The organism is Massilia sp. CCM 8734 (assembly GCF_011682155.1).
GTDB lineage: Bacteria > Pseudomonadota > Gammaproteobacteria > Burkholderiales > Burkholderiaceae_D > Telluria_A > Telluria_A rubra.
This window is the reverse complement of the sequence record NZ_WHJI01000027.1, coordinates 1-105,853: the sequence shown is the minus strand read 5'-3', so window position 1 is coordinate 105,853 and position 105,853 is coordinate 1. Positions and strand designations below refer to the sequence as shown.

The 105,853-nt window shown below is 63.7% G+C and carries 88 protein-coding genes and 1 pseudogene; 45 read left to right on the top strand and 44 right to left on the bottom strand.

Annotated elements, in window-relative coordinates:
- Positions 1 to 135 precede the first annotated feature (135 nt).
- From F2P46_RS22870 to F2P46_RS22800, 15 genes and pseudogenes are all read right to left on the bottom strand, one after another.
- The gene (locus F2P46_RS22870) at positions 136 to 2,907 is read right to left on the bottom strand and encodes a DUF4214 domain-containing protein (protein WP_166894473.1); all 2,772 of its coding nucleotides are present in this window, start codon (positions 2,905 to 2,907) and stop codon (positions 136 to 138) included.
- Between the two features lie 101 nt (positions 2,908 to 3,008).
- Entirely contained in the window at positions 3,009 to 3,299 is a 291-nt protein-coding gene (locus tag F2P46_RS22865) for a hypothetical protein (protein WP_166894471.1), read from the bottom strand.
- On the bottom strand, positions 3,296 to 4,993 hold the full coding sequence (locus F2P46_RS22860) for a hypothetical protein (protein ID WP_166894469.1): 1,698 nt from the start codon (positions 4,991 to 4,993) through the stop codon (positions 3,296 to 3,298). The genes F2P46_RS22865 and F2P46_RS22860 overlap by 4 nt, the downstream gene beginning before the upstream one ends.
- Positions 4,990 to 6,123 carry a VWA domain-containing protein gene (locus F2P46_RS22855; RefSeq protein ID WP_166894467.1) on the bottom strand — a complete coding sequence of 378 codons (1,134 nt, stop codon included), beginning with the start codon at positions 6,121 to 6,123 and terminating at the stop codon, positions 4,990 to 4,992. The genes F2P46_RS22860 and F2P46_RS22855 overlap by 4 nt, the downstream gene beginning before the upstream one ends.
- Complete coding sequence (locus F2P46_RS22850; protein WP_166894465.1) at positions 6,120 to 8,426, bottom strand: DUF5682 family protein; 2,307 nt, start codon at positions 8,424 to 8,426, stop codon at positions 6,120 to 6,122. Before F2P46_RS22850 ends, F2P46_RS22855 begins: the two co-directional genes overlap by 4 nt.
- Positions 8,419 to 9,516 carry an AAA family ATPase gene (locus F2P46_RS22845; RefSeq protein ID WP_166894463.1) on the bottom strand — a complete coding sequence of 366 codons (1,098 nt, stop codon included), beginning with the start codon at positions 9,514 to 9,516 and terminating at the stop codon, positions 8,419 to 8,421. Before F2P46_RS22845 ends, F2P46_RS22850 begins: the two co-directional genes overlap by 8 nt.
- 40 nt (positions 9,517 to 9,556) lie before the next feature.
- A complete protein-coding gene (locus tag F2P46_RS22840) occupies positions 9,557 to 12,397 on the bottom strand; it encodes a DUF4132 domain-containing protein (protein ID WP_166894461.1) in 2,841 nt (946 codons plus the stop codon).
- Between the two features lie 31 nt (positions 12,398 to 12,428).
- The gene (locus F2P46_RS22835) at positions 12,429 to 15,287 is read right to left on the bottom strand and encodes a DUF4132 domain-containing protein (protein WP_166894459.1); all 2,859 of its coding nucleotides are present in this window, start codon (positions 15,285 to 15,287) and stop codon (positions 12,429 to 12,431) included.
- Positions 15,288 to 15,477: 190 nt separating this feature from the next.
- The gene (locus F2P46_RS22830) at positions 15,478 to 16,665 is read right to left on the bottom strand and encodes a serine hydrolase (RefSeq protein ID WP_166894457.1); all 1,188 of its coding nucleotides are present in this window, start codon (positions 16,663 to 16,665) and stop codon (positions 15,478 to 15,480) included.
- A gap of 111 nt (positions 16,666 to 16,776) precedes the next feature.
- Positions 16,777 to 17,442, bottom strand: a complete 666-nt coding sequence (locus F2P46_RS22825; RefSeq protein WP_166894455.1) for a hypothetical protein — start codon at positions 17,440 to 17,442, stop codon at positions 16,777 to 16,779.
- Positions 17,443 to 17,511: 69 nt separating this feature from the next.
- The gene (locus F2P46_RS22820) at positions 17,512 to 18,375 is read right to left on the bottom strand and encodes an HNH endonuclease signature motif containing protein (RefSeq protein ID WP_166894453.1); all 864 of its coding nucleotides are present in this window, start codon (positions 18,373 to 18,375) and stop codon (positions 17,512 to 17,514) included.
- Positions 18,372 to 19,946 carry an AAA family ATPase gene (locus F2P46_RS22815; RefSeq protein WP_166894451.1) on the bottom strand — a complete coding sequence of 525 codons (1,575 nt, stop codon included), beginning with the start codon at positions 19,944 to 19,946 and terminating at the stop codon, positions 18,372 to 18,374. The genes F2P46_RS22820 and F2P46_RS22815 overlap by 4 nt, the downstream gene beginning before the upstream one ends.
- Before the next feature lie 187 nt (positions 19,947 to 20,133).
- Positions 20,134 to 20,936 (bottom strand): annotated as a pseudogene (gene dkgB / locus F2P46_RS22810) (2,5-didehydrogluconate reductase DkgB).
- 142 nt (positions 20,937 to 21,078) lie between these two features.
- Complete coding sequence (locus tag F2P46_RS38865; RefSeq protein WP_208296736.1) at positions 21,079 to 22,089, bottom strand: L-2-amino-thiazoline-4-carboxylic acid hydrolase; 1,011 nt, start codon at positions 22,087 to 22,089, stop codon at positions 21,079 to 21,081.
- A gap of 146 nt (positions 22,090 to 22,235) precedes the next feature.
- Positions 22,236 to 22,445, bottom strand: coding sequence for a hypothetical protein (locus F2P46_RS22800; RefSeq protein ID WP_166894448.1), 210 nt, complete (start codon positions 22,443 to 22,445; stop codon positions 22,236 to 22,238).
- A 665-nt stretch (positions 22,446 to 23,110) separates the two neighbouring features.
- Between F2P46_RS22800 and F2P46_RS22795 the strand changes: the two genes are divergently transcribed.
- The 3 genes from F2P46_RS22795 to F2P46_RS22785 all read left to right on the top strand — a co-directional run bounded on the left by F2P46_RS22795 (position 23,111) and on the right by F2P46_RS22785 (position 25,741).
- A complete protein-coding gene (locus tag F2P46_RS22795) occupies positions 23,111 to 23,461 on the top strand; it encodes a gamma-glutamylcyclotransferase family protein (protein ID WP_166894446.1) in 351 nt (116 codons plus the stop codon).
- Positions 23,462 to 24,449: 988 nt separating this feature from the next.
- Complete coding sequence (locus tag F2P46_RS22790) at positions 24,450 to 25,103, top strand: HupE/UreJ family protein (protein ID WP_229509412.1); 654 nt, start codon at positions 24,450 to 24,452, stop codon at positions 25,101 to 25,103.
- A gap of 8 nt (positions 25,104 to 25,111) precedes the next feature.
- Positions 25,112 to 25,741, top strand: a complete 630-nt coding sequence (locus F2P46_RS22785; protein ID WP_166894443.1) for a hypothetical protein — start codon at positions 25,112 to 25,114, stop codon at positions 25,739 to 25,741.
- On the opposite strand, the gene F2P46_RS22780 is transcribed toward F2P46_RS22785, so the two are convergent.
- The 5 genes from F2P46_RS22780 to F2P46_RS22760 form a co-directional block, all read right to left on the bottom strand.
- Entirely contained in the window at positions 25,717 to 25,980 is a 264-nt protein-coding gene (locus F2P46_RS22780) for a hypothetical protein (protein ID WP_166894441.1), read from the bottom strand. The genes F2P46_RS22785 and F2P46_RS22780 overlap by 25 nt on opposite strands.
- 45 nt (positions 25,981 to 26,025) lie before the next feature.
- A complete protein-coding gene (locus F2P46_RS22775; protein WP_166894438.1) occupies positions 26,026 to 27,102 on the bottom strand; it encodes an alkene reductase in 1,077 nt (358 codons plus the stop codon).
- 168 nt (positions 27,103 to 27,270) lie between these two features.
- Complete coding sequence (locus tag F2P46_RS22770; protein ID WP_166894437.1) at positions 27,271 to 28,077, bottom strand: oxidoreductase; 807 nt, start codon at positions 28,075 to 28,077, stop codon at positions 27,271 to 27,273.
- A 93-nt stretch (positions 28,078 to 28,170) separates the two neighbouring features.
- On the bottom strand, positions 28,171 to 28,776 hold the full coding sequence (locus tag F2P46_RS22765) for a TetR/AcrR family transcriptional regulator (RefSeq protein WP_229509411.1): 606 nt from the start codon (positions 28,774 to 28,776) through the stop codon (positions 28,171 to 28,173).
- A 44-nt stretch (positions 28,777 to 28,820) separates the two neighbouring features.
- Positions 28,821 to 29,984, bottom strand: coding sequence for a tyrosine-type recombinase/integrase (locus F2P46_RS22760; protein WP_166894433.1), 1,164 nt, complete (start codon positions 29,982 to 29,984; stop codon positions 28,821 to 28,823).
- Positions 29,985 to 30,208: 224 nt separating this feature from the next.
- Between F2P46_RS22760 and F2P46_RS22755 the strand changes: the two genes are divergently transcribed.
- The 9 genes from F2P46_RS22755 (at position 30,209) to nhaA (ending at position 39,426) form a co-directional block, all read left to right on the top strand.
- Positions 30,209 to 30,454 (top strand): LuxR C-terminal-related transcriptional regulator, encoded by a 246-nt coding sequence (locus F2P46_RS22755; protein ID WP_166894431.1) that lies wholly within the window; start codon positions 30,209 to 30,211, stop codon positions 30,452 to 30,454.
- The gene (locus F2P46_RS22750) at positions 30,451 to 30,654 is read left to right on the top strand and encodes a helix-turn-helix transcriptional regulator (RefSeq protein WP_166894429.1); all 204 of its coding nucleotides are present in this window, start codon (positions 30,451 to 30,453) and stop codon (positions 30,652 to 30,654) included. Before F2P46_RS22755 ends, F2P46_RS22750 begins: the two co-directional genes overlap by 4 nt.
- A gap of 265 nt (positions 30,655 to 30,919) precedes the next feature.
- The gene (locus tag F2P46_RS22745; RefSeq protein WP_166894427.1) at positions 30,920 to 31,504 is read left to right on the top strand and encodes a hypothetical protein; all 585 of its coding nucleotides are present in this window, start codon (positions 30,920 to 30,922) and stop codon (positions 31,502 to 31,504) included.
- A 50-nt stretch (positions 31,505 to 31,554) separates the two neighbouring features.
- Positions 31,555 to 32,067, top strand: a complete 513-nt coding sequence (locus tag F2P46_RS22740; RefSeq protein ID WP_229509407.1) for a lysozyme — start codon at positions 31,555 to 31,557, stop codon at positions 32,065 to 32,067.
- A gap of 493 nt (positions 32,068 to 32,560) precedes the next feature.
- A complete protein-coding gene (locus F2P46_RS38585) occupies positions 32,561 to 32,710 on the top strand; it encodes a hypothetical protein (RefSeq protein ID WP_306667704.1) in 150 nt (49 codons plus the stop codon).
- Positions 32,711 to 32,765: 55 nt separating this feature from the next.
- On the top strand, positions 32,766 to 33,836 hold the full coding sequence (locus F2P46_RS22730) for an AI-2E family transporter (RefSeq protein ID WP_368737945.1): 1,071 nt from the start codon (positions 32,766 to 32,768) through the stop codon (positions 33,834 to 33,836).
- 329 nt (positions 33,837 to 34,165) lie between these two features.
- Complete coding sequence (locus F2P46_RS22725; RefSeq protein WP_166894425.1) at positions 34,166 to 37,429, top strand: di-heme oxidoredictase family protein; 3,264 nt, start codon at positions 34,166 to 34,168, stop codon at positions 37,427 to 37,429.
- A 150-nt stretch (positions 37,430 to 37,579) separates the two neighbouring features.
- Positions 37,580 to 38,074, top strand: a complete 495-nt coding sequence (locus F2P46_RS22720) for a hypothetical protein (protein ID WP_166894423.1) — start codon at positions 37,580 to 37,582, stop codon at positions 38,072 to 38,074.
- Between the two features lie 107 nt (positions 38,075 to 38,181).
- Complete coding sequence (nhaA, locus tag F2P46_RS22715) at positions 38,182 to 39,426, top strand: Na+/H+ antiporter NhaA (protein ID WP_166894421.1); 1,245 nt, start codon at positions 38,182 to 38,184, stop codon at positions 39,424 to 39,426.
- A gap of 13 nt (positions 39,427 to 39,439) precedes the next feature.
- On the opposite strand, the gene F2P46_RS22710 is transcribed toward nhaA, so the two are convergent.
- The 7 genes from F2P46_RS22710 to F2P46_RS22680 form a co-directional block, all read right to left on the bottom strand.
- Positions 39,440 to 44,671 carry a DNA repair ATPase gene (locus F2P46_RS22710; RefSeq protein WP_166894418.1) on the bottom strand — a complete coding sequence of 1,744 codons (5,232 nt, stop codon included), beginning with the start codon at positions 44,669 to 44,671 and terminating at the stop codon, positions 39,440 to 39,442.
- Positions 44,672 to 44,675: 4 nt separating this feature from the next.
- Positions 44,676 to 45,209 (bottom strand): zf-TFIIB domain-containing protein, encoded by a 534-nt coding sequence (locus F2P46_RS22705; RefSeq protein WP_166894416.1) that lies wholly within the window; start codon positions 45,207 to 45,209, stop codon positions 44,676 to 44,678.
- 54 nt (positions 45,210 to 45,263) lie between these two features.
- Positions 45,264 to 47,336: a hypothetical protein gene (locus tag F2P46_RS22700; RefSeq protein WP_166894414.1), complete on the bottom strand. Its 2,073-nt coding sequence runs from the start codon at positions 47,334 to 47,336 to the stop codon at positions 45,264 to 45,266.
- A gap of 72 nt (positions 47,337 to 47,408) precedes the next feature.
- Positions 47,409 to 48,065, bottom strand: a complete 657-nt coding sequence (locus F2P46_RS22695) for a ubiquinone biosynthesis protein (RefSeq protein ID WP_166894412.1) — start codon at positions 48,063 to 48,065, stop codon at positions 47,409 to 47,411.
- Between the two features lie 28 nt (positions 48,066 to 48,093).
- Complete coding sequence (locus tag F2P46_RS22690; protein WP_166894410.1) at positions 48,094 to 48,444, bottom strand: hypothetical protein; 351 nt, start codon at positions 48,442 to 48,444, stop codon at positions 48,094 to 48,096.
- 9 nt (positions 48,445 to 48,453) lie between these two features.
- Positions 48,454 to 49,167 carry a PspA/IM30 family protein gene (locus F2P46_RS22685; RefSeq protein WP_166894408.1) on the bottom strand — a complete coding sequence of 238 codons (714 nt, stop codon included), beginning with the start codon at positions 49,165 to 49,167 and terminating at the stop codon, positions 48,454 to 48,456.
- A gap of 9 nt (positions 49,168 to 49,176) precedes the next feature.
- The gene (locus tag F2P46_RS22680) at positions 49,177 to 50,577 is read right to left on the bottom strand and encodes a DUF2170 family protein (RefSeq protein WP_166894406.1); all 1,401 of its coding nucleotides are present in this window, start codon (positions 50,575 to 50,577) and stop codon (positions 49,177 to 49,179) included.
- 357 nt (positions 50,578 to 50,934) lie between these two features.
- On the opposite strand from F2P46_RS22680, the gene F2P46_RS22675 reads away from it, so the two are divergent.
- The 5 genes from F2P46_RS22675 to F2P46_RS38300 all read left to right on the top strand — a co-directional run bounded on the left by F2P46_RS22675 (position 50,935) and on the right by F2P46_RS38300 (position 56,406).
- Positions 50,935 to 51,606: a hypothetical protein gene (locus tag F2P46_RS22675; RefSeq protein ID WP_166894404.1), complete on the top strand. Its 672-nt coding sequence runs from the start codon at positions 50,935 to 50,937 to the stop codon at positions 51,604 to 51,606.
- 231 nt (positions 51,607 to 51,837) lie between these two features.
- On the top strand, positions 51,838 to 52,068 hold the full coding sequence (locus F2P46_RS22670; protein ID WP_166894402.1) for a hypothetical protein: 231 nt from the start codon (positions 51,838 to 51,840) through the stop codon (positions 52,066 to 52,068).
- 454 nt (positions 52,069 to 52,522) lie between these two features.
- Positions 52,523 to 55,372 (top strand): class I tRNA ligase family protein, encoded by a 2,850-nt coding sequence (locus F2P46_RS22665; RefSeq protein ID WP_166894400.1) that lies wholly within the window; start codon positions 52,523 to 52,525, stop codon positions 55,370 to 55,372.
- A gap of 75 nt (positions 55,373 to 55,447) precedes the next feature.
- A complete protein-coding gene (locus tag F2P46_RS38305; protein WP_208296735.1) occupies positions 55,448 to 56,026 on the top strand; it encodes a glycosyl hydrolase in 579 nt (192 codons plus the stop codon).
- Complete coding sequence (locus F2P46_RS38300; RefSeq protein ID WP_208296734.1) at positions 55,984 to 56,406, top strand: glycosyl hydrolase; 423 nt, start codon at positions 55,984 to 55,986, stop codon at positions 56,404 to 56,406. The genes F2P46_RS38305 and F2P46_RS38300 overlap by 43 nt, the downstream gene beginning before the upstream one ends.
- Before the next feature lie 2 nt (positions 56,407 to 56,408).
- Here the strand turns inward: F2P46_RS38300 and F2P46_RS22655 are convergent, their stop codons facing one another.
- Positions 56,409 to 56,903, bottom strand: coding sequence for a GAF domain-containing protein (locus F2P46_RS22655; RefSeq protein ID WP_166894398.1), 495 nt, complete (start codon positions 56,901 to 56,903; stop codon positions 56,409 to 56,411).
- Positions 56,904 to 57,129: 226 nt separating this feature from the next.
- Here F2P46_RS22655 and F2P46_RS22650 point away from each other — a divergent pair, with 226 nt between their 5' ends.
- From F2P46_RS22650 to agaR, 7 genes are all read left to right on the top strand, one after another.
- Positions 57,130 to 57,831 carry an NUDIX hydrolase gene (locus tag F2P46_RS22650; protein ID WP_166894396.1) on the top strand — a complete coding sequence of 234 codons (702 nt, stop codon included), beginning with the start codon at positions 57,130 to 57,132 and terminating at the stop codon, positions 57,829 to 57,831.
- 25 nt (positions 57,832 to 57,856) lie between these two features.
- Positions 57,857 to 58,834, top strand: a complete 978-nt coding sequence (locus F2P46_RS22645; protein WP_166894394.1) for an SPFH domain-containing protein — start codon at positions 57,857 to 57,859, stop codon at positions 58,832 to 58,834.
- 7 nt (positions 58,835 to 58,841) lie between these two features.
- Positions 58,842 to 59,804 carry an inactive serine/threonine-protein kinase VRK3 gene (locus F2P46_RS22640; protein WP_166894384.1) on the top strand — a complete coding sequence of 321 codons (963 nt, stop codon included), beginning with the start codon at positions 58,842 to 58,844 and terminating at the stop codon, positions 59,802 to 59,804.
- Between the two features lie 18 nt (positions 59,805 to 59,822).
- Positions 59,823 to 60,800, top strand: a complete 978-nt coding sequence (locus F2P46_RS22635; RefSeq protein WP_166894382.1) for a VWA domain-containing protein — start codon at positions 59,823 to 59,825, stop codon at positions 60,798 to 60,800.
- 8 nt (positions 60,801 to 60,808) lie between these two features.
- Complete coding sequence (locus F2P46_RS22630; RefSeq protein ID WP_166894380.1) at positions 60,809 to 62,197, top strand: adenylosuccinate synthetase; 1,389 nt, start codon at positions 60,809 to 60,811, stop codon at positions 62,195 to 62,197.
- Between the two features lie 164 nt (positions 62,198 to 62,361).
- Positions 62,362 to 63,255, top strand: a complete 894-nt coding sequence (locus tag F2P46_RS22625; protein WP_208296732.1) for an SDR family NAD(P)-dependent oxidoreductase — start codon at positions 62,362 to 62,364, stop codon at positions 63,253 to 63,255.
- A gap of 87 nt (positions 63,256 to 63,342) precedes the next feature.
- Entirely contained in the window at positions 63,343 to 64,161 is an 819-nt protein-coding gene (agaR, locus tag F2P46_RS22620) for a transcriptional repressor AgaR (RefSeq protein WP_166894378.1), read from the top strand.
- A gap of 146 nt (positions 64,162 to 64,307) precedes the next feature.
- On the opposite strand, the gene F2P46_RS22615 is transcribed toward agaR, so the two are convergent.
- The 4 genes from F2P46_RS22615 to F2P46_RS22600 all read right to left on the bottom strand — a co-directional run bounded on the left by F2P46_RS22615 (position 64,308) and on the right by F2P46_RS22600 (position 69,620).
- Entirely contained in the window at positions 64,308 to 65,552 is a 1,245-nt protein-coding gene (locus F2P46_RS22615) for an alpha/beta hydrolase (RefSeq protein ID WP_166894376.1), read from the bottom strand.
- 188 nt (positions 65,553 to 65,740) lie between these two features.
- A complete protein-coding gene (locus tag F2P46_RS22610; protein WP_166894374.1) occupies positions 65,741 to 66,316 on the bottom strand; it encodes a TerD family protein in 576 nt (191 codons plus the stop codon).
- Positions 66,317 to 66,419: 103 nt separating this feature from the next.
- Entirely contained in the window at positions 66,420 to 68,465 is a 2,046-nt protein-coding gene (locus F2P46_RS22605) for a cytochrome c (RefSeq protein WP_166894371.1), read from the bottom strand.
- A gap of 150 nt (positions 68,466 to 68,615) precedes the next feature.
- Complete coding sequence (locus tag F2P46_RS22600; RefSeq protein WP_166894369.1) at positions 68,616 to 69,620, bottom strand: site-specific integrase; 1,005 nt, start codon at positions 69,618 to 69,620, stop codon at positions 68,616 to 68,618.
- 185 nt (positions 69,621 to 69,805) lie between these two features.
- Between F2P46_RS22600 and F2P46_RS22595 the strand changes: the two genes are divergently transcribed.
- Positions 69,806 to 70,888, top strand: coding sequence for a DNA-binding protein (locus F2P46_RS22595; RefSeq protein ID WP_166894367.1), 1,083 nt, complete (start codon positions 69,806 to 69,808; stop codon positions 70,886 to 70,888).
- 76 nt (positions 70,889 to 70,964) lie between these two features.
- On the opposite strand, the gene F2P46_RS22590 is transcribed toward F2P46_RS22595, so the two are convergent.
- Both F2P46_RS22590 and F2P46_RS22585 read right to left on the bottom strand, forming a co-directional pair.
- Positions 70,965 to 72,641 carry a methyl-accepting chemotaxis protein gene (locus tag F2P46_RS22590; protein WP_166894365.1) on the bottom strand — a complete coding sequence of 559 codons (1,677 nt, stop codon included), beginning with the start codon at positions 72,639 to 72,641 and terminating at the stop codon, positions 70,965 to 70,967.
- Positions 72,642 to 73,508: 867 nt separating this feature from the next.
- Positions 73,509 to 74,474 (bottom strand): peptidylprolyl isomerase, encoded by a 966-nt coding sequence (locus F2P46_RS22585; RefSeq protein WP_166894363.1) that lies wholly within the window; start codon positions 74,472 to 74,474, stop codon positions 73,509 to 73,511.
- Positions 74,475 to 74,774: 300 nt separating this feature from the next.
- Between F2P46_RS22585 and F2P46_RS22580 the strand changes: the two genes are divergently transcribed.
- Entirely contained in the window at positions 74,775 to 75,125 is a 351-nt protein-coding gene (locus F2P46_RS22580; protein ID WP_166894361.1) for a hypothetical protein, read from the top strand.
- 32 nt (positions 75,126 to 75,157) lie between these two features.
- Here the strand turns inward: F2P46_RS22580 and F2P46_RS22575 are convergent, their stop codons facing one another.
- The 3 genes from F2P46_RS22575 to tmpT form a co-directional block, all read right to left on the bottom strand.
- Positions 75,158 to 75,874, bottom strand: coding sequence for a glutathione binding-like protein (locus F2P46_RS22575; RefSeq protein WP_166894359.1), 717 nt, complete (start codon positions 75,872 to 75,874; stop codon positions 75,158 to 75,160).
- Between the two features lie 72 nt (positions 75,875 to 75,946).
- Positions 75,947 to 77,353, bottom strand: coding sequence for an MFS transporter (locus F2P46_RS22570; protein WP_166894357.1), 1,407 nt, complete (start codon positions 77,351 to 77,353; stop codon positions 75,947 to 75,949).
- A complete protein-coding gene (gene tmpT, locus F2P46_RS22565; RefSeq protein ID WP_166894355.1) occupies positions 77,338 to 77,970 on the bottom strand; it encodes a thiopurine S-methyltransferase in 633 nt (210 codons plus the stop codon). The genes F2P46_RS22570 and tmpT overlap by 16 nt, the downstream gene beginning before the upstream one ends.
- Positions 77,971 to 78,114: 144 nt before the next feature.
- Between tmpT and F2P46_RS22560 the strand changes: the two genes are divergently transcribed.
- Positions 78,115 to 79,014: a LysR family transcriptional regulator gene (locus tag F2P46_RS22560; RefSeq protein WP_166894353.1), complete on the top strand. Its 900-nt coding sequence runs from the start codon at positions 78,115 to 78,117 to the stop codon at positions 79,012 to 79,014.
- Between the two features lie 6 nt (positions 79,015 to 79,020).
- Positions 79,021 to 79,689 carry a DUF3885 domain-containing protein gene (locus tag F2P46_RS22555; RefSeq protein WP_166894351.1) on the top strand — a complete coding sequence of 223 codons (669 nt, stop codon included), beginning with the start codon at positions 79,021 to 79,023 and terminating at the stop codon, positions 79,687 to 79,689.
- A gap of 57 nt (positions 79,690 to 79,746) precedes the next feature.
- Here the strand turns inward: F2P46_RS22555 and F2P46_RS38860 are convergent, their stop codons facing one another.
- Both F2P46_RS38860 and F2P46_RS38855 read right to left on the bottom strand, forming a co-directional pair.
- On the bottom strand, positions 79,747 to 79,905 hold the full coding sequence (locus tag F2P46_RS38860; protein WP_368737944.1) for a hypothetical protein: 159 nt from the start codon (positions 79,903 to 79,905) through the stop codon (positions 79,747 to 79,749).
- A 24-nt stretch (positions 79,906 to 79,929) separates the two neighbouring features.
- The gene (locus tag F2P46_RS38855; protein WP_368737946.1) at positions 79,930 to 80,496 is read right to left on the bottom strand and encodes a lysophospholipid acyltransferase family protein; all 567 of its coding nucleotides are present in this window, start codon (positions 80,494 to 80,496) and stop codon (positions 79,930 to 79,932) included.
- Between the two features lie 336 nt (positions 80,497 to 80,832).
- On the opposite strand from F2P46_RS38855, the gene F2P46_RS22540 reads away from it, so the two are divergent.
- Both F2P46_RS22540 and F2P46_RS22535 read left to right on the top strand, forming a co-directional pair.
- Positions 80,833 to 81,429, top strand: a complete 597-nt coding sequence (locus F2P46_RS22540) for an XRE family transcriptional regulator (protein WP_166894481.1) — start codon at positions 80,833 to 80,835, stop codon at positions 81,427 to 81,429.
- Between the two features lie 80 nt (positions 81,430 to 81,509).
- On the top strand, positions 81,510 to 81,983 hold the full coding sequence (locus F2P46_RS22535; RefSeq protein WP_208296731.1) for a GNAT family N-acetyltransferase: 474 nt from the start codon (positions 81,510 to 81,512) through the stop codon (positions 81,981 to 81,983).
- 62 nt (positions 81,984 to 82,045) lie between these two features.
- Here the strand turns inward: F2P46_RS22535 and F2P46_RS22530 are convergent, their stop codons facing one another.
- Positions 82,046 to 82,483 carry a hypothetical protein gene (locus tag F2P46_RS22530; RefSeq protein WP_166894349.1) on the bottom strand — a complete coding sequence of 146 codons (438 nt, stop codon included), beginning with the start codon at positions 82,481 to 82,483 and terminating at the stop codon, positions 82,046 to 82,048.
- A 250-nt stretch (positions 82,484 to 82,733) separates the two neighbouring features.
- Positions 82,734 to 83,798 (bottom strand): phosphate ABC transporter substrate-binding protein PstS, encoded by a 1,065-nt coding sequence (gene pstS / locus F2P46_RS22525; protein ID WP_166894347.1) that lies wholly within the window; start codon positions 83,796 to 83,798, stop codon positions 82,734 to 82,736.
- A gap of 245 nt (positions 83,799 to 84,043) precedes the next feature.
- Between pstS and F2P46_RS22520 the strand changes: the two genes are divergently transcribed.
- The 11 genes from F2P46_RS22520 (at position 84,044) to F2P46_RS22470 (ending at position 95,982) form a co-directional block, all read left to right on the top strand.
- Positions 84,044 to 84,382 (top strand): hypothetical protein, encoded by a 339-nt coding sequence (locus tag F2P46_RS22520; RefSeq protein WP_166894343.1) that lies wholly within the window; start codon positions 84,044 to 84,046, stop codon positions 84,380 to 84,382.
- A gap of 121 nt (positions 84,383 to 84,503) precedes the next feature.
- Positions 84,504 to 85,919, top strand: coding sequence for a TolC family protein (locus F2P46_RS22515; protein ID WP_166894341.1), 1,416 nt, complete (start codon positions 84,504 to 84,506; stop codon positions 85,917 to 85,919).
- Between the two features lie 3 nt (positions 85,920 to 85,922).
- Positions 85,923 to 87,452 (top strand): efflux RND transporter periplasmic adaptor subunit, encoded by a 1,530-nt coding sequence (locus F2P46_RS22510; protein WP_166894338.1) that lies wholly within the window; start codon positions 85,923 to 85,925, stop codon positions 87,450 to 87,452.
- 8 nt (positions 87,453 to 87,460) lie between these two features.
- Positions 87,461 to 90,586 (top strand): CusA/CzcA family heavy metal efflux RND transporter, encoded by a 3,126-nt coding sequence (locus F2P46_RS22505; RefSeq protein ID WP_166894336.1) that lies wholly within the window; start codon positions 87,461 to 87,463, stop codon positions 90,584 to 90,586.
- 94 nt (positions 90,587 to 90,680) lie between these two features.
- On the top strand, positions 90,681 to 91,121 hold the full coding sequence (locus tag F2P46_RS22500; RefSeq protein WP_166894334.1) for a hypothetical protein: 441 nt from the start codon (positions 90,681 to 90,683) through the stop codon (positions 91,119 to 91,121).
- A gap of 130 nt (positions 91,122 to 91,251) precedes the next feature.
- Positions 91,252 to 91,545: a hypothetical protein gene (locus F2P46_RS22495; RefSeq protein WP_166894332.1), complete on the top strand. Its 294-nt coding sequence runs from the start codon at positions 91,252 to 91,254 to the stop codon at positions 91,543 to 91,545.
- A 248-nt stretch (positions 91,546 to 91,793) separates the two neighbouring features.
- Positions 91,794 to 91,970 (top strand): PEP-CTERM sorting domain-containing protein, encoded by a 177-nt coding sequence (locus tag F2P46_RS38850; RefSeq protein ID WP_166894330.1) that lies wholly within the window; start codon positions 91,794 to 91,796, stop codon positions 91,968 to 91,970.
- Between the two features lie 119 nt (positions 91,971 to 92,089).
- Positions 92,090 to 92,872, top strand: a complete 783-nt coding sequence (locus tag F2P46_RS22485) for an ATP-grasp domain-containing protein (RefSeq protein ID WP_208296730.1) — start codon at positions 92,090 to 92,092, stop codon at positions 92,870 to 92,872.
- Positions 92,873 to 93,069: 197 nt separating this feature from the next.
- Positions 93,070 to 93,330, top strand: a complete 261-nt coding sequence (locus tag F2P46_RS22480; RefSeq protein WP_166894328.1) for a hypothetical protein — start codon at positions 93,070 to 93,072, stop codon at positions 93,328 to 93,330.
- Between the two features lies 1 nt (position 93,331).
- Positions 93,332 to 94,762: a DUF692 family multinuclear iron-containing protein gene (locus F2P46_RS22475; protein ID WP_166894326.1), complete on the top strand. Its 1,431-nt coding sequence runs from the start codon at positions 93,332 to 93,334 to the stop codon at positions 94,760 to 94,762.
- 197 nt (positions 94,763 to 94,959) lie between these two features.
- Positions 94,960 to 95,982: a serine hydrolase domain-containing protein gene (locus F2P46_RS22470; protein ID WP_166894324.1), complete on the top strand. Its 1,023-nt coding sequence runs from the start codon at positions 94,960 to 94,962 to the stop codon at positions 95,980 to 95,982.
- Positions 95,983 to 95,985: 3 nt separating this feature from the next.
- On the opposite strand, the gene F2P46_RS22465 is transcribed toward F2P46_RS22470, so the two are convergent.
- Positions 95,986 to 96,762: a glutaminyl-peptide cyclotransferase gene (locus F2P46_RS22465; RefSeq protein ID WP_166894322.1), complete on the bottom strand. Its 777-nt coding sequence runs from the start codon at positions 96,760 to 96,762 to the stop codon at positions 95,986 to 95,988.
- 136 nt (positions 96,763 to 96,898) lie between these two features.
- Here F2P46_RS22465 and F2P46_RS22460 point away from each other — a divergent pair, with 136 nt between their 5' ends.
- The 3 genes from F2P46_RS22460 to F2P46_RS22450 all read left to right on the top strand — a co-directional run bounded on the left by F2P46_RS22460 (position 96,899) and on the right by F2P46_RS22450 (position 102,271).
- Positions 96,899 to 97,396, top strand: coding sequence for an arsinothricin resistance N-acetyltransferase ArsN1 family B (locus F2P46_RS22460; RefSeq protein ID WP_229509405.1), 498 nt, complete (start codon positions 96,899 to 96,901; stop codon positions 97,394 to 97,396).
- 85 nt (positions 97,397 to 97,481) lie between these two features.
- Positions 97,482 to 100,829: a DUF2339 domain-containing protein gene (locus F2P46_RS22455; protein ID WP_166894318.1), complete on the top strand. Its 3,348-nt coding sequence runs from the start codon at positions 97,482 to 97,484 to the stop codon at positions 100,827 to 100,829.
- A gap of 17 nt (positions 100,830 to 100,846) precedes the next feature.
- On the top strand, positions 100,847 to 102,271 hold the full coding sequence (locus tag F2P46_RS22450) for a DUF3999 family protein (RefSeq protein WP_166894316.1): 1,425 nt from the start codon (positions 100,847 to 100,849) through the stop codon (positions 102,269 to 102,271).
- Positions 102,272 to 102,289: 18 nt separating this feature from the next.
- Here the strand turns inward: F2P46_RS22450 and F2P46_RS22445 are convergent, their stop codons facing one another.
- Both F2P46_RS22445 and F2P46_RS22440 read right to left on the bottom strand, forming a co-directional pair.
- Positions 102,290 to 103,525, bottom strand: coding sequence for a DUF445 domain-containing protein (locus tag F2P46_RS22445; protein ID WP_368737943.1), 1,236 nt, complete (start codon positions 103,523 to 103,525; stop codon positions 102,290 to 102,292).
- A 14-nt stretch (positions 103,526 to 103,539) separates the two neighbouring features.
- Positions 103,540 to 104,043 (bottom strand): pyridoxamine 5'-phosphate oxidase family protein, encoded by a 504-nt coding sequence (locus tag F2P46_RS22440; protein ID WP_166894314.1) that lies wholly within the window; start codon positions 104,041 to 104,043, stop codon positions 103,540 to 103,542.
- A gap of 331 nt (positions 104,044 to 104,374) precedes the next feature.
- Here F2P46_RS22440 and F2P46_RS22435 point away from each other — a divergent pair, with 331 nt between their 5' ends.
- Complete coding sequence (locus F2P46_RS22435; RefSeq protein ID WP_368737942.1) at positions 104,375 to 105,664, top strand: hypothetical protein; 1,290 nt, start codon at positions 104,375 to 104,377, stop codon at positions 105,662 to 105,664.
- Positions 105,665 to 105,853 lie beyond the last annotated feature (189 nt).

Sequence of the window (105,853 nt, the reverse complement as noted above, 5' to 3'; positions counted from 1 at the left end):
CGCAACGTCATGTCCCTGACTCCATTACAACGCTACGCGCGCTCATCGCCAGTGCAATCGCAACTCAACTACAGCGTTGCCCTTGCTGCTTTCAGATTAAACTTACTTTGTGACACAGTAAGACTAGAGTTACGTTTAGAAAATTCCAGGCACCTCGGCATACGGCGCCACGCCCACCAGCTGTGCCGCCACCGCGCTCGACGCCCCCTCGGCCTGGCTGTAACCGGCGCTTGCGGCGTTGACGAAGTTCGCCATGCCCAATCCGCGCACCACCTGCGCCGTGTCGAAATCGATCCTGCCTTCCAGGGTCGCCACGGCATTGCCCGCGCCGGCCGCGTCGGCAATCGCGTAAATTTCCACTGCATTCCCGGTCGCATTGAGCACCGCATACACATGCGTCTGCGCGGCGGCGTTATTGGCACTGAAGAGCGCGCCGACCTTGGCTGCGCTGTCGTTGGCGCCGCTCAGATTGGCGATGGTGATCGACTTGTCCAGCGCCAGCGAACTACTCAGGAAAAGACCGCCCAGGGCACTGACATCGAGGTGATCGATGCCCGTACCGCTCACGTCGAAGTTGAAAATCTTGTCGGTGCCGAATTGCCGGCCGAAGATCAGCGTGTCGTTGCTCGATTGCGCAACCAGCGCCGCTTCCGCGACGCTGAGCACGATCGTGTCGTTGCCAGCCCCTCCGGTGACCAGGTTGTCGCTGGCCGGCTGCAAGGCGCCCGCAGCGGCTGCGGCGTCGATCAGGTACACCTGATCATCGCCTGCGCCGCCGTCAATGACGGTATCGCCCGCGCCCGGCTTGCGGATCGTATCATTGCCATCGCCGCCACTGAGATGGATGTTGTTATTGCGGTCCTGGTTGATGACCCAGCCCTCGTCGCCCACCGGCGCCGCCAGCACGCGCAGCTGCAATACGTCGTCGCCATCGCCGCCGCTGATCGTGAAACGGAAATCTTCCTGCCCGGCGAGGCGAACGCCGCGACTGCTCGCCGCGCCATGCCAGAGATCGAGCGACAAGCTGTCATTGTTGCTGCCGCCGACATAGTGAAAGTCGATCGTGCCGGTGGTCGAGCCGGTTTGGGTGCCCGGTTTTGCCAGGTATTTGGTCGCGGAGGCGGCGCTGATCACGGCCGTCAGGTCGACTTTTCCGCTCATTGCGCTGGCGTCGACCTGACGCACATCATGGAAACCGTACGCCTCGGCCAATGACGCGCCACCCGCAACGCCGCGCACGGCAAGGTCGCCTTTGATCGCGCCATTGGCCAGGGTCACCGTTTGCAACAGCTTGTCGGTCGAATCGATCGACTGGAGCAAACTGGTGCGTTCAACGCTGATGTTGAAGGCTTCGAAGCCCGTGCTCACGCGCGTTGACAGATAGGGCGTGCCGCCCACCAGCAGGTCGCCGCCGGTGCCGCCCCGCCCGACATTATCGAGCACGATGGCGGCGGTAATGAGCGGCACGGCGCCGGACGACGGTCCCGATACCCGCGTGCCTTCTTCGCCCGCGCCCGGTTGCAGCCAGCTGGCGCCGGCAATGCCAAGGTTGCCTGGCCCGGTGTTGGTGATCACAATCTCGCGTCCGCTCTGCAACTGCCCGGTGCGGGTGTCGAAGGCCTGGAACGCATCTCCCAGGCTGACCACCAGCTTTTCCAGCGCCGGCGTCGCGGCCATCTCGGCGCCGATGGCGCTCACCAAGGCCTCATAGGTCTGCGCCTGGTCGATGGCGCTCGAACGTACTTGCACCGGCACCTTGTTCAACAGGAAGCGAAAGCCATCGTACGGGCTGTCTTTCAGTGGCGGGCTGCCCGCTTCGTTGGCGCGCGTGTCCATCAGTTGCAGGCGCAGCGTGGACGAACCGGTCGCCGGCAGGCTCGCGCGCAGGGCATCGTGGTGGAAATACACGGAAAAATCGGCATCCCCGGCGGCGCTGCCGACCATGGCGATGGTCACGTTTTCCGGTAGCAGGTCGCTGCGGATGCCGACATTCCTGATGGTCAGGTCACCACGGCTGTGATCGTTTTCCCAGCGTGCCACCCCGCTCATGCGAACGGCGTCGAGCGCGACCAGGCCGGACCCGTCGGTGGGGCCGGCGGCATGCACGCGGATCTGCTCGACGCTGCTGGTGATCGGCGCCGGCGCCTGGTTGTCCGCTGTCGGGCGCAGCACGGCGCGCAAGGTGTCGATGTGATCGCCCCCGGTCAGGCTGTCGCTCGACTGCAATGTATTGCTGTTGCCATCAAGGTCGGCCAGGAACAGCATGCCAGCGGCGGTATCGGTCCCCACTGTCAGCTTGGTCGCGGTGACCAGTTGCGCCAGGGTGCTGTCGATACGTGCCTGGAACGCCCCTGCATCGCTGTCCGCAGTCACGCCAGAGAGCAGGTCGCGGCCGAACTGGGCCGCCATGTCGCCCTGATAGGCATAGGTTTCAGTGGGGGTGTCCATGGACGCCGTGAACATGTTGGCGAACGTGACTTTGCGGTTGATCAGCGCGGCGTCGGCGTTGTTGGCGGTCAGGGCGCCGGTCAGGATCGAGTGCGCGGCGGCAGCCTGGGTCAGCGAACCGGAATCGATCGCCTTGGTCCAGAACGCGAGCCCGCCCGCGTCCGGGGTGCGGCCGAACAGGTTGTTGTAGATCTGGCTGACGAAGCGGACCGTGTTGAAGCCCGGCGCGGCGGTGCCGTACAGCACACTCGACTCCGCACTGGTGCTGAAACTGTCGATCAGGGTGCGCACGCGGGCGTTCGACGCGTAGGCGGCGTCCAGCCCGGCGGTGTCGGTCGGCGCATTGGCATCGGCCAGCGCCCCGGTCAACGCCAGGAACCCGTTGGGATCGGCCGGACGGCCAAAATAGGAAACGTACAGTTCTTGCACTACCTTGTTATAGAAGATTGCCCCAGCCATGGTCGCTCCTTGAAAAAAGTCATCGGAAGCAGGAGCAGTGTGGATGAGTGCTCTTGCAATTCTCTCCATATTGCCACAATACTACAACATTGGCCGATATTTTATGGCTGGCCAGCCAGATCCGCAGCCAAGGCGCTCGCCTGGAGGACGCGGCGCGCCGTCGTCAGCCAGGCGGCCAGGTCCAGCAGGGCGGCGGCGCGCTCGCTCATCGGCGCGTCTTCGCGCGCCAGGGCCTGGAACAGGCGGCCGGTCTGGTGCCAGCCGAGCAGCTCGCCGCGCCGCTGCCAGCCGCGTCCCCGGTCGAGCAACTCGCGCCCGGCCATGCTCAAGCCGATTTTCTGCACTTGCGCCAGCCAGGCGCAGCCTTCGTCCAGCCAGTCCGGAAATGTCATCCTGGTTTCTCCTTGTCGGCGCGCAGCCACGGCACGCTCAGGTCGCGCCATGGCGCGCTGCCGCTCCAGCGCACGCTGATCGGGCGCATCAGCAGCTCGCCCTGGTCGATGCGCAGCATGCCGAACACGGCGCTGATCCGCATTCCCAACCGCTGCGCCTTGCTCAGTTCCCCGCGGACCAGCGCGTTGACGCCGTCGACCTCGCCCTGCAGGCGCACCCGGTTACCGGCCGCGTCGCGCACCTGCATCGACCACGCGCCGCCATTGCGCTCGTCATTGAGCGGCCCTTGCTCCGTGATGGCGATGCCGCAAGCGGCCGGCGCGGCAAGCCGCCACGGATCGGCGTGCAGGTCGGCGGCCATGCGCGCGATCAGGGGCGCCAGGTTGTCGAGGACGGGCAGGCGCAATTGGCCGTGGGTCGCCTGCATGCGCGTGCCATCCCGGCCCGACAACCTGCCATTGGCGCTGACCCAGCCCGTCACCAGGGTGCAGGGCGCCCCCAGCATCGATGCCAGGGCCAGCCCGCCCAGGTCGGCCTGCGCCAGCGCCTGGTCGGGGTCCCATTCGGGCGCGAGCGCTTTCTGGCGCACTTCCGACCAGGCCAGCCAGGCTTGTCGCGCGGGCACCCAAAAGTGCACCGAAAAGCCGTGATGGCCACCGGCCGTCTCCCAGCGCTCGACGCCGGCGCAATGCAGTTCCAGGTCGCTCACCGCGTTATAGCCGCGCCGGTGCACACCGGTCAGCTCGCGCAGGGGACGCGGCGGCGGCGACGCCTGCAAGCCGCGCAGCAGCATCCAGAGGGACGCCAGCGCATCCTGCGCGCCGCCGCTGTCTTGCCGCAGCAAGGCCAGCAACTGCTGCAAGGCGGCGCACACGCGCGGCATCTGCGCTTGCCTGAGTTCCACCGCCAGCGCCTCGCCCTGGTCGAGAAAAGCCTGGCCGCTGCCCGACCATCCCTGGATGACCAGCGACGTCAACCAGTCGTGCAGGTGCGCCAGCTTGTCGCCGGCGTCGGCGTCGAGCGCAACGGGCGGCAGCGGTGGAATAGGCTGGCCGGCCTCGCGCCTGGCTTGCAGCACCACCAGCGCACGGTGCGCGCAGGCCGGCTTGCGGCAACTGCACAGGGCGGCAGCCAGCCCGCCGACGGCCGGCAGGCGCACCGTCACCGCCTCGGCCAGCGCCAGCGTGCCGCTGACCGACCCGGCCTGGTGTTCGAGGTCGGCTTCGATGTCGTTGGCCAGCCACTGCAATGCCTTGCGCAGCGCCGCCGCGCCGAGGGCGGCGCCCAGCTTGTCGCTGTCGAGCAGGCGCCAGTCGGGCGCAGCCGCGCTTGCAGCCGCGCTTGCAGCCGCGCTTGCAGCCGCGCTTGCAGCCGCGCTTTCAGCCGCGCTTTCAGCCGCGCTTTCAGCCGTTCCGGCGGCCGGCACATGCCGCCCCAGGCCAAGCAAAAATGCGCACAGATGGTGGCAGGTCACCTGCGCCGGGCAGTCGCAGCGCGCATGCTCGAATCCCACCCGTCCGATGTGCTGGGTAAAGCCTTCGATGCGCGCCGTGGCCTCGCCGGCGCCACAGGCCCAGTGCGCATCGGCGCTGTCGGCCAGCACTTTCAGGCCGCGCCGCACCAGGCCCTTGTTGGCCCAGGCGGCCACGCTATCCTCATCCAGGCTGCGGATCCAGTCGAACAGGGTGCTCATCGGCCTTGCATCCGCGTGGCCAGCCAGTCGATCAGCGCGTCCGGCGTCATGGCGGCCACTTCGGCCCCGCAGGCTTGCATCTGGCGCGCCGTTTCGCGGTCGTAGTCGGGTTCGGCCTGGCGGTCGAGCGCCGCCAGCACCAGGGTGGTCACGCCACTGCGCGTGAGCGCCGCCACTTCGCGCAGCAAGGGCGCGCGCGTGCCGCCTTCGTACAGGTCGCTGATCACCACCACCACGCTGCGCCGTGGCGTGTCGATCTGCCCGCGCGCACACGCCAGCGCCGCGCCGATGTTGGTGCCGCCGCCGATCTGCACCGACATCAGCAGTTTTTCGGGCGCGTGCAACTGGCCGCTGGCGTCGGTGACATCGTCGGCAAAGAGCAGCATGCGCGTGCGCACCGCCCGCAGGCGCGCGAAAATACTGGCCATGACGGCGCTGTGGATCACCGATTCCGACATCGAGCCGCTCTGGTCGACCAGGATCCACAGATGCCATGGCAGGCGCTGTTCGTGACGGCGCTTGAAAAACAGGCGTTCGACGATCAGCTCACCGGTGTCGGCCTGGTAGTGACGCAGGTTGTGGCGCATGGTGTGCGGCCAGTCGAGGTCCGCCAGGCGCGCCTTGCCGCCACGCGCATGGCGCTGGCGGCGCGGCGCGAAGGCGCTCAGCGCGCGCGGCGCCAGCCGTGCTTCCAGATCGGCCACCACCTTGGCCACAATCTCCTGCGCCTTGGCCAGCACCGCCGGCGGCAGCATGTGGCGCAGTCCGAGCAGGATGCGCACCAGGTCCATGCTGGGGGTCACCGTGTCGAGCACGGCGGGGTCGGTCAAGAGGCCGTGCAACTGGTAGCGTTCGAGCGCGTCGCGTTGCAGCACCTCGGCGGCGGTTTGCGGGAACAAGGTGCGCACCTTGCCCAGCCACTGCACCGCCGCCGGATCGGCCCGGCCGATGCCGCCGCTGCGATCGCGTTGCTGTGCATCCTGCTCGCGGTCGTACAGGTAGCCGAGCGCCTGGTCGCGTTGGCGGTCGTCGGCGTCGAGCGGCGCCCCTCGCAGGCCGTCGCCGGCGGCCGCGCCCAGCACCAGGCGCCAGCGGCGCAGCGTGTCGGCATCGAGTGCGGGCCGGGTCATGGACCGACTCCCCAGCGCTGCATGATGGCGGCCACCTGTTCCCGGCACACGTGGCTGTGGCGCAGCGTGTCCATGTCGGGAACACGCTCGCCGGCCAGGTCCGGGGCCTGTGACGGGCCGGCCAGCACGCGCGCCAGTTCATCGGTTTCGCGCCGCGACAGCTGCGAAAACGCCAGCCGCATCGATGGCAGCGCAGTCAGGAAGTCATCCTCGCTCCAGGCCGCGAGCACGGCGCTCAGCTGGTCCAGGTGCTGCGGGCTGGCCAGCATCCAGCTGCGCGCGATGCGCAGGAATCCCTGCATGTAGTCGGCGATCGCCTGCGGCGCCGTGTGGGCCAGCGCAAAGGTGGCGGCCAGCGCGGCGCTGGTCTGGCTGGCGGACCAGGTGCCCGACACCGTCAGGATGGCGGCCGCGCCGCCGCGCACGCGGGCCGCCACCTCGCTTGCGTGCAGGCTGGCGCAGGCGTCGTAGAACAGCGCCGGATCGGTCCATTGCGCCTGGCGCCGGATCATGCCGTGCAGGTCGTCGAGCGCGGCCAGCATGGCTTGCGAGCGCGCCGCATCGGTCATGCCGAGCCACGGCAGGCGGATGCAGGCCTGGCTGAACGCGCGTTCCAGCAGCGGCAGCAGGCGCGCCATGCCGACCCCGCCGAGCGCCAGGCGCGCTTCGAAGGCCAGGGCCAGCCTGGCCGTGCCCTGGGCCAGCGCCAGTGCGTCGTAACTGTTGCCCAGCCAGCGTTCGACCCCGTCGAGGACTTGGTCGGCCACCTTGTCGAGCCCCATCGCCAGCACGTGCAGCACCAGGTCGGCCGGCGAACCGGAAGGCTGCGCCAGTTGTTCGAGCAGCTTGTTGACGGCGGCGTCGGCCAGGCTGGCGCCATAGCGGCTGTTCTCGGTCAGGCTGGTGGCCGTTTCGGTGATCCAGCGCAGGCTCCAGATTTCGCGCACCCGGCCAAGGTCGGTGGCGTTCACGAAATCGGGGCCGGCCAGGCGCTCGCCGTACGGCACGCCCAGAAAGCGCAGCTGGTGCAAGCATTGCGAGGCGGCCCGGTGGCGCTCGTTGCGGTAAATGTCCAGGTCCTTCTTCTTGCTTTCGCCGAAACGGCTGGGCATGCGGTGGCGCAGGCAAGCCGCGATGGCGTCGGCCAGCAGGGGCGCGACCGGCATGCCCGGCGGCAGAACCCCGTCCGGCCCCTGCGCCAGCAGGCTGGCCAGGGTGGCGGCGAAGCTCGCCGCGTCGCTGTCATCCTTGAGCATGGTGCTGCGCAGCGATTCGCGCAGTTCGGCCAGGCCCGGATAGCAGCCGCGCAACGCCGCCAGCCGGTGCGCCATGGACACGGCTTCCATCGCATCGGGCAGGCTGACCGGAATGCCGTTCTCGCGCAGGGCCTGGGCCAGTTCGATTGCCAGCGCCGCAAACGGTTGCTGGTAAGGCGTCAGGTCTCCCGCTTGCCAGGCGTGCCATACCCGTTGGTAGTACCCAGGCGCGGGCATGCCGGCGCCGTAGCGCTGCGAGCGTTCGAAGCGCTCCATCGGGTAGCCGATCAGATGCACGCCGACCTCGTGCGCCGTAGCGGTGACGGGCGGCGCGGGCGCGTCGAGCAGGGCGCTGATGCCGGCCACGTGGTAGGCGCCGCACACGACCAGGCAGCGCTCGCCAAGCGCCAGCGCTTCGCTGATCCTGGCGGCCATGTGCGCTTCGCGCGCTGCGTTGTCCGCGTCCATGGCGGCGCCTTCGCGCAGCAATTCGCCGAAAACGAGCAGGGACGCAAAATAGGCGCGCGCGTCGGGCGCATCCAGGCCCGATTCGAAATGGCGCTCCCACCAGGCGTCGAAATCCTGGCAGCCGCTCGGCGCGAGCAGGGCCGCGATCACGTCGGCGCGCGGTTCGTCGGCCAGGGTTGGCTCGGGTGCGCGCGCAAAATAGGCGCTGTTGTCGGCGTGCGCCACGCGGGTGGCGAAGGGCAGGTCGATGAAACTGGCGCCGATGCGCAGGCGCGCCGCTTCGCGCAGGGCCACCCATTCGGGCGAAAACGGCGTCAGCGGCACGTAGGCGCGGCAGCGCAACGCGTCGTCACCGGCCACCGTGTGCAGATACGCCGCCAGCGGCGCCTTCGCCTGCTTGTGCTGCAGCAGCGGCATGAGGCGATTGAGTTCGTCCGGCCCTTCGATCAGGATGCGCTGCGGCGCAAAGGCGGCCACCAGTTCGCGCAAGTGATGGGCGCAGCGCGGGCTGTGATGGCGCACCGGGGCGAACATCAGCCAGGATGTTGGCGAGAGCCGCGCTTGCGCATCGCTATTCACGCGCGCCCGCCACGAAGTCCATCCAGTCCGGGCGCAGGCTGCGTTTTCTGGCGACGATGCGCAGGTATTCGCTGAAACGGCGCCGGTCTTCCTGGTCGTCCTGGATCACGGTACCGAGCAGGTAGCGCGCCACATGCGCCGGGCGCAGGACGGTTTCGCCGAAATACCAGCATTGCGAGGCGGCGTCGCACACCACGCTGATCGCCTGCGCGGTGGAGAGCACGGTGCCGGGCCGTTCGATGGCGATGCCGTCGACCGCGCCGGCGCGCAGTTCGTGGAAGGCGCTCGCCAGCAGTGTCAAGACATCCGGCGGCACAGCCACGCCGATGTTCGCCGCCAGCAGTTCGCGCCGCACTTCGTCGCCGATCAGCGTCACCTGGGTGGCGATGCTCTCGAGCGGCTGCATGGTTTCGAAGTTGAAGCGGCGCTTGAGCGCGGCCGACATCTCGTTCACGCCTCGGTCGCGCAGGTTGGCCGTCGCGATCACATTAAAACCCGGCTGGGCCAGCAGGTAGGGCTGTTCTTCCTTCAGTTCGGGAATCTGCAGCAGCCGTTCGGACAGCACCGGCACCAGGCAATCCTGCACTTCGGTGGCGCAGCGGGTGATTTCCTCGAAGCGCAGCAGCAGGCCTAGTTGCATCGCCCGGTGCAGGGGGCCGGGCACCAGCGCGGCGTTGCCGGGGCCGTCGCGCAGCAGCAGCGCGTAGTTCCAGCCGTAGCGGATCTGTTCTTCGACCACGCCCGCGCCGCCCTGCACCGACATGGTGGTGTTGCCCGAAATGGCGGCCGCCAGCAGTTCCGACAGCAGCGACTTGGCGGTGCCGGGCTCGCCCGCCAGCATCAGGCCGCGCTGGCCGGCCAGGGTGACGATGGCGCGTTCGACCAGCGCATCGTTGCCGTGGATTTTGCGGGTAATGGTCACGCCGCCGCCTTGCTCCACGCCGCTGCCGAGGATGAAGGTGCGCGCCGCGCGCGGCGACAGGCGCCAGCCGGCCGGACGCGGGCCGCTGTCGGCCTGCGCCAGCGCGGCCAGTTCGGCGGCAAAGCGCATTTCGGCCGGCAGGCGCTGGGCGGCGATGGTGTTGTTCATGCGTGCGCTTCCTGGTTGGTTCGGAAAAGGTGACAGCGTATCAGGCCATGCGCTTTGCATCCAGCAACAAAAGATGCGACCAGACGGTGGCCAGCAGGGAGCTGGGCCAGTTGGCGGTCGGCACCAAGGCGTCGTCGGCGTCGCGCAGTTCGGCCGACGCGATTCCTACCGGCATGCCATAGTGAGGGGAGTCCGGACACGGGCTACTGAGTACGCGCACTTCCAAGCGGGCCGTGCGCAGGGGCCATGCATGCCAGTCGATCCATCCGGCGTGCGATCCGGAACGTTGTTCCGCGCGGTAGCCCACCTTGCCCAGGATGCTGGCCAAATCCAGTTGGGTCATGGCCAGGCCCGCCGGCGCGCGCAAACAGTCGCACTTCAGCAGCGCCGCCGGAGGCAATGCGGCCGGGGCACCGGTCTGGTCGATCAGGGGCGTGAGCTGGTAGTCGGCCAGATGGGTGCGCCATGCTTCGGCTTCGCCGGCTCCTGCGCCAGCCGGATGCCAGAGGGTGATGCGGGCTTGCGGCGCCAGGTGGAATGGCTCGTCATCGGCCCGGATCAGCGAAAAATCCTCGGCAATGCGGAAACTGGCGGCGCCATCAGCCTGCCAGACAAGGCTGCGACCGATTATCCGCAGCAAGGGATGAGCAAGAAAAAGTCGGGTCCAGCGCTGCGCGTCCCACGACTTGCCCGTGATGAAGGCGGACATCAGGCGCGGCGCTTGCAGCCGGGCGCTGGTTTTGAGCGCCGCGGCGAGGGTGGCGAAGCGGCTGGCGGCGGCCTGCCACGCCTCCCGCGTGCTGTCGTCCTTGTTTGCCGGCAGCGATTTCAGGAGCTTGCCTTTGGCGTCGACCAGGCGCAGGCTCAGGTCGTTTTGGAGCGCGATGCCGTAGTTGTGCGCGCCGGCCGTGAGCGTGAGGCCCCCGCCCAGGCCAAAATCGGGTGTCAGCTCGTCGACCAGCTCGTCCATGGCGCAGTTGCGCCGCTGCGCCGCCGCCTCCAGCGCCTGGACGGCGGCGTAGACCAGCGGGCCTTTCAGCTTGGGCGATGCGGCCGCTTCCATCACGCGCAACAGGGCGTAGGGCGTATCGAGCGCGCTCAGCTGGGCAAGGGCCACGATCGCGCGCGGATAGTTGCTCTTTTTTCCCCAGCCAAACACGGCTGTACCGAGCGGCTCGACGATCCGCTCGTCGGCTGCGCCGGGCAGCAGGCGCAGCATCCAGCGCAGCTTGGGCTCGCCTTCGCCAGCGATCCAGGTCTGCACCGCGTGCAGGGCCAGGCGCGCGCGATGCTCCGGGGAGAGCTGGGCCAGCAAGTCCGTGGCCAGCGGCGCCAGCATCTGGTCGGCGCTGGCCGTCAGGTGCAGCGCGGCGCGCGCCGCGTGCTCGCTGAGCGGCTGGAACAGGGTCAGGATATCCGGATAGTCGAGCGGGGCAATCGCGACCGCGAAGCGCTTGATGGCGGCGGCGGCGAATTCAAGCCTTTCCAGTTCGCTGGCAAAGGGAGCGGCCGGCACCGGCGCACGGGCGGCGGCGGCCGTTGCGACGCTCGCCTCCGCGCCCAGCAGGGTGTCGAGCAAGGGCCTGGCGCCGGCCTTGTCGGGGTGCACTTGCAGGATCTCCTTGTATACCTGGCGCAGGTTCTTGTTGCGCACCGCCAGCCAGCCGGCGCCGGCGATCTCCTCGATCTTGAGCTTTCTCGCCGCCTTGACCACGGCTGCGGCCAGCGCTTTGGAACTGCTTTTGCTCAATATCGTGCCCAGCACCGGCAAGAGCACGCGCATGTTCTCGCCGTTGAGCTCAGCGATGACCTTGTGCATGCTGGCGGCCGGCGCCATCAGCAACAGGTCCGGCTGGTTCAGCAGCATCGGCCGCAGGACGGCGCGATAGTCTTCCAGGCAAGAGCGGTCGTGCACGATCATCGGAAGCAAGCCAGGCAGCAAGGCGGGAAACTGGTTTTTCCAGATCATGGCAGCGATTTGTCCGCTGAGCCAATACGGGCTTTCGTGCAGCAAACGGGCAAACAAGGGCCCGTCGATGGCCATCAACCGCGCCAGCGCGTTGACCAGGGGGCCGCGCTTGCTGTCCTTGCCATCGCTTGCGCCTGCCAGCATGGCGTCGGCCATGGCCTTGCGCTGTTCCGCGCTCGCATGCTGCCAACGCCACACGCTCAGCACGGGGTCGCGCATGGTGTGCTGGCGCGCGTCGAAGTAGTCCGGGTGACGCTTGAAGAAATCGTGCCAGGGCAACCAGCGCACACTCCGGGACAGCATGTCATGGCGCTGCTCGTAGACCTGGAACGCCGCGTCGAAGTACACATTGTTGCGCTCGGCGAGGGCGATCAGGTCCGCCGTATCGCTCAAGTGCTTCATCAGGCCTTGGGTATTCTGATCGTTGTTCCCGCGCGCTTCGAGCAGTTGCGTGTTCCACGCGATCAGGTCCAGGGTGGCCTCGCGCGCGATCCCTTGGTACGGCAGGCGCTTCATAATATGCTCCAGCACGAAACCCATCGCCTCGCGCCGGCCCGGCCCGGCCGGCCTGTCGGCGATGAGTTTCTCGCCCAGTGCGCGCAAGGCGTGCGAAAAGGCGGCGTCGCGTTGCTCCAGTTTGGGTAATGGATCGCGAAACATGATCATGCGCGGCCCGGTCAGGCGGAAAAACGCCAGCCAGGCTCTGGCGTCACGGCGCCAGATGGCATCTTCGGGGTCGACCCATGCCAGTTGCTTCAAGATCAATAGATCGCACTGAGCAATGAATTCATTGACCTCCTGCTCGCGGCCATGTTCGAAGCGCCGACTGATCTCCCGGGCCAGCTGGTCTGCGCTGGCGGTGATCAGGGGGATGTCGTGTAACGGTATCGCGGCAAGGGAAATCTCGGTCATGTGGTTCCTGGTCAGCAGTTGCTAGAGGGGATTATTGGGTGCGCTTGGCGTCAAGCAATTGCAGGTGCGACCACAAGGTGGCCAGCAAGGCTTTCGGCAGGCTGGCAGGGGCGACCAGCTTGCAGCCGCCGCCCATGCGCCGCACCTCGATGCCATGCACCTCGACCGGCGTGCCCAGATTCATGTATGGCGAGCACAAGCCGTTTTCCAGCCGCACTTCCAGCCCGGCCGCCGGGAGTTGCCATTCCCGCCAGTCGATCGACGGCCCGTCGCCCACCGGGCCGGGGCGGTAGCCGCACTGAGTGGCAATCGCAGCGTAGTGCTCCTGGGGCACCGTCAGGCCCGCCGGCGCCAGCAAGCGTTCACCCGACATCGCCGCTGCAGGGGGCAGTCTGGCTGGCGCGCCGGTCTGGTCGATCAGGGGCGTAAGTTGATAATCGGCAAAATGACTGCGCCACGCCTCGGTCTCGCCCGCGCGGGCGGTGGCCGGATGCCACAGGGCGACCTGCGCATCGGGCGGCAGATGGCATACCTCGTCGTTCGCGTGCAGCAAGGAAAAGTCTTCGGCGATACGGAAACTGGCGGCGGAAGTACCCTGGGTTTGCCAGATCAGGCTGCGTCCCATGATTTTCAGCAGCGGATGATCGAGGAACAGCGCGGTCCAGCGCGCCGCGCTCCAGGTCTTGGCGGTGACCAGGGCGGCCAGCATGCGCGGACCTTGCAGCTTGCCGACCGCTTTCAGGCTGGCGCTGGCGGTCTTGAACTGGTTGCTGGCGATCTCCCACGCTTCGCGCGTGGCGTCATCCTTGTTGGCCGGCAGCGTTTTCGACACCTTGCCGTTGGCGTCGACCAGGCGCAGGCTCAGGTCGCCCTGCAGCACGATCCGGTAACTGGCGTCACCCACCGTGAGCGCGATGCCCTGGCCCAGGCCGAAGTCCGGTGTGAGTTCGTCGAGCAGTTCGGCCAGGGCCAGCTTGCGCCGCGCGGCCGCCGCTTTGAGCGCATCGAGCGCCGCCTCGGGGATCATGCCCCTGACCTTCTTCGACTCCGCAATTTCCAGCACCCGCGCCAGCGCGTACAGCGTGTCGATGCGCGCCAGTTGCTCCACGGCGATCACGGCGCGCTGCTTGCGCGTCTTGGCCCAGCTGAACACCGTCTCGCTGAGCAGGTCGACGATGCGGTCGTCCGCGCCTTTGACGGCCAGTTGCAGTACAAAGCGCAGCTTGGGATTGCCCTCGCTGCCGATCCACAGCGCCACCAGATGCAGCGCCAGGCGCGCGCGCGCTTCGGCCGGCAGATGCGCCAGCAGGGCGCCGGCCAGCGGCGGCAAGCCATCTTCGCCGGTGGCGGCCAGGTGCAGCGCGGCGCGCGCGGCGTGTTCGGACAGCGGCTGGAACATCGCCAGCGTTTCTGGATTGTCGAGCGGCTTGATGGTGGCCGACCAGCGCTTGATGCCGGCCGCCTGGGTTTCCAGGCGCGCCAGTGCGGCCTCGCCCGTGTCGGGTGCGGCGCCGGGCGTGCCCTGGGCCAGGTGCGCCTCCACCGAGCTGGCCGTTGCCGCATCGAGCTGGCCGGCGGCGAGCATGGCCGCCAGCAGGGGGCTGGCGCTGGACTGGTCCGGATGGGCGATGAGCAGGTCCTTGCAGGCCAGGCGCAGGTTCTTGTTGCGCACATTGAGCCAGCCGGCCTGCACGATATCGGCGATGGCCAGCGTTTTGCCCGCCCCGGCGATGGCCTCGCGCAGCGCTTTCGAGGCACTTTTGCCGATCAGCGTGCCCACCTCCGGCAGGACGCTGCGCAGCAGGTCGGCACCGAGCAGCGGGATCAACTGGTCCAGGTTGGCCGGCACTGCGGTCAGCATCAGATCGGGCCGGCTGGAGAGCACCTCCGGCACGAGCTCGCGGTATTGACCTACCGAATCGCGGGACGCCATCATCAATGGCAGGAGCATGCTCACCAGAACCGGGTATTGCCGCGTCCAGATCAGCGTGGCGGTGGCCAGGCTACAGTGATAGTGACGTTCCCGCAGCACTGTGCCGATGAACGCTTCATCGCTGCGTATCAGCCGGTCGACGGTCTCGGCGACATACTCCTGGTCGGCGCCCTCGTGCCGGCGCATCATCATCAGCAGGCTGCCGATCATGTCTTCCCGCAGTTTTGGTGAAGCGGCCTCCCAGCGCTGCAAGATCAGTCCCGGATCGTCGAGCGCGTTGTGATGGCGGTCGATGTACTCCGGATGTTGGCGGAAGAATTCTTGCCACGGCAACCAGCGCGTACGCAGATCGCCGCTTTGCGCGCGGTCCTTGAAGACATGCAGCGCTGTTTCGAAGTAGCGCTCCGCCGTGCCGGACAGGGCGATCAGGTCTGCCGTGTCGTCCAGGGTGTCGACCAGGTCGCGTACGCTGTTGCAGCCTTGCTCATCGGTATAGCCTGCCGCACGGCTCAGGGCCAGGTTCCATTCCAGCAGGTTGAACACGCGTCTGCGCGGTATGCCGGGATACGCCAGGCGGTCGATCATGCCGCGCATGACGAAAACGAGGGCGTCCTTCCGGGCGCCGGTGCCGGCCAGGTATTGCTCGGCGAGCTCGCACAATTCGCGCGAAAAGGCTTCATCGCGCTGCCTGACGGCGTGCCATGGTTCGCGCAGCAAGACGCCGCGCGGCACGGTCAGCCGCGCCAGCGACAGCCAGAGCGCCGGATCGGTTTCCCACGCCAGATTGTTGCTCGCATACCCCAGCAGGCTCAAGACCGATTCATCGCATTGCCTCAAGAAATCGAACACCTCCTGCTCGCGGCCATCCTGCAGGCGCCGGCTGATTTCGCCGGCCAGGACCTCGAAGTTGGCGTAGCTGCCGTCGATGTCGGCGAGCGCTGTGGTGGAAAGTGGCATATCGGTCATTGAAACGTTGGGTTCAGTGGGCGGCCCGCCGTGGCAGATACTGATTTCCAGCAGAGGGGGAATTGCGTGCACGACAAATCGAATTGTAGCAGTTGGGAAACTTGTCGGGATTACACATTTATCGCGCCGACCAGGCGCGCGCCCGACTTGACGTCAGGTAGCGCGCCTTGCCGCCAGGGGCCTATTTCACGGCCGCCAGGATGGTGCGGTCGAGCACCTCGAACGGGAATGCGGCCTTGTTCAGGTTGTAATTCTCGCCCGTGAACACGGCCACGATCTCGAGTGCCGGGACGATCATGATGAACTGCCCGCCATTGCCATCGGCAAAAATCACATCATACGAGGTGTTTTTGACGGTCTCGACGCTGCGCCACCAGAAGTAGCCGTAGCCGTTGCGTTGCGGCAGGCTGGCGAATTGCGTGTGCTGGCGCGTCGATTCGGCCATCCACGCCGCCGATACCAGCTGCTTGCCATTCCATTGGCCCTTTTGCACGACCAGTTGGCCGAGCTTGGCCATGTCGCGCGGGCGCATCTGAATGTGGCCGCCGGTATCGGTCTGGGCGCCGTTGTCGAACGAGGCCCACTTGGCGCTCTTGATGTTCAGCGGGCCAAACAGGAATTCATCGGCAAACGCCGGAACCGGCTTTTTGCTGGCCACGGCGATCACGCGGCCCAGCGCGACCGGATTGCCGGTGCAGTAGCGCGTCACGCTGCCGGGCGCGGCGTTCGCCTGGATGCCGGTGTAGAAACGCAGCCAGTCGGTCTGCTGGTACATCTTGTCTTCGTGGCCGGGCGAACTGGCGCTCCAGTCATTGCAGTCGAGGCCGCTACGCATGGTGAGCAGGTCGTCGAGCTTGGGGGCGAGCCGGAACGCCGGCGCGTTCGGATACGCGGCGCCCAGGTAGCTGTCCAGGGTATCGCTCACGCCGCCGACCACGCGCTGGTCGATCGCCACGCCCACCATCAGCGAGGTGATACTTTTGGTCGCCGAGCGCAGGTCGTGCAGGGTGTCCTTGTCGTAGCCGTTCCAGTACTGTTCCAGCACCGGCTTGCCGTAACGGGTGACCAGCATGCTGGACATGCCATGGCTGGCGGCGTCGGGCAACTTGGCGATGCCGTCGGCCAGCACGGCCGCATCCATGCCGACCTCGGCGGGTGGCACCAGGGTCCAGTTATCGCCCGCGTTGGGCGCCACCCGGACCTTGGTATCGGAATTGTTGCCGATGGTGCCGCTGCCGTTGCCCTTGCCGCCGTCATCGCCGCCGCCGCAGCCGCTCATGGCGGCGGCCAAAGCCAGGGTGCAGGCGAGGGCGCCGGTTGAGTGCACTAGCGGGCGCAAGGACAAGCGTGTGGACTTTTTAGTTTTCAAAGTATCTCCGTGTAATTATCGGCTTGTCTTTACCGCGACAAGTGACCCGATTACATCACACGGACGATACTTGTGGAAATATATATTTCTTTCGATAACATTGACTGCTAATCAAGGCGCGCCGCACCGCGTGCCGCAAGCCGGGCTGGCGGCCGCAAGCGACGGATCGGCCGGGCGCAGGTCGCAGCCGCTGCTGTCGGCGTTGATCACCAGCGGGCCGAAGGCAATTTCCACCGGCGCCAGGCGGCGCGCGGCGCGCGTCGGGTAGACCCAGTGTTTTTCGGCGACGCTGACGTGGCAGCAAAACACGGCTTTGCCGGCGCCGCCCTGCGAGCTGCGCGGATAGCCGTTCTGGTCGGCGATGGCGACAATGCCGTCGAACGCCGCGCGCACCGCAGGCGCCGGGTCGCGCAGGTCGATCCCGACATGGTCGAGGAAGGGGCGCGGGCGGCGCTGGTCCGGGCTTTCGCGCAGGTCGTCCTGGGCCACGTTGATCGACGAAAAAATCAGGTTCATCCCGCTCGGGCAGGCGAACTTGATGTAGCCATCTTTCTCGTTGTCGATGACGGCGCCGCCGGCCAGCAGGGCGGCGCGCGGCAAACTGGCCGTCTCGTCCACCTTGATATGCACGTGCATGCAGTTTGCCACCTCGAGCACGGCGCGGAACGGCGAGCCGGCATCGAAGCTGGCGAGCACGTCGTCAGCGGCGCCCTGATCGAGCAGCCCGAGGGCGTTGGCAATGCCGAGGGTTTTTTGAACTTGATCGCGTGCCAGCATCTGGTCTCCTGGGTGTGGGGGAATCGCCTTGGAGTATGCGTATCTGTGCGGTAAAAATCAACAAGCTACTCAAGCTTGAACGTAGTCATGCAGCGCTTGATACATCCCCTTCATCCAATGATTGATAAAAGGCGCTTTATTGATGCCAGGGGTCAGGATGCAATTGGCAATTGCATGGGAACTGAGTCCCGCGATCCGCAAATTGGCGATTTGTTCCAATGTTGTTGGTAAGAGTCGTGCAGATTCGATAGCGTACCGTTTCTCCAAACCGAAATCGAGAAAATGTTTTTGAACCCGGGCTTTGTTGACTTTGTCCCACTCCCGCGGGGGATTGACATAGTAGTAAATCGACGTCGGCAAGTCGTTGGCGTTGAGTACGCACTTGGCGAAGATCCACTGGTGCGTGAAAAAGCGCTCATTGTCGACGTACGGCTGGATTAACTGATCTGCCGCTTGCGTCGCGAAGCCTTGGGCTTTGCCATCCATATTGCAGTCGCGACACGACGGGATGAGATTCTGTGGTAGCGTCGAGAATTGCGGGAAGTGTGCCTTTGGCAAAAAATGATCCAGATTGCGGGGCCTGCCGATGCCGCCGCAAAAAGGGCAATCCTCCTCGGCGGAATTGAGCAGCTTGTCGTAAATTGCTCTCGACGCTTTCTCCTCGTTTACAAAATAATACTGATACAAATTGACCAGTTCCGATTTGTGCAGGTCGCCTATGACAATCGGGTCCTTGTCGGCAGTCGTATCGATGGGCGCGATGCAATACAGTTCCCCGATCGCACCTGCATCGCTATAAGCGGTCCCCGCCAGCACCAATGCAGACTTGGCCGCCTGCATTTTTGCCTTGAAAATCTTGTTACCAGTGACTCCTTCGATGCACTCGTCAAGTGTCGATGCGAAGTCGCGCGTCGGTGCCTTCAGACGCATCATGTCGACGCGCTCCGGTCACGCACCGCAATCAGTACGGCGAGAATCGCCCGTCCTTCGAGTCCGAGCTGGTCATTGTAACGATTGATTACCTCGTCAAATGAGGCGCCATCATTGACAGATTGTTCCAAGAGACTATGGAAGCCGGAGCGGGCCACTTCCAGGCTGAATACTTCACTCGTGAGTATGCCAACATTTTCTCCGAAAGTTTCGATCTTCGGGCGCGCAGCGGAGACGGCTGCCCGAACCCGATACAGTTTCCATACGCAAGAGCGCGGAATTTCTTGCAGTACCACTGGCGAATGGGTTGCAATGATGGCGACGCCATTTTGATCGTGAAGGAGGTCGGCAAGTGCGCGAATGAATGCCGACAGCAGCGGAGGATGGAGATGACTCTCCGGTTCATCCAGAAGCACCAAGGTCTTTTCCTGAACCGTCGCTACAAGGCGTGTAATTGTCAACAAAACGATCGCATGCCCGGAGCTCATGCGAAAGAGGTACTTGTCCACGTCAGTGCCATATTGCGCCAGGAAAGCGCTTGAATCGGACTGGAGACCCGGATTGGCAGCCGCTACGCCCGAATAGGCAGCGTGCAACTGCGATAGCTGCATCGCGGCGAAATTCTCATCGGAACCCAGCTTTTCAATGGCTTGCAGCCATCGCCTCGTCTTGCCCACGTTTCGAAAACATCTGGCGAGCGCTTCAACACAGTCTCCACGCAGGTCTGCAATAGTGCGATTGCGCTCGGGATCCTGTAGATCTTTTAGCCCGATATAGAAATAGCAGGTCCCCATGGCCGGATCCGGCTGTTCCGACGGAGGAACGAAGGGGTCGAAGGCACTGAAGGAGACCGAGACCAGGCTACTGAAATAGTCGTTCCCGATTTCGCTTTGGGGCGTTACCTTTTGATTAAAGAATTTTGCCTCGTGCGAACGCTTGGTAACGGCGTCAATCATGCCGTTCAATAACGTGGTCTTGCCGACGCCGTTGCGACCGATGATGGCATGGATATTGGTGCTCGGAGTCGAGTCGACGTGCACCGAAAAATCGAGCGCGATGCCACCTTGATCCTCTTTTTCCGGGCGATCAAAACTGAAGATGAAATCCGTGCGCTCAGCCGAACCGGTAAGCGCACTCGTATACTGGCCCTTGATCACGGACAGGGTGGTATCGCGCAGAAGGGACTTGCTGAAAACCTTCTCTTCTTTGATGTCGCCGATAAGGTCCGGGTGCAGGACGATGTCCCGCATCCCGTCCAGGATCGCCTTGCTGATATCGCCGGCAAGCTCCGACATGCGACGATAATACTTCACGTCTTGACCGAGCGAGAAATACTTCTGATCCAGTTCGGGGAACTCAGGATCCAGCGTTGCGTATGTGGAATGTTCTTCGGTCTGGCCCCTGAATCCAATCTTCACCGCGCCGACATTGAGTTTGGTTCCGGCAGAGTCATTGAAGTACATATGGAACATGGTGACAAAAGAAAAATCATTCCAATTGTCGACCTCGAGGTAGACGGTATTGGGATCGAGTGTAGTTGGCCAACAAGAGCGTAGAACGATTTTGAAATTCATGGAGACACTTGCCCAATTTTTGGTCAATCTTAGGAGGCCGGAACACGTTTGCCACGACCTTGGGCAATTGTATAGGCGCGAGAACGAGCAGGCGACCCGCATGGCATACATGTCAATGTTTATTGCGACAGTTGCTAACTAACTACACGAGTTCCCTTTACCTGTGTCCTCAAGCCACCCAGGAGCCTCAATCCCACGTCGAGGCCAGCCCCGCAGGATTGACTTCGCGGCCGTTGCGTTCCAGCCCGGCGATCCGGGCCATATCGTCCGGACGCAGGCGCAATGCCTGTGCCTTCAGGTTGCTGGCCAGGTTCTCGCGCCTGGTGGACGACGGAATCACGGCGTACCCAAGTTGCAGCGCCCAGGCCAGTGCCACCTGGGCCGGGGTAGCCTGATGGCGACCGGCGATCTCGCCGAGAAGCGGGTCGGTCAGCAGCTTGCCGTAGGCGAGCGTCATGTAGGACGTGACGGGAATGTTCTGTTCTTGCAGATAGGCGACGAGCTTGCGGTTTTGCAGGTAAGGACTCAGTTCGATCTGGTTGGTGGCAATGGCGCCCTGGCCGACGGCGGCGATGGCTTGCTTCGTATTGGCGATATTGAAGTTGGAGACGCCGATCTGGCGCGTCAGGCCTTGCTGCCGGGCGCGCGCCAGGGTCGACATGGCCGCTTCGACCGGGACGCCTTTGCCTGGCGCCGGCCAGTGAATCAAGGTCAGGTCGACGGCGTCAAGGCGCAGTTTCTCCAGGCTTTCTTGCAGGCTGGGGATGAGTTTGTCGTCAGCGTAGTTGTCGACCCAGATCTTGGTGGTGATGAACAGCTCGCTGCGCGGCACGCCTGAATCGGCGATCGCATGGCCAACTTCGGCTTCATTGCCATAGATCTGGGCGGTGTCGATGGCGCGGTAGCCCAGTTCGAGTGCGTTACGCACGAATCGATCACGACTTGCCCTTGCAGGCGGAAGGTGCCGGCGCCAAAAGTCGGAATACGCATGTGAAGGTCCTGGTTGCTGTTGAGAATAGATCCAGTATGCCGCGCAGACTGTTGTCAAAACAGTGGGGCGTGGGCAAAACATCTGTGCCGCCGCGTCAAGAATAAAGCCTTCGCTGTCCAGTTTCCCGACAGGCGAGGGTGGTCAGGAGGATGCGCCGCCGTCGGGCGGGAGCCGGGAAAACCGGAAATCGCAGTGGCTCGCGCCGCCAGCGAGGGTGTGCGTCCTTACCAGGCGAATGCCGCGCGTTGCATAGGCGTCGAAATCGAGTCCGCAAATGTTCGGCAGGATCTCTTTATCCCCGTGCCGTGCCGCGAATTTGCAAAAGCCGCACGCTGTATAGTTGATGCCGAATTCAAAGTCGTCACCAGGGCCAGGCTCGACGACATCGTAGACGAAATCGTCCGGAAACGCCGACTGGTGGCTTGTTGTGACGCTTTTGGCAGCCTGCTCGCGCAGCAAAGCCCGGTTTTCGGGCGACATGAATTGACGGCCCGAGGCCAGGCGTTCCGCCTCGGGCACGGTGAGCAATTGCGCCTTGTAGGTCTCGCGCTCGATGTCGCCGATCAGGGATGTTGGCAGGCCATGCCGGCGCAGCACGCGGCTGACGGCCATGAAGCCAATCAGACGCATGAAGAAGTCGCTCATGCGGCTTGCCGTGCCTCCAACATAGGGCATGTGGGTGAGCACGATGGCGAATTCGTCCATGACCTCATGCCTGATCTCATCGATATTCGATAGCCCCGTGCGCTCGCGCAGGATCGCTTCGGCAAGGTCGAGGCGAGGGCGCATGGCGACTTCCATCGCGCCGCGATGCGACTCGTAAAAGGGATGGATGATCCGATTCATTGCGAGCCTTTTTGATATACCCGACTGTCGCAAGGATGCCCGATATTCCGCCGCCACGTACAAACAGGCGAAATCCGTCGGCGCCGGCAGGCGCGATCCGGAACCGGGTGGCCAGGGCCGAGCTGTCCTGCATGCGTTTTTCGTGGAAGTCGGGCGAGGCGGCGTGGTGACCAGGTCGCCGACGTCCTCGATCAGCGAAGGCCGGGGAGGGCGCAGCGGTTCGGCGAACGGATCGATGGGCACGAAACCGGGCGCGGGATTGGACCAGAAGGTGAAGCGCACGCGAAAGCCGACCGCTTGCGGCACGTCGCCGCCATCGGGGCGGCTGGTATTCCTTGTAGCTGGTGACCATGCGCGGCTTTCTCTCGTCGGCAACGCGCTTGATCTCGGCGTCGGTGCTCTTGAGGTCCGCTTCGGCCTCGGCCAGCGCATGCTTGACCGGCAGGTAGCGGTTATTGCAATGACGTTGAATCGGTCGTCTCTTTTGCCCGCCTCTTTTTATCAGCGAACCAGGCTAATATCGCCGTCATTCCTACCGACTCGGCGAGCAAGACAAATCCCCACAGGGTATGCGTCTTCCACAGCCCGATCAGTGCCAAAAGAAAAAAGATAGAATGGAATGGAAAATGCGCCTTCCACATGCTCTTCGGACTCACACTCATGCATTCCTCCATTCCTGCCTGTTTTTCTTAGGATTGAATTCCAATTCCGACATGATAACCGAAGCGATACAGCCGCTGATCTTCAATGTGGCCGGCGCTAGCCCCGCCCAGCAGGCTCCAGGCCGTCGACCAATAGCGCGACCAACCATTTTCGTCCGTGAGTACGTGGCCGACGCGTTCGATTGTCCTCAACATTGAATAGCAACGCCTTCAGTACACAATATTTATCCATTTTGCACAGAGGTTGGCCGAAGCGCAACACCATTCTAACCACTGCATTCGGTGTTAAGGCCAAGTTCAGATGTCCCGCCTTTGTCCAAGTAGAAATGTCTTGACTGGATTCGGTCGTGATTTCACTTTCCGGTTTAGGCAATCTCGCCGGCAACTGGACCAGAGTTAGCTTGCGCTGAAATGTAGACAAGTAGGGGCACGCATAGCTGCTACAACGATGATTACGCATAATCTATATTATGTTAAATAAAGGATGATAATGACGCTATCTTCGACTCAACTGTCCGAGTGCTTGGCAAAGACCGGGGGTTGGTATTTTGACGTCAGCGCTCCAGAGTGCGACCACGGGGTGTCGGCGTGTGTACAATCCGGTGGTTGTTCCACATTTGCCGGACATGCCAAAGCACGCTTCACTGATGATCCGAAGGATACATATGCCATTGCTGTTCTCGTATGGAACCTTGCAACAAGAAGGCGTCCAGCTCGCCACATTCGGGAGACTGCTCGCCGGGAACCCAGACGCCCTGGTTGGCTTTGCGCAGTCCGTGGGGAAAATTGATGACCCGGAGGTCGTCGCCACAAGCGGTAAAACGCACCATCCGATCGTCCGGCGTCGTGATAATGCAGAAGACCGGGTGCAAGGAACAGCGTTTGACGTCACTGACGCCGAGCTCGGCCACGCTGACGCGTATGAAGTCGATGCCTATCAGCGCGTGTTGGCAGCGTTGGCTTCAGGGAGGCAAGCTTGGGTGTACGTGGATGCCCAGATGGCGTCGGTTACGTAATCTTCCGAAATGAAGATGTTGAGTATTGAATGAATATGATCGATGAAATCGTCAGTGCGGACGGCCGTTTTCGGGCCGAGTTTGTCAGGCGTGACGACGGCACGTACGGCTATATCTCGTTCATCAATTACCGATGGAGGCCAGCCAGTACACGCCCGGCTGGATAAAATGTCAGTTTTGGGGTCTCCGGTTCTATCTTCTGGACCTGGATCGATGGGGCGGCAGCCGGCATCTCACCTGCGGGCAGAGAGTCATCGACACGGTGCAAAGCTGATTGACGTTTGGCGCCGCCAGCGGGAGTAATGCACGATTGCGATCGATCGACGGCTTAAGCGGAACAGGTCACAACTGCCCGCAAACCCGGCGATTTAAATCGACAATATTTCTGGTAATGTCGATTTAAAGAGTGAGGCCTGTTTCACGACGGTTGTTTGCTGTGATTGTTTGCTGTGATTGTTTGCTGTGATTGTTTGCTGTAACTGGCGCACATCTGCTTGCACCTTCTGGATTTGGCGTTCGTGGCGCCGCCGGCGGGTTTCACTGGATCTTCCTGGATGCCCAGCGTCCGCTGTTCTGCGCTCTGGCGCGCGGCCGCGTGCTCTTTCTCTGCGCAGCGTGCGGGCGCCACGACAGCCACTTCGTCCGCCTCCCTGTGCGGTTCGTCCGCCAGTTGCTCGACCAGACCCGGGAGCGCCTCTGATGCCCGGCTTGGCCGCGCGCCCCTCCTCTACCTGGAGTTCTTTCAGGAAGCGGTGATCAGATCGAACGGGGCCGTGACCGCCCTGCGCATTTCCGGGACAATCAGCAGGTTTTCGGGCTGCTGACCTCGACCGCCCTGAACATATTCGTGATGCCGGCGCTCTACCTGCGCTTCGGCAGCCAACTGATAATATTATGAAACAAGCAAAACCGGATTCCGGACAACCAGGAGAATAGAGTTATGTTGGTAATTGATCGGGGCGACGCCGCCCGTGCATGGCTGCTGGGCATGGTGCTGTGCCTGCTGACAGCCGGCGCCTGGGCGCACGGGGTATCCGAGTCGGACAAGGGTTTTTTGCAGGGCGCCACGGGCGTGCATTTCCTGCCCTATCTGTACCTGGGCGCCAAGCACATGGTGACCGGCTACGACCACCTGCTGTTCCTGTGCGGCGTGATCTTCTTCCTGTACCGGATGAAGGAAATCGGCCTGTACGTCACCCTGTTCGCGCTCGGCCACAGCACCACCCTGCTGCTCGGAGTGCTCAACGGCTGGCATATCAACGCCTATCTGGTCGACGCCATCATCGGCCTGTCGATCGTCTACCGCGCCTTCGACAACCTGGGCGGGTTCAGGACTGTGTTCGGGTTTCAGCCGAACAAGAAGGCGGCGGTGCTGATCTTCGGCTTCTTCCACGGCCTGGGCCTGGCGACCAAGCTGCAGGATTTCGCCCTCTCGCCCGACGGCCTGGTGCCGAACATGATCGCGTTCAATATCGGAGTGGAGCTCGGCCAGCTGCTTGCGCTCGGCATGATCCTGGTCCTGATGCGTTACTGGAGAACGACCGCCAGTTTCGCCCGCCACGCCTTCACCAGTAATTTTGCGCTCATGAGCGCCGGTTTTGTGCTGGCCGGCCTTCAGTTCACCGGCTATATCAGTCAATAGGAAACACCATGTCCCTGCCTTCAACGAACGCCGGCGCCGTCGCGCCCAAAAAAGAACTCTTGCGCGGTTGCCTGATCGCCGCCGCGGTGGCCGCCGTGCTGCTTACCGTTGCCGTCCTGCCCGCCGAATACGGCATCGACCCGACCGGCGCCGGCAAGGCCCTCGGTTTGACCAAGTTGCACAGCGCCGCGCCGCCCCCTGGCGAACCTGCCAAGGCTGCCGGTACGGTGACGCCGGCGCCGAAGGGATCGACCGTCTCGGCCCCGGGCGAGGTGCGCGCCCTCACCATCGCGTCGAAGCAGACGGTTGCCTACCGGGCCGACACCCGGGAGATCACGCTGGCGCCCGGCAAAGGAGTGGAAGTAAAGACCCATCTGGCGAAGGGGGCGACCCTGATCTTTTCCTGGAAGACCACGAACGGCGAAGCGCTCAACCACGATTTTCATGGCGAGCCGGTGAACGCCAAGGGCGACGAATTCGAGAGTTTCATCCTGGAGAACGATGTGAGCCAGTCCAGCGGCGCCCTGATTGCGCCGTTTACGGGCGTGCACGGCTGGTACTGGAAGAACAAGAGCGACGCGCCGGTCACCGTGGTGCTGCAGGCCAGCGGTTTTTATACCGACATCTTCAAAAAATAGCGCGCGGTGGCTGAAGCGGCGAGGCGCAGGCCACGATCGTGCTGGCCAACAAGCCGGTTGCCACCGGCGAGTTCGTGATCAAGTAAGCCCCTGGCGCCGCAATCCGTCCATTGAAAGGCTGGGGATGAAAAACGTATCGACGCGCGCACCGGGTGTATCTTGGCAGCGGGGTCGGCCTGCTCGCCTGCTTCCTGGTGCGCGCGCTGGTTCAGCGCGGCCAGGTGGACGCGGATCGTCAATATAACATCCTGGCACCGGCCAACAGCTTGACGTGGTGATAAAACTCAGGCTGCCGTTGCTCGCGGATAGTCGGTGTAGCCTTTGTCGCCCGCCGTGTAGAAGGTGGCCGCATCGGGGGTGTTCAGCGCCGCATCGGCGCGCAGGCGTTCGACCAGGTCGGGATTGGACAGGAAGGCGCGGCCGAAGGCGACCAGATCGGCCTGCCCGCTTGCCAGCGCCTGTTCGGCGCCCGCCTTGTCGAAGCCGCCGGCCAGGATGAAGGGGCCGTCGAAGGCGGCGCGCAGGCTTGCCTTGAGGCTGGCCGGCACGGCGGGCGCGCCCATCGCCGAATGATCGAGCAGATGCACGTACATCAGTCCCAGCGCCGACAATTGCTTGACGAGCGCCAGGTATTGCTCGTCTACGCCCTCGAAAGCGCCGGTCGCGTTGAACGCGCCATGCGGCGAGATGCGGATGCCGACCCGGCCGGCGCCAATGGCGGCGGCGACAGCGCGGGCGACTTCGAGCACGAGGCGGTTGCGGCCATCCGGCGTGCCGCCATAGCCATCGCCGCGCTGGTTCACGTTAGCGTTGAGGAATTGTTCGAGCAAATAGCCGTTGGCGGCGTGCAGTTCGACACCGTCGAAACCGGAGGCGACGGCCAGGCGCGCGGCGTTGACGTATTCCTCGATCGTGGCCGCGATGTCGGCGCCGTCCATGGCGCGCGGCGCGCTGTACGCAACGCTGCCCTGGCCGTCTGTCCAGATCTCGCCGGGGCAGGTAGCCGCCGACGGACCGAGCACCTCGGCGCCGGACGGCAGGTTGGCCGTGTGCCCCACCCTGCCGGTGTGCATCAGCTGCACCACGATCTTGCCTCCCTTGGCGTGCACGGCATCGGTCACCTGTTTCCACCCGGCCCCCTGGGCATCGTTGAACAAGCCCGGAATGCGCGCGTAGCCCAGGCCGTTGGGCGAAGGCGACGTGCCTTCGGTGATGATCAGGCCGGCGCCGGCGCGCTGGGCGTAATAGGTCGCCATCAGGCTGTTTGGCGTGTTGCCGATGGCGCGGTTGCGCGTGAGCGGGGACATCACCGCGCGGTTGGCGAGTGGGGTGGCACGCAGGGAGAAGGCGTCGAATAACATGTCAGGGTTCCTTGATGTAGTGTAACTTGATCGGATGGGTCAGGCGGCCAGCAGTCGCGGGGCAACCTGGCCGGTTTGCGAGGCGGCGAACAGGGCCGAGCGCGCCGCGTCGAACTGCGCGACCAGCGCGCTGAAGTCGTGACAGTGCGTTGTTACAGTGATAAGCGCTTAAACCAGTTGCAAGTCTTTGCGCATGCCGGCGTCGAGCAAGCCGGCCGGGGCGAAGGTGCGCAGCAGGCGCAGGCGCGCCGCCAAGCCGCCGGCGGTGTAGCGCAGTTTTGGGCGCGCAACGCTGGCCGCCTTGAGGACCGTCTCGGCCACCACTTGCGGCCCTTCCGCGCCGGCCATGATGTCCTGGATGCGGCGCACGAGCGCGGTGCGCACGGCGTGGTAGGCGTCGAGCTTGGCGTCCGGCTCCATCAAGTTGGCGTCGAACGTGGTCTTGGTGTATGCCGGTTCGATCACCACCGAGCGGATGCCCCAGTTGCGCAGTTCATGGTCGAGCGACTCGGAATAGCCCTCGATGGCGTGCTTGCTGGCGGCATACAGCGCACCATACGGCATCGGCAAAAAGCCGAGCACCGAGCCGATATGGACGATGCGCCCTCCTCCCTGCGCCCGCATGTGCGGCAGCACGGCGCGCGTCATGCGCACCGTGCCGAAGAAGTTGGTGTCGAACACCGCCTGGGCCTGGGCGATCGAGCTTTCTTCGGCGCCGGCCGCGGCCACGCCAAAGCCGGCGTTATTGACCAGCAGGTCGATCCGTCCCTCGATCCGCATGACGGTGTCGACGGCGGCCGCCACCGAGGCGTCGCTGGTCACGTCCAGGGCCAGCATCTGGAAGCCGGCGCTCGCGCCTTGCGCACCGCGCCGGCTGGTGCCGTACACTTTCCAGCCGGCTTGCGCCAGTCGCGCCGCCGTTACCTCGCCAATGCCGGACGAGGCGCCGGTGACCAGTGCGATCTTGCTATTCATGGTGTTTCCTTTCAAATACGCCGACAGGAGGCAAGCGCCTGAATATGATGATCGTCATATTGGCAGTCAAAAAAAGCCCGGACGCGGGCCTGCTCAGTCCGCATCCGGGGAAAATTGTTTCATGGTGGCCGCACACAAGGCCGCCGACAGCTTGGGGTCGTCCACCGCGCGCGCCAGCACGGTGGTGCCGATCAGGGCACAGACCATGGCCAGCGCCTGTTCGTGGGCGCGCGGCTGGCCCCAGTCGGGCATCTGGCGGGCGAACAGGTCGATCACTTCCTTGATGCGCAAGGTGGCGGCGCGCCGCACCTCGGGCGCCTGGCGCGGCATTTCGGAGCCCAGCGCGCATACCGGGCAGCCGTTCTCGATGGAGGCAATATGCTGCGGCGACAAATACGCATCGATCAGCGCCTGCAAGGCTTGCCCCTGGGGCGCCTCGGCGGCGATGCGCGCCACCAGGGCCACCGAGTCGGCGCCGGCGCGGTCGCCCGCCTCGGCCAGCAAGGCGTCGCGCGAGTCGAAGTGGGCATAGAAGCCGCCATGGGTCAGGCCGGCCTCTTTCATGATATCGGCCACGCCGGTGCCGTCGTAGCCGCTGCGGCGGATGGCGCGCGAGGCCACCTCCACGATGCGTTCGTGGGTGGCCTCCTTGCGGCTGACGGCGGGACTTTTGGCGGGTTTCGATTTCATGACGATCATCATATATCACTTTGAATCCGGATGCACGCCGGCGCCTTAACTTTTTACGGGCCGCCCCTGCCGATCACCGAGGCGATGATTTCGTCGTGCCGCTCGTTATCGGTCTTGTGCAGGTAGGCCGCCGTGGTGGCGATGTTGGCGTGCCCGGCCGTGTCCTGCAGGGTTTTCAGCTGCACGCCATTGTTGGCGTGGTTGGTCAGCATGCTGTGACGCAGCCAGTGCGGCGAGGCCTGGCGCAGCACGGCGGCCGTTTCGGTATCACCCTGGCCGGCCGCGGCGAAAGCGGCTGCTGCGAACACGGCTTTGAGCGCCTGGGCGGCGGCTTCGTCGGTGATGCGCGCGAGCGAATGGTTGCGACTCGACAGCACCAAGGGCGTGCGGTCGGTGCGCGAGGTCTGCGGCAGCAAGCCGAAGGCTTGGCGGTAGTCGCGCAAGGCGGTCAGCATTTCCGGCGGCACCGGCAGGCGGCGCGGCTTGTTGCCTTTGCCAATCACGTCAAGCCACCAGCGGCCGTTGCCCTCGGTATAGATCGCCCCCATGTTGGCGCTGACAATTTCGTTCAGGCGCGCGCCGGTGTGCGTAAACGCCACCAGCAAAAAGCGGTCGCGCGCGCGCCGCCGCAGTGCCGACGGCGTCTCGGCGGCGCGCGCCGAGACGGTGGCGAGCGCCAACCCGATGGCATGCGGGGTCAGGTAGCGCGTGATGCGGCTGGCCACCGGCGCCCGGACGTTTTTGACCAGGCGCGCCGGATTGCGCCGCATGTAGCCGGTCTGTTCGGCAAAGGCCAGCAAACCCTTGACGGCGATCATCGCCTGGCGCCGGCTGGCGTCCGACAGCGGCCCCGTGAACGGGCGGTAGCGCGGATCGGTGCGCGGCCACTTGGTGGTGGCGACCCAGTCGGACGGCGGGTTCTTGAGGAATTCCTTGTACAGGTTCAAGTCGGCCACGCTGAGCTGGTGGAACGACCTGCCCGCTTCCTCGCGGCACCAGGTGAGAAAACGGAACAATTCCTTTTGCGTATTGGCGATCGATTTTTCGCTCAGTTCGCCATGGGCGATGAACTCGCGGGCGATTTCGCTGTCGGTGCTGGCGTTCGTGATGGCGTCGTCGGCCACGTGGAAAATGCCGATGTCCGGGCGCTTGGTGTCGCTGGGAACGGGACCGCTGCGGGCTACCGGTTCCAGGTTGATCGGCGTAAATTTATGCATACGGGAAGCCCGGAATACTGTGTTAACGTACAGTATAGCAGTTCGATCATCGCGCTGTTGCCAAGGTTGTCATCGAAGTGCCGACGGTTTGGCCATGTGCGTGGGATGGCCGACAAAAACGTTGTCTTCTTGCCACAAAAAACGCGTGATGTCATTGTCATTTAATACATGGCAAGTGGAGAATGTTCCTTCCAGTCCGACGCCGAGCCAACCACGATCCTTTGATGACAAACCCGGTGCGCCGCGAACTCACCTTTCGCGAGCAAGAGATTCTGTTATTAATCGGGCGCGGTTTCAATTCCAGATCCATCGCAGTCATGCTGGGCATTGCGTATTTCACGGTCAGGAAGCATCGGTCCAATATCCTCGTCAAACTCGACCTCCATGGCGCAGGGCGGATCGACTGTTACGCGGCGGTAGCGGCAGGCGGTGCACCGGACTTGAATTTTGCGCAGCATGGGCGACCTTGAGCAAGCGCCAGGTCGACGTTGCGCTGAAGGTGTCCGCCGGGCTGACAAGCAAGCAAATCGGACGCTTGCTGTTGGTCAGCTACCAAACCGTGGCAAAGCACCGCCAAGCCATCTTCAAGTTATTGGGAGTGCACTCGGTGGCCGAACTGGCCTTGGGTATCGCGGCAGCGGGACTTGGCGATACCCTATCGGAGTTATAGGCGCGCTCCGCTGCTCTCTGTAAGGTGGGCTTGTCGGCGGCAATCTTGCCCCCGACTGTGGTACGGCGAGAACGAATTCGTTAATAAGGAATAGCGCCGCCAGGAACCCCGGCGGAATCTTTTCAGCGAATTAGAAATTGCCTTGCCTTAAGACTATTCATTCTCAGGAGAACGACGTGAGCTATATTTTCTCGAATGTAAAACCACCGCTGTTGCGCGACAACCCCGCTATTCTCAGCGTCCCGACAGCATCGCTGATGGGCCGGTGCACACGTCGACGGATCAGCCAAATTCACCTATTACCTACAACGATAGCCAGCACGATCACTGGCAGACCTATAACTCGTTTATCATCACCAGGTATCAGGTCTGGCGCTTGAATGAGGCGCCGTACCATGCGACGTCCGACGGTTTCCACGCACGCTCTGTCACCACCGGGTATGACGAAACCAAGATGACGCAGTTCGTGAAAACCATCTCGGCAACTGCCGGCGCTGCCGGGTTCGGGATGTCGGCGTCGGTAACGGCGAGTCTGGAACTGACGGACCAGAATACGCAAACCTGGTCCACGTCCACGACGGACACGACGCAGTTGAATTACGTAGCCAAAACCACGTATGACAGTTGGACGCTGTTCGAACACCTGGAAGTTGCAAGCCAGCTATGGTACCAATACGAATACAAGGGTGATCCGGCGCCGGGATATACCAAGCAGGGAGATCCGCAAGTGACGGTCGTCGAAGTCGCCATTCTTAATTTTGACGACTCCGTTGCGGACCCCACTGCGCAATATGTGCGGACGATTCAAGCCGTGCTGGCGCATACGGGTGGCGCCCTCCACCCCGCATAAGCCTCGCTTGACCACGATGCGATGCATGGCGCGGGGATGCTCGCCGGAACATGGGCATCCCCGATTCAACCCGCCTTACCGATGTTTTACCTGGCATTCCACACCACATGGGAAAAAAGATGACACCAGAAATGCAATACAGTGCAAATGGACTGGCGTTGACGGAACAATTTGAAGGTTGCAAGCTGACCGCCTACCGCGATTCCGGTGGCGTCTGGACCAATGGCTACGGCAATACCCACGGCGTGGTGCCGGGTTCCACCATCACACAGCAACAAGCCGTGGCGGACCTCGAGAAAAACATCCAGACCAGCGTCAACGACGTCAATCTGCTGGTGAGCGTCGAGCTGACGCAGGGCGAATTCGATGCCCTGGTCGATTTCGATTTCAATCTCGGGCGCGGCAATCTGCAGAGATTCACCCTGTTGACCGACTTGAATGCGGGCAATTTTGCCGCGGCTGCCGAACAGTTCGACAAATGGGACCGCTGCAACGGCACGGTCCTGGCTGGCTTGCTGCGGCGCCGTCAAGCGGAGACCAAGGAATTCGACGGTGCGAGCTGAACACAGACCGGCAGCGCTGAACGCCAAACCGCCCCCCTGAAACTCACGATCAACCGGCGGCGGCGCCGTCGCCGGCCGGCACGGGTCAATACGCCCCGCGAATCGTCGTACCCTCCCAACACTTCCTCACAATCGCGGCGGCGGCGGCCGAAAGCGTGCTCCCCCCGTCGGCGCCAGCACCAGTTCGGCCGAGCGGTCCGTCAAGACGCAAGTCGGCTACATGAAGCTGCAACGGAAAAACGCCGAGCACCAAGCCGATGTGGAGGATGCGCCCCCTCCCTGCGGGCGCATGTGCCGTCCCCGGCATGCATTTGTGCATGCCGGGACGATTGAAAACTGTATAAGCGTACAGTGTGGCGGTTTGCCCGTCTTCCCTGTCACCGTGTTCGGCCTCATCCGCAGCGCGGCGGGAGGTATAATTTCACCCCATTCCGCCTGGCGGTCCAGAATCGGTTCCGACGTTTTACACACTTCATCACGACAGGCATACTTCATGGCATGGTTCTTTGACCCGACTATCCGGGTCGGCTCGCTGACACTGGTGGCACTTGAGATCGTGCCGGGCATCGACAATCTCATTCTTGATCGCCATCCCAAGGCCCGCCCGACCGGTCTCTCGCCGGTCATGCCGCAGTGCCGGTGACGCGCCCTTGTTCGGACAGCGAGCCGCAAATCAAATGAAAAACGGAGTAGAAGGCGTGTCAAAATTTCCCGTCTTGCCGATCGTATTCGCGGCTGCGCTGGCTTTCCTGCTCCAGCACTTCCTTGGCTCCCTGGCATGGGCCGGACTGCTGGCGGTCATTACCTGGCCACTACACGAGCGGCTGCTGCAAAGAGGCTGGTCCAGGGTTGCCAGCGCAAGCACGCTGGTCGCCGTGCTGGTGATCACGCTCGCGGGTCCATCCATCTTTCTGATCAATACGCTGAGCAATGAACTGGAAACCGTGGAACGCTTGCTCGGCGAGATCAACCAGACCGGTATTGCGGCGCCGGAATGGCTGGCGCGCTTGCCGGTGGTCGCCGAACCGGCGATGAAGTGGTGGCAGGAAAACCTGGCCCAGCCGGGTGGACTGAGTTCCCTGATCCAGAGCACGGCGGGAGAATTCGTGCCCTTCCTGACGGGTACCGCCCGTACGCTGGGCGCCACCATCCTGACCAATGCCCTGTACCTGTTCCTGGCCATCCTGACCCTGTTCATCCTGTATCTGCATGGGCCGGCGGTCGCGCACTATGTCGACCACGCCGGCGACCGCCTGCTCCTGAAGCACTACGCGGCGCTGCGCCGCCTGCTGCCGCTCTCGGTGCGCGGCACCGCCCTCGGCCTGTGTTCGGTCGCGTTGCTGGAAGGCCTGGTCCTGGGGCTGGCCTACGCGGTGGCGGGAGCGCCCGCCCCAGTCCTTCTCGGTGTGATCACCGGCTACCTGGCCCTGATTCCGGGCGGTGCGCCGCTGGCGTTCACCTCGGTCTCGCTGCTTCTGCTGGGACAAGGCCATGCGGGCGCGGCGCTGGGCTTGTTTTGCTGGGGCGCCTTCGAGTTGTTTTTGGTCGATAAGTTCGTGCGCCCCAAGCTCATCGGCAAGCGCGTCAACCTGCCCTTCCTGGCGGTGCTCTTCGGTTTGCTTGGCGGCGTCTCGACCATGGGCGTTCTCGGCCTGTTTATCGGCCCGTTCATGATGGCGGTGCTGTTCTGGTGGCTGCGCGGCGGAGAAACCGAGCCGGTACCGACAATCATCGTCGCCGGCCCGGAGCATTCCGCACCGCTCCCCTGATGCGAGGCATCGCCATCGCCAGCCGGCAATGGCTGGCTGCGGCCGAGGGCGCGAGCAATGCCACCCGCTTTCCGTCTCCAGCATAAATATCGGAGCGCCATTCGTCGCGCCCTCCCAACACTTCCTCGCAAAAAACCGCCCCAATGGATGGGAACGTTTCCAGATTGTCATATGTGCATGTTATAAAGATGCAAATTGAATGCAGAGCAATCAGGAAACTGCACACCGTCAGGGTGGCCGCTCGCCCTGGACCAAACAAGAGAAGCATGCCGCCCGGCCCTGCGCCCGGCGGGATCACTTTTAATGAAGTCCGACCAAATGAGGTAAACATGAGATACACAACATCGGGCGCGCGCCGGTACGGCGCGGCGCGGGGACCGTTGCGCAAGCTGTCAGTCCAGGGCCTTCCCCTCGCCCTGACACTGCTGCTGGCCGCTTGCGGCGGCAATGGCAACGGCAACGGCGGCGGCGACCCGGCTCCTGTGGGCCAGGGCGGCATGAGCGGCACATCGCGCCTGGTCGCAGCGGCGGCGGCCGAAACCGCGCTCACCCCGGTCGGCGCCAGCGCCAGTTCGGCCGAGCGGCCCGACCTGGGCGGCGCGGGGGCCATCGACCACAACGACAAAACGCGTTGGGGCAGCGGATTTAACGACGGCGAATCGCTCACGCTCGACTTCGGCAAGCCAGAACTGATCAGCCGGGTGCGGATCGACTGGGAAAACGCCCACGCCAGCCAATACCTCTTGCAAGTGTCGGACGACAAGGCCAACTGGACCACCATCAAAACCGTGGACGACAGCCAGGGCGGCACCGAAGATATCGCCGGCCTGAACGGCAAAGGCCGCTATCTGCGCGTGCAGGGCGTCAAGCGCTCGTCGCAGTATGGCTATTCGATCTTTGAAATCCAGGCATTTTCGGGCACGCCGGTGCCTACGCCCGTGCCTACGCCCGTGCCTACCCCCGTGCCTGCCCCCGTGCCCGGCCCGGTCGACGCCAGCCAACCGGGCGTGGCCATCAAGCCGGTCGCAGCCAGCTCGTCGGCGGTGGAAAACCAGGCCATGTCGGCTGCCATGACGGTCGATGGCAAACCCGCCACGCGCTGGGCCAGCAAGGCCGAAGACGGCGCCTGGATCGAGTTCGACTTCGGCGTCAAGACGCAAGTGGGCTACATGAAGCTGCTCTGGGAAAACGCCTACGGCAAACAGTACGACCTGCGCGTGTCGGACGATGGCCAGAACTGGACCCAGGTGCGCAGCGTCAGCAACGGCCGCGGCGGCACCGAGGAATTCTTCAACCTGGGCGTCAACGCCCGTTTCATCCGCCTGCAGGGCGTGGCGCGCGCCACCCAGTACGGCTACTCGCTGTTCGAAGTCGACTTCAAGAGCCCCGGCAGCGACAACACCGTGCCGCCCGCCGTCACGTCGGCCCATCCATTCCCCGCCAACGGCAGCGCGATGAGCCCCTTGCCGCAAGCGGCCGAAGCGCTCGAAACGCTGCAGTTCACCCTGCCCGACGGCACCCTGGTCACCCGCTTCGGCGCGCGCGGCCTGGCGCGCCACGGCCGCGAGCGTGGCGAGGAGTGGAACGAGATCGGCGAAGGCCCGAACGAAACGATCGACCCGGCCACCGGCCTGGCCGTCAACAAAGGCCCGGGCAATTACCTCACCTTCGTGCCGCAATATTTCAAGAACCGCACCTGGGGCGTCGAAATCATCGACAACAGCCGCGTGGCGGGCGTCACCAAGCCGCAGCTGATCGTCAACCAGTACACGCAGACCGACTTTTTGTCCGGCGGCATCGCCTTCTTCCGCGCCTTCGACCGTCCCGGCGTGACCGGCTACGGCTGGATGAACCCCGGCGAACTGGTCGACCGCAGCGTGGCGCAGTGCGCACCGATCGCCTACCCCGCCAACGGCAAGCTGACCAATGCCAACGGCATCAACGGCGCCTGCACCTTGCTGGTCAAGGGGTATCCGGGCCACGGCGGCATCGACGCCAACGGCATGCCGAACGGTAAGAGCGTGCCGGGTCGCGCACTGGTCGCCGGCGACATCATCGAGGTCTCGCCATCGTTCTTCTCGACCAGGGAGGCCATGGCCGCCAAGGGCGATACCGGCGGCATCCGCTATTACTCGTACGAGTGGGTGTATGTGGTCGGGGCGGGCCTGAAACCGTGGTACGGCGTGCAGCCGCGCCTGAACTCGGTGCCGCTGCCGGAAGAAACCCTGTCCGGCGGCCAGGGCTCGATTTCCTACAACTACACCGATAACGGCCTGTTCATGTTCCAGCAGCCGCACAACAACGTCGGCATGCAAAACATGCAGCGTTTTGTCGAGGGACGGCGCCTGGTGCACACCAGCTTCCTGACCGGCGAGCATAACGAAGGCGGCAACGACCGCTACGCGGCGGTGGTCGGCCTGCAAGGCCAGCGCTACAACCAGTCCGCCTGTATCGCCTGCCACGTCAACAACGGCCGCAGCCCGGCGCCCGCCGCGCTCGGCCAGCGCCTCGACAGCATGTCGGTCCGGGTTGCCAGCGTCGGCGCCAACGGCCAGCAAGTGCCGCATCCGCTGTACGGCACCGCGGTCCAGATGAACGCCGTCTCGCCGACGGGCAGCGCGCAGAATTGGGGCATGGGCGCGCGCGTCACCGGCTTCGAGACGCGCTCGGTCAAGCTGGCCGACGGCGCCACGGTGGAACTGCGCAAACCGACGCTCGGCTTCGAAGGCCCGGCGCCAGACGCCTTCTCGCTGCGCGCGGCCCAGCCGATGATCGGCACCGGCTTGCTCGAAGCGATTCCGGAAGCCGATATCCTGGCGCGCGCCGCGCAAGCGGTCGATGCCGATGGCGTCAAGGGCACGGCCAATTTCGTGTTCGATCCGGAAAGCGGTTCGGTGCGTCTCGGCCGTTTCGGCTGGAAGGCGTCGAAGGCGACCTTGCGTCACCAGAGCGCCGACGCGCTGCTGCTCGACATGTCGGTCACATCGCCGGTGTATCCGAACCGCAGCTGTGGCTTTGACCCGGCCGGTTGCGGATCGAAAGGCGCGCAAAGGGGCATTCTCGAGTCCGACCTGAAATCGATCACGCAGTACCTGGCCCTGGTCGGCGTGCCGGCCCAGCGCAGCGTTGCGAGCGGCTTTCCGAAGGGCGTGGCGCCGCTCGACGAGCACCGCGTCGATGCCCAGCAAGTGAGTGCCGGCGGCAAGCTGTTTACCGGCATGCGCTGCGCCGCCTGCCATACGGTGCAGATGAAGACCGGCGCCGGCCACCTGTTCGCCGAGCTGCGCAACCAGACCATCCGTCCGTACACCGACATGCTGCTGCATGATATGGGCGCCGGACTGGCCGATAAGTTTGCCGAGGGCCAGGCCAAGGGCAGTATGTGGCGTACCGCGCCGCTGTGGGGCATCGGGTATACCGACATGGTCATGGGCCAGGACGGCAAAGTCGGTTACCTGCACGATGGCCGCGCGCGCAACCTGACCGAGGCGATCCTGTGGCACGGCGGCGAAGCCGACAAGTCGCGCCAGCGTTTCGAAGCGCTGTCGGCGCAGGACCGCGCGGCGCTGCTGGCGTTCCTCAAGTCGCTGTAAGCGTTTAAAGCGCGGTGAATGGAAGAGCGCCGGACAGGGCATTGTCCGGCGCTCTTTTTACATGAGTGCATGTCGATTAGAATCTGTCTCTGCGGCATTTCTATCAATGCTATCGACAAATCCGAACACTCTCATAGCAGGTATCCATCCATGAAGTCGGTGTATTTCAAGTATGTGGCGTGCATCATCGCGTTTCTTGCCATCGGGCTGTATGACGTGCAAGACAATTTCAAGGGATATGTCGGTTTCATGGCCTTGTTGCTGCTGCTGTTGCTCACTTTTTTCTTGTCTGGCGCAACAGGGCGCTTTTTCCTCAGCTGGAAACTGTTTTTCACCGGGCTGTTCGGGTTTTTCTTGAGTACTTACGTCGGCTCGCTCTTCAATCCCGCTGTCGAACGGGCGGCGGCGTCGGTGGTTGCCTCCATTTATGAGTACAAGAAGCAGACCGGCGTCTATCCTGACTCCTTGATGCAAGTGGCAAGTGCCGACAATATCAAGGATATTTCCAGGAAAAGGATCAAATACGGCGCCCGGGTTGTTTACGGGCGAACGGAGGACGGTTTTCACCTGAGCTATGAAACCTATGCGTTTAATAGTCAGGCCTGGGACATGGAAAAGAAGGCGTTTGTCGAAATGTTGGATTGACCAGCGGGGCGAGCGCCGGAATAAGATATACTTCGCATTGGGTGTCCACACGTCCGTGTGGCAGGTTTTTGCGATGGTCGGGCCGCCACGCAGCTTTCTTGCGGCCTATGAACCCACTCTCCTCCCCTATTATTGCCAAAACCCTCTCCAAGAGTTTCAAGGAGTTCTTTGCTTCGAGCAAAGCCGGGGGCATTGTCCTCATCGTTTGCACGCTGTTGTCGCTCGCGCTGGCCAATTGCGCTGTCGGCGCCGACTACCTGGCTTTCTGGCACCTCAAACTGGCCGGAATGAGCGTCGAGCACTGGATTAACGATGCCCTGATGGCGATCTTTTTCCTCCTGATCGGCCTGGAACTGGAACGCGAACTGTATAACGGCGAACTGTCCAACTTCAAGAATGCGCTGCTGCCGATCGTGGCGGCGGTGGGCGGCATTTGCGTGCCGGCGCTGATCCATTTCGGCTTCAATAACGGTTCGCCCACCCAGGCCGGCATCGGCATTCCGATGGCGACCGATATCGCCTTCGCCCTCGGCGTGCTGGCTTTACTGGGCAGCCGCGTGCCGGCCTCGCTCAAGATCTTCCTGACCGCGCTGGCCGTCATGGACGACCTGGGCGCCATTATCGTGATCGCCGTGTTTTATACCGCCCAGTTGTCGGTGCCGTATCTGCTGGGGGCCATTGCCATGTTCGCCCTGCTGCTGTGGATGAACCGGGTGCTGCGCGTCATGGCGCTGGCGCCGTACGTGCTCGGCGGCGCCATCATGTGGTTCCTGATGCTCAAATCTGGCGTGCATGCGACCATTGCCGGCGTGCTGCTGGCGTTCGCCATCCCGTTCTCCGCCAAGCAGGACGACCAGGATTCGCCATCGCACCGGCTCGAACACATCCTGCACAAGCCGGTTGCCTTCATCATCCTGCCGATTTTTGCGCTGGCCAATACCGGCATCATCATCGCGTCGGGCTGGACCGGCGATCTTGCATCGGCCAACAGCCTGGGCATCCTGGCCGGCCTGGTCATCGGCAAGCCACTCGGCATTACCTTGTTCTCCCTGGCGGCGGTGACCGTGGGCATTTGCCGGCTTCCGCTGGACCTTGCTTGGCGCCATGTGTTCGGCGCGGGATTGCTGGGCGGGATCGGCTTTACAATGTCGATTTTTATCACCAACCTGGCCTTCGTCGGGCAGGCCGAAGTGATCAATGCGTCGAAGATGGCGATTTTGCTCGCATCGCTGGTGGCCGGCGTGATCGGTTTTACGTGGCTGAAAATCTTCGGCAAGCCCCAGGCGGGCGACAGCGACCCGGATACGCTCGACTTCGAGGCTGTCCAACCCGCGTCACCCGCGAAGGGGTGACGCGTCCCTGGCCTTACGGCGGGTTCCCCTCCGGCGGGAACAGCCGGGCCAGGCGTTTTTCGATCTCCTTGATGTCGGCGCCGGTGTCGCGCACATTGTCCCAGATGCTGTGATCGAGCCGCATCTTGTGGTTCATCGAACTAATCAAGGGCAACAGGGTCTGCTCGTAGCTGTCTGCCAGGCGCAGCACGGCCGCTTGCAGGCTGGCCTGTTCCGGCACGGTGACATGCACTGCCGGCGCCATGTGCTGGCCCAGGGCGGCGATCTGCTTGCCGATCTCGGACAAGGTGTTGGCCACGCGGGTGGCGCCGTCGGCGTCGGCCCCGCCCTGCTTGCGCAGGCGCACGAAATCGGCGACCAGGGCGGCCCAGCGCGCTTGCTCGGCCTCGCTCGGCTGCCCCAGCAGGTGCGCCAGCTTGAGCAGGTTTTCCTCGGCACCGGTGGTCAAGGTCTGCGCTTCGCCGCGATAATGGTCGCGCAGCAAGGCATCGAGCTCGGCATCGTTCATCAGCGCCGACACCTTGGGCGTGAGTTTGCTCATGTTGCGGTAGCTGCCCTGCAACTTGAACGGCGGCTCGGTGCGGTAGGCATCGTCCTGCGCGGCTGAGGCAATGTACGCCATGTTCACGCCCAGCAGCGCGTCGCGCACCTTGAACAGGCGCTGCAGCACCTTGACGATCTCGGCCACCTCGGCGCTGGTGTACGGGTGCGCCAGTTCGCCTGTTCCCAGCGATTCGCCCTGCGCCATGCGGATCAGGCGCACCACATCCTGCGGATCGCGCATTGCCAGCGCTTGCAGTTCCGGATGCGAGACCAGCGCGTTTTCGATGTACGACATGGCGAACACCTCTTCGCGCCCGCTGAGCACGTCGCCGAGATTGTAGATGTCGGCCCGGTTGGCCAGCATGTCGGGAATCTTGAACACGTCGCCCGACTCGGTGTACGGATTGCCTGCCATGACGATGGCAAAGCGCTTGCCGCGCAGGTCGTAGCTGCGGCTGCCGCCTTGCCACACGCCCTCGACGCGGCGGGTGCCGTCGGCCAGGCCGATGAACTTTTGCAAAAACTCCGGGTTGGTGTGCTGGATGTCGTCCAGGTACAGCATCACGTTATTGCCCATTGCCAAGCCCAGGTTCAGCTTTTCGAGCTCGACTTTGGCCGCGCTGTTGGCGGCCTGGGCCGGGTCGAGCGAGGTGATGGCGTGGCCCAGCACCGGGCAATTGATGCGCACGAAAATCATGCCGAGGCGGTCGGCCAGGTATTCCATCAGGGTCGTCTTGCCGTAGCCCGGCGGCGAAATGAGCAGCAGCATGCCCATCGAATCGGTACGGCGGGCGTCGCCGGCCGCGCCGATCTGCTTGGCTAGGTTCTCGCCCACCAGCGGCAGGTAGACGTCGTCGATCAGGCGGTTGCGCACGAAACTCGACAGCGGCTTGGCCTGGAACTGCTCCAGCCGCAGGCGCCGTTTTTCTTCCTGCACCAGGCTCTGGCGCAATTGCTGCAACTGCTCGCAGGCCGGCACGATCACGTCGGCGTGCCAGGCCAGGCGCCGCAAGAAGTCGTTCAGCTGGAGCGTCATGGCTTGCTCCTTGACCCGCGCATGTTCTCCCAGCAAGCCGTCGACCCGCGCCGCCAGGTCGGCCTGCTGGAGTTGGCGCGCCATGCCGCACAAGAGACCGGCCGCCGCTTCCGGCAATAATGCCAGGTCGTGTTGCTCCTGCTGCATGAAGGCATGCAGCCATTCGGTCGCCAGTTGCCAGCGGGTATGCCAGCCGAGCGTCGTGTCCAGCCACGGCAGCGCGATCGCGTGGCGCTCCAGGTGTTGCCGCAATCTGTGCGCCAGCTCGGACCCGGCGCGGCTGGCCACCCATTCATGCGGGGCGGCGTGGTGTACATCGGCGGCCTGGGAGCCGAGTTCGGCCAGCAGGTAGGCGGCGCCCTGGTCGAGCAGGCTGTCGACGGTTTCGGTGGCGCTGTCGAGCCAGGGAGCGATGTCGAGCGCGTGCTGCGTCAAAAACGCGCGCAGGTCGTTGCCGAATTGATCCTTCACTTGCTTGCCCATGCGCTCGCTACCGAACTGGCTGCGCATCAGCTCGGCTTGTCCGGCCTGGCGCCGCGCGGCCTGGGCCGTGGCGTGCAGGTCGGGTGTGTCGTCCAGGTGTTGCCAGTAGATCAGGGCGACGGCGCGCGCCAGCGGGCTGTAACGCAGCAGCCTGGCGTCTTCCAGCATCGGCAGCAACTTGCGCAAAACCAGGCCGGCGTCGTGATCGTGGATGCCTTTCTGGTATCCCTCGTGGAAGCGCGGCGCGGCGAAGCGGCGCACGGCGTCGTCCAGCGCCGGGTCGGCCGCATCGCGCGCGGCCTGCACCAGCGCGCTCCATGTCATGCCGAGTGCGCCTTGCTGCGCGGCCAGCACGACCTGCCAGGCCAGGTATTCGGCGCGGTACACCTGCGTGCTTTCGGAGATGGTCTCGAAACCCCAATAGGCTTGCAGGGAATCGAGACGGGCGTCGGCGAGCGGCGCGAAGTAGTCGGTGCCGGCCAGGTGGTAGGCCGGCCGGCCTTCATGCGTGACCAGGGCCAGGTCGAGCGCTTGCTGGTTGACGGTGAAGGCGTGCTTGCCCAGGCGGATGGTGTTGCCGGTGACCAGTTCATTGCGGTCGCGCAGGGAGCGCTGGCCCTGCTCGCGCAGGGCCTTCAATTGCCCGGCCAGGTCGTCGGCGCCGACCGCGCCGCCCAGTTTGCGCAGGTCGGCGATGCTGCTGCGCAGCTTGCCCAGCAAGGCGTCGGAGGCGAAGTAAGCTTCCAGCTGGGCCGCGTCGTTCAATTGCACCAGGCGCTTCGGAACACCGGCCAGGATGCGCCGCGCCGCTTCGACGATGGCTTGCACGCGCCGGCCCCGCTGGTCCAGCAAGGCTTGCTTGCGCCCTTCAAACGCTTCGTACACGGCTTCGCGCTTGTGGCCGATTTCGGCAAGGTAATCTTCTTGCTCGGCGAAGCGGGCTTCCAGGTCTTCCAGCTGGGCCAGCAGGCGGGTCAGCAGTTCGTCACAGCGCTCGGGCGAGTCGCTTTGTTCGAGCGCGCTCTCAACCGACTGCCCGAACAGCTGGAACTGGGCGGCGAATTCGGCCGCCGATTCGCCCTGCGAGAGCTGCTTGCGGTGCTGGCGTGCCTGGGCGCGCAGCTTGTTGACATCGGCGTAGATGGTCGAGATGGTGTTGAGGATGCGCGTGCGCAAGGTGGCGTCGCCCACCGCCAGCGTGCCCAGCAGTTCGGTCAGGCCGTCCAGGCGCGCGGCGTTCTGGTCGAGCGTGTCGTTCAGCGGGGCCAGCGCGGCCGTGGTGTGCATCTCCGGCAGCTGGGCGCGCTGCTTCGCCAGTTCCTCGGTGAAGCGGGCAAAGGCATCCTCGCGCGCCAGGAAGGTGACGGTATTGCCGGCCACGCGCGCTTCTTCGGCCGCCAGTTCGGCGTCGAGCGCGCCCAGTTGCGCCACGTCCATGTAGCGCTGTTCCTTCAGGCTGGCCAGGCGCCCGCGCGCCAGCCGGATCGCGTCGAGCGCGTCGATGAAGTCGGCGGGCGACTGCCACAGGCGGCTGGCGGTATCGGTCAGCAACTGGCGCTGCGCCAGCGCGGCCTGGGCCAGGGTGTCGGCGGCGACGCGCCGCACGGCAGCGGCCTTGTCGAATTCGTCGAGGGTGGCGCCGGCCACGGTGATCATGGCGTGCACTTCGCTGCCGGCGTCATGCGCCTCCGGCGTGCCCAGCCAGTGGAAAGCATCGGCGATGCGGCGGCACTGGCGCAGCAGCGCTTCGAACACGAAGCGGCCGGGCAACTGGTCGCGCGGGGCGTCGGCCTGCTCGCGCACGGCGCGCGCCACCGAGAGCAGCTCCGACAGGCCGCGCACCAGCTCGCGGTTGCCGATCTTGCCGAGGTAGCTCTGGCGCGGCGCCTGCAGCGCGGCATGGTCGTCGCTCACGAACGCGGTCTGCCACAGTTGCATGGCGTGGTTGCGGGTCGGTTCCTCGCTTTCGGCGGAGAACAGCAGCATGGCGCCGTCGGGATAATGGGCGTAGCCATGCGCAATGAGCGGCTGGGCCAGGGTCTTGCTGATCATATTGTAGGTGAGCAAGACGTAGACGCCCTGCTCCACCCCGTAAAACACGTACAGCACGTCTTCGCCATTGGGCGAGATCACGCGCCGCTTGAATTGCAGGTCTTGCGGCATGTCGGCGAAGATCTTGGCTTCGCCGCTTTGCAGGATGTAGCCTTCGGGGAACACGATGCCGTGGTCTTCGGGCAGCTGGACGCAAGACGCGCCGACCGCGTCGACCCGGGTCACCTGCGCCGTGCGGCGGTTGAAGACCAGGTAGCGGAACACCGATTCGCGGTAGGGCTTGATGCGCAGCAGGATCAGCTCGCCCACGGCGGCGTAGGCGATGTCGCCATCGTTGAGCGACTGGTTGCGGTCCTCGACCGGCTCGGCGTAGATCCCCAGGCCGGTTTCGGTATTGTTTTCGATCTTGACCGTCAGGTCGCCGCCCACCGTTTCGACGAACAGGGTGTCGAGGATGTTGATATGCGGATGCTTGCCCAGCACGTGCTGCTCGCGCGTGGTCTGGGTCCACTCGAAATCGTGGGTCGGCGGCAGCGCAATGTCGCGCTCGCCGCGGTTGTCGATGTAGGTGGCCTGGCCGCCGGCTTCCAGTTGCCAGCGGAACACGCGTACATCGCTGATACGCTCGCCGATCTTGAAGGCGGCCAGCACCTTGCCCTGATGCACGCGCAACTGCACCAGTTGGGCGTTCTTGTAGTAGCTGTACAGTTCGCGAAATTCGGCCAGGAAGCGCGGCTGGTCCAGGAAGGTGTTTTCCAGCGCGAGCGGTTCGAGCTCAGCGTCGTCGCCGTCGGCGCGCAGGCGGTACAGGGCGAACACGTCCGCGACCTGGGTTTCCTGGCGCAAGCCCATGAACACCTTGTAGCCGAACAGCAGCACGTCGCCCACCAACACCAGGTCGCGCGCCACGCAATTGTTGTCGGTGCGGGCGCGGGTGCGCGCGCGCAACAGCATTTCCTGGCGGCCGAATTCGGCCAGGCGCGATTCGTTGAGCTGGGCCGCCTTCGCTTGCAGGGCCTTGCCATGCTCGCCCAGGCGGGCGCGCAGCAGGTCGAAACTGCTGGACTCGAGCGCGCCGTCGGAAGGATTGCCGGATGCGGCCGGCGCCGGTGCTGCGTGTGCGTCGCTCATGGACTTAATCCGCCTTGGCGTTGAGGAATGCAATCATTTCGGAATGGTTCGGCTGGGCCGCCAGCCAGTTGCGCATCTGCGCCAATTGTTCGTAGGCGGCGTCGCCAAAGCGCAGGCGCATGGCTTGTTCGGCGCGTTCGCGCGAGGCGGCGTGCTTGAGGTCGTTCTGCCAGCGCTCCGAGACGATGGCGTCGAGCTGGTCGTGCAGGCCCATGTCGAGCAGGCGCTCCCACTCGCCCTTGTCGAGCCAGAGCGCTTGCGCCATGGCGCTGTAGTCGAGGCGCAGCGGGTTGTCGTTGCTGACCTTGATGCGTGTCATCAGGCGCCTGGTGGCGGCGCACAGGCGCACCGGCTCGTTGACCTGGGAAATGTCGCCGGCGTACGCTGGCGCGGCCACCTGGGGCCGGCTCTTGCGCCAGCTCCGGTAGCGCTCGAGCTCCACCCAGGCGCCGTGGCAGTCGGCGCAACGCTCGGCCGGCAGGCCGCCTTCGATCTTCACGGGCGCAAAATGGCGGCTGCCGCATGCGGGACAAATCATGATGTCTCCTGAAAATGGTGAGTGCGGGCGGGCGCGCCCCGCCCTTCGGTTGCCTTAGTCGGCGCGCGGCGCGTTCAGCGCCGGCTGGAAGGTCGCCAGCAGGCTTTGCAGCGCTTGCTGCTGCTGCGTGGTGCCGTCGCGGCTGATCTTGGCCAGCAGGGCCGACACGGTCAGGTTCTGCAATTCGCCCGACGAGCTGCCCAGCGCGCCGATCAGGCCGCGGATGTCGCCCACCATGTCGCGCTCGCCGCTCAGGTGGTCCTTCAGGCCCACTTGCAAGGTGCGGCTCTTCTCGACGGTGGCGTCGATGCCCTTGCCGATCGACAGCGCCTTGACGAAGCGGTCGAAGTAATCGCCCTCGCCGCCGACGATGTCGATGCGGGCGTTTTGCAGCGCCTTGCCCAGCACTTCGGCCTGGTCCTTGGCGATCAGGGTTTGCGCATCGATGCCCTTGTTGATCTGCTGGTTGGTGATTTCGAGCTGCATGCGGAATTCTTCGTGCGCCCGGGTTTCCTCGCTCATGGCCGACATGGCTTCGAATTTCAGCGCCAGGCCCTTCGATTCGGCTTCGAAACGCGCCTGGATGACTTGCGCCTCGGCGTCGCCATGGGTGGCGGTGGCGGCGGCGTCGGCGCTCTTGACCGCAGCTTGCGCCAGGCCCATCTGCTCGATCCCGGCCGCTTCGGCCTGCATGCGCAGGCGCGTCGATTCGGCTTCGGCGGCGCCCTGCTTGAGGATCGCTTCGGACGAGGCGATCATCACCCTGGCGCTGGCCAGGCCCGGTGCGGCCAGTTCGGCTTCCTTGCCTTCGGCTTCGCGCTTTTGCGACTCGGCGTGGCGCTCGGCCACCTTCAGGGCGGCGTCGGCGGCGGTCAGGTCTTGCACGGCGCGGTGCTTGGCCGAGCGTTCCGACGCTTCGGCCGCCTTGACCGTCATGACCAGCTTTTCCTCGGCGGCGGCTTCAGCGGCGATGACGACCGACTTTTTAAGACGGTCGGCTTCGGCAATGGCGCGCACATCCTTGATCGCTTCTTCCTGCTCTGCCACCGTGCGTTCGACCACGATGCGCTCGCGCACCACGTCGGCAATGGCTTTCTTCTGGATTTCGATGGCTTTTTCCTTCTCGATGGTCTGCAGCGCGACTTCTTTTTCGCGGTCGACCACCTCAAGCTGGCGGGCGCGGGTGACGCGCTCTTCTTCGATCGCCACGGCGCGCTTGCGGTTGTTTTCGGCCACTTCCTTTTCGCGCGTGGTGTTTTCCTGCTGCACCATCACCGTTTGTTCCGACTGCAGGCGCGCCAGCTCCGACTTGGTGAATTCTTCCGACTGGATTTTTTGCGTTTCGGCCTGTTCGCGCGCCCGCACCGAGCTCACTTCGCGGCCCTGGCGCGATTCGGCGTCGGCCTGCTGGCGCTCGAGTTCGAGGATCGCTTCGCGGGTCTCGACGTCTTTCTTCTTGATGCGCATCTCTTCGTCGCGCTTGAGCTCGTTCGTGCGGATGTTTTCGATCGCGGTCAGCTCGGTGATCTTCTTGATGCCCTGGGCGTCGAGGATGTTATGGCCGTCGAGCTTGTCGAGCGGGGTTTGCTCGATGTAGTCGATGGCGGCGTCTTCCAGCACATAGCCGGACAGGTCGTCGCCGATCTGGCGGATGATATCGTCGCGGAAACGGTCGCGCGCCTGGTACAGATCGACGAAGTCCATCGCCTTGCCGACCGTCTTGAGCGCTTCGGCGAACTTGGCGGCGAACAGGTTTTCCAGGGTTTGCTGGTTCGATGCGCGCACGCAGCCGACCGCCTGGGCCACTTTCAGCACATCCTGGGTGGTCTTGTTGACGCGCAGGAAGAAGGTGACTTTGATGTCGGCGCGGATATTATCCTGGCAGATCAGGCCGTCCTTGCCGTGGCGATTGATTTCAATCGTCTTCAGCGAAATTTCCATCATCTCTTTTTTGTGGATGACCGGATAAACCATGCCGCCGGTGAAGGTGACTTCGGGCTCGGCGCGCAAGGTGTTGATGATCATGACGTGGCCCTGCTCGACCTTGTAGTAAAACTTCGAGAACAGCGCAAAACAGCCCAGAACGATGACGGTGATGATACCGATCGAGAGCAACAGAATGTCCATGATTTCTTTCAGGTTCTAAGTAAGTGTGACGAAATCATAAGAATTTAGGCGCACTTACTTAATGATTGGTCGTTAAAAAACGGCGGGTGCTGCTTGTACTTCGTACTGCTGGGTGGCCGGGTCGTAGGCGACGATGATGGCTTTGGCGCCCTTGGCCAGCGCATTCGGCACGGCGGCCCAGACCCGGATATTGATGCTCACGCCGTGGGAGTCGACATCGGCGCGCCCGAAACCCCGGTCCACGCTTTGGGTGGTGATACGGCAATCCTGGCCCACCAGGCTTTCGTTGGTGCGCGCGGCGTGCTTGACGAACAGCGCGCGCAAGGGTTGCAGCACGCGCGCGGCGACCGGAATCGACAAGCCGCCGGAAAACAACAGCACGGCGCAGCCGGCCAGCATGCGCAAGGTCTCGGTCGGCAGCCAGGTCAGCGCGTATTGATGCAGCAAGGCGGTCGAGAGCCAGGTGCAGAACACCAGCACGCTGGCCGCCACCGACAGCGGCACCCCGCCCAAGCCGAGCGCGACCACGTAGCCGGCCAGGGTGTGCAGGTCGGGCAAGTCGTGCAGGTCGTGCGCGCCGTGGCCATGGGCGACGTCGGTGTGCAAGTGGACCGAGTCGCCCACGTCGACCAGGCCGATGATCGACATCACCCAGTACACCAGCAGCACGGCCAGCAGCACCGTGGGGATGGAGGTCGGAAAACTGCTCAAAAGCTGCCAGAGAGTCATGCCAGGCGTTCCTTCTTGTCGAGGTTATTCATGGTGATGGTGGTGGGTCGCCGTCAGGCGCTTGTTGTTGTCTGGCAAAGTTTATCAGAGCGTCGTGCAACGATTCCTTGATTTTCCGCTTGTCGTCCACGGCCAGGCCGAAGCGCTCGGCCAGGATGTCGTAATCGGCGTCGCTGAGCGAGACGGTCAGGCGCGGTCGCACCGGTTTGCTGGTGCATGGCAAGCCGAGGATGGTGCGGATCTGGTCCGACGGCGACAGCTGGTTCCTGAACGCGGCGTAACGCACCGCGTCGATCACCTGTTTCTCGACGTCAAAAGCGACCTGGAGCGAGCGCAAGGCGGCGTCCGATCCTGTCCAGCGCGGGGAACTGCGTACCATCGCGCCTCCTCAAGCCGGCTTGTCGCCGCCGGCGTCGGCGGCGCGCTGACGCAGGCGCGCCATCACTTCGGCCGTGCGGTTCGAGGCCTGGCCGATGCCGGCCGCGGCCAGCTTGCGTTCGAGCGCCTTGTCGCCGAATTCGCCGTCGAGCGCATCGGCCGCCTGCATGCGGTCGGCGGTGTCCTGGTGGCGCTGCTTGATGCGTTCGAGCGACTCTTTCGCGCTCATCAGCTTCGAGCCGCCGCTGCCCATGCTGCTCGAAATGGTGGCCGTGGCGCGGTACACGCTCTCGGTGGTCTTGGCCATCGCCAGTTCGCGCTCATGGTCGCGCAGGACCGCTTCGGCGCCGCGAATCAAGTCTTTCAGGCGCGCGATGTGGCCGGCCAGGTCGTCGCGCACGGTCGTTTGCGCGGCCAGGGCGGTTTCGATATCGGCCACCTTGCCGGCCACTTCCTCGGCCAGCGCGGACTGGCTTTTCTGCAGCGCTTCCAGGGCCAGCCCTTCGTAGCGCTGCATCTCGCGTTGCAGGCGCTCGATCTCGCGCGTGGCCTGCATTTCCTTGGCCATGACGGCGGTCAGGTCCTGGCGCGCGGTGAGCACATGGGCCTTGGCTTCGATGATTTCCTGCTCGTAGATGCGGTTGGCGTTGCTATCGACGATGCTCTGGCCGATCGAATGCACGTCGCCGCGCAGCATGGTGAGGATTTTTGAAAAAACAGCCATGATGGACTCCTATTTTAAGAATTCAGAAAAGACGTCGAGGGCTTCAAACGCGTTGTCGGCGACCATCGCCACATCCGTTGCAATACTGTCGGCGCTGGCGTCGTGCGCCAGCGAGCCGAAAATGACATAGTGTTCGCCGACCCGTCCGAAGTTCGACAGCGGAATGGCCATGTTCAGGTCCATCATCGCTTCGAGCATCTCGTAGCGGCGTTCGGGGCGGATTTCGGCTTCGGTCCACAGGTAGCAGATGCACAGCACCTGGCTGGGGGTGGCGGTGATAAATACCGGCAACTCTTCCAGCCCTTCGATGGTCATACGCATGACGGGCACGCCGTCGGCCTGGTCCGGCGGCAGCAGGTTGCTGCTGACCCCGACCGAGCCGGGTCTGCGCAGCAGGGCCTGCTCAATTTCGAGCATCTGTTTCATTGCCATTTCCATCGTTTTGCTCCTTGCACGGTGCGGTGATTCAATCATCCCTGATGGGGTCTTAGACATATTATGTCCCAAGTATAAATACATGACATAAAATGTCAAGGCGCGCTGCAGCATGCGGTCAATTGCGGCCGGCGAGGTGCGGCACTGGCGGGCGTGCTTACTAAGCCTCGGAGACAGGGCGGCGACGATTGCGGCGAACTGCGAGTCAACCAGCTGGGCCAGTGTCATTCCGGGAAACGTATCTTGCGGTTCGCTGAAGCTGACGATTTCGGCGAGCACATAGGCGCGCCGCTGCGCGGCATCGAAGACAAGGTCGTCGGGCGGGAGCACATCGCACAGCGATTCGATTTTCCAGCTGTTGTAATGCAGTTCGTCCTGGTCGAAACGCAGGTTGCCAAACATGCCGTTGCGGTCGAAATACCAATAATCGTGCACGTCATCGTTGATATAGCGGCAGCCGAAGCCCGTATAGTTGTCGTTGACCACCTTGACGGTCGCCTCGCTCAGGATGTCGTCGAGATCGGTGCGGCCGCCCCATTTTGCGTAGACAAAATCGATCAGTCCCTGCCCCGCATGGCAGCTATACCACCGTTGGCCGGGATTGCGCAGGCGTTCCAGCACTGCGCCGACGGCATCGAGCGCGATGGTTTGCGAGTAGCTTTCGTCGTAATGTACATGCCTGAACGCGCCGCACTCCTGGTACAGCGATCTCAATTCGTCGGGAATGCGGATGTTCAACAGCGCTTCGAGCGCCGCAATCTCTTGCGCCGTATCCGGCGCGGCGAAAGCGAGATCGAAATGCTCGGGGTATTCGGTGTCGGCTGCAATTGCACGGGCGTTGAGGGCGATGATGTTATCGCGTGACGTCATGGGAGGCAATATCTTTTTGAAATAACCGATTGTAGACGATCGTGATAGTCGTCGATCACTCCGATCTCCTGCAGATGAGAGAGAAAGGGGAAATTGTGCTGCCAACGTGGGTCGGATTCAGTTGCAAATTCATGGACTAAGTGGGGCAGTTTTCAGTGCAACCATACAATCGAAACGTTGACACATAAAGGATGTCGCACTGACATGTCAATATGACCGGTTTGACACGCTTTGAACGCTCAAACGGGCTCCAACGCCGTCTTTTTGCCTGGCATGGAACTTGAATAAGGAATAGCAGGCGCCAATACATTGTAGCGCTGAGCCGGCCGGTGCTGTGCGTCGGTCAAAACAACAGACTCATCTTTTTGCGGAGAATAGTCATGAATCCTGGCATTTGAATGTGATCCGATTGATCTCTTTGTCTTTTTTCCTTATACATTGCAAAAACCGAAAGGAATTATCATGAACTACGAATTAGATCTCGCATTTACCAACGCGCAGTTGCAGACCATCTGGATCACAGGCACTAATGTTATCGTTGCCAAGCCTTCGGGCGGCAATTCGCCAAACGTTGCCTGGCAAGTGTTCAAACCTATGACCGCCAATTCGCTAACTTGGGAAGAGAATTACGGGGTATATGCCTCCACCGCGCAAGTGCAGAATGGCGCACAGCTGACGCAATTGTCATCGACCGGCATCCCGGCTGCGATGGAGACACTCTATACATTGCAAGCCGATGGCGCCATCAGCACTCCGGGCACTGGTGGCAGCGCGAATGCATTTGCCTTGCTGAATCAGTATCAAACAACCCAAGGATATATGACCGTAGGTCTATATCAGAATGCGACGGTGAACGGGACTCAGATCCTGGGTAATGCGGTATCGGCGGCTCCTGTTCTGTACCAAAGTACTGCTACCATGACACCTTATACCACGGTCTATATCTGGCTCGCATCCCAGGTGGTTAGCAATAGTGTGGTGACCCAAGTGACATCGCCGATGACAGAGGTGGTCTTTGGTGGTGGTAACAACACCGCCTCTCTCGCCTACGATTCGGCAACAGGTATGTTCATTGCTTCCTCGACGAATAACTCCAGCAAATTGGTGCTCACTCAACACGAAGCGTTGCTGTAACAATCGTGCTGGCGATTGTCTATCCACACGAAATTGCTGATTCGGATGGACTGGCAGGATAAGAGTGGCGGGTCCGACCGCTATTCTTATCCGGTTTTTAGCATGCAGCGAGCGGGAAGTCGCCATTCAGGGCCGCAAGTTGAGAAGCAATCCCCGCAACGTATTATTCATTCGTTGCACGGATAAGGAACATTTAGATCTTCTATTTCTATTGACTCTACGGAGAACGCGATGGCTAAATACATGACCCAGAAAATGAGTTCCGGCGTATTGCAGGCGACCACCTATTACCAAGCGCAAAGCGACCATCCATCCCATGGAGAATCAGGTGCATTCACACGTGCTGCCACCAGCGACTATGCCACAGTACATAATATCACCGTCGCGGAGGTTGAAGTCGGCACGTATAAATCAAACCAAGGAGTACCTACCGGAGGAAATACTAAAGAGATCTTTCCGTGAATTACCGCTGATTTTGGCGCAGCACTGAAAATCGTGCGACTCGGAAAGCGGCGCGGCAGCCAGGCAAGCCAATTTGATGCTCATATTGCAGTCCGGATTTGCCGTTCCCGGCAGTCCGGACGAAGCGCGGGCATCAGAACGCCACGATCCCGGGCTCCTTCAAATTCAAATGCAGGTCCTTACATGTATGCCTTGCACAAAATGTGCGAGTGCAATATATTGAAGCCATGAACCCGCACATCTCCCCTCTCCTTCGCACCCGCCCGGCACGCCACGCCGACGCCGGTCTGCGTGCGGGCGCAGGTGTTGCACGAATTATCCGAGCGGCTGCACGCGTCGCTCGCTTTCGTGTGCCAGTCGTCGGATAAATTTCAAGCGAGCACTTGGCGGCAATTCGCGAAGCGTTCCGCGCAAGTCTCACCCAGCTTTGCTCCCGACTTTATCGGAGCATTCCATGACTACCTCGTTTTCCCCATCGCACGACCACGCCACCGTCACGCCTCCGGCGCCTACCGCCGTACCTACCGCCGTACCCCAATACGCACTGCGCCTGAAGCAGCCCGCCTTCTGGAACACGCCCAATCCGGCGATGGAAGAGCGCCTGCTGGCCCACTGGCGCGCCACCGGCCAGCGCCAGCAGGTGGACGCCGAACGCCAGGGCCAGCCGCGCTACTGGCTGCTCGACGGCCCGCCCTACGCCAACGGTAACGCCCACTTCGGCCACCTGCTCAACAAAACGCTCAAGGACGTCCATGTCCGCTACGCCAGCGCGTGCGGTCACACGGTGACCTGGCGCGCGGGCTGGGATTGCCACGGACTGCCGCTCGAACTGGCGGTCGAAAAACGCCATGGCCCGCAAGCCAAGCAAGATGCGCTGCGCTTCATGCGCCAGTGCCGCGACGAAGCGACGCACTGGAAGGATCTGCAGGCCAGCGCCATGTCGCGCCTGGGCCTGATGGCCGAGATGGACCAGCCCTGGCTGACCATGGACCCGGCGCGCGAAGCGGCGTCGCTGTCGCTGCTGCAGGAGATGTGGCAGGCAGGCCTGCTGGTCGAACGCCACTCGCCGGTGCACTGGTGCCCCGCATGCCGCAGCGCGCTGGCCGCCAGCGAACTGGAAAAGACCAGCAAGGAGCGCATGGAGACCTTCTTCAGCGTGCCCTTCGCGCCGGCGTCGTGCGAGGCGATGGCGCGGCGCGCACGCGAACATGGCGCGGCCTGGCCGGACGGCCCGCTGCATCTGCTGTCGTGGACCACCACCCCATGGACCCTGTGGGCCAATGCCGGCTTCGGCCACCCGCAGGCGGGTGCGCTGAGCGTCGCCACGCTCGCCGGTGGCATGCGGGTGGTGCTCGCCGTGCGGGCGCGCGAGCGCTTGCTGCGCGATTATCCGGCCATGTTCAGCCATGCAGGCCATGAATTCGATGGTGCGCTGGACTTTGCCGGGCTGCGCGGCTTGTCGCTGGCCGCCGAAAGTCCCCTTACCGGGCTCGCCGCCCCCTTGCTGGCGGCGGATTTTGCCAGCGAGAGCGAGGGCTCCGGCTTTGTCCACCTGGCGCCGGCGTTCGGGCCGGACGACTTTGCGCTGCACGAAACCGACGGCGTGCGCCTCGACTGCCACGTGGGCAAGGATGGCCGCCTGATGGACGTCGGCGACGTGCCGATGCCGGCCGCGCTGCAGGGCGCCACGCTGGAAGTGGCGTCGCAGGTGTCGTGCGACCTGCTGGCCCAGGCCGGCCGGCTGGTCCACATGGAGCGCAAGAGCGTCGAAACGAATATGTGCTGGCGCCACAAGAAGGCCGTGTTCTACCGCGCCAGCGGGCAGTGGGCGCTGGACTTGCACAAGGGCTTCGATGGCTGCCCCGAGGGCCTGGCGCGGCGCGCGCTGGCCGCATTGGACGCCACCGTGTTCCTGCCGGACGAGAAAGCCCGTGCGCCGCTGGCCCTGATGATGTCCACGCGCCGCTTCTGGACCTTGTCGCGCGACCGCCTGTGGGGCGTGCCGCTGCCGTTCTTCCGGCATGAAGCGAGCGGCGAGCTGCATCCCGATACGGCCGCCATGTGGCGCGAACTGGTCGAGCGGGTGCGCACCGACGGGGTCGAGGCCTGGCAAGCGTTCGCGACACCGGCCGGCTACACCAAAAGCGCGCAGAGCGTCGATGTCTGGTTCGACGCCGGGGCGGCGTGGCACAGCGCGGCCGAGGAAGGCGGCGCCCAGGCCGACATGGTGGTCGAAGGCCAGGACCAGACGCGCGGCTGGTTTTTATCGTCGTTCCTCCTGCATGCCTTCAAAAGTCCCCTGCCACCGTTCAAAAAGGTAATGACCCATCGCTTCGTGGTCGATGAACAAGGGATGAAGTTTTCCAAGGAAAAGGGCACCGCGCCCGACAGCGGCGCGCTGTTCGCGCATTCGGGCGCCGATGTGTTCCGCCTGTGGGTGTGCAGCCAGGATGTGGGCGACGAAATGAAGTGGTCCGGCACATCGCTGAAACAGGCGACCCAGGACGCCAAGGACTGGCGCAGCTTCCTGCGCTTTCACCTGGCGAACATGGAAAACCAGGCCGACGCCGCGCGTCCGCCTGCGCTGCGTGAGCTCGACCGGCTGGCATTGCACAAACTGCAGGAAGCGCGCAGCCAATGGCATGCATGCATGGAGGGCGGGCGCTTCTACCAGGCGCTGAGCTGCCTTGCGCAGTTCCGCCAGTGGGCCAGTTCGGAGTGGTTCGAACTGTCCAAGCGCACCCTGTACTGCGCAAACGACGGCAGCGCCGACCTGGCGAGCGCGCAATGGGCGCTGCGCGAATCGTTTTTGCTGTGCGTGCAGATGCTGGCGACGGTGATGCCGTTCGCCTGCGAGGAAGCGTACCTGGCCTGGCCCGGCCACCCCCGGGTGTCACTGTTGCTGCACGCGCTGGCCGCACAGGATGCGCCGCCCGTCATGGATGCGGCGCTGCGCCAGGCCGAATCGATGCTGGCCTGGCGCCGCTCGCTGCAACCGCTGGTCGAACGCGCCCGCGCTCTGGTCGACAAGGGCACGCCGGTGTGCCTGGCGTTCGGGGCAAGTGCCGACCCGCTCAGCGAGGAGCAGTTGCGCGCCCTCTTCCCCGGTTGTTTCGTGCTGGCGGACGACAATGCGGATGCGCTCGACGCGTGGGAAGCGGGACCGGCCGGCGCTGCGGCGCCGGTTCGCGCCGGCAAGCCGGCCGTGCGTCCGCACCGGTGCGACCGTTGCCGCGATTATGTGAGGGCCGCACTGGACAATCAAGGCCTGTGCCATCAGTGCGCCGTCGAGGTGGCGCACTAGTGAGGCCCGAGTTGCGCGCCGCCGGCCAGCCGCAGCACGCCGGTCGATCCCAGCGCCAGCACGAAAACCCGGGCGGTGTTCAGCTATCTGCGCAGCGTCTGGGGCAAGCAGGTCATCGCCGGCCAGGCCGACCTGACCTGGAAGGATTCGATCGACATGGCCGAACGGGTGCGCGCCGATACCGGCAAGTACCCCGCGCTGATGGGCTACGACTTCATGAACTACGGCCTGACCGCGAATTGGGTTGAAGGCCGGCGCCAGACCGAGGAGGCGATCGCGTTTGCCGGCAAGGGCGGCCTGGTGACCTTCGCGTGGTACTGGCGCGACCCGGCGCTGCTCAAGACGCCCCAGGTGAACAACGCCAACTTCTATGCGCGCGAGAGCGATACCAGCAAAAACACCAATTTCATGATCCCCATGGCCAATGGTGCGCTGGACAAGAACAGCCCGGTCTACCAGCACATCAAAAGACTGTCCGACGCCGGCGTGACGGTATTGTGGCGGCCCTTGCACGAAGCGTCCGGCTACAAGGGCGATGGCTGGTTCTGGTGGGGGCGCACCCGCACAGACGGCGCGCCGCAGGCGTATGCCAATATCCTGTTATGGGCCACATGTTCGACCGCCTGGTACACAAGCATGGCCTGCATAACCTGATCTGGGTGTGGAACGGGCAGGACCCGGCATGGTATCCGGGCGACGACGTGGTCGACATCGTCAGTCACGATATTTACGACAACACCGACAACAAGACCTACGGCTCGCAGCTGCCCACCTACCAGCAGGCTGTGAGTGCGCCGAAGAAGCGCAAGCCGGTGGCACTGAGCGAGAACAGCTACATTCCCGATCCGGACAAGATCGCTGCGGAAAAGGCGTGGTGGCTGTGGTTCATGGTCTGGAACGATGGCGACGGGCCGGCCGGCGTTACCAGTCCGAACAACTTCTGGACCGGCGAGTACTACAACACCAATGCGCACAAGCAGAAAGTGTACAACCACCCCAACGTGATCACGCTGGACCGGTTGCCACGATTCTAAAATCAGTGCATGTCGGTCGCGTCGAGGAAGGCCTTGACCATCGCTTCGAGGCCGACGCGGTCGTCTTCGGTAAAGCGGTTCAACAGCGGGCTGTCGATGTCGAACACGCCGTACAGTTGGCCATCCTTTATCAGCGGGATGACGATTTCGGCATTCGAGGCGCTGTCGCATGCGATATGACCGTCGAACGCGTGCACGTCGGCGACCACGATGGTGCGGCGCTCCTGTGCGGAGGTGCCGCACACGCCCCGCCCAAGCGGAATGCGCGCGCACGCCACCTTGCCCTGGAATGGGCCGACCAGCAATTCCTGGGCGTCGCCCTTCTTGCCCGGACGGAGCAGGTAGAAGCCGGCCCAGTTCAGGTCCGCAATGGCGGAATACACCAGGGCGGAAAATTGCGAAGCGTTCGCGGTCAGATCGCGCTCGCCTTCGAGAATGCTGCTGACCTGACGCGCGAGCAAGGCGTAGTCGCCCGAGTTGTTGTCGATGATGTGCATACGGCTGCTTGCATGTGGAGTGAAGGATGGGCCGTATTGTACGCGTAGCCGCGCGGACGCGCTTCCCCAACCGCATCGGCGCCTTGCGCCGGCCGTCGCCTCCGCACGTTTCCTCAGCTCGCACCATCTTCGGTCACAAATGCATTTAACAGCTTGAAATGAAGCGATCTCAAGGCGGATAGCAAAAAGTACTTGGATTCATTTTGAAACTAAGTATAATCCAGTCATGCCTGAGAACCTCATACCCCCACCGCAGCACTACCCGAACGACGTCATTTGCACGGTCGACACAGTCCTGCTCACGCTCGCCGACGACGGCTTGTGCGTCGCCCTGCTCAAGCGCGAGCGCGAACCGTACAAGGGCGTGGCCGCCCTCCCCGGCGGCTACATCCACGCCGACAAGGACCTCGACGGCTACGGCGCCGCCCTGCGCGTGCTCAAGACCAAAACCGGCATCGACGTGCCCTATCTGGAACAACTGGCCGCGTTTACCGGCGCGGCGCGCGATCCGCGTGGCTGGTCGGTGTCGCTGGCGTATTACGCGCTGGTGCCGCACGCCGTCATCACGGCGGCGGGCCACCCCGGCGTGAAGCTGGTCGGCGTCGACCGCCTGCACACCCTGCCGTTCGACCACGGCGTGATCGTGGCGGCGGCTGTCGAGCGGCTGCGCAGCAAGAGCCAGTATTCGTCGCTGCCGTGCTTTTTGGTCGGTGAGCTGTTCACGCTCCCGCAACTGCAGCGCGTGTACGAAGCGCTGATGGGCGAAGCGCTGAACAAGGTAAGTTTTCGCCGCAAGATGGCCGAACTCGATGTACTCGAAGCGGCCGAGGGACAGATGGACACGTCGAGCCCCAGTCGCCCGGCGCAGTTGTATCGGCTGCGCCCGGAATTTCGCGACCGTCTGGGCCTGCTTAAGCGCGGCCTGTAAGCAACCAACCAAGGAGAATACGATCATGGCCATTATCGACAGGGTGAAGTGGGACGGCAGAGCGAGCCAGCTCGCATGGAAGTACCCCTCGCAGGAGTTGTCGACCGGGACGCAGCTGATCGTCAACGAGTCGCAAGTGGCCTTCGTGGTGCGCGACGGCGTGTACGAAGGGCCTTTCGGGGCCGGCCGACACACACTTTCGACCAGCAACCTGCCCCTGCTGCGCAAGCTGGTGGGCTTGCCGTTCGGCGGCCAATCGCCGTTTTCGGCCGAAGTCTGGTTCGTCAACCTGGCCAGCACGCTCGATGTGCGCTGGGGTACGCCCGATCCGATCCAGCTGCAGGATCCCAAATTCGGCATCATGGTGCCGGTGCGCGCGTTCGGGCAGTACGGCATCCGGATCGACGATCCCAAACTGTTCCTGATGTCGCTGGTGGGCACCGCGCGCAGCATGGACGCCGCCACCCTGGCCGAGTACTTCCGCGCCATGAACACCACCCGCATCAAAACGGCGATTGCCGGCGCGGTTGGCGAGAGCGGCGTCTCGGTGCTGGAAATCTCGACCCGGCTCGATGCGCTCTCGAACACCTTGAAGGGCGCGCTGGCGCCTGACATGGCCCTCTACGGCGTGGCGCTGACCGAATTTCACATCGAATCGATCAACGTGCCCGAGGCCGATCGCGCCGTGCAAACGCTCAAGGCGGCGCTGGCGCGGCGCGCCGAGATGAATATCGTCGGCTTCGACTACCAGCAGGAGCGCCGTTTCGACGTGCTGCAGACCGCCGCCGGCAATCAGGGCAGCGCCGGCACGGTGCTGGGCGCCGGCATGGGCCTGGCGCTGGGCGGCGCGCTTGGCGCGAGCATCGGCCAGATGAGCGAGACCATCGCACCCGCCGCCCACGGCGAGCGCATTGCCCTGCTGCGCGACCTGGCGGCGCTGCGCGAACAGAACATCCTGACCGACGCCGAATTCGACGCCGAGAAAAAGCGCATCCTGGCTTGATTCCCACATGACGCCGCACACCCTCCTTTGCCCCCAGTGCGGCAGCCCCTTGCCCCGGCAGGCGCTGTGGCGCATCGTCACCTGCACTTACTGCGGGGCGGACGTGACGCACAGTGAAGAGCTGGTGCACGCCGCCGATTTTCATGCGGCATACCTTCGCTCGCGCGCCGGCGACGCGGCCGCCGATATTGCCTGCGGCGGGCAGCACTACAACACCATCGCCCACTTGGGCGTCGGCGGCAGCGCAAGCGTGGCGCTGGCCAACCGCAGCGGCGCCGTGCCAAGGCGCGTGGTGCTGAAAATCGCCCACGCCGGCGCCCCGGCCGGCCAACTGGCGCGCGAAAAGGCCATCCTCGAGCAGTTACAGGCCGACGACCTGCCCGGCGCGGCCTACTTTACCCAGCGCCTGCCGCAAGCGGTTGCCGTGGGCAGCAGCGCCAGCGCGGATGGCCAGCCGCGCGACGTGCTGGTGCTGCGCCACCCCACCGGTTTCTGGGGCAGCCTGGCCGACGTGCGACTGGCCTACGGGCGCGCGATCGACGCGCGCCATGCGGTGTGGATGTGGCGCCGCGTGCTGGAAGTGCTGGCCTACGTTCACGCCGGAGGCTGGAGCCATGGCCGGCTCTCGCCCGAGCACCTGCTGGTGCATCCGGCCGACCATGGCGTGTTGATCATCGGCTGGTCCGGCGCAACCCGCAGGCACGATCGCGCCGCCCAGGCGCGCGACCTGGCGCAACTGGCCTGGGCCATGCGGGCGATGTTGTCCGACTGGTTCGACCCTGCGGGCGAGCCGGTTCTTTCAAGCGCCACGCCGGCCGCGCTGGTGTGGGTGCTGGAACGCGCCAGCCAGGACGCCGCATGGTGCGCGTCACTCGGCGCGGAAGGCATGCGCCGGGCCGTCGGCGGCGCGGCGAAAGACGCGTTCGGCCCGGCCAGATTCATCGATTTCAGTCCCACCCCGTCCAACTAAACCAATAAAGGAACCATCATGGGTCAAGGTAATTACTCCCACGCTGCGCACGCAGCCCTGGTCGCCGACCGCGCGTCGGCCTCCCGCTCCGAGGTGTTCACCCAGCGCGGATGCCACGCGCTGATGAACCCCAACGGCCTGAAAATGCGCGAATCGCGCGACAGCGTCGATCATCCCAACTCACTGGGCATCGTGTTCGCGCTCGACGTCACCGGCTCCATGGGCGACATTCCGCAAAGCCTGGCCACCAAAGAGCTGCCGACCTTCATGGCGCTGCTGGGCGCGGTCGGCGTACCCGATCCGCAACTGCTGTTCATGGCCATTGGCGACGCCACGTCCGATCGTGCGCCGCTGCAGATCGGCCAGTTCGAATCGACCGCGGAACTGATGGACCAGTGGCTCACGTGGAGCTACCTGGAAGGCGGCGGCGGTGGCAGCGGCGAAGAAAGCTACGAGCTGGCCTTCTATATGGTGGCGCAGCACACCGACATCGATTGCTGGGTCAAGCGGCGCAAAAAGGGCTACCTGTTCATCACCGGCGACGAGCTGCCTTACCCGGCGGTGTCGCGCCACCAGATCGGCAGCCTGGTGGGCGACACGCTCGACGAGGACGTGCCGATCGCCGAAGCGATTGCGGCGGCGGCCGAAACGTATCACGTGTTTTTCCTCATTCCCGACCTGGGCCGGCGCGGCCGCTGCGAAAAGCGCTGGCGCGAGCTGCTGGGCGACCATGTGATCTGCATGGAAGAACCGGGCGACGCCTGCGCGGTGGCCGCCGCCATCGTCGGCCTGACCGAGCGCGCCATTCCCGACATGGATACGCTGGTGTCCACCCTGTCGGCCAACGCCATCGAGCCGCAGCGCGTGTCGGCCATCGTGCGCGCCCTGCGTCCGTATGCGGACCTGCTCGATCCGGACGCCGCCAGCCGCGTGCACGTGCCGGCGGCGGGCACGCCGGCAACGCCGTCGGCGTGGTGGAAGCGCATGTTCGCGTAAGGATGCCCATGTCTTCGACCCGTCTGGTGTCCCTGCTGGGGCTTGGCTTTGGCGATTGCGGCAAGGGCCTGTTTACCGATTGCCTGTGCCGTCAATGGGGCGCGCATACGGTGGTACGCTTCAATGGCGGCGCCCAGGCCGGCCACAATGTGGTGTTGCCCGACGGGCGGCATCACACCTTCGCGCAGTTCGGGGCGGGCAGCTTCGTGCCGGGCACGGTCACCCTGCTCGCCTTTCCGGTGATCGTGCATCCGACCGCGCTGCTGGTGGAAGACGCCTACCTGCGCCGGGCGGGCGTGAATGACGCCCTGCGCCGCATCCTGATCGATGGCCGCTGCCGGGTCACCACGCCGTATCACCAGGCTGCGGGGCGCATGCGTGAATTGCAGCGCGGCGCACAGGCGCACGGCAGTTGCGGCGTGGGCGTGGGCGAGACGGCCGGCCACGGCATCGATCACCCTGACCAGATTGTCCATTATGCGGACCTGGCGCAGCCGGCGCTGGCAATGGCAAAACTGGAGATGATGCGGCGTACGCTGCGTGCGGGTTTTAGCGAGCGGTGTGCGGAGCCGGCCAATCAGGATGCCTATGCGGCCGAATTGTCGGTGCTGGACGATGCAAGCATGGCCGCGCGCTGGCTGGACCAGGTGGCGCAGCTGACGCGCCAGGCGCCGCCGGCATCGCGCGCGCAGGTCGCGCAGCGCCTGCACTTGCCGGGCTGCGTGCTGTTCGAAGGCGCGCAGGGCGTGCTGCTCGATGAATGGCGTGGTTTTCATCCGCATACGACGTGGAGCAGTATCGGCCCGGCGTCGGTGGAAGCGGTGGCGAGCGACGCGGGCCAGCATGGGCGGATCGAACATTTGGGCATCCTGCGCTCGTACATGACGCGCCATGGAAACGGCCCGCTGCCGACGCACGATGCGCGCCTCGATTACCTGCCCGAACCGCACAATGCCTCGGACGGCTGGCAAGGCCGCTTCCGGCGCGGGCATCCCGACGCGCTGTTGCTGCGCTACGCGCTGCAGGTTGCGGGGCCGCTCGACGGCCTGCTGGTGAGCCACCTCGATGTGTTCGGGCGCGAACCGCATCTGCGCTGGTGCAGCGGCTACGAGGACGATACTGCGGCTGACGACTTGTGCACGCGCGACCCGGTGTCGGGGCGGATCGAGGCCATCCTGCCCGGTGCGGCGCACGATCTGGCGCACCAGGAGCGGCTGGGCCACCTGCTGGCGCGCGCCAGGCCACACTATGCGGGCGCGCCGGTGGCGGATGCGTCAGCGTTCGTGGCGCAGCTCGAGGCGCTGACCGGCTTGCCGGTGCTGTTCGGATCGCACGGGCCGACGCACGCCACGATGCGGATGTTGAAACCGTTGTCAAAACCGCACCCGATGTTATAAAAATATATTCATTTATTGAAGGAAGGTTCTTTTGCTTGTATTGTTGAAAATACAAACCCGCGGTTTGGGCTTAACCTTCAAGCAAAGGCGCCATCTTGTCTACCAACCTACCCGAAGTGAGGCCGGCGATGTTTGCCGCTCCAATGATGCGGCTGTGGAGAAGTTTGAAGAGCTGGCGACAATTCTCGGTTGGCCCGGTCGCGCTCTTCTACCGTTTTGGCCGCCGCGTGCCGGTCTCGAACAACCGCCGCCGCCAGCCGCAGCGCATCAAGGCCGATTGCGCAAGCCCGCTCACGCCGCCGGACAGCGCCCTGTCAATCCATGCCGCCTATGAGAGCGAACGCGATGCGTCGACCGAAACGGCGCTGATCGTCGGCGTCGGCCCGGGGTATGGTTTCGAACTGGCGCGCCGCTTCGCCGCATCCGGCATGCGCGTGGCACTGGCCTCGCGCAACGCCGAGCGGCTCGACGACCTGGTCGATGAACTGAGCGCCGATGGCGGGCAGGTCAACGCCTACGGCTGCGACGCCACCGACGAACGCTCGGTGGCCGCTTTGCTGGCCACGGTAACGGCGGAACTGGGCGCGCCACACCTGGTGGTGTACGCGGTGCAGGGTTTTTGCCCGGGCACGGTGATGGGCACCGAAGTGCCGGCGTTCGAAGAAAGCTGGCGCCAGAACTGCCTGGGCGGCTTTATCGTGGCGCGGGCGGCGGCCCGGATGATGGTGCCGCTGGGGCGCGGCAGCATCATCCTCACCGGGTCGACCTCGTCGCTGATCGGGCGCGAAGACCACCTCAATCTGGCGGTCGGCAAATTTGGCCTGCGCGCGCTGGCGCAGGTGCTGGCGCGCGAGGTATGGCCATCCGGGATTCACGTGGCGCACGTGGTGATCGATGCGGACGTCAAGGATTCGGACGTGTTCGAGGCCGGCTATACCCAAGCGGAACCACGCCACCTGGCCGACGCGGTATTCGGCCTGCATCGCCAGCCGCGTACCGCGTGGACCAGTGAAATGGACTTCCGACCATGGAACGAGAAGTTCTGGCAGCATTGCTGACCCAAGCAGCCCGGCGCCGGCGCACCCTTGCGGTGCATTCCGTTTTAAAATGGTCCGGTGCCAACTCGAAACAAAGCGAAACAAGAAATGGAAAATCCCATCGGCGCAGCGCCGGAACGAAACCCAAGCGCCGACAAGGGCCGCCTCCTCGCCGAACGGCGCCGCCAGATCGTGGAACTGGTCGAAGCGCAGGAGCAGGTTACGGTCGAAGAATTGTCGGCCCGCTTCCGCATTTCGGTCGTCACCATCCGCAGCGACCTTAAGGCGCTGGAAGACGTTGGCGCCCTGGTGCGCACCCACGGCGGCGCGCTGGTGCAGCGCGATGGCGACGACCTGCCGATCAGCGTCAAGGAAAGCCAGCACCACGCCGAGAAGAAGCGCATCGCCGCCGCCGCCGCGCGCCTGATCGCCGACGGCGACACCATCATCCTCGATTCGGGCACCACCACGGCCGAAATCGCCAAGCTCATTCGCGGCATGAAGCTCAGCTCCATCAACGTGATCACCAATGCGCTCAATATCGCGGTCCTCCTGGCCAATGTGCAGCATGTGAACCTGATCATGCTGGGCGGGCAGCTGCGTTCGCGCTCGTATTCGCTGTCCGGCCCCCAGGCCGAAGCCTCGCTCGAGAACTTGCAGGCGGACCGCCTGTTCCTCGGCGTCGATTGCCTCGATCCCGAAATCGGCTTGATGACGCCATATCTGCTCGAAGCGCAGCTCAATGCGAAGATGATGAAGGTGTCGCGCCACGTGGTGGCGGTGGCCGATTCGTCAAAACTGATGCGCCGCACGCTGTCGGTGATCGCGCGCGTCGACGAGATCCACATGCTCATCACCGATCGCGGCGCCGACCAGCACGTGGTCGATACCCTGATCGAAAAAGGCGTCGAGGTCGTGCTGGCCTAGCAGCCTTGGCGGATGCCATCCCGCCGCCTGTCACGCATAAATACGTCCCATTTTCGCTTTTTCCTTGGTGGCAAACGAGGCGCCGAAAGGATTCGAAAATTGCCTTCTCTTTCGAGTAAATTGTCCGGGCGCTGATTAGGTCGATCTCAGCTCGATAGCGCGCTGCAACTGCTCCGCACGAGCGGGCGCGTCTGGCCAACCGTCCAGTAGGTCGGATGGGCTTTCCACGCAGCGCCCTGGCGCGCCGGTTTTCCGTTGACGAACAGGTTTTTTACGTCATTGAGCAGCGGCAAGGTTGAGGCGACATAGGTATGCGATGGAAAATCCTCGGGAATGAAGGACACCACGTTCTCGATATCCTTGATTTCCGCCTGCGGCTTGTCGCCGCATCCGACGCGCGGGTAAAAATGCACGTCCTGGGACAGTTGCAGCGCAAAGTCGAACGGTGACAGATACACCGTGGTGCGCTCGGCGACTTTCAGGTAGTTCTGGCCGTAGTGCATAAAGACGTCGCGATCGACGTCCGGCGCGGCGAGGATGATCTGGCCGAACGGTTTCTTTTCGCCGGGAAGGACCTGCATGCGCGAGATGACGCGCAGCAGCGGGCGATTGCCCATGCTGTGCGCAATAATATGGATTTTTCTCCCGCCGGCGGTGGCGCGCACCGTTTTCAAGAACGTTTCGAGGTGAATCTCGCTCGCGTCCGCAGTGGCTTCATCGTGCGTGTATTTACGATAGTTCTTGTTGGCGGCCCACGAGAAAAACATCATGTTATTCGGCGGGACATGCAGGTCGAAACCGAGTTGCGCGGCCCTGAGCGCGGCGTCTTCGAACGAATTGTTGTAGCCATGGATGAAAACCAGCAGGTAGCTGCTTTCGGGATTAACGGCCGCGCCCAGCTGGCTTTTGGCGAGCGCCATGAAACTGTCCTGGCTGTGAAACTCGATATTGCCGTCGCCAATGGCCAGGCGTGTATCGCGCGTGGAGAAAACACCTTGTTCACCGAGGGAGCCAGTCAAGCGCCCCTTCGGGATGGTGACGATCACCCGGCCGTAATGAACCCGCGCGGCGCGCTCGTCCAGGTAGGCGTTTTTTGCACTGTTGGGCATGCGCGAGGTGCCGTACAGAACCGGGTACTTGACTTCCTTATCGGTGTAGGCCGCCTTGACTTCGGGGACTGGCGGCGGTCGGTGGGTGTCAGGTACGGCGCAGGACGCCAACAACAATGACACGACGATAAGCGCGACAGCACGTTTCATGGAGGGCCTGTTAGTTTGATCGGATGACGGCGTCATTCGGTGTGCGAGTGGGCGGAGCCCATGCACCTGTCCATGACGATCCGGTCGCGTATCGAACCGTATCATGCCTGCAAAAGTATCGCTCAGAAACACCCGACCTCGTCGAACGCCACGCCTCAAGCAGAGCCAGAAGTCAGCCATAGACGCCCTGAACCCAGCCACAAGGGCTGACATACAATCGCAGCAATTCGATCAAGAGACGAAGCTCGCGATCCTGCATCCGCCGGCGACGCGCCGGCGGATGCATTCGCTTGCGGTGCGCGGCACCGCAAGCGACGTCTTTACACGTTGACGCCGAACGAGGACGCCAGGGGACCGAGGCCGCCGTTGAAGCCTTGGCCGACCGCGCGGAATTTCCAGTCGCCGGAATGACGGTAGATTTCGCCAAAAATCATGGCCGCTTCGGTCGAGCCATCTTCGGACAGGTCGAAACGCGCGATTTCATTATTGTTCGCGGCATTGACGCAGCGGATGAAAGCGTTCGACACCATGCCGAAGTTTTGCTTGCGCGCCGGTGCATCGTGGATGGTGACGCACACCGAAATCTTTTCGACATCGGCCGGTACGCGGCTCAGGTCGACCGTGACGCTCTCGTCGTCGCCATCGCCGTCGCCGGTGCGGTTGTCGCCCGAGTGAACCACGCTGCCATCAACCGATTTGAGGTTGTTATAAAAGATCATGTCGGTATCGGAGCGGACTTTGCCGTCGGATTTCAACATGAAGACGGTGCCGTCGAGGTCGAACTCGACACCGCTGGTCGAGCGGGCATCCCAGCCCAGACCGATTACCATTTTCGTCAGGCCGGGCGCTTCCTTGCTCAGGTTGACGTTGCCACCCTTGGTCAGACTAATTGCCATCTTCAATTCTCCTGTTTTAATGACTACACGAGCCTTCATTATAGGGGCTCGTACGGCATAACACAGGAGGCGCTGGCAAAAAAGGCAAGAGGCGCTGTCGGGCTTACTGCGCCTTGAGGTAATCGAGCAGGTCGAGGCGCTCGTCCTTATTGAGCGGCTGCAGCGTTTGCGCTCCATTGACGCGGACGACGGTGCCGTATTCGTGGCCGGCGTTGCTGTTGCCGGCGAGCGCGGTGTCGAACAGGAAGCCGTCGTAGCCGTCGCTGCGCAAGCCCACCTTGACGGGATCGAATTCGCGCGAGCCGGTGCGAAATTTGGCCGGCCGGCATTCGGCCTCTTTGTCGCCGACCGCGCATTGCGCCGGCAGCAGCAGGTCGTACAAGGTTGGCACCGAGCCGTTGTGCAGGTACGGGGACGTGGCCCAGATGCCGTTCAGCGCGCGTCCCTTGTAGGCGCGTAATGACGCGTACGGGTCGATGGTGGTGTCGATGGTGTAGTTGCCCTGCTTGTTGGACGGCTTGATCTCGTTGTCGGAATAGGCCTTATACATATTGTTCAGCCATTCGGCCCAGCGCTGCACGAACGACTTGTCGGGATCACGCGTCTCGAGCACGCTCATGGTGGCCTTGGTCAGCAGCGCGGCGATCGGGGCTTTTTTGTCGAGCAGGATATTGCCCACGTTCGCGCCCACGTATTCGTTGCGCAAGATGCCGGAGTAGCCGAGGTACCGGACGCTGTTGTCGGCCATGGTGGAATCGGTGCCCACTTCGTCGAGCCCGGACATGTGGGCGACGATACGGCGCGCCGGCGAGCGGCGATCGATGCTGGCGTGGCAGCTGGCGCAGTGCTGGTTGAACAGGCGCTCGCCGCGCAATACCCGGGCCGGGTCGATCGAGGCGGCGCCGAACACCTCGCGCGGCCACTGCGGCGATTGCAGCGACCCGAGATGGCTTTCGATCAGGCGCAGGTTTTCGATGTTGACGGAGGAGTCGAACTGGATTGCCTTTTGCATGAGACCTTTGCCAGAGAGCAGGGAGCCGAGTGAAAACGTGTCCTTTTCATGCCAGTTGAGGGTGCCGAAGACGCCGATCACTTCGCCGGCATTGCGGCCCAGCGGGCCAAGGCCGGCGTTGTTGCCCAGGCCGTTCCACTGCACCACGTCGTGCTGGGGAACGTCCCACAAGAAGGGGTAGCTGACGGGGGCGTCCGCGTCGATGAAGAACTCGGCCCGGAGCCAGTCGATGTCGTCTTGCGTGGTGGCCAGGCGCGCGATGATCTGGTCGCGCTGCACCGACGTCAGGGTCTCGCCTACCCCGGCCAGCGCATCGGCAATGCGGGCCGGGGAGTATCTGTTGCGCAGCACGGCTTCGAGTTGGTAGCGGTTGAGCAGGTGTTCCAGGGTCCGGTTGTAGATGCGGCCGAACGCGTCCAGCCGCGCGTAGCCATACGCGGTCGGGCTATTGTTGATGAGGTTGTAGCTCTGGAGGCGCAGGGTATAGACGCCGATGTCGCCGATAACGTCGGCGGCGCTGGCGTAGGCGCCGCGCGCCAGCACCTCCTTGACGAAGCGCTGCTGCACGGCCGGCTCGTCGCGCACCGCCTTCATCGACGCGGTCAGGGCCTGGAGGAAGCCGACCATGTCGGCGCCGCCGGGTCCGCCGTCGATGCGCATTGCCAGGCCGCGGTAATTGATCTGCGCCGTGTGGCAGGCGGCGCAGGTCAGGCCCACGTAGTCCTTGTTCAGATAGCCGTCCTTGACAAAGCCGACCGGCAACGCGTCGGGATTGGATGGCGTGGCGCGTTGCGGCAGGTAGCGGAAGCGATTCATGTGCTCGCTGGAGCGGAACAGGCCCGTGGTGCCCGGCTGTTCGAGCGCCATGAAAAAGTCGTACGGCAGCAGGTTCGAGCCTTGCGTGATGGTGTAGAACCACAGGCTGTCCTGGGGCTTCCAGTTCTGGTCGAGATAGGCCACCCTGGTGAAGCTGTCGCCGAACAGGTCCTCGGTGACCAGGGCCGCGCCGCGCCCGGGGTCGGCATCGGACTTCTGCTGGTGGTGGAACAGCGCCACGATGAGCGGCGGGACGACCAGCACCAGTATGAGGATGAGCACGATGCCAAGCAGCCAGTGTTTGAGTAAGCGGCGAACCATGATCGAGTACCCCCGTGTGATTGGCGTATGTACTGAGCGAAAGCTCATTCACGGTACCCGCCAAACGAGCCCGGCAATACTGTCGAATCGACCAGTTCAAGCTTTTCCGGGTTTGTGCACACGACGCCGGCGGCGCCCTGAGACCAGGTGTTATTTGCGCGGCGTGGCGCGCAGCAAGGTCCCGGCGGCGTTGTCTTCGAAACGGCCGGCTTCTTCGATATAGCCCTGCACCGTGCCATCGTGGCGCCAGCCGCCCTGCCGTTTGATGTCGCGGAAATTGGCGCCGGCGCGGTGCGCGCTGGTGGCCATGCCGCGCCGCAGGCTGTGGCTGGACAGGTCGGGCACGTAGTCGAGGCCGGCGAGGCGCGCGCATTGTTCGAGGATGGTGTTGACGCTGCCTTCATGCAGGGCGGCCATGGATACCTCGCCCCATTGGCTGATCGGGCGAAACACCGGGCCGCTGACGATGGCGGCGAGCGCCAGCCAGTTGCGCAGCGCGCTGGCCGGACAGCAGGCGCCGTCGCCGTAGGGAATCGCCTTGACGATGCCCTCCCCCATCTGGTCGGTCTTCGAGCGCGGCAGGGTAATCGTGATGCCCTCGGTTTGCCAGCCGAGGTGGCTTACTTCGATGGCGACCAGCTCGCTGCGGCGCAAGCCGCCGAAAAATCCGATTTGCAACAGGGCGTTGTCGCGCGCGGCTTTCAAGGTTGCCAGGCTGGCGAGCTGGCCGACGATGCGTTCCAGGTCTTCGACCGGCAGCGCTTTGGCTTTTTTCTTGGGCTTGCCGTTGGTGCGCGCAATGCCGGCCAGGGTTTTGCGCACCGTGGGCGTGGACGCCGGGTCGGCAAAACCCTGATGCACGTGCCACTGCGACAGCGCGGTCAGACGCAAGGCCAGGGTGCGCGGGTTGAGCGAGGCGGCAAACGCCAGCAGGTAGCGAATCATGGTGGGCTCGTCGGCGGGCAAGGCGCCGCCCCACGTGAGGAAGTGCTTGATGGCCGAGCGGTAGGCGCGGCGCGTGTTGTCGGAGGTCGCGGCGGCCAGGAAGGCGCGGTGCTGCGCGTTCAGCTCGGCGTCGAAAGGCGTAATGGCGTTACGCGGCGGGGTGAGGGCATTGGCGGACACTGCTGGAACGAGAGCGAATTCATCAGACATGGCGAGACGCGGCAAAACGCGGTTTGTAACGGGCATTACGCAGGATACCACGGCGGGATCGCGGATAGGTCGCGATAACATCTCTTATCGTGACTAACGATTGCGCATTTTTCAAGCCAATTTTATCGTAATATTGTATGATATTACGTAATACGTAATACGTAATCCTATTCAGGAGTTCCAAAATGGCACGTGCCGGCATCCTCTATTCTCATGTTGCAGCTGCCGCTGCCGGTCTCGCCGCCGATAACAAGAACCCCACCGTGGATACGGTTCGTGAAGCGCTGGGCGGCACCGGCAGCAAGAGCACGATCGCCCCCATGCTCAAGCGCTGGAAGGAAGAGCATCAGCAAACGCCCTCGCCCGCCGGTCCCGGCGTGCCGCCTGGCTTGTTGCAAGCGGTAAAAGGCGTGTATGAGTCGATCAAGACCGATTTTCAGCAGGATCTGGACGTCGAAAAGCTCGCCCACGCCGCCGGGCAGCGCCAGCTGGCCGATGAACTCGAAAAATCGCGCTTGCAGCAGGCCGCGCTTGAGCAGCGCGTCAATACACTCGACAGCGAGCTGGCCAGCGCCAACACCACCATCGCGCACATGCACCAGGCCAATCACCTGTTGACGGTCGACCTGGCCGGCGCCCGCAGCGAACAGGCCGGCCTGCAGCAGCGCCTGTCCGATCGCGCCGCGGAAGTGGCCGCGCTCAACGCCCAGCTGACCCAGGCGCGCGCCCAGTTCGACCATTACCATGAGGCCAGCGCCACCCAGCGCGCCGAGGAGCGCCAGGGCTTCGAGCAGCGCGCCGCGCTGGTCGAGCGCGAATTGGTGACCTTGCGCCAGCAGTTGCTCCACCACAAAGGCCAGGCATCCCAGTTTGCGGGCCAGTTATCCCAGGCGGGTAGCGAAAACGCTCGCCTGCATCAGGCTGCCGAAGCGGCGCAGGGTGACGCTGCCCGTGAACGCAGCGCGGCCGAGCGCACGGCGTTCCAGGCCTCGGCCCTCTCGGCCCAGCTCGATAAATTGCAGGCGCGGCACGACGCCATGCAGGTGCAAGTAAATGAAAGCAAGATTGCCCTGGCAGTCAGGGCGCGCGAGTCGGAGATCATGGCGTCGCGCCTGGCGCAAGCCGACAGCGAAGCGCACGCCGGTGCGCAGGAAAAGCAGGCGCTGATGCGTGCAGTGACGGTGCTCGAAACCGAGCTGCGCCAGGAGCGGGAACTGGCCCGCCAGCGCGACCTGGCGCCGCCCGCGTCAAGCCAGCCCGGCCCCTGATCGCCGCCCGCGACAGAGGCTATCTCAAAACGGGGGAGCGTTCAACGATTGCCACGGCGTGCAGCCTCGACTGCTGTCAGACCTCTTCCCAGTTGTTGATGGCGACCACGGCATTTCCTACTTGTTTCAAATGACGCGCATGTGGCGCCGGACCACGCACCGTGCGGGGCGTTGCCGACGGCATCGGCGCGTGTTCAGCGCGATGCTTCTTCGGGATCTTAAACACGCTAACCTCTTGTACCAGATTGCTCGCTTGATCCTCCAGCGACCCGGCGGCGGCTGCGGCCTCCTCGACCAGCGCGGCATTTTGCTGTGTTACCTCATCCATTTGACAGATGGCTTGGTTGATCTGCTCGATGCCTAAGGTTTGCTCCTGGCTCGCTGCCATGATCGCACCCATCATGTCCGTCACGCTCTCAATGCTGCTGACAATGGCGTGCATGGTCAATCCTGCCTGGTCAACCAGCTTGGCGCCAATCTCGACTTTTTCGACAGAGTCACCAATTAATGTCTTGATTTCTTTGGCAGCGGCGGCCGAGCGTTGCGCCAGGTTGCGCACTTCGCTCGCGACTACCGCAAAACCTCGGCCCTGTTCACCTGCCCTGGCCGCCTCGACAGCGGCGTTCAGGGCCAGGATGTTGGTTTGAAATGCGATGCCGTCGATCACGCCGATAATATCGACGATCTTTTTCGACGACGCGTTAATTGCCCCCATGGTGTCGATCACCTGTGAGACGACTACGCCGCCCTTTGTCGCAATTTCGGACGCGGACACAGCCAATTGATTGGCTTGGCGCGCATTGTCGGCGTTCTGTTTCACGGTACTGGTGAGCTCTTCCATCGACGACGCAGTCTCTTCGAGCGAGTTGGCCTGTTGTTCCGTGCGCGACGACAGGTCGAGGTTGCCGGCGGCTATCTGGGAGGAAGCGGTGGCGATGGTGTCGCTCGACTGCCTGACTTCGCCGATCGTTTGCGCCAATTTTAGTTGCATTTCTTTCATCGCATTTAACAGGCTGCGATGGTCGCTTTTCTTTGTGGCAACTGCAACGGTCAAGTCGCCGGCAGCGATACCTCGCACGATCTGTGTGGCGTAGTCGGGTTCGCCGCCAATGTCGCGATAGATGTTGCGTATCAGTAAAAAACCAGCCAACGCCGCTAACAGTATGCCTGATGCAATCGCAATAATCATGCTGTTGCGCAATGCAAGATAACGGGCGCCCGATTGTCTATATTCCTTTTTTGCCTCGTCGACCTGAAGCATGCGTAGCCTGTCAATGCCTTCTCTGACAGCGGGAAGCAAGGTTTGGAATTGCTCCTGCAACTGTTTGGCATCCTCGATTTTTCCTTCTCGCAAGGCGCCGATTGCGGGAAACAAGCCTTCCTTGACCATTTTCGTTCGGTCTACGGCAAATTTTTTCGCCAGCACACTCTCGTCCGGCGTCAGATACGTCGCCATGTACTGGCCCCAAGTCTTGTTGATCTCTTCGGCATTTTTTTCGATGAGATCAGACTTGGCCTTGATATTCGATGCAATCGGGTCCAGTAGCGCCTGCGCCAACGCCAACCGGTTTCGCAACAATAAGCTCTCGATTCGCGTGACCTGTTCCAGGGCCACCGTGCGATCCTCGTAGACGGTCTTCAATCCTTCGTTGGCCTTGTTTATTCCGTACAGGCCCAACAGCCCGACGCCGATGGACAATAGGGCGAGAAAGACGACGACACCGCTTAAGCGTGCCTTGATTGTCATTTTCATTCCTGGCTTCCTGACTAAAAACTATTCGGGTGGGTTGTCTTCTGGGGGCCTCGATAAACCGTAGCGAGCGGCGCAAGTGTCCTCGCGGACGCGCATGTCCGAGAAGCGCAGCCGTACGAAGGTACGGTGAGCATCGCAGGGCAAGAATCGCTTCGCGCAGTAGGTTTTTCGAGGTCCCCTTTTGCTACGCAGCCAAGTCTGTCTTGGTCGTCCTATATTCAGGGCGACAGAGTACGATGTGCAGAAACAATATCAATTCGATTTTTACGAATAGTCCGGCGAGGATCAGATCAGGCCCTGAGAAGTGCCATGGACACCCTATTCAAGGGCTAATCGCAACAAGGATGGGGTTGCGTTTGCGCTGAGAATGGAGCAAATGGAGAAACAACAAAATATGGTGGCAGAAACGAGGTTATACCTGCAGTTAACCTGGCGCAACCAGTAGTTTCTAATAGGGTGTTGATTTAGAGCGCCTAACAAAACCTCTCGACGTACCTCCAACCCGTCAGGGTCGCACGATCGTTGATGCGCGGCCGCCCACCTTTCGGCGATCTACTGTGAGTTGGAAGATGAGCTTCTATAAGCGACCAAAGGTCTTCGGGACGAAGGGCTTGGGCCATGGCATCGGCCTGTCTGCGAATACGGCCGTCATCTTAGCGCGGACCGCGGGCACGTACGACAGTTTTCGCCCCAAAGCAGCCAATGGGAAATCGCGCCGCATCAAGATTTTTCGGTAAACGCCACGTGCAGGAAGCATTTCCTGGGCTGGCGAGTTCATCTGGTTCTTGCCGTGATACTGCTATCGGAGCGCGACGCGAAAGCATCGTCTGCGCTGCGCCGGTCACAGCAGTTGGCATTCCCGCCAAGCTAGCCGATAGTAGCCCGGCGCACCAAGGCCTCGCGAAAATCCCGCAGCTTGCGCAATTCCAGCACTTCCACGATCGGTGCCTTGGTTTCCTCTAGGGTCGGAATCATGGCGGGACGGATGTCCTCAAGCTGGATGAGGTGGTAGCCGTATTGCGTCCTGACGGGATGCGGCGTAATTTCCCCCTTGCCCAGCGCAACCAGCGCCTGCGCGAACTCGGCCACAAAACTTACGGGACTCGTCCAACCGAGCTGGCCGCCCTTGGTGGCGGACGCATCCTTCGAATGGGCTCGCGCCAAGTCCGAAAACTGGGCGCCGCCGCGGATGCTAGCGAGCAGCGCCGTGGCATCGGACTCGCTGGGGACCAAGATATGGCGCACCTGGTATTCGGTATCTCCCTTGCGCGTCTTCATGCGCACATATTCAGCCTGGATCTCGGCGTCCGTAACGGGATTCTGGCGCACGTACTCGCCCAGCATGGCGTTTACAATGATCAACTCGGTGGCGTTGTCCAAGGCGAATTGGATTTTCGTGCGCATGGCGAATCGATCATCCACGTCTGACGGCGCCAGCGGAGATGCACTGCCAGCCATGTCGGCCTTGATTCGCTGGAAGTCGGCCCGGACATCGGTTTCCTTAGTCGGATGATTCTTGATAGTCTCGGCCAGGATGTTCGTACTGATACGCTGCGCGATCTGGTTCAAGCGTGCCAAGATGTCCGGGCGTCGTGCGAATCCTTGTTTGTCAGCTTCTTGGCGCAGCACTTCGGTGGCGATTAGGGTTAACTTGATCGATTCCCGTAATTGAGGAGTATCGGCGGGGGCTCCTTCGGCAAGGGCTTGTGCGACCTTCAGGTCCGCCTTGGTCTGGGTGATCGGCTTGCCGTTGACAGCGGCGACATGCTGCGCCGACGCCGAGACATGTATTGCAAAAACAAGTGCAGCCACGACCAGAACAGATTTCGGCATGGGTGGGACATCCTTTCATTAAGACTGTCATAGCGAAGACCTTATGCCCGTGGGGCGTGCGTTTCCTCAATTGCTATCATTCAAATTCTCGTCGTGTTCGTCAGCGGCGGCATGTGTTTGCGATTGGCCGAAAGCGGCAGGTCGCAGTTGCTTAGTGTACGCCGTTGTTGCTCTCAGGGCAAATGGTGGGTTTTGTTAGGCACTCTTAATCGCCGTGCCCGTCAACTGTTCACGGACGGCAAACGTTGTTCACTCCCCCCCCACTGTCGTCCGTCAAAACGAACCAGGACATCGATCAACATGAAGAACCGCTTGACCAAATTGGGGCTCATAGTCCTTGCCCTCGCCATGGCGATTACGCTGGCGCTCCTGTCGGCATTTGTCGAGCGCACGGGCCCCCAACTGGCGCAGTACGGCAATCTGTGTGGACCAGCCGCTACGGATCCCTGCTACAAACCCGTGTTAAAGGGCGGCTTCCCGGTCGCATACCTGTTTGACGCACCGGGGGTATCCCGGGAGCGCCAGCTCGCGTTCGTCGAGGACAATCTGTCCCTGGCGGGCCTGATCCTCGACGTCGTTGTTTACTTCGTCACCCTGTTGATCGCTCTGGCCGTTGCACGGGGACGATCACTGATCACGGATTGTCCTTAACCCGGTTTTCCGTTCCGCTGCACCTCAGCCCCCTACTGGGCGGCAGCATCCCGGTTGGGGATCTCCAGCCCTTTCGCCACCGCCGGCCGCGCCGCGAAGTGCTCCACCGCGCGCGTCACATGCGGAAAATCGGCGATGCCGACCAGGTCGCCCGCTTCGTAAAACCCGACCAGGTTGCGCACCCACGGCAAGATCGCGATATCGGCGATGGTGTAGGTCTCGCCCATGATCCAGGTGCGCTGCGCCAACCGTTCGTTGAGCACGCCGAGCAGGCGCTTCGATTCGGCCACATAGCGGTCGCGCGGGCGCTTGTCCTCGTAGTCCTTGCCGGCGAACTTGTGGAAGAAACCGAGCTGGCCGAACATCGGGCCGATGCCGCCCATCTGGAACATCACCCACTGAATGGTCTCGTAACGTCCAGCCGCGTCAAGCGGCAGGAACTGGCCGGTTTTCTCGGCCAGGTAGATCAGGATCGCGCCCGATTCGAACAGCGCCAGTGGTTTGCCGTCCGGGCCATTCGGATCGATGATCGCCGGGATCTTGTTGTTCGGGTTGAGCGACATGAATTCGGGTGTGAGCTGATCGTTGTGATCGAAGCGCACAAGGTGCGGCTCGTATGCCAGCGCGGTTTCTTCGAGCATGATCGATACCTTCACGCCATTCGGCGTTGGCAGCGAATACAGCTGGATACGCTCGGGATGAGCGGCAGGCCACTTTTTGGTAATCGGGAAGGTCGACAGGTCGTTCATAGCTCACTCCTTGAAAGCGGGTCTGGGGACGTCCCTCGTGGGGACATCCGGCCCGACAACATAGCAGAAAATTTATGTTTGCTGTTTTTGCTCCCTCCCCGGTTGCGCCCTCTCCGCACGCCAGGCGATCACCAGCGCCGCCGCCAGCAACGCGCATGCGAGCGCGAACGTCCTGTGCATGCCCGCCGCCACCGCCTCGGACGACGCAGCAACCGTGTCCGTCCCGGCGCCGAACGCGAACACGGCCCCCATCAGCGACGCGCCGGTGACCAGCCCCAGGTTGCGCGCCAGGTTCAGCATGCTCGCGACCACCCCGCGCTGGTGGGGGTCCGCCGTGTCCATCAGCGCCGTATTGTTCGCCGCCTGGAACAGCGCATAGCCGAGCGTCAGCACCACCAGCGGCGCAACATAGCCCGGCACGCCGCTCGAAACAGGCAGCAGCGCGAACGGCACGCTCGCGCCCAGCATCAGCGCCAGGCCGGCGATGGCGACGCCCGCCGTGCCGGTGCGCTCGACCAGGCGCCCGGCCGGCACGCCCGACAAGGCCGCCACCAGCGGCCCGGCCGACAGCACCAGGCCGACGGCGGCCGGCGCCAGCCCCAGTGCGCGCGACAGATAAAACGGCCCCACCACCAGGGTCGCCATCATCACCGTCGACACCAGCGCCGTCGTGCCCAGGCGCGCGCCAAGCAGCCGGTCGCGCAGCAGCGCCAGCGGGATCAGTGGCGACGCCGCTTTTGCGCCGGCCCGCACGAACAGGCAAGCCCCCACGGCTGCGGCCAGCAACAAGGCCAGGTTCGGCGCGCCGAAGCGGCCGCCGACCGTCATGGCCAGCGCATACGCGCCCAGCGTCAGCGCCAGAAACAGCGTGCCGATGGCGTCAAAACCGGTCCGCTCGCCGTCCAGGCGCGCCACATCGGCCGGCAAGCCCCGGTACGCCAGCAGCCACGTCGCGATCCCGAGCGGCGCGGTGATGAAGAACAAGGCGCGCCAGCCGGCGGCGCCGATCAGCACCCCGCCCAGGGTCGGCCCCAGTGCGGTGCCGACGGCGGACATGGTTCCCAGCAGGCCCATGACGCTGCCGCTGCCCCCTTTCGATGCGGCGCCGGCGGCAAAGCTCATGGTCAGCCCCATCATCGCCGCCGCGCCGAGGCCCTGCAACGCGCGCGCGGCGATCAACCACGGCAGCGTCGGCGCCAGCCCGCACAGGATGGACGCCGCCGTGAACAGCGCAATGCCGGCCAACAGCAGCCGGCGCCGTCCGGTCAGGTCGCCGAGCCGGCCGACGCCGACGATCAGCGTGGTAATGGCCAGCAGGTACGCCAGCACGATCCACTGCGCCTGCCCGAAGCGCACCCCGAAGGCCTGCGCCAGCGCCGGCAAGCCGACGTTGGCAATGCTGGTGCCGAGCGACGAGAGCAGCATCGACAGCGCCAGCGCCCCCGCCAGCGCGCGCGGCCGGTTCACGTGAGCAGCCATACCGCTTCGCACGCCGCAAGGCGGCCTTTGAAGCCGCCCGCCACCTCCGCCTTGTCCAGCAGCGTGACCGCATACGCATGGCCGTAGCGCTGCCGCACTTCGTCGTCGCCGACCGAGAATGGCGGCCCGGCCATGAGCGCCTGGTCGTACTGGTAGCAGATCAGCAGTTGCGGCGCCCGCGCCGCCAGTGCGCCGACGTGGGCCGCATAGCGCGCGCGCATCGCTTCCGGCAGCGCGACCAGCGCCGCCCGGTCGTAGACCGCGTCGACCGCGCCGAGCATGCTGGCCGACAGCGCAAACAGGTCGCCCACGAAGATATCGATGCCCGGCGCGCGATAGTGCAGCAGCTCCGCGGCGACGCTGACGTCCGGCGCGACGCCCAGGTCGGCAAACAACTGGTCGACGGCGAGCTGGCTCAGTTCGACGCCTGACACGCGATAACCTTGGGCAAGCAGCCAGTGCACGTCGAGCGACTTGCCGCACAAGGGCACGAACACCCGGCTGCCCGGCGCCAGCTCCAGCCGCCCGATATGCGCCACCATCAGCGGATTGGCGGCGCCCTCATGGAAACCGATCTCGTTGCTTGCCCACTTGCGATGCCAGAAGTCCCTGTCCATATCGATCATCCTCGGTTAAAGGCGCCGACGGCCGGCACCCAAACCCAGTCTAACCGGCCGCCACCCATGGCGGAAGACGCACCGGTTGCACTATATTGCTGCACCAGACGCCACACCAGGGCTGAACTGCGCTATCGTAAGCGCATGTCCCTGCCCGACCTGAACCTGTTGATTACCCTCGACGCGCTGCTGGCCGAAGGCAGCGTGGCCGGTGCCGCCCGCCGTTTGCACCTGAGCCCCTCGGCCATGAGCCGCGCGCTGGCGCGCCTGCGCGAAGCCACCGGCGACCCCTTGCTGGTGCGCGCCGGGCGCGCTCTGGTGCCCACGCCACGCGCCATCGCCCTGCGCCAGCAGGTCGGCGATCTGGTACACGACAGCGTGGCCGTGCTGCGTCCTGTCGACAAGCTCGACCTGGCGCAGCTTGCGCGCACGTTCACCATCCGCACCAGGGAAGGGTTTGTGGAAAATTTTGGCGCACAACTCATCGAGCGCGTGCGCGCCGAAGCGCCCGGCGTGCGCCTGCGTTTCGTGCCCAAGCCCGACAAGGACAGCACGGGCCTGCGCGACGGCAGCGTCGACCTGGAAACCGGCGTCATCGGCAAGTCGACCGGCCCGGAAGTGCGCACGCAAGCCCTGTTCCGCGACCGTTTCGTGGCCGTCATGCGCGCCGGCCATGCGCTGGCCGCGGACGCAATCACGCCCGCCAGCTATGCGGCCGGGGAGCACATCGGCGTATCGCGCCAGGGCGGCGAGAAAGGCCCGCTCGATGACGCCTTGCTCGCGCTAGGCCTGGAACGCGCGATCGTGGTCACGGTGGCCGGCTTCTCGCCCGCGCTGGCGCTGGCCCGCGAAAGCGATCTGATCGCCACCGTCCCGGAACGCCACACCGGCCTGCTGCGCGATGGCATGCACAGTGTCGCCCTGCCCTTTCCGATGCCCGAATTTACCGTGTCGATGCTGTGGCATCCACGGCTCGATGCCGATCCGGCCCACCGCTGGCTACGCGGCCACATGCGGGCGGCCTGCTGCGCCGAGCGGGGCTGAGCTGAGTTGAGCGCATCTATAATGCTGGTCACGATCCGCTTTCGCCCGCATTTGCCAGCCATGACCCTCAAACAGCACATCAACACACTTGCGAACGGCCAACCGTACCGTCACGCCTTGTTTTACAAGCTTCCCGGCGGCCTGCGTTTTTGCATGGCCGAAGGGGAACACTTTGCCCGCGTCCTGACGGCTGTGCGCAAGGGCAGCATCGTCTGTGAAGACGTGTTCGCCGACGCCGACACTATCCTCGTGCACCTGCAAAACTACGCCACGCCCAACCGGTTCGACATGCGCTTCACGCTCAAGCAGCTCGCCATGGCCGGCATCGCCATTCCGCGTGCGCGCGAAATCTGGGCCGAACCGGTCCCGCGCCAGGAACCGGACGACGATGAGAGCTGGTGCCTCAATGCGCTGTTCGAGCTGCCCAAGTCGTGCCTGGCGAGCCTGCTGTGGTGCGCGTTTGCCGCCGACTTCGGGGAGTTGCGTCCCAACCCCCATTGCCAGGTCTACCTGATCAACCCGGCATCGGGGCTCATGGTCCATCCCTACGACGACCGGGGAATGGACGTGGTCGGGACCAACCGCGAGGCGCTGCGACAGCTGTACAGCACGCACTACGCCTGGCTGCTCGGGTACGATCTCGACACGATGGACCGCACCTTCGCCCAACCCTAACGCTTGACTGCCTGCATTTACCTTACAAAACAACAACGCGAACATATCTATGAGCGCTTACCGGCCGAACTGGCCGGCATCACGCAGCCGGCGGCGACGCAGACGGTGGCGCTGATGAAAAAGGAAGGCATCCTGCTGGTCGTTGCCGGTGGCGAAGATAGGCGGCAACGCGTGGTGCGCCTGAGCCCGCAGGGCGAGCAACTGGGCGTATGCCACGTCGGCGGCATCAATTCAGACGGTTTATCCCGGGCGGCCCTGCTGGGATACGATCGTCATCGCCTGGTCGAGTTCACTCGTCAACTGCTGAGCCGTGGCTTTATTGACCGAAACATCTTTTGGTATGACGAGCGGGGTCCCGAACGTGATCCGGATGAGCGGCCTGCGGAGCAGGTGGATCCAGCGAAACCGGTCTGGTCCATCGTAATGGGCTGGAACGATTTCACCTTTGGCACGCAAGGCGATCGTGGCCGCACCCCGCTTCGCGTCGGCATTGTCTTGATTTCTCGTGCCAACAGGAAAGATCAGGACAAGACCGCCCTGTTCGACCAGCGAAACCGCGTGTTTGATGGTGGCGGTCGACGGGCTGGCCCGGTCCACCGGAAATCCGCCGCCGGAGCGAACAAACCAGCCGCTGATCGGATTATCGAAGAGTTCTTTTTTGGCCATTTGATGCAAGGTGCGCGGCAGAACCGCGTAGCCAACCCATAAAGGATCAACATAGCCCACGTGATTGCAGACGATGACTTTGCCGAGCGGGCCGTTGAGGTGCTCGGAACCGGTGACCGTCACTTTGCCCAGCAGCGACATCAAGCGCCTCAATACGCGAATGAAGATGGGCGGTTTTTGAGCGACTAAGGATTTGTTGTTAATCATGGGGGAAACAGAGCAGTGGTTGCCGGGCGAACGTCAGGACGCCAACGCGATCATGTCGTCATGCCGGTCAACCTGGCACAGAAAGTACGACCGGCTCGATTATCGCAGGGCAACGCATTCTATCAGGTTCCCCCCCTTCGTCCTCAGCTAGAGACAAGACATGACGGGCTTGCCTTGCGCAGGCAGTCTGTCTTGAATGCCGACTGCGCCGGTTTGCGGGCGATCAAAAAGATCACTATAGTGGACGACAAATTCCAGTATAGTGACGCCATGGATATCAATTACATCATCGCAAGCCGCATTAGCGCATTGCGCGCCACGCACAAACTATCGCTGGACGCGCTGGCGGCGCTGAGCGGTGTCAGCCGCTCCAACATATCGCTGATCGAACGCGGCCAGAGCAGCGCATCGGCTACCGTTCTAGACAAACTGGCCGGCGCCCTCGGCGTCACCGTGTCCTCGCTGTTTGAGGACAGTGCTGCGCGCACTGCCGCGCCGTCACCCGTATCACGCGCGTCCGACCAGCGCGTGTGGACCGATCCCGCGTCAGGATATCTGCGCCGCACCGTCTCCCCGGCCGCGCCGTCGTCGCTGCAACTGGTTGAAGTCATTTTTCCGCCCGGTCAACGCGTGATCTACGAAGCCGCCCTGCGAAACGAGGGAACCGATCAACAGATCTGGATGCTTGAGGGTGCCATGGACATCAGCGTCGATACGCAACACTGGCGCCTGGAAGCGGGTGATTGTCTTGTCATGCAATCGGATCGGTCATTTGTATATTTCAATCCGATGCAATCGGCGGCGCGTTATCTGGTCGCTTTGGCGACACTTCCCGCCAAACCCATCAGGAGAAATGAAGCCGGCTAAGGGCACCAGGCTGCACGAGATCAACAGAATGCTTCTTTCAATATCGTTCTCACACATCCAGGTAAACACAAGGACAAACGATGTTTTCTTCTTCCGCCATCACGATCGACGTTGAATCACCAGATCAGCCTGAGGTGATCGCCCTCATTGCCGAGCTCGACGCTTACCAGGACAGCCTGTATCCGCCAGAGAGCAGGCACGCCCTGGACCTGGCGTCGTTAAAGCAGTCCAATGTCTTGTTCGCCGTCGCCAGGGACCGTACCGGCCAGGCAATTGGCTGTGGCGCGCTGGTTTTCGGCCCAGAATTTGCTGAAATCAAACGGCTCTATGTCAATCCTCGCGGTCGAGGGCAAGGTATCGCAAGGAAACTCTTGGCGATGCTGGAGTCACGCGCAGTACACGCCGACTGTAAGTTACTCAAGCTCGAAACCGGCCCGTACCAGCCGGAGGCGTTATCCCTGTATGCGTCGGCCGGCTATGAGCGCCGGGGGCCGTTTGCCGATTACACGAACGACCCACTGAGTGTCTTCATGCAAAAACACATCGCAGCCTGATACTTGATTTCGTTAGTTAAACTGAAGGCGGCAGCAATTCACAAGAATCGATGCGCACGCAATCAGGGACAGCCTAACTGGCTGCGTGCATCGTCCTCGCTCGCAAGTTCCTTGCCAGTCTTTACGACAATCCGCTTTTGAATTGCCAGCAATGCCGGAAATGCGTACCGTTGACAGCCTTCGACATCCCAGACATCGCCGGTAGAGGTATTGACCGCGTAGTGGCCCTGCGTATTGCTCTCGTACACCACGCCGAAATGGACGTATCCGGGAATGACCGGCTTCCCATCGGTAAGCCAGGGACCGTCGATCCATAGTTTCGGGGATGCCATCCTATATCGCTCGTGTTTCATCACCACGCGCAGCACCTGCTTCGATTGCGCGAGCGTCAAACCGGAAGACTTGACGTTTTTCGCATTCAAGCCTTGCGCAACCGCTAATGAACACAAAAGCAGCCCGCCGGCACCGACCAGAGCGTGTAGCCGAGGCATTAACGGCATTGCATCCTCACTCTGACCATGTGGATTGGGTCCTCAACACGTTTTGCGTAGCCATCCCTGTCTCCATTACTCGACTTCCCGGAATCAAAACCGATTGTTCAGATTCTCGTGGCGCTATGCGTCGACACTTAGAGCCTATTCTTGTAGCAAGCGGCGCCTTGCCTACAAGAATAGGCTCTTAGTACTGCCGACAGTGATGTCGGCAGTCGTTTCCCCGCCACCGCGGTGAGCTGGCCGCCCCGGCGCTGGCTTAACGCAAATTAAGCGCCTCGGACAGCGACCACTTGAGCGGCGCGCCGCTGGCGTCGGTGATCGTGGTCAGGTCGCCAAAAATACGGCCCTGCATGCTGTCCGGCAGGCGCACGAAGTTGGCGTTGCCGACAATCGCGTCACCGTGCGCAAAACCCCAGGCGAAGAATTTCAGGGTGGCGATGGTCTTTTCCGGATTGTTGCTCGCTTGCGAAGCAACAATGAAAGTGCCCGACGTGATCGGCCAGGTGCTCGGGCCGACACGGTCGGTCAGCATTTCTTCGTATTTGGCCTGGGTAACCCACGGGCTGTTCAGCAGCGCGGCCGTGAAACCTTCGGCGCCCGGCGCGACGACCTTGCCGTCGCGGTTTTTCAGGCGCGTGAAGGCCAGTTTGTCTTGCACCACGTATTGATAATCAACGTAGGCAATCGCCCCCGGAGTCTGCTTGAGCGCGCTGACAGCGCCGTTGCTGCCGTTAACCTGCGTAACGCCGTTCGCCCAGGCGACCGTAAAGTTGCGGCCGTAGGCTTGCTTCCAGGCCGGGCTGACTTTGCTCAGGTAATCACTGAAGTTATAGGTCGTACCGGAGCCATCCTGGCGCGCGATGACGCTGATGCCCAAGTCCGGCAATGCCACACCCGGATTGGCGGCCGTCAGCTTTGGATCGTTCCATTTGGTGATCTTGCGTGAAAAGATTTCGGCCAGCAGTTCGCCGGTCAGTTGCACTTCACCGCGCTTGAGACCTGGCAGATTGACCACTGGCACCACGCCCGAGACGGCGCTCGGGAAACAAATCATCTTGCCAGCCTTGAGATCGGCCTGTGATGGTGCGATATCGGTCGCGCCGAACTCGACGGTTTTAGCCTTGACCTGCTTGATGCCTTCGCTCGAGCCGTTGGCCTGGTAGTTCAATTTGAGGTTTTGCGACTTGCCATACACATCGGCAAGTTTGACGTACAGCGGCTGCGCTGCGGACGAACCGGCACCGCTGATATCGATGGCGTGGGCCGCAAAAGTGGATAAAAGTAATGACAGCGTGACAGTAGTTTTTACAGCGGAGAACATAAATTCCAGGGGTCTTAAAGTAATCGGAACCGCGCCGGCTGCAAGGCAGCCAGGAAACGAGCAACCGAAGAGAATAACAGATGTACAACACCCCGACAATCCGTGCAACTACTTAGTTTTGCTTAAAAGTAGGGGAAATCCCCAAGTAAACAGTCACTTATGAGTATTGCATAAAGAATATCCCGTCCGGATGGATAGCGGCCACGCACCGAGCGCGCCGGCGTCGCTGCTGTTACAATCCCCGGATGCGACGTTTTTTCATTATTTTCATGCTGCTGATCTTCCCGCTCCAGGTGAGCTGGGCGGTTGCGAGCGCGTATTGCGCGCATGAACCTTCGTCGACCATATCGCATCCCGGCCATCACGAGCATGGCGGCGACGATCATGCCAGCCATGACAACTCACCGTTCGGTATCGACCAGGATTGTGGCGACTGCCACTTCACCAGCGTCGGCATCACCACCTCCACCAGCGGCGCCATCGCGCCACCGCCCACGGCGTACGCCCACGCGGCCGACGCCGCGCGCCCTGGCACCTTGCGCCCCGTCCGTCCTGAACGTCCCAAATGGCAAGGCCCTGCCTGATCCGGCTGCCGCTGCCGCACTTCTGATACCAGCTCATCGCTGGACGTCACTGCCGTAATCGACACATGCACCGCTGGCGCGCCCGGCCGGATTCCCTTGTCTTTTCAACCAGGAGAATTCGATGTACAAACTCGTCTTGCCGTTTGCGATCGCTGCGGCATTGCCCTGCCATGCGCAGGCTCAAACTACAATGAATGCCAAGGCGCCGGCCGTCGCGGCGCCAATCCCCGAGAAGGCCGGCTCGCCCGTACTACCGTTGCGCGCGAAAACCACTGCGGCGAATCCGCCCGTTGCGGCGCACGTCAATCCCGGCATGCAAGCGGCCCCGCTCAGTGCGGTGATGCGTCCGGCAACTGATGCGGCCCCTACTCTGGCGCCGCTGTTGCTGGCCGGCGCGTTGGCGCGCGTGCTGCAAGCGAACCCCGATCTGCGCGCCGGCGCGCATGAAATCGGGGCCCAGTCCGGCGCCGTCATGCAGGCTGGCGTCGCCCCCAACCCGGAGCTGTCCACCTTGGTCGAAGACGCGCGCGAACCGACCAGGACCACCACCGTCCAGCTCAACGTTCCGATCGAACTGGGCGGTAAGCGCACGGCGCGCGTCAATGCCGCGCAGCTCGGGCAAGACGCCGCCGGCGCCGAACTGGCCGTCAAACGCAATGCCGTCCTGGCCTCGGCGCGGGCCGCCTTTTACGACCTGCTAGCCGCGCAGCAACATCTGCGCATCGCCAACGAATCGCTGGCCCTGGCCGATGGCGCGCTCGCCGCTGCGTCCAAACGCGTCCTGGCCGGCAAGAATTCGCCGGTCGACGAGACGCGCGCCCGCATCGCCGCCACCAGCGTCAAAGTCGACCTGGCGCAGGCCGGCGGCGAACTGGCCGGTGCAAAAAACCGCCTCGCCGCGCTCTGGGGCGGAACCGGGCGCGACATCGGCCCGGTCGCGGGACAGCTGGACCGCCTGCCGCCACAACCCGCCCTGTCCCATCTGATGGAGCGACTCGGCGCGGCGCCCGCATTACAGTTGGCGCAGGTCGAACTGGCGCGCCGGCAAGCCCTGTCGCAGGTCGAACGCGCCGGTCGCGTGCCCGACCTGACCGTCAGCATCGGCGCCAAGCGCGAAGGGCAAGCGGGCCGTAACCAGGCGGTGTTTGGCCTGGCCATTCCCCTGCCCCTGTTCGACCGCAACCAGGGCAAGCTGCACGAAGCGCTGCAACGCAGCGACAAGGCCCGCGTCGAACTTGACGGCGCCCGCGCGCGCCTGATCAACGAACTGGCTCAGGCGCACGAAGCCCTCGCCGTCGCCCGTGAACAAGCCCAACTACTGGGCGACGACATCTTGCCCGGTGCGCAAAGCGCCTACGAGGCCGCCCGCACCGGTTTCGAGTACGGCAAGTTCAATTTGCTCGATGTAATCGACGCCCAGCGCACCTTGTTGCAAGCGCGCACCCAGCACCTGCGCGCCCTGGCGGACGCCCATCGCGCCGCCGCCGACATCGACAGCATCCTCGGCGCCCAAGGCGCCACCCAGACAGTGGAGTAATGCATGAAAACCCCTTTGAACAGAAAACAAGTTATCGTCATCATCATCACCCTACTGATCGGCGCCCTGCTCGCGGCGCTGATCATGACGCGCAACAGCGCACAGCCGCAGCGCGACGACCATGAGGAGCACGGCGGCCATGCCGAAACGGACCAGGTCGACCATGGCGGCAAGCCGCACCAGGAAGACGCGGTCCCGGCGCGCGGCCCGCACGGCGGCAAGCTGTTCGTCAGCCAGGGCTACGGCCTGGAAGCGACTATCTTCGACCACAGCGCCGGCCCGCAGTTCCGTATTTATACCTACCAGGACGGGAAGGCACTCGATCCCTCGGCCAGCAAGGTCCAGGTGACGCTCGAACGCCTGGGCCGGCCAGCCCAGACCATGCGTTTCGCACGCGAAGAAGACTACTTGCGCGGCGACGCCGTGGTCGGCGAGCCGCACTCGTTCAAGGTTGGCGTGCTGGCGGAGCACGGCGGCAAGACTTACCGCTTCGCCTACGACCAGGTCGAGGCGCGGGTGACGATGTCGGAAACCCAGGTCGCCCAGAACGGCATCGACATCCACACCGCCGGTCCGGCGCGCATCAAGAGCGTGCTTAAACTCAATGGCGAGATCGCCCTCAACGCCGATCGCACGGTGCAGGTGGCCCCGCGCCTGGCCGGCATGGTCGAGTCGGTCAGTGCCAATGCGGGCCAGACGGTGCGCAAGGGCCAGGTGCTGGCGGTACTGTCGAGCCAGGCCCTGGCCGGCGAGCGCAGCGCCTTGCTGGCCGCGCAACAGCGCCTGGTGCTGGCGCGCAGTGTGTTCGAGCGCGAGCGAACCTTGTGGCAACAGAAAATCACAGCGGAACAGGATTATCAGCAAGCCCGCGCCGCCATGCAGGAAGCCGAGATCGCCACCCAGGGCGCGCGCCAGAAACTCGATGCGCTCGGCGTCGGCGCCGGCAGCCTCCGGCAGCTGGCGCGCTATGAAGTACGGGCCCCGATCGATGGCGTGATCACGCAAAAAACCGTGGCTGCGGGCGAATCGGTGAAGGAAGAAGCCAGCTTGTTCGTGGTGGCCGACATGTCCACCGTCTGGGCCGAGCTCTCCGTGAGCGCGCGCGACCTGGAAACCATACGCCAGGGCCAGAATGCCACCGTGCGCGCGGCCGACGCCAGCGCCAGCGGCACCATTTCCTATGTCAGCCCCCTGGTCGGCGAGCAAACCCGGGCCGCCAAGGCACGCGTGGTCTTGCCCAACCTCAAGGGTGTATGGCGTCCCGGACTGCCGGTGACGGTGGACGTGGTTGCCGCCGAGGTCACCGTGCCGGTCGCGGTGCTGCTCGAAGCGGTGCAGAACGTCAATGAATTGCCCTCGGTTTTCGGCCGTTACGGCGACCATTTCGAAGCGCGCCCGCTGGTGCTTGGGCGCAGCGATGGCGAGTCGGTCGAGGTGCTCAGTGGCCTGCTGGCGGGCGAGAAATATGCCGCCAAGAACAGCTTTTTGATCAAGGCCGACCTCGGCAAAGCCGGCGCCAGCCACGACCATTAAGGACCGCCATGTTCGATACTCTGATCCGTTTTTCCATCGAACGCCGGTCGCTGGTGCTGATGCTGGCCGCTTTCATGGCCGCGCTCGGCATCTATAGTTATCGCCAGTTGCCGATCGATGCCGTGCCCGACATCACCAACGTCCAGGTCCAGGTCAACACGTCCCTGCCCGGCTATTCGCCGCTGGAAGCCGAGCAGCGCATCACCTTCCCGGTCGAAACGGCGATGGCCGGCCTGCCCGGCCTGGAACAGACCCGTTCGCTCTCGCGTTACGGCCTGTCGCAAGTGACCGTGATTTTCAAGGATGGCACCGACATCTATTTCGCCCGTCAACTGGTCAACGAACGCCTGCAACAGGCGCGCGCCGGCCTGCCCGCCGGCGCCTCGCCGGAGATGGGGCCAATGTCCACCGGCCTGGGCGAGATCTATATGTGGACCGTGGAAGCGAAGCCCGGCGCGCTGAAAACCGACGGCACGCCGTTCAACTCCACCGACCTGCGCCAGATCCAGGACTGGATCGTCAAGCCGCAGTTGCGCAATGTGCCGGGCGTAACTGAAATCAACACCATCGGCGGCTACGCCCGCGAAATGCACGTGGCCCCGAATCCGGGCCAGATGGTGGCGCACGGGCTGGCCCTGTCCGATATCGTCGAGGCGCTGGAACGCAACAACAGCAACGTCGGCGCCGGCTACATCGAGCGCGGCGGCGAGCAATACCTGGTGCGCGTGCCGGGCCAGGTTGGATCGAGCGAGGATATCGGCGGCATCATTTTGCGCTCGTCGCAGGGCGTTCCGCTGTACATCCGCGACGTGGCCGAGGTGGGCGTGGGCAAGGAACTGCGCACCGGCGCCGCCTCCGAGAACGGCCAGGAAGTCGTGCTTGGCACGGTATTCATGCTGATCGGCGAGAACAGCCGGGCCGTCTCGGCCGCGGTGGACAAGAAACTCGGCGAGATCAACAAAACCCTGCCGGCCGGCGTGATCGCGCGCACCGTCTACGGCCGTACCGACCTGGTCGACAAGGCGATCGGCACCGTGCGCCAGAACCTGCTCGAAGGCGCGGCGCTGGTGATCATCGTGCTGTTCCTGTTCCTCGGGAACATCCGTGCCGCGCTGATCACCGCGCTGGTCATTCCCCTGGCCATGCTGGCCACCTTCAGCGGCATGGTCGCCAATGGCGTCAGTGCCAACCTGATGAGCCTGGGTGCGCTCGACTTCGGCATCATCATCGATGGCGCCGTGGTAATCGTGGAAAACTGCGTGCGCCGCCTGGCCCACGCCCAGGCCGCCGCTGGCCGCCCCCTCACGCGCGACGAGCGCCTGCGCGAAGTGTTCGCCGCCGCCGGCGAAGCGCGCCGCCCGTTGCTGTTCGGCCAGCTCATCATCCTGGTGGTGTACCTGCCGATCTTCGCCCTGACCGGCGTCGAGGGCAAGATGTTCCATCCGATGGCGTTCACGGTCGTGGCCGCGCTGGTGGCGGCGATGGTGCTGTCGGTCACCTTCATTCCGGCCGCCGTGGCGCTCATGATCGGCAACAAGGTCAGCGAGCACGACAGTCGCCTGATGGCCTGGGCGCGCCGCGCCTACCTGCCCCTGCTGCGCCGCTCGAGCGCCAACAAGGCGCCGGTGCTGGTCATTGTCGGCGTAATCATCGGCCTGTCGGCGCTGCTGGCCACGCGCCTGGGCAGCGAATTCGTGCCCAGCCTGAACGAAGGCGACATCACCATGCACGCGCTGCGCATTCCCGGCACCAGCCTGACCCAGGCGGTCGAGATGCAACTGGCGCTGGAACGCACGATCAAGCAACTGCCCGAGGTCGATACCGTGTTTTCCAAGATGGGCACGGCGGAAGTGGCGACCGATCCCATGCCGCCCAGCGTGGCCGACACCTTCATCATGCTCAAACCCGAATCCGAGTGGCCCAAGCCGAAGCGCAGCAAGGAAGAGTTTCTTGCTGCGCTGGAACAGGCGGTTGGCAAGGTTCCGGGCAACAACTACGAGTTCACCCAGCCGATCCAGATGCGCTTCAACGAGTTGCTGTCCGGGGTGCGCAGCGACGTGGCGATCAAGGTGTTTGGCGACGACAGCGCCGTCATGGGGCGCAGCGCCGAACAGATCGCCGCCGTGCTCGAAACCATCCCCGGCGCGGCCGATGTGAAGGTCGAGCAGACCACCGGCTTGCCGATGCTCACCATTCGCATCGACCGCGCCCGCACCGCGCGCGTGGGCGTGAACGTGGGCGACGTGCAGCAGGCGATCGCCACCGCCATCGGCGGGACCGGCGCCGGTTCGCTGTTCGAAGGCGACCGCCGGGTCGACATCGTGGTGCGCCTGCCCGAGAACCTGCGCGCCGACCTGGACGCCATCCGGCGTCTGCCGATCCGGGTGGCGGCGCGCGAGGGCGACCGGGCGGCCGCCTATGTGCCGCTGGGCGACGTGGCGCAGCTGGACATGGCGCCCGGGCCGAACCAGATCAGCCGCGAAAATGGCAAGCGCCTGGTGGTCGTGACCGCCAACGTGCGCGGGCGCGACATCGGCTCGTTCGTGGCGGACGCGGGCGCGGCCATCGGCCAGCAGGTCAAGATTCCCCCTGGGTATTGGATAACCTGGGGCGGCACCTTCGAGCAGTTGCAATCGGCCACCAGGCGCCTGCAGTTGGTCGTGCCGGCCACCCTGGCGCTGGTGTTCATGCTGCTGTTCGTCATGTTCGGCAATATGCGTGATGGCTTGCTGGTGTTTACCGGCGTGCCGTTTGCGCTGACCGGCGGCATCGTGGCGCTGTGGATGCGGGGCATTCCGATGTCGATCTCGGCGGCGGTCGGGTTTATTGCCTTGTCCGGCGTGGCGGTGCTCAATGGACTGGTGATGATTTCGTTCATTCGCGGCTTGCGGGCGGAAGGCATGCCGCTGGCGCAAGCGGTGGAAAGCGGGGCGATGACGCGCTTGCGGCCGGTGCTGATGACGGCGCTGGTGGCCTCGCTCGGCTTCGTGCCGATGGCGCTGGCGACCGGCACCGGGGCGGAAGTGCAGCGGCCGCTGGCGACCGTGGTGATCGGCGGGGTGCTGTCATCGACCTTGCTGACACTGCTGGTGCTGCCGCTGCTGTATCAATGGGCGCACCGGCGCGATGCCTGAGCCGAGATGCGGGCGGCGACGCCGCCCGCATTCACTCCCTCATTCATGCCGGCGCATATACTATGACGATATATGTAGCGCAACTGGAAATTGAATGCCTTACGATATTACTTGCTGGGTTGAAGTCGGCACGGAACCGATGAAATCGGCCTCGCCCAAGGTGGTGCCGGCGTCATGGGTGGCTATAAAGGAGTTGAGTCATATCAATTTTCGTCCAGACTGTTTTTCCGCGGACGTGTTTGCACTTGCCAAACATGCCGACGAGGGAATGGGTATCTTCGCCGATCGCGGGATACCCGGCAATCCCAGTGGCGCGGTGATTGATTTTTTGGCCGCGATCGAGCTGGAAACAATCGCCGACGGGGGAGACCTGGGTTTTATGGGACACACCTACGTCACCCTGCTTGAGCTGAAACGCATTGCGTTGCCGTCGAGTGGTCAATGGCATATGCTGCTGCAAAAAATAGCGGCGTTTCAGCGAGAATCAGGGCATGCCGATTCCGAGGTGAGGCTCGTATTGATTGGCGATTGGTGAGAACGTCAAACAGGGCCTATGGGCTAACGCCGGGACGCCCTGACAAGCCGCCCGCAACGACAGGTCCCGGACAGTCGCACATCACGCAGTTGGCCCGGTTCAGAACCAACAACGTCCTGCGGAAAGCGCGATGAGTAAAGAACACATGAAAATCGACCTGACCTACGCCCGCTCGCCGCTTTACGTGCGGCAGACCGTTGCACTTGCGTTTGGCATCCCCCTCGGCCAGGAATTCACCTGGCACATCCTGCGCGACCGCATTTGCGGACTGCCCGCATCGGCATTGCCGAAGAGCATTACATTCACAGGCTTGAGTCAAATGAGTATGATCATCCGGGAGGAGTCGGAAAACCTGAGCGCGTTCTTACGTGAGCTTCGGCGATATCATCCTCATATCGAAGTCTGGATTACCATTCTTGATTGACGTTGCAACGACGGTCGAAAAACCCGCCTTGCACGCTCATGATGGCGAATCTGGTGATCACGGCAAGGGTGGATTTGATCAGCCCCCCCTTTTCCTCAGCTCGAGAAGTTTCGGCTTGCCATGGGCATCCAGGCGAAGATTGAAACTGCGGTCGTCTTCGGTGTTTCCGCACCTCGAACGCTGCGGACTTTGCCGGCATCAATGCCGCTCTCGACAATGCCCAATGGGGCGCCGGCGACACCGTGTGCATGTATACCAACGCATGGGGATACCCGGGATGGGAGTTGCACACCCGCAATGTTAGCCTTGACATGAGCACGGGCGTCATTGCTGTTCTGGAGCCGTCGAGCAATGCCATGCTGCTGGGCGGCCTGACCCTGCTCGGCGGGGCCGCGTGGCGGCGCCGGGATAAAAGGAGGACTTGATGCTGTCGTGCTGCCGCACGGGTCGCGACGCCGGCCTGCCAGACATGTTGCGCATCCCGGAGCCAGCGCGCAACCGTATCAGGCAACAGCATCTTCCCACCGGGCCGATCCGGTAAGATGTGGTCAGACAACTCACGCCCGACGTTCCCACCATGCCGACCCTGATCCTCACGCCCCGCTACACCGACGACGCCCAAGCCCTGTGGAAAGCCGCCGCCGGCCTCGGCTGGCAAGTCGAACGCCTGACCAGCTGGCGCGTGCCGGTCCCTTTGCAAGCATTGCCCGATCCGGTGCTGTACGGCGAAGCGCTGTTCGGCCCCACGCTGGCGGCGGAACTGGGCCTGGAGCTGCTCAACCCGGCCGAAGACTGGCTGGTGCGGCTGCCGTTCGACTACCGCAAGCGCGCCATTTCCTTGAGCACGCTGGGCCAGGCGCGCAAGCTGGCGGCGCCAGCCTTCGTCAAGCCGCCCAACGACAAGAGTTTTCCGGCCGCTGTCTACCGCGGCGCCGACCTGCCCACGGAGTATGACGACGACATGCCGGTGCTGGTGTCCGAGGTCGTTACCTGGGAAAAAGAATTTCGCTGCTTCATCCTCGATCGCACCCTGCGCACCTGGACGGTCTATTCGCGCGCGGGCCACTTGCAGCGTGACGCCGGTTTCCACAGCACCCTTGAGGAAGATGCGCAAGTTCAAGAGTTCATCGCGCGCCTGCTGGCCGACCCGGCCGTCGACCTGCCGGCCGCCACCGTGGTCGACATCGGCACCATCGCCGGCCTGGGCTGGGCCTGCGTGGAGCAAAATGCAGCCTGGGGCGCGGGCATCTATGGCTGCGACCCCGGCCAGGTGCTGGCGGTGTTGCAGCGTGCCTCGATCCGCACGATCACCGTCAAAAACATGTGAAGTGTCGCGAATCAAAGACGTTCCGCACTGGCCTTTGATGCCGCGCAAAGTCGGTGCACTTGATGCAAGGCGCGTGAAAGGTGATGCCTATACTTCTAACAACAGCCAGCCTCAGCATTAACGCCGGGGCCGTGCTGTCGGGGAAATGCGCCGCATTTTCGAGGGGACAATCACACATCACACAGGAGCGTCACATCATGGATACCAACGCCGTCGATCTGCGTACCACCCGGGCCACACAACCCATCGACCGGGCCGTCAGCGTTTCGCTGCCGAGCCAGGTATATTTCGACCTGGACCAGTTCCAGCGCGTCCAGAAAGAGCTGCTCGGCCAACTCGGCTGCCCGGCCTGCACCTCGGGCTTCGATATCCGCTACGATATCCAGCGCCGCTTCATCGTCGACGCCAACCTGGCGCTGCAAGCGACCGGGCTGGCGCAAAACCAGCTCTCGCCCTGACATGCGCAACCTGCCCGAAACAGGCGTCGGCATGGTTTGCCTGCCCGGCCTCGAAGCGTTCATCGAGGCCGCGCACGACCTGATCGACGTCATCGAAATCGAGCCCCAGCCACTATGGTTCAAGTCGGCGGCCGCCGGGGTGCCGTACGCGGTCAATGCCGATGTCCTGGCGCAGCTGTGCGCCGATCCGCATCCGAAACTGGTGCATGGCGTCGGTTTTCCGGTCGGCGGCAGCGTGCCGCCCGAGCCGGGCCAGGTGGCGCTGTTTGTCGATGTGGTCAAGGCGCTGGGCGCGTCCTGGGCCAGCGAGCACCTGAGTTTTTCGCGGGTCGACGGCGCCGACGGCGTTTTCAATACCGGCTTTTTGCTCCCTCCCGTGCAAAGCGCGCAAACCGTGGCGCTGGCCGCGGCAAATATCCGCGCCCTGAGCGCGCAATTGCCGGTCCCGTTTGCGTTCGAAACCGGCGTCAACTACCTGCGCCCGATGCACGGCGAAATGTCGGACGGCGCCTTTTTTGGCGCGATCGCCGAAGAAGCCGATTGCGCCATCCTGCTCGACCTGCATAATCTGTGGTGCAACGAGAAGAATGGCCGCCAGGGCGTGCTGGCGGCGCTCGATGAAATGCCCTTGGAGCGCGTGTGCGAAGTGCACCTGGCCGGCGGCGACCATCTCGACGGGTATTATCTCGACGCCCACTCCGGCCTGGTGCCGCCGGAGCTGATGCAACTGGCGCACCAGGTGCTGCCACGGCTGCCGCATCTGAAGGCCCTCATTTTCGAGATCGTGCCCGCCTATATGCCGGCGGGCGCCATCACCGAGCGCGAGCTGCGGGCGCAGTTGCTCGACCTGCGCCAGCTGTGGGACGAGCGCGCCAAGCGCCTCCAAGTCGCTTGCGGCGCGCCGCGCGCCATGGCCCGCAACATCACGGCGGCCGACAGCGCCTTGCCCTCGCCGACCGAGTGGGAGCGCGCCCTGGCCGGGCGCGTGCTCGAATCGGATGCCGACGCGCCCTTTGCGCAGGTATTCGACGCCGACAATGGCGTGGCCGTCCTGCGCCAACTGGTGGCGGCGGTGCGCAGCGGGACCATCGTCGATTCGATGACGCTCAGTTACCGCCTCATTGTGCTCAGTCTCGGCGAACCGGCGTTTCTGGCGCTGCTGCGGGGGTTCTGGAAAACCCGCCCGCCCGAACCGTTTGCCACCGAAGAAGCGCTCAATTTCGCCGAATTCCTGCGCACGCAGGCGCTCGCCATTCCGCATCTGGACGAGGTGCTGGCGTTCGAACTGGCGTCGCACCAGGTGCGCATGTACGCGCAGCATAAGACTGTGCGCTTTACCTGCTCGCCGCTGCCCCTGCTGATGGCCTTGCGCCAGGCGCGCATGCCCGATTTTGCCGACCGGGGCGATTTTGCGCTGACCATCGAGCCATAAAGGCGTGCGATCATCAAAACAATGGTTGAACCCTGGTTCCCGATATCTTACGATGCCGGGAGTGTCGATCATCAAAGGTTCCAATGCAATCGAAATGCGTGCCGATGTTGTCGGCCCTGCCCATCCCTGCCCTCCTGATATCGCTATGTTTGTCCGGATGCGCGTCTTCCAACCGGCCCGATCTGGCGTCGCTGGACATGCGCGAGACCTTGAAGGTTCTCGCCAAACAGCACCATGTGTGCGGTGCGGCCCTTGCGGTCATCAAGCAGCGCCAGCTTGCATCGATCGATACGGCGAGCGGCTGCCTGCCGGCGCCGGCGGTCAATGGGGACAGCGTTTTTCAGGCGGCATCGCTCAGTAAGCCGGTGTTTGCCTATGCGGTACTGAAGCTGGCGGCGCAAGGAAAACTCGAACTCGACGCGCCGCTCATGAGGTATTTGCCGCAAGGTTACCGGCACCAGTTCGATCCCCTGAAAGCGCAGCCGTCCGAACTGGTGACCGACCCGCGACTTGCGGCCATTACCGCGCGCATGGTGCTGAACCACACCTCGGGATTGCCGAATTGGGCGTCCGGGCCACTGCGTTTCGAGGCCGCTCCCGGAACCGCATGGCATTATTCGGGCGAAGGCTATGTGCTCTTGCAGCGCGCTGTGGAGGCAATCACCGGCCAGCGGCTCGATCAATTCATGCGCGCGCAGGTATTCACGCCCTTGGGCATGACCCACAGCGACTATGCATGGAGCGAACGCATCGCCCCGAACCTGATGCCGGGAACCAAGGCGAATGGCGCACCGAGGGCGGGCCTGACGCTCAATGAGCCGAATGCCGCGTTTTCTCTCCACACCTCGGCGGCCGATTATGGAAAATTCCTCGTCGCGCTGCTTGGCGATGACGAGATCCTGGCGCAGTTGAGCGCATCGCCAGTGGCAGTCGATGCGGGCCTGGGCCTGGGTTGGGGCTTGGGATGGGGAATCGAGCGCGATCGGGACGCGTCGTATATTTGGCATTGGGGAAACAATACCGGCTACCGCGCCTTCGTGATGGCCTCTGCCCGGACCGGAGACGGCTTTGTGATACTGACCAACAGTGAAAATGGCCTGGAACTGGCGCAACCACTGGCACAAAAAATCGTGCCGGGCGAGCACAAGCTGTTCCGCTCACCGATCCTGGGAACGGATATGTTGAACGTGCTCTGCAACACCCTGCATATCTGCCTGTAGCGCTCAGCGCGGCTGGCGTCGCACCAGTTCGATCTCGAACAGCTTGGGCCACAGTTTGCCGGTGACGAACAGGCGCTTTTTCTTGCCGTCGTAGGCGATGCCGTTGAGTACATCGACCGTCCCGCTCGCGCGGCTCTTTTCATCGAGCAAGCCGGCCAGGTCGATCCAGCCGACCACCTTGCCGCTGGCCGGGTCGATCCGCGCGATCACGTCCGATCCCCACACATTGGCATACAGTTCGCCGTCGACCCACTCCATCTCGTTGAGGCGGTCGATCGGCTTGCCCTCGGCGGTGACCTGGATGCGCCGTACTTCGGCCAGGGTCTTGGGATTGAGCACGCGTATGACGGCGCTGCCGTCGCTCATGAACACATCGCTGCCGTTATTGGCCAGGCCCCAGCCTTCGCCGGGATACGAAAAAGTCTGCTTCATCTTCAGCGTGGCCTTGTCGAACACAAAGCCGACGTGCGAAGTCCACGTCAGCCCGACGATGGTGTTGCCGACATCGGTGATGCCTTCGCCGAAGTAGTCGGAGGCGATGTCGGTCTTCATCAGCACCTTGCCGGTCTTCAGGTCGGTCTTGCGGACCGAGGACTTGCCGTTCAAGCCTGTGCTTTCGTACAAAATGCCATCGGTATAAAACAGGCCCTGGGTAAATGCGTCCGGATCGTGCGGGTACGTATTTTTGACCAGGAAGCCGTACACGGGAATGGCCGCCTGCGCGGCGGCGGCGGCGCCGGCCAGCAGCGCAGCGGCGGCCAATAGGATCAATCTCTTCAAACAACACCTCGGGTCGGAGCGATGAAACGGTCGTCGTGCCGTTTCTCAAGGCATGAATACTAATACAATTGAGCAGGAACGGCGTCGCAAGCGCGGGCGCTGCCGAAAAATTGATCACTCACCATGGGAGTCCTGCTTGAATATTCGCGATGCCGCAGCCGGCGATGCCGCCGGAATTGTTTCGATCTACAACCATTTCATCCTCACCACCAGCATTTCATTCGAAGAAGAAAGCGTCAGCCAGCAAGCCATGGCCAGCCGCATCGCCGACATCCAGGGCGGCGCGCTGCCCTTCCTGGTGCTCACCGATGGCGACACCATCACCGGCTATGCTTACGCCACCAAATGGCGCGTGCGCCACGCTTACCGCTTCGCCGCCGAAACCTCGATCTACCTGCTGCCCGGCCACGGCGGCAAAGGCCACGGGGCGGCGCTGTACACCGCCCTGCTGGCGCGCCTGGCCGAGGCCGGTATTCACATGGCCATCGGCGGCATCGCGCTGCCCAATCCCGCCAGCGTGGCCTTGCACGAAAAATTCGGCTTCAACAAAGTCGCCCACTTCAGCGAGGTCGGCTTCAAGTTCGGGCGCTGGATCGACGTCGGGTACTGGGAGCTGAAACTCGAAGGCGCTTAAGAAGCCACTCCCAATCTATCAGTCGCGGTTTCTCTTGGGAATGATAGTATGCAAAATTGCCTAGTTTGCAAGCCAAGGAAAATTGATGGACGTATTTCTATTGTTGCTGGTGGTGGCGTCTTACGCGTACTTCCTCAGTGTGAGCAAGGATGCTCGACGGCGTACCGACGCGCTGGAAAAAAAGCTGGCGGAACTGAAAGCGGAAGTTGTCGCGCTCAGGGACGAAACGGGGCAGCGCACCGTCGCCGACTCGGCGGCGACGGCGATGGCCGCGACGGTCCAGGGCGCGCTGGCGCGCAACGAGGCGGCCAGGGCGGCCAGGACGGCGGCCAGGGCGGCGCGCATGGCGCCGGATATAGACACTGCCGCCACTGCCGCCACTGCCGCGAAAGCCGTGGACGCTGTGGACGTTGCGCCGCAGGCAGCGCCGCAACCGATTGCGCCGTCAGCGCCAACGCCGCTGAAAGCGCCGCCCGTCCTCCCGGCTGCGCAGCCCGTTCCTGTCGCCTCCGTACCTGCGGCGCCGGCTTCCGTGCCGCCAACACCCGTCGCGCCTCATCCTGAGCCTGCCCGTGCGCCGCAACGCCCCGCAGCGTATGCGCAACGCGGCGATACCACCCCGGCCTGGGTCGCGGCGGCAAAAAACTGGATGTTCAGCGGTAACCTGGTCGCCAAGCTCGGCCTGCTGATCCTGTTCATCGGCGTCAGCTTCCTGCTCAAATACGCGGTCGAACGCAACATTGTGCCGATCGAGCTGCGCCTGGCCGGCATCGTCATCGCCGATATCGCCCTGCTGGCCTGGGGCTGGCGCATCCGCGAGAGCCGGCGCGGCATCAGCCTGCCGGTGCAAGGCGCGGCCCTCGGCATCCTGATGCTGGTCACCTTTGGCGCCTTCCGCATGTACCACCTGATCCCGGGTGGTCTGGCGTTCGGCCTGCTGTTCGCGCTGACCTTCTTCACCTGCCTGCTGGCGGTGCTGCAGAATGCCTTCTGGCTGGCCGTGTTCGGCATTACCGGCGGTTTCCTGGCGCCGATCATGACGTCCACCGGCCAGGGCAGCCATATCGGGCTGTTCTCGTACTACGCCTTGTTAAACGCCGGCATCCTCGGCATCGCGCTCAAGCGCGCCTGGCGCACGCTCAACCTAATCGGCTTCGCGTTCACCTTCGTCATCGGCACCGCATGGGGCGTGTTGCGCTACGTACCCGAAAATTATCTGTCCACCCAGCTGTTCCTGATCGTCTTCGTGCTGTTCTACGTGGCCATCGCGATCGCTTACGCGCAGCGCCAGGCGCCCGCGCTGAAGAATTATGTCGACGCCACCCTGGTGTTCGGCGTGCCGCTGGTGGCCTTCGGCCTGCAGTACAGCCTGCTCAAGGACACCCGTTTCGGCGTGGCCTTCTCGGCGCTTGGCCTGGGCCTGTTCTACACCACGGTCGCGCTGGTCATGTGGCGGCGCGGCGCGCAGAACTTCCGGCTGCTGGTCGAATCGTTCCTGGCCATGGGCCTGGTGTTCGGCACGCTGGCCCTGCCGTTCGCGCTGGACGGCCGCTGGACCTCGGCCGCCTGGGCGCTGGAAGGCGCCGGCGTGGTCTGGGTCGGCCTGCGCCAGCGCCAGGCGCTCACCTGCGGCTTCGGCTTGCTGGTGCAAGCCGGCGCGTGGATCTCCTTCCTGGCGGCGATCGCCGGCATCGGCGGCGGCGCCGACGCGGCCAATGCCAACCTGTGGCTGGGCTTCCTGCTGTTGACCGGCACCGCCTTCCTGATGGCCACCAACTTCCGCTCGCGCGAAGCCGACCTGCCGTCGCCGTTGCCGCGCGGGCTGGGCGGCGCTTTCCTGACGGTGGCGGCGATCTGGCTGGTCGCCGGCGCCTGGACCGAAGCCATCCTGCGCAGCAGTGGCGGCGTCCAGGCCACCCTGATGGCGGCCAGCGCCCTGGTGTCTTCGATGATCCTGGCGTTGATCGCCAGGCGCATGCAGTGGCCGCTGGCGCGCGCGCTCGCGCTGGTCGTGCAGGTGGTGGCCGGCGCGGTCCTCGCGCTGCTGATCTGCGCCATGCTGCTGTTCGCGTTCGACCCCGACGTCCCGCTGTTCCGGACCCCGTTCCTGGCCGCGCTGCTGATCTTTGCCGGCGCCATCTTCAGTAGCTGGGCCATGCAACGCGGAGCGCAGCCGCAACAGCCAAAGCTGTCGCACATCATGCTGCTCTGGTCGGCTGCGTGGTGGTTCGTTCCGGTCCTGATGCTGTTCTGCGTGTGGCTGACCCGTCACTATCAGTTGATCGCCGGCGGCTATTCGCACGACACCGCCTCCTTGTACGCCTATGGCGTGGCGCTGGCGCTGTCGGCGATCGCGTTCGCGGCGGCGGCAAAGCGCCTGGCCTGGCCGGCGCTGCGCTGGTTCAGCGGCGCGGCCTGGGCCGGCCTGGTGGTCGCCACCGCCTGGACCCTGTCGGTGCTGTACGGCGGCGACACGGTGGCGCTCGAAGCGGGCGTGGCGCTGGCCTGCCTGTGGCTGACCTCGGAGTACATGCTCAAGCGCTGGCCGGCCAACGGCTGGGCCGTGGCCACGCCCTGGCTGGAGCTGCTGCACACGGTCCGCACCGCTGGTCCGTGGCTGGTGATCTGGCCGGTCGCCTCGATCGCGGTATCGCGCTGGCTGTTCGGCGTCGATAACGCCGATGCGGTACTGCTCAGCCAGGCTGGCTGGCAAACCAGCGGCAGCTGGGCGCGCTTCATCCCGGCCTGGCTGATGATGCTCGCCATCGTCTGGCTGATCGGCCGCGCGCGCGCCGACAAGTGGCCGGCGGCGCCGGTCGCCAGTTGGCACCGCAGCACCCTGATCCCGCTGGCGACCGGCTGGTCGCTGATGCTGGCCGCCGTCTGGAACCTGACCCAGGATGGCGCCATGGCGCCCCTGCCCTACCTGCCGGTTCTCAATCCGCTCGACCTGACCACCGGCTTCGCGGTGGTGCTGGCGGTGGCCTGCTACCGCATGCGCCTGGTTGATGCGCGCACCGACGAGGATCGCTCGCTGCTGGCGCCCGTACCCACGGTGCTGGCCTGGGCCGGCTACGCCTGGTTCAACCTGATGCTGCTGCGCACGGCGGCGCATTATCTGCACATTCCGTACACCGGCGCGCAGTTGTTCGGCTCGCAGTTCATCCAGGCCATGCTGTCGCTGGTGTGGAGTATTTCGGCCCTGCTGCTGATGTGGCGCGCGGCCAAGCACGCCTCGCGCAAGCAGTGGGTGATCGGTGCGGTGCTGCTCGGCCTGGTGGTCGGCAAGCTGTTCCTGGTCGACCTGTCGAACGTCGGCGGGGTGGCGCGCATCGTCAGCTTTGTCGGGGTCGGCCTGCTGATGGTCATGATCGGCTATATTGCACCGTTCCCAACGCAACAAGAAAGCGCGCCGGAAGCACCGGCGCCATGAACCAAGGATCCACGTTGATGTCAAATATTCCCAAGGCTTCGCTGTACCTGGCGGCGCTGGCCGCGGCAAGCTCCCCCCTGGCGCTGGCCGAGGCCCCGCCCAGCGACCTGCCGGGCGACTACCGCCACGCCTTGCCGCTGACCGTCAGCGGCAAGGAATCGGTGGTCCAGCTGCGCCTGCCCAAGGACGTGTACCTGCACGCCCGCACGGCGGACTTGCGCGACCTGCGCCTGTTCGATGCGCAGGGCAACAAGCTGGCGTTCAGCTTGCAGGAGCCGATGCCGCGCGCCGAGCGCTCGCGGCGCGACTTGCCGGTGCGCCTGTTCGGGGTGCAAACGGCGCGCCCGGCCGGCTCCCTTGCCGACACCGACATCGAGGTGCAGCGCTCCGGCGACGGCACGGTGCTGTCGGTCAGCGCGCGCACGCGGCCGGTGACGGGCGCTGCCAATGGCGGCATGGACACGCTCGTGCTCGACCTCGGCGCCAGCGCCGCGGCCGCCACCATCGATGCGCTGCGCTTCACCCTGCCCGCCGGCGTGAGCAGCTACAACGCGCGCGTGGTGCTGGAAGTGAGCGACGATCTGAAGCACTGGGATACGGCCGGCGAAACCGACCTGTCCTGGCTGGTCAACGAGCGCAACGAAACCCTGGCCAGCGACCGCATGGACTTCGAAGCGCGCGCCTTCCGCTATGCGCGCCTGAGCTGGCGCCAGGGCAAGCCGCTGCAGTTCGCCGGCATCACCGCCGAGTCGCCGCTGAACACGGCGCTGGCGCCGCAGGTGGAACGCCTGCTGATCCAGCCCAAGCCGGGGCGCTTTGCCAACGACCATGTGTATCCCGCCTCGGTGGCCATTCCGGTGCAGCGCATCGGGGTTGACCTGGGCGAGCAGAACGTGGTCATGCCGGCCCAGCTTGGTCATTACGTGGAATTGCCCGACCGCGAGGGCGGCAAGACCAGCACCTGGCACTTCGAACCGCTGGCGGCGGCCACCTTCTACCAGTTGACCCAGGGCGGCAAGCGACGCGCCTCGGGCGACATCGGCATCACCCCGGCGCACCAGGCCGAGTGGGTGCTGCGCACGGAAACGGCCGGGGCGGCGGCGCCGGCCCTGCGCCTGGCCTGGACCCCATCGACAGTGGTATTTCTCGCCAATGGCAAGCCGCCCTACCGGCTGGCCTTCGGGCGCGCCGACGCCAAACCGGGCGCCAGTTCGCTGGCGCAGGTGGCGCCCGGCTTTACTCCCGCCGAAATCGCCGTCCTCGAAAGCGCGCTGGCCGGGCCGCTGCAAACGTCCCAGGCCGCTGTAACCGAAGGTCCCGGCGCGGCCGACAAGGCGGCCGACGCCGCGCGCATGCGCATGTTCGCCCTATGGGGCGCGCTGCTGGCGGGCGTGGGCGTACTGAGCTTTATGGCGTGGCGCCTGATTAAGCAGATGAAATAGCAAGACCGGCGTGCGGCGTCAGGTGAACAAGAGGGACACGCAATGCAGCGCCAGCCCCACCAGGCCGCCGACGATGGTGCCGTTGATGCGGATATATTGCAGGTCGCGCCCCACGTGCAGCTCGAATTTGCGCGCGATGGTGTCGGCATCCCAGCTGCGGATCACGCGCCGCACCAGGGCGATGATCAGTTCGCGCCTGGACACGATGGTCTGCGCCGCGAAGGTGCGCAACCAGTCGTTGATGCGCTGCTGGATCGCCGGATTGCGCTCGAGCGCGCGGCTGAACGCCTGAAAGGCCGATTGCAGGTGCGCCGACAGTTGCGAATCATCCGATTCGGCATCGGCCAGCAAGCGGTCGCGCACGTCTTCCCACACCTGGCCCACATAAGTGCGGAACAGTGGATGGTTCAGGCTGCTCTCTAACAGGCCGCGCAACTTTTCTTCGTATTCCGGCGAGTGCGCCAGGTTCTCGATCAGCTCTTCGGTGGCGGCCTGGAAGCGCACCCGCCATTCGCTGTCCTCGCCCCGGATCTCTTCCAGCGTATTTTGCACCGCTTCCATCAGGCGCTCGTAGAATTTTTCGTCTATGGCGCGCGGCAACCAGCGAGGGCTGTGCTCGTGTACTTTCTGGCGGATGTAGGGGCGATGCGCCTCCAGCGCGCCTGAAACGAGCCCGAGCAGGCGTTCCAGCAGCACATGATGCTGGCGCCCCGCCACCAGCACCGACAACACTTGCGACAGGATCGGCGCCAGCTTGACGTCCTGCAGCGCGCCGGACAGCGCCTCGCGCAGGAAAGCGGCGGCGTCCTTGTCGTCGATCATGCGCAGCAGCACCGGCACCGCGCTGACGGCCTGGTCGGCCACGGCGCGGCTGTTGGCGCTCTGCGCCAGCCAGTGCGCGGCCGAGCCGGCGAAGTCGATGCGCACCAGTTCGGCGTGCACCACATCGTAGCTCATGAAATTTGTTTCGAGAAAATTGCCCAAGTTTTCGCCGATCTTTTCCTTATTCGTGGGAATGATGGCGGTATGCGGGATGGGCAAGCCCAGCGGATGGCGGAACAAGGCGGTCACGGCGAACCAGTCGGCGATCGCGCCGACCATCGCCGCTTCCGCGAACGCGGCCACGAAGGCAAACGCCGCATGACGCGGCTCGAGCAGGCGGGCGGCAAGGAACACCAGCGCCATCGCCACCAGCAAGCCGGTGGCGATCCGACGCATGCGCGTCAGCCCTGCCTGCTGTTCGCTTTCGCGCACGGAGCGAGGCGTAATCAGAGCTTGATCGTGCCGTGTTCGCCCGGATCGACGTCGGGCGTGGTGCCGGTCAGGACGGCCTTGGCCATTTCGAACAGGCTGACCACCTTGCCGCCGGTCGAATCCCAGTACTCGGCGCTGCTCGAGACCACGCGCACCAGCACCACATGCGCATCATCCGGGCCGTGCGGGTACCAGGCCTGGACCGCCGGGTTCCACATGGCCTTGATCTTGGCGCGGTCGACGATGCGCTCGGCGCGGCCGCTGACCGACACATAGGTATGGTCTTCCGGCTCGGCGAAGCTGACGTTGACGTCGGGGTGGGCGACGATGTCGTCCCACAGTTCGCTATCGGTCGAGGTGTAGAACCACAGGTTGCCTTCGTTGTCGGTTTCCTGGTTGGTCATCGGACGGCTCACGAGGCGGCCCTGCGCGTTGACGGTGGTGAACATGGCGAAGCGAATCGACTTGATCTTGGACTTCAACTCAGCCACTTGATCGGAATGGTTATATGCTGACATGGGCTTTTCCTTCACGCAGTTCTAGGTTATTAAGAAACTGTATCGTAATCGCAATGGTCGAGCGCTTCTGTGCGCAAGCGAACTTATTGCGCAGCATGGCCGGATGAGCCAGGTCGCGCGGACCGATCACCGGGTTTTCACCCGCCCTTCACCACATCAGCTCGAAAAACTCCCCATTGGTTCAATTGCGCACATTGATGCGTATCAGTTTGCGCATTGAGCGCGCGCTGATACTGAAAGAAGACCAACCAGGAGCCAACGTGAGTATCCCCGGCGACGAGCAAGCGACCATCCTGCACGACCCGCACGCCTCTTTCATCGAGAGCCTGGGGTGTTCACGCGCCAGCACCGGGCCGGGCACTGGTCGGGCACCTTCGCGCAGTTCATGGAGCAGGTGCTGCCGCGCATGCCGCAGCAGGTCGCGCGCAGCTCGCACCAATATATATGGGACATGATCCGCGCCACCTGCGCTGATGGTGGCGACGGCCACTTCCGCTGCCGCCTGTTCGGGGAAGACCTGTTCGGCATCGACGACGCCATCGACCGCGTGGTCGACTACTTCAAGGCGGCCGCCGCCGGGTCCGAGGTCGGGCGTCTCCTGTTGCTGCTGCTCGGGCCTCCCTCGGGCGGCAAGTCGACCCTGGTCATCCTGCTCAAGCGAGGGCTGGAAGAATACAGCTACACCGACGACGGCGCGCTGTACGCCATCGGCGGCTGCCCGGTGCGCGAGTCGCCCCTGCACCTGATTCCGCACACCCTGCGCGCCAGTTGCCGCAACACCTATGGCATCGATATCAGCGGCGACATCTGTCCGCATTACCGCGCCCGTCTTGAAGACCAGTACGCGGGCGACTTCATGCAGATGCCGGTCGAGCGCTTTTTCGTGTCCGAAGCGGGGCGCAGCGCGATCGGCACCTACGCCCCGCACGACCCCACCACGGCCGACCTGGCCGACCTGGTCGGCTCGGTCGACCTGTCCAAGGTGGCGCAATACGGCGACGAGGGCGATCCGCGCGCGTGGTCGTGGTCGGGCGCGGTGTACGCGGCCAGCCGGGGCGTGCTGGAGATGATCGAAATTCTCAAGGTCAAGCGCGAATTCCTGTACCTGCTGCTCACGCTCACGCAAGAAAAGAACGTCAAGGTGTCGCGCTTTCCGCTGATCTACCTGGACGAAACGATCCTGGCGCACACCAACCTGGCCGAATTCCGCCGCTTCCTGCAAAAAAGCGAGAACGAGGCGCTGCTCGACCGCATGGTGATCATCCAGGTGCCCTACACCCTCAACTACAAGGAGGAGGCGCGCATCTACGAAAAGCTCATTTCGTCGGCCGCGCCGGCGTTTCGCGACGTGCATCTTGATCCGCACGTGCTGCACGCGGCGGCCGTGTTCGCGATCCTGAGCCGCAGCCAGGATGGCGACGACAAAGAGGTGGAACTGGTCAAGAAGGTGCACATTCACGCCAACGAAGAAGTCGACGGCATGAACCGCGCCGACGTGCGGCGCATCAAAGAAAAAGACAAGGCGCCCGACGAAGGCCTGGCCGGCGTGTCGCCACGGTTTGTGATCAATGCCTTGTCGAACGCGGGGTGTAAGGTGCAGTGGAACGGAAAACCGGGTTAAGGCTCTAACGACTGGATTGCGCCATGGAGCTAACCGTTCGATAGTGTCTATCCCGATGAGAGTGCGCTCACGGAAACAGGCCTGCTTATCACTACATGCCTATTTTTTTGCTTTGGTGCCGCTAGCAAATAACTCAATCTTGCGCGTGGGACCGGAAACAATGAGTAGATCAGCAGGTTGTACGGATGT

Coding starts and splice junctions, on each gene's coding strand:
- F2P46_RS22870 (WP_166894473.1), bottom strand. CDS start 2,907: ATGGCTGGGGCAATCTTCTATAACAAGGTAGTGCAAGAACTGTACGTT.
- F2P46_RS22865 (WP_166894471.1), bottom strand. CDS start 3,299: ATGACATTTCCGGACTGGCTGGACGAAGGCTGCGCCTGGCTGGCGCAA.
- F2P46_RS22860 (WP_166894469.1), bottom strand. CDS start 4,993: ATGAGCACCCTGTTCGACTGGATCCGCAGCCTGGATGAGGATAGCGTG.
- F2P46_RS22855 (WP_166894467.1), bottom strand. CDS start 6,123: ATGACCCGGCCCGCACTCGATGCCGACACGCTGCGCCGCTGGCGCCTG.
- F2P46_RS22845 (WP_166894463.1), bottom strand. CDS start 9,516: ATGAACAACACCATCGCCGCCCAGCGCCTGCCGGCCGAAATGCGCTTT.
- F2P46_RS22840 (WP_166894461.1), bottom strand. CDS start 12,397: ATGACCGAGATTTCCCTTGCCGCGATACCGTTACACGACATCCCCCTG.
- F2P46_RS22835 (WP_166894459.1), bottom strand. CDS start 15,287: ATGCCACTTTCCACCACAGCGCTCGCCGACATCGACGGCAGCTACGCC.
- F2P46_RS22825 (WP_166894455.1), bottom strand. CDS start 17,442: ATGCTGGCACGCGATCAAGTTCAAAAAACCCTCGGCATTGCCAACGCC.
- F2P46_RS22820 (WP_166894453.1), bottom strand. CDS start 18,375: ATGATGCGTCTGAAGGCACCGACGCGCGACTTCGCATCGACACTTGAC.
- F2P46_RS22815 (WP_166894451.1), bottom strand. CDS start 19,946: ATGAATTTCAAAATCGTTCTACGCTCTTGTTGGCCAACTACACTCGAT.
- F2P46_RS22800 (WP_166894448.1), bottom strand. CDS start 22,445: ATGAGTGTGAGTCCGAAGAGCATGTGGAAGGCGCATTTTCCATTCCAT.
- F2P46_RS22795 (WP_166894446.1), top strand. CDS start 23,111: ATGCCATTGCTGTTCTCGTATGGAACCTTGCAACAAGAAGGCGTCCAG.
- F2P46_RS22790 (WP_229509412.1), top strand. CDS start 24,450: ATGGTGCTGTGCCTGCTGACAGCCGGCGCCTGGGCGCACGGGGTATCC.
- F2P46_RS22785 (WP_166894443.1), top strand. CDS start 25,112: ATGTCCCTGCCTTCAACGAACGCCGGCGCCGTCGCGCCCAAAAAAGAA.
- F2P46_RS22775 (WP_166894438.1), bottom strand. CDS start 27,102: ATGTTATTCGACGCCTTCTCCCTGCGTGCCACCCCACTCGCCAACCGC.
- F2P46_RS22770 (WP_166894437.1), bottom strand. CDS start 28,077: ATGAATAGCAAGATCGCACTGGTCACCGGCGCCTCGTCCGGCATTGGC.
- F2P46_RS22765 (WP_229509411.1), bottom strand. CDS start 28,776: ATGATCGTCATGAAATCGAAACCCGCCAAAAGTCCCGCCGTCAGCCGC.
- F2P46_RS22760 (WP_166894433.1), bottom strand. CDS start 29,984: ATGCATAAATTTACGCCGATCAACCTGGAACCGGTAGCCCGCAGCGGT.
- F2P46_RS22755 (WP_166894431.1), top strand. CDS start 30,209: ATGACAAACCCGGTGCGCCGCGAACTCACCTTTCGCGAGCAAGAGATT.
- F2P46_RS22740 (WP_229509407.1), top strand. CDS start 31,555: ATGGGCATCCCCGATTCAACCCGCCTTACCGATGTTTTACCTGGCATT.
- F2P46_RS38585 (WP_306667704.1), top strand. CDS start 32,561: ATGGCATGGTTCTTTGACCCGACTATCCGGGTCGGCTCGCTGACACTG.
- F2P46_RS22725 (WP_166894425.1), top strand. CDS start 34,166: ATGAGATACACAACATCGGGCGCGCGCCGGTACGGCGCGGCGCGGGGA.
- F2P46_RS22720 (WP_166894423.1), top strand. CDS start 37,580: ATGAAGTCGGTGTATTTCAAGTATGTGGCGTGCATCATCGCGTTTCTT.
- nhaA (WP_166894421.1), top strand. CDS start 38,182: ATGAACCCACTCTCCTCCCCTATTATTGCCAAAACCCTCTCCAAGAGT.
- F2P46_RS22710 (WP_166894418.1), bottom strand. CDS start 44,671: ATGAGCGACGCACACGCAGCACCGGCGCCGGCCGCATCCGGCAATCCT.
- F2P46_RS22705 (WP_166894416.1), bottom strand. CDS start 45,209: ATGATTTGTCCCGCATGCGGCAGCCGCCATTTTGCGCCCGTGAAGATC.
- F2P46_RS22700 (WP_166894414.1), bottom strand. CDS start 47,336: ATGGACATTCTGTTGCTCTCGATCGGTATCATCACCGTCATCGTTCTG.
- F2P46_RS22695 (WP_166894412.1), bottom strand. CDS start 48,065: ATGACTCTCTGGCAGCTTTTGAGCAGTTTTCCGACCTCCATCCCCACG.
- F2P46_RS22690 (WP_166894410.1), bottom strand. CDS start 48,444: ATGGTACGCAGTTCCCCGCGCTGGACAGGATCGGACGCCGCCTTGCGC.
- F2P46_RS22685 (WP_166894408.1), bottom strand. CDS start 49,167: ATGGCTGTTTTTTCAAAAATCCTCACCATGCTGCGCGGCGACGTGCAT.
- F2P46_RS22675 (WP_166894404.1), top strand. CDS start 50,935: ATGAACTACGAATTAGATCTCGCATTTACCAACGCGCAGTTGCAGACC.
- F2P46_RS22670 (WP_166894402.1), top strand. CDS start 51,838: ATGGCTAAATACATGACCCAGAAAATGAGTTCCGGCGTATTGCAGGCG.
- F2P46_RS22665 (WP_166894400.1), top strand. CDS start 52,523: ATGACTACCTCGTTTTCCCCATCGCACGACCACGCCACCGTCACGCCT.
- F2P46_RS38300 (WP_208296734.1), top strand. CDS start 55,984: ATGTTCGACCGCCTGGTACACAAGCATGGCCTGCATAACCTGATCTGG.
- F2P46_RS22655 (WP_166894398.1), bottom strand. CDS start 56,903: ATGCACATCATCGACAACAACTCGGGCGACTACGCCTTGCTCGCGCGT.
- F2P46_RS22650 (WP_166894396.1), top strand. CDS start 57,130: ATGCCTGAGAACCTCATACCCCCACCGCAGCACTACCCGAACGACGTC.
- F2P46_RS22645 (WP_166894394.1), top strand. CDS start 57,857: ATGGCCATTATCGACAGGGTGAAGTGGGACGGCAGAGCGAGCCAGCTC.
- F2P46_RS22640 (WP_166894384.1), top strand. CDS start 58,842: ATGACGCCGCACACCCTCCTTTGCCCCCAGTGCGGCAGCCCCTTGCCC.
- F2P46_RS22635 (WP_166894382.1), top strand. CDS start 59,823: ATGGGTCAAGGTAATTACTCCCACGCTGCGCACGCAGCCCTGGTCGCC.
- F2P46_RS22630 (WP_166894380.1), top strand. CDS start 60,809: ATGTCTTCGACCCGTCTGGTGTCCCTGCTGGGGCTTGGCTTTGGCGAT.
- agaR (WP_166894378.1), top strand. CDS start 63,343: ATGGAAAATCCCATCGGCGCAGCGCCGGAACGAAACCCAAGCGCCGAC.
- F2P46_RS22610 (WP_166894374.1), bottom strand. CDS start 66,316: ATGGCAATTAGTCTGACCAAGGGTGGCAACGTCAACCTGAGCAAGGAA.
- F2P46_RS22605 (WP_166894371.1), bottom strand. CDS start 68,465: ATGGTTCGCCGCTTACTCAAACACTGGCTGCTTGGCATCGTGCTCATC.
- F2P46_RS22600 (WP_166894369.1), bottom strand. CDS start 69,620: ATGTCTGATGAATTCGCTCTCGTTCCAGCAGTGTCCGCCAATGCCCTC.
- F2P46_RS22595 (WP_166894367.1), top strand. CDS start 69,806: ATGGCACGTGCCGGCATCCTCTATTCTCATGTTGCAGCTGCCGCTGCC.
- F2P46_RS22590 (WP_166894365.1), bottom strand. CDS start 72,641: ATGAAAATGACAATCAAGGCACGCTTAAGCGGTGTCGTCGTCTTTCTC.
- F2P46_RS22585 (WP_166894363.1), bottom strand. CDS start 74,474: ATGCCGAAATCTGTTCTGGTCGTGGCTGCACTTGTTTTTGCAATACAT.
- F2P46_RS22580 (WP_166894361.1), top strand. CDS start 74,775: ATGAAGAACCGCTTGACCAAATTGGGGCTCATAGTCCTTGCCCTCGCC.
- F2P46_RS22575 (WP_166894359.1), bottom strand. CDS start 75,874: ATGAACGACCTGTCGACCTTCCCGATTACCAAAAAGTGGCCTGCCGCT.
- F2P46_RS22570 (WP_166894357.1), bottom strand. CDS start 77,353: ATGGCTGCTCACGTGAACCGGCCGCGCGCGCTGGCGGGGGCGCTGGCG.
- tmpT (WP_166894355.1), bottom strand. CDS start 77,970: ATGGACAGGGACTTCTGGCATCGCAAGTGGGCAAGCAACGAGATCGGT.
- F2P46_RS22560 (WP_166894353.1), top strand. CDS start 78,115: ATGTCCCTGCCCGACCTGAACCTGTTGATTACCCTCGACGCGCTGCTG.
- F2P46_RS38855 (WP_368737946.1), bottom strand. CDS start 80,496: ATGTCGCTGCTGGGCAAAGTGACGGTCACCGGTTCCGAGCACCTCAAC.
- F2P46_RS22540 (WP_166894481.1), top strand. CDS start 80,833: ATGGATATCAATTACATCATCGCAAGCCGCATTAGCGCATTGCGCGCC.
- F2P46_RS22535 (WP_208296731.1), top strand. CDS start 81,510: ATGTTTTCTTCTTCCGCCATCACGATCGACGTTGAATCACCAGATCAG.
- F2P46_RS22530 (WP_166894349.1), bottom strand. CDS start 82,483: ATGCCGTTAATGCCTCGGCTACACGCTCTGGTCGGTGCCGGCGGGCTG.
- pstS (WP_166894347.1), bottom strand. CDS start 83,798: ATGTTCTCCGCTGTAAAAACTACTGTCACGCTGTCATTACTTTTATCC.
- F2P46_RS22520 (WP_166894343.1), top strand. CDS start 84,044: ATGCGACGTTTTTTCATTATTTTCATGCTGCTGATCTTCCCGCTCCAG.
- F2P46_RS22515 (WP_166894341.1), top strand. CDS start 84,504: ATGTACAAACTCGTCTTGCCGTTTGCGATCGCTGCGGCATTGCCCTGC.
- F2P46_RS22510 (WP_166894338.1), top strand. CDS start 85,923: ATGAAAACCCCTTTGAACAGAAAACAAGTTATCGTCATCATCATCACC.
- F2P46_RS22505 (WP_166894336.1), top strand. CDS start 87,461: ATGTTCGATACTCTGATCCGTTTTTCCATCGAACGCCGGTCGCTGGTG.
- F2P46_RS22500 (WP_166894334.1), top strand. CDS start 90,681: ATGCCTTACGATATTACTTGCTGGGTTGAAGTCGGCACGGAACCGATG.
- F2P46_RS22495 (WP_166894332.1), top strand. CDS start 91,252: ATGAGTAAAGAACACATGAAAATCGACCTGACCTACGCCCGCTCGCCG.
- F2P46_RS38850 (WP_166894330.1), top strand. CDS start 91,794: ATGTATACCAACGCATGGGGATACCCGGGATGGGAGTTGCACACCCGC.
- F2P46_RS22480 (WP_166894328.1), top strand. CDS start 93,070: ATGGATACCAACGCCGTCGATCTGCGTACCACCCGGGCCACACAACCC.
- F2P46_RS22475 (WP_166894326.1), top strand. CDS start 93,332: ATGCGCAACCTGCCCGAAACAGGCGTCGGCATGGTTTGCCTGCCCGGC.
- F2P46_RS22470 (WP_166894324.1), top strand. CDS start 94,960: ATGCGCGAGACCTTGAAGGTTCTCGCCAAACAGCACCATGTGTGCGGT.
- F2P46_RS22455 (WP_166894318.1), top strand. CDS start 97,482: ATGGACGTATTTCTATTGTTGCTGGTGGTGGCGTCTTACGCGTACTTC.
- F2P46_RS22450 (WP_166894316.1), top strand. CDS start 100,847: ATGTCAAATATTCCCAAGGCTTCGCTGTACCTGGCGGCGCTGGCCGCG.
- F2P46_RS22440 (WP_166894314.1), bottom strand. CDS start 104,043: ATGTCAGCATATAACCATTCCGATCAAGTGGCTGAGTTGAAGTCCAAG.